Annotated in this window: 112 protein-coding genes and 4 tRNA genes (1 of these 116 only partly in view); 52 read left to right on the top strand and 64 right to left on the bottom strand. The window is 71.0% G+C overall.

The features are described 5' to 3' along the window. Positions 1-30: 30 nt before the first annotated feature. A tRNA-Lys gene (locus tag ISP_RS01580) sits at positions 31-103 on the bottom strand. A gap of 111 nt (positions 104-214) precedes the next feature. Here ISP_RS01580 and ISP_RS01575 point away from each other — a divergent pair. Beyond that, positions 215-751, top strand: a complete 537-nt coding sequence (locus tag ISP_RS01575) for an AAA family ATPase (RefSeq protein WP_013222274.1) — start codon at positions 215-217, stop codon at positions 749-751. A gap of 52 nt (positions 752-803) precedes the next feature. Here the strand turns inward: ISP_RS01575 and ISP_RS01570 are convergent, their stop codons facing one another. After that, the gene (locus ISP_RS01570) at positions 804-1,652 is read right to left on the bottom strand and encodes a COG1361 family protein (protein ID WP_176742151.1); all 849 of its coding nucleotides are present in this window, start codon (positions 1,650-1,652) and stop codon (positions 804-806) included. A gap of 210 nt (positions 1,653-1,862) precedes the next feature. On the opposite strand from ISP_RS01570, the gene ISP_RS01565 reads away from it, so the two are divergent. After that, positions 1,863-2,405 (top strand): DinB family protein, encoded by a 543-nt coding sequence (locus ISP_RS01565; RefSeq protein ID WP_013222272.1) that lies wholly within the window; start codon positions 1,863-1,865, stop codon positions 2,403-2,405. 4 nt (positions 2,406-2,409) lie between these two features. On the opposite strand, the gene ISP_RS01560 is transcribed toward ISP_RS01565, so the two are convergent. Then, positions 2,410-3,051, bottom strand: coding sequence for a TMEM175 family protein (locus ISP_RS01560; RefSeq protein ID WP_013222271.1), 642 nt, complete (start codon positions 3,049-3,051; stop codon positions 2,410-2,412). Positions 3,052-3,119: 68 nt separating this feature from the next. Between ISP_RS01560 and ISP_RS01555 the strand changes: the two genes are divergently transcribed. Continuing rightward, complete coding sequence (locus tag ISP_RS01555) at positions 3,120-4,727, top strand: class-II fumarase/aspartase family protein (protein WP_014466529.1); 1,608 nt, start codon at positions 3,120-3,122, stop codon at positions 4,725-4,727. A 102-nt stretch (positions 4,728-4,829) separates the two neighbouring features. Continuing rightward, entirely contained in the window at positions 4,830-5,828 is a 999-nt protein-coding gene (locus tag ISP_RS01550) for an SCO0930 family lipoprotein (RefSeq protein WP_013222269.1), read from the top strand. 15 nt (positions 5,829-5,843) lie between these two features. Here ISP_RS01550 and ISP_RS01545 read toward each other — a convergent pair whose 3' ends face one another. After that, on the bottom strand, positions 5,844-6,557 hold the full coding sequence (locus tag ISP_RS01545) for a DUF4383 domain-containing protein (RefSeq protein WP_013222268.1): 714 nt from the start codon (positions 6,555-6,557) through the stop codon (positions 5,844-5,846). Between the two features lie 190 nt (positions 6,558-6,747). On the opposite strand from ISP_RS01545, the gene ISP_RS01540 reads away from it, so the two are divergent. After that, positions 6,748-7,644 (top strand): serine hydrolase, encoded by an 897-nt coding sequence (locus ISP_RS01540; protein ID WP_013222267.1) that lies wholly within the window; start codon positions 6,748-6,750, stop codon positions 7,642-7,644. A gap of 6 nt (positions 7,645-7,650) precedes the next feature. Here ISP_RS01540 and ISP_RS01535 read toward each other — a convergent pair whose 3' ends face one another. Together ISP_RS01535 and ISP_RS01530 are read right to left on the bottom strand one after the other, a co-directional pair. Further along, entirely contained in the window at positions 7,651-8,859 is a 1,209-nt protein-coding gene (locus ISP_RS01535) for an alpha/beta hydrolase (RefSeq protein ID WP_013222266.1), read from the bottom strand. Between the two features lie 144 nt (positions 8,860-9,003). Beyond that, positions 9,004-9,966: an alpha/beta hydrolase gene (locus ISP_RS01530; RefSeq protein ID WP_013222265.1), complete on the bottom strand. Its 963-nt coding sequence runs from the start codon at positions 9,964-9,966 to the stop codon at positions 9,004-9,006. Between the two features lie 155 nt (positions 9,967-10,121). Here ISP_RS01530 and ISP_RS01525 point away from each other — a divergent pair, with 155 nt between their 5' ends. Together ISP_RS01525 and ISP_RS01520 are read left to right on the top strand one after the other, a co-directional pair. After that, positions 10,122-10,571, top strand: a complete 450-nt coding sequence (locus ISP_RS01525) for a MarR family winged helix-turn-helix transcriptional regulator (RefSeq protein WP_013222264.1) — start codon at positions 10,122-10,124, stop codon at positions 10,569-10,571. 37 nt (positions 10,572-10,608) lie between these two features. Then, a complete protein-coding gene (locus tag ISP_RS01520) occupies positions 10,609-11,451 on the top strand; it encodes an SAM-dependent methyltransferase (RefSeq protein ID WP_013222263.1) in 843 nt (280 codons plus the stop codon). Here ISP_RS01520 and ISP_RS01515 read toward each other — a convergent pair. After that, a complete protein-coding gene (locus ISP_RS01515; RefSeq protein WP_230468679.1) occupies positions 11,448-12,386 on the bottom strand; it encodes a patatin-like phospholipase family protein in 939 nt (312 codons plus the stop codon). The genes ISP_RS01520 and ISP_RS01515 overlap by 4 nt on opposite strands. Positions 12,387-12,490: 104 nt before the next feature. Between ISP_RS01515 and ISP_RS01510 the strand changes: the two genes are divergently transcribed. The 3 genes from ISP_RS01510 to ISP_RS01500 all read left to right on the top strand — a co-directional run bounded on the left by ISP_RS01510 (position 12,491) and on the right by ISP_RS01500 (position 16,126). Next, on the top strand, positions 12,491-13,036 hold the full coding sequence (locus ISP_RS01510) for a PadR family transcriptional regulator (RefSeq protein WP_013222261.1): 546 nt from the start codon (positions 12,491-12,493) through the stop codon (positions 13,034-13,036). Between the two features lie 73 nt (positions 13,037-13,109). Next, positions 13,110-15,122, top strand: coding sequence for an NADPH-dependent 2,4-dienoyl-CoA reductase (locus tag ISP_RS01505; protein WP_013222260.1), 2,013 nt, complete (start codon positions 13,110-13,112; stop codon positions 15,120-15,122). 26 nt (positions 15,123-15,148) lie between these two features. Further along, entirely contained in the window at positions 15,149-16,126 is a 978-nt protein-coding gene (locus ISP_RS01500) for a prephenate dehydrogenase (protein WP_265049895.1), read from the top strand. On the opposite strand, the gene ISP_RS01495 is transcribed toward ISP_RS01500, so the two are convergent. Continuing rightward, on the bottom strand, positions 16,127-16,330 hold the full coding sequence (locus ISP_RS01495; protein ID WP_013222258.1) for an antitoxin: 204 nt from the start codon (positions 16,328-16,330) through the stop codon (positions 16,127-16,129). Between the two features lie 23 nt (positions 16,331-16,353). Then, positions 16,354-18,321 (bottom strand): FUSC family protein, encoded by a 1,968-nt coding sequence (locus ISP_RS01490; protein ID WP_013222257.1) that lies wholly within the window; start codon positions 18,319-18,321, stop codon positions 16,354-16,356. Between the two features lie 68 nt (positions 18,322-18,389). On the opposite strand from ISP_RS01490, the gene ISP_RS01485 reads away from it, so the two are divergent. Together ISP_RS01485 and ISP_RS01480 are read left to right on the top strand one after the other, a co-directional pair. Further along, positions 18,390-18,839, top strand: a complete 450-nt coding sequence (locus ISP_RS01485; RefSeq protein WP_013222256.1) for an SRPBCC family protein — start codon at positions 18,390-18,392, stop codon at positions 18,837-18,839. A gap of 114 nt (positions 18,840-18,953) precedes the next feature. Then, positions 18,954-19,703, top strand: coding sequence for a polysaccharide deacetylase family protein (locus ISP_RS01480; protein WP_013222255.1), 750 nt, complete (start codon positions 18,954-18,956; stop codon positions 19,701-19,703). Here ISP_RS01480 and ISP_RS01475 read toward each other — a convergent pair. From ISP_RS01475 to ISP_RS01460, 4 genes are all read right to left on the bottom strand, one after another. After that, on the bottom strand, positions 19,700-20,179 hold the full coding sequence (locus ISP_RS01475; RefSeq protein ID WP_013222254.1) for a hypothetical protein: 480 nt from the start codon (positions 20,177-20,179) through the stop codon (positions 19,700-19,702). The genes ISP_RS01480 and ISP_RS01475 overlap by 4 nt on opposite strands. Beyond that, a complete protein-coding gene (locus ISP_RS01470; RefSeq protein ID WP_013222253.1) occupies positions 20,176-20,781 on the bottom strand; it encodes an RNA polymerase sigma factor in 606 nt (201 codons plus the stop codon). The genes ISP_RS01475 and ISP_RS01470 overlap by 4 nt, the downstream gene beginning before the upstream one ends. Positions 20,782-21,197: 416 nt before the next feature. Then, on the bottom strand, positions 21,198-21,863 hold the full coding sequence (locus tag ISP_RS01465) for an SGNH/GDSL hydrolase family protein (protein ID WP_013222252.1): 666 nt from the start codon (positions 21,861-21,863) through the stop codon (positions 21,198-21,200). Positions 21,864-21,872: 9 nt separating this feature from the next. Beyond that, positions 21,873-22,481: an NAD(P)-dependent oxidoreductase gene (locus tag ISP_RS01460; protein WP_013222251.1), complete on the bottom strand. Its 609-nt coding sequence runs from the start codon at positions 22,479-22,481 to the stop codon at positions 21,873-21,875. 83 nt (positions 22,482-22,564) lie between these two features. Between ISP_RS01460 and ISP_RS01455 the strand changes: the two genes are divergently transcribed. Further along, complete coding sequence (locus ISP_RS01455) at positions 22,565-23,128, top strand: TetR/AcrR family transcriptional regulator (protein WP_013222250.1); 564 nt, start codon at positions 22,565-22,567, stop codon at positions 23,126-23,128. Here the strand turns inward: ISP_RS01455 and ISP_RS01450 are convergent. After that, on the bottom strand, positions 23,125-23,613 hold the full coding sequence (locus tag ISP_RS01450; protein ID WP_013222249.1) for a GbsR/MarR family transcriptional regulator: 489 nt from the start codon (positions 23,611-23,613) through the stop codon (positions 23,125-23,127). The two genes, ISP_RS01455 and ISP_RS01450, sit on opposite strands and share 4 nt — an antisense overlap. Positions 23,614-23,706: 93 nt before the next feature. Between ISP_RS01450 and ISP_RS01445 the strand changes: the two genes are divergently transcribed. Beyond that, positions 23,707-24,603: an ABC transporter ATP-binding protein gene (locus ISP_RS01445; protein ID WP_013222248.1), complete on the top strand. Its 897-nt coding sequence runs from the start codon at positions 23,707-23,709 to the stop codon at positions 24,601-24,603. Beyond that, on the top strand, positions 24,600-26,234 hold the full coding sequence (locus ISP_RS01440; protein WP_013222247.1) for an ABC transporter permease: 1,635 nt from the start codon (positions 24,600-24,602) through the stop codon (positions 26,232-26,234). The genes ISP_RS01445 and ISP_RS01440 overlap by 4 nt, the downstream gene beginning before the upstream one ends. Here the strand turns inward: ISP_RS01440 and ISP_RS01435 are convergent. Next, positions 26,231-26,698: a hypothetical protein gene (locus ISP_RS01435; RefSeq protein WP_014466528.1), complete on the bottom strand. Its 468-nt coding sequence runs from the start codon at positions 26,696-26,698 to the stop codon at positions 26,231-26,233. The genes ISP_RS01440 and ISP_RS01435 overlap by 4 nt on opposite strands. 38 nt (positions 26,699-26,736) lie before the next feature. After that, the gene (locus tag ISP_RS01430) at positions 26,737-27,069 is read right to left on the bottom strand and encodes a hypothetical protein (RefSeq protein ID WP_176742104.1); all 333 of its coding nucleotides are present in this window, start codon (positions 27,067-27,069) and stop codon (positions 26,737-26,739) included. 140 nt (positions 27,070-27,209) lie between these two features. Here ISP_RS01430 and ISP_RS01425 point away from each other — a divergent pair, with 140 nt between their 5' ends. Then, complete coding sequence (locus ISP_RS01425) at positions 27,210-28,436, top strand: MFS transporter (protein ID WP_013222244.1); 1,227 nt, start codon at positions 27,210-27,212, stop codon at positions 28,434-28,436. Here ISP_RS01425 and ISP_RS01420 read toward each other — a convergent pair. Further along, on the bottom strand, positions 28,378-28,950 hold the full coding sequence (locus ISP_RS01420) for a TetR/AcrR family transcriptional regulator (RefSeq protein ID WP_014466526.1): 573 nt from the start codon (positions 28,948-28,950) through the stop codon (positions 28,378-28,380). The genes ISP_RS01425 and ISP_RS01420 overlap by 59 nt on opposite strands. 95 nt (positions 28,951-29,045) lie before the next feature. On the opposite strand from ISP_RS01420, the gene ISP_RS01415 reads away from it, so the two are divergent. Beyond that, entirely contained in the window at positions 29,046-29,477 is a 432-nt protein-coding gene (locus ISP_RS01415) for a nuclear transport factor 2 family protein (protein WP_013222243.1), read from the top strand. Between the two features lie 272 nt (positions 29,478-29,749). Here ISP_RS01415 and ISP_RS01410 read toward each other — a convergent pair whose 3' ends face one another. The 3 genes from ISP_RS01410 to ISP_RS01400 form a co-directional block, all read right to left on the bottom strand. Continuing rightward, the gene (locus ISP_RS01410; RefSeq protein ID WP_034284974.1) at positions 29,750-30,538 is read right to left on the bottom strand and encodes a metal-dependent hydrolase; all 789 of its coding nucleotides are present in this window, start codon (positions 30,536-30,538) and stop codon (positions 29,750-29,752) included. 59 nt (positions 30,539-30,597) lie between these two features. Beyond that, entirely contained in the window at positions 30,598-30,951 is a 354-nt protein-coding gene (locus ISP_RS01405) for an STAS domain-containing protein (RefSeq protein WP_003078104.1), read from the bottom strand. A gap of 218 nt (positions 30,952-31,169) precedes the next feature. Then, a complete protein-coding gene (locus ISP_RS01400) occupies positions 31,170-31,478 on the bottom strand; it encodes a WhiB family transcriptional regulator (RefSeq protein WP_013222241.1) in 309 nt (102 codons plus the stop codon). Positions 31,479-31,641: 163 nt separating this feature from the next. Here ISP_RS01400 and ISP_RS01395 point away from each other — a divergent pair, with 163 nt between their 5' ends. From ISP_RS01395 to ISP_RS01385, 3 genes are all read left to right on the top strand, one after another. Then, a complete protein-coding gene (locus ISP_RS01395; RefSeq protein WP_013222240.1) occupies positions 31,642-32,058 on the top strand; it encodes an ATP-binding protein in 417 nt (138 codons plus the stop codon). Next, positions 32,055-32,834, top strand: a complete 780-nt coding sequence (locus tag ISP_RS01390) for a SigB/SigF/SigG family RNA polymerase sigma factor (RefSeq protein WP_013222239.1) — start codon at positions 32,055-32,057, stop codon at positions 32,832-32,834. The genes ISP_RS01395 and ISP_RS01390 overlap by 4 nt, the downstream gene beginning before the upstream one ends. Positions 32,835-32,896: 62 nt before the next feature. After that, positions 32,897-33,316, top strand: a complete 420-nt coding sequence (locus tag ISP_RS01385; RefSeq protein WP_013222238.1) for an ATP-binding protein — start codon at positions 32,897-32,899, stop codon at positions 33,314-33,316. 13 nt (positions 33,317-33,329) lie between these two features. Here the strand turns inward: ISP_RS01385 and ISP_RS01380 are convergent, their stop codons facing one another. Then, positions 33,330-33,830: a MarR family winged helix-turn-helix transcriptional regulator gene (locus ISP_RS01380; protein ID WP_013222237.1), complete on the bottom strand. Its 501-nt coding sequence runs from the start codon at positions 33,828-33,830 to the stop codon at positions 33,330-33,332. Positions 33,831-33,872: 42 nt separating this feature from the next. On the opposite strand from ISP_RS01380, the gene ISP_RS01375 reads away from it, so the two are divergent. Then, positions 33,873-34,850 (top strand): aldo/keto reductase, encoded by a 978-nt coding sequence (locus tag ISP_RS01375; RefSeq protein WP_013222236.1) that lies wholly within the window; start codon positions 33,873-33,875, stop codon positions 34,848-34,850. An 18-nt stretch (positions 34,851-34,868) separates the two neighbouring features. Beyond that, positions 34,869-35,507, top strand: a complete 639-nt coding sequence (locus ISP_RS01370; protein WP_013222235.1) for a nitroreductase family protein — start codon at positions 34,869-34,871, stop codon at positions 35,505-35,507. 181 nt (positions 35,508-35,688) lie between these two features. On the opposite strand, the gene ISP_RS01365 is transcribed toward ISP_RS01370, so the two are convergent. The 3 genes from ISP_RS01365 to ISP_RS01355 form a co-directional block, all read right to left on the bottom strand. Next, on the bottom strand, positions 35,689-36,432 hold the full coding sequence (locus tag ISP_RS01365; RefSeq protein WP_013222234.1) for a 3D domain-containing protein: 744 nt from the start codon (positions 36,430-36,432) through the stop codon (positions 35,689-35,691). Between the two features lie 125 nt (positions 36,433-36,557). After that, entirely contained in the window at positions 36,558-37,196 is a 639-nt protein-coding gene (locus tag ISP_RS01360) for an alpha/beta fold hydrolase (RefSeq protein ID WP_013222233.1), read from the bottom strand. 10 nt (positions 37,197-37,206) lie between these two features. Then, positions 37,207-37,878, bottom strand: coding sequence for an HNH endonuclease family protein (locus ISP_RS01355; RefSeq protein ID WP_013222232.1), 672 nt, complete (start codon positions 37,876-37,878; stop codon positions 37,207-37,209). Positions 37,879-38,056: 178 nt separating this feature from the next. Here ISP_RS01355 and ISP_RS01350 point away from each other — a divergent pair, with 178 nt between their 5' ends. Then, entirely contained in the window at positions 38,057-39,100 is a 1,044-nt protein-coding gene (locus ISP_RS01350; protein ID WP_013222231.1) for an SEL1-like repeat protein, read from the top strand. 73 nt (positions 39,101-39,173) lie between these two features. Here ISP_RS01350 and ISP_RS01345 read toward each other — a convergent pair whose 3' ends face one another. Then, a complete protein-coding gene (locus tag ISP_RS01345; protein WP_013222230.1) occupies positions 39,174-40,091 on the bottom strand; it encodes a LysR family transcriptional regulator in 918 nt (305 codons plus the stop codon). Between the two features lie 87 nt (positions 40,092-40,178). Here ISP_RS01345 and ISP_RS01340 point away from each other — a divergent pair, with 87 nt between their 5' ends. Then, a complete protein-coding gene (locus tag ISP_RS01340; protein ID WP_013222229.1) occupies positions 40,179-41,480 on the top strand; it encodes an aspartate aminotransferase family protein in 1,302 nt (433 codons plus the stop codon). Positions 41,481-41,594: 114 nt separating this feature from the next. Here the strand turns inward: ISP_RS01340 and ISP_RS01335 are convergent, their stop codons facing one another. The 8 genes from ISP_RS01335 to ISP_RS01300 all read right to left on the bottom strand — a co-directional run bounded on the left by ISP_RS01335 (position 41,595) and on the right by ISP_RS01300 (position 50,954). Then, positions 41,595-42,941, bottom strand: coding sequence for a cellulose binding domain-containing protein (locus tag ISP_RS01335; protein WP_013222228.1), 1,347 nt, complete (start codon positions 42,939-42,941; stop codon positions 41,595-41,597). After that, positions 42,938-44,566 carry a glycosyl hydrolase family 18 protein gene (locus tag ISP_RS01330; protein WP_013222227.1) on the bottom strand — a complete coding sequence of 543 codons (1,629 nt, stop codon included), beginning with the start codon at positions 44,564-44,566 and terminating at the stop codon, positions 42,938-42,940. The genes ISP_RS01335 and ISP_RS01330 overlap by 4 nt, the downstream gene beginning before the upstream one ends. A gap of 208 nt (positions 44,567-44,774) precedes the next feature. Beyond that, positions 44,775-46,019 (bottom strand): hypothetical protein, encoded by a 1,245-nt coding sequence (locus tag ISP_RS01325; protein WP_013222226.1) that lies wholly within the window; start codon positions 46,017-46,019, stop codon positions 44,775-44,777. 217 nt (positions 46,020-46,236) lie between these two features. Beyond that, positions 46,237-46,310, bottom strand: a tRNA-Arg gene (locus tag ISP_RS01320). A gap of 41 nt (positions 46,311-46,351) precedes the next feature. Further along, positions 46,352-46,441: transfer RNA gene (locus ISP_RS01315), tRNA-Ser, on the bottom strand. Between the two features lie 65 nt (positions 46,442-46,506). Beyond that, positions 46,507-48,222 (bottom strand): phosphatidylglycerol lysyltransferase domain-containing protein, encoded by a 1,716-nt coding sequence (locus tag ISP_RS01310; RefSeq protein ID WP_013222225.1) that lies wholly within the window; start codon positions 48,220-48,222, stop codon positions 46,507-46,509. A 37-nt stretch (positions 48,223-48,259) separates the two neighbouring features. Continuing rightward, on the bottom strand, positions 48,260-50,239 hold the full coding sequence (locus ISP_RS01305; RefSeq protein WP_013222224.1) for an acetoacetate--CoA ligase: 1,980 nt from the start codon (positions 50,237-50,239) through the stop codon (positions 48,260-48,262). 85 nt (positions 50,240-50,324) lie between these two features. Beyond that, a complete protein-coding gene (locus ISP_RS01300; protein ID WP_013222223.1) occupies positions 50,325-50,954 on the bottom strand; it encodes a dienelactone hydrolase family protein in 630 nt (209 codons plus the stop codon). Positions 50,955-51,100: 146 nt separating this feature from the next. Here ISP_RS01300 and hisC point away from each other — a divergent pair, with 146 nt between their 5' ends. Further along, the gene (hisC, locus tag ISP_RS01295; protein WP_013222222.1) at positions 51,101-52,177 is read left to right on the top strand and encodes a histidinol-phosphate transaminase; all 1,077 of its coding nucleotides are present in this window, start codon (positions 51,101-51,103) and stop codon (positions 52,175-52,177) included. 71 nt (positions 52,178-52,248) lie between these two features. Here hisC and ISP_RS01290 read toward each other — a convergent pair whose 3' ends face one another. Together ISP_RS01290 and ISP_RS01285 are read right to left on the bottom strand one after the other, a co-directional pair. Further along, positions 52,249-53,022, bottom strand: a complete 774-nt coding sequence (locus ISP_RS01290) for a sulfite exporter TauE/SafE family protein (RefSeq protein ID WP_013222221.1) — start codon at positions 53,020-53,022, stop codon at positions 52,249-52,251. 61 nt (positions 53,023-53,083) lie between these two features. Beyond that, complete coding sequence (locus ISP_RS01285; protein WP_013222220.1) at positions 53,084-53,725, bottom strand: hypothetical protein; 642 nt, start codon at positions 53,723-53,725, stop codon at positions 53,084-53,086. Positions 53,726-53,768: 43 nt separating this feature from the next. Here ISP_RS01285 and ISP_RS01280 point away from each other — a divergent pair, with 43 nt between their 5' ends. The 3 genes from ISP_RS01280 to ISP_RS01270 all read left to right on the top strand — a co-directional run bounded on the left by ISP_RS01280 (position 53,769) and on the right by ISP_RS01270 (position 56,538). After that, positions 53,769-54,458 carry a FadR/GntR family transcriptional regulator gene (locus tag ISP_RS01280; protein WP_013222219.1) on the top strand — a complete coding sequence of 230 codons (690 nt, stop codon included), beginning with the start codon at positions 53,769-53,771 and terminating at the stop codon, positions 54,456-54,458. 136 nt (positions 54,459-54,594) lie between these two features. Beyond that, positions 54,595-55,008, top strand: a complete 414-nt coding sequence (locus tag ISP_RS01275; protein WP_013222218.1) for a class I SAM-dependent methyltransferase — start codon at positions 54,595-54,597, stop codon at positions 55,006-55,008. A gap of 36 nt (positions 55,009-55,044) precedes the next feature. Next, positions 55,045-56,538, top strand: a complete 1,494-nt coding sequence (locus tag ISP_RS01270; RefSeq protein ID WP_013222217.1) for an adenylate/guanylate cyclase domain-containing protein — start codon at positions 55,045-55,047, stop codon at positions 56,536-56,538. Here the strand turns inward: ISP_RS01270 and ISP_RS01265 are convergent. After that, a complete protein-coding gene (locus ISP_RS01265; protein WP_013222216.1) occupies positions 56,526-57,515 on the bottom strand; it encodes a beta-ketoacyl-ACP synthase III in 990 nt (329 codons plus the stop codon). The two genes, ISP_RS01270 and ISP_RS01265, sit on opposite strands and share 13 nt — an antisense overlap. A gap of 201 nt (positions 57,516-57,716) precedes the next feature. Here ISP_RS01265 and ISP_RS01260 point away from each other — a divergent pair, with 201 nt between their 5' ends. Both ISP_RS01260 and ISP_RS01255 read left to right on the top strand, forming a co-directional pair. Then, positions 57,717-58,190, top strand: coding sequence for an Lrp/AsnC family transcriptional regulator (locus tag ISP_RS01260; protein ID WP_013222215.1), 474 nt, complete (start codon positions 57,717-57,719; stop codon positions 58,188-58,190). Between the two features lie 197 nt (positions 58,191-58,387). After that, complete coding sequence (locus ISP_RS01255) at positions 58,388-58,792, top strand: SsgA family sporulation/cell division regulator (RefSeq protein WP_013222214.1); 405 nt, start codon at positions 58,388-58,390, stop codon at positions 58,790-58,792. A gap of 92 nt (positions 58,793-58,884) precedes the next feature. Here ISP_RS01255 and ISP_RS01250 read toward each other — a convergent pair whose 3' ends face one another. Continuing rightward, positions 58,885-59,988 (bottom strand): S1 family peptidase, encoded by a 1,104-nt coding sequence (locus ISP_RS01250; protein ID WP_013222213.1) that lies wholly within the window; start codon positions 59,986-59,988, stop codon positions 58,885-58,887. A gap of 508 nt (positions 59,989-60,496) precedes the next feature. Here ISP_RS01250 and ISP_RS01245 point away from each other — a divergent pair. Together ISP_RS01245 and ISP_RS01240 are read left to right on the top strand one after the other, a co-directional pair. Continuing rightward, positions 60,497-63,406: an ATP-binding protein gene (locus tag ISP_RS01245; RefSeq protein WP_013222212.1), complete on the top strand. Its 2,910-nt coding sequence runs from the start codon at positions 60,497-60,499 to the stop codon at positions 63,404-63,406. A 91-nt stretch (positions 63,407-63,497) separates the two neighbouring features. Further along, positions 63,498-64,106, top strand: coding sequence for a DUF1345 domain-containing protein (locus tag ISP_RS01240; protein ID WP_013222211.1), 609 nt, complete (start codon positions 63,498-63,500; stop codon positions 64,104-64,106). Between the two features lie 7 nt (positions 64,107-64,113). On the opposite strand, the gene ISP_RS01235 is transcribed toward ISP_RS01240, so the two are convergent. From ISP_RS01235 to ISP_RS01220, 4 genes are all read right to left on the bottom strand, one after another. Then, on the bottom strand, positions 64,114-64,824 hold the full coding sequence (locus tag ISP_RS01235; protein ID WP_013222210.1) for a G1 family glutamic endopeptidase: 711 nt from the start codon (positions 64,822-64,824) through the stop codon (positions 64,114-64,116). Positions 64,825-65,044: 220 nt separating this feature from the next. Beyond that, the gene (locus tag ISP_RS01230) at positions 65,045-66,100 is read right to left on the bottom strand and encodes an ABC transporter substrate-binding protein (protein ID WP_176742105.1); all 1,056 of its coding nucleotides are present in this window, start codon (positions 66,098-66,100) and stop codon (positions 65,045-65,047) included. Between the two features lies 1 nt (position 66,101). Further along, positions 66,102-66,989 carry an ABC transporter permease gene (locus ISP_RS01225; RefSeq protein ID WP_013222208.1) on the bottom strand — a complete coding sequence of 296 codons (888 nt, stop codon included), beginning with the start codon at positions 66,987-66,989 and terminating at the stop codon, positions 66,102-66,104. Continuing rightward, positions 66,979-67,785 carry an ABC transporter ATP-binding protein gene (locus ISP_RS01220; protein ID WP_013222207.1) on the bottom strand — a complete coding sequence of 269 codons (807 nt, stop codon included), beginning with the start codon at positions 67,783-67,785 and terminating at the stop codon, positions 66,979-66,981. The genes ISP_RS01225 and ISP_RS01220 overlap by 11 nt, the downstream gene beginning before the upstream one ends. Before the next feature lie 191 nt (positions 67,786-67,976). On the opposite strand from ISP_RS01220, the gene ISP_RS01215 reads away from it, so the two are divergent. Both ISP_RS01215 and ISP_RS01210 read left to right on the top strand, forming a co-directional pair. Continuing rightward, a complete protein-coding gene (locus tag ISP_RS01215) occupies positions 67,977-69,560 on the top strand; it encodes a sensor histidine kinase (protein ID WP_013222206.1) in 1,584 nt (527 codons plus the stop codon). Then, a complete protein-coding gene (locus ISP_RS01210) occupies positions 69,557-70,216 on the top strand; it encodes a response regulator (protein WP_013222205.1) in 660 nt (219 codons plus the stop codon). Before ISP_RS01215 ends, ISP_RS01210 begins: the two co-directional genes overlap by 4 nt. A 1-nt stretch (position 70,217) precedes the next feature. Here the strand turns inward: ISP_RS01210 and ISP_RS01205 are convergent, their stop codons facing one another. Together ISP_RS01205 and ISP_RS01200 are read right to left on the bottom strand one after the other, a co-directional pair. Beyond that, positions 70,218-70,856: a hypothetical protein gene (locus ISP_RS01205; protein ID WP_013222204.1), complete on the bottom strand. Its 639-nt coding sequence runs from the start codon at positions 70,854-70,856 to the stop codon at positions 70,218-70,220. 97 nt (positions 70,857-70,953) lie between these two features. Beyond that, entirely contained in the window at positions 70,954-71,766 is an 813-nt protein-coding gene (locus tag ISP_RS01200) for an SDR family NAD(P)-dependent oxidoreductase (protein WP_013222203.1), read from the bottom strand. Positions 71,767-71,921: 155 nt separating this feature from the next. Here ISP_RS01200 and ISP_RS01195 point away from each other — a divergent pair, with 155 nt between their 5' ends. Together ISP_RS01195 and ISP_RS01190 are read left to right on the top strand one after the other, a co-directional pair. Beyond that, positions 71,922-72,722 carry a trypsin-like serine peptidase gene (locus ISP_RS01195; RefSeq protein ID WP_013222202.1) on the top strand — a complete coding sequence of 267 codons (801 nt, stop codon included), beginning with the start codon at positions 71,922-71,924 and terminating at the stop codon, positions 72,720-72,722. An 18-nt stretch (positions 72,723-72,740) separates the two neighbouring features. Next, a complete protein-coding gene (locus ISP_RS01190; protein WP_013222201.1) occupies positions 72,741-72,965 on the top strand; it encodes an RNA-binding S4 domain-containing protein in 225 nt (74 codons plus the stop codon). Here the strand turns inward: ISP_RS01190 and ISP_RS01185 are convergent. Next, the gene (locus ISP_RS01185; RefSeq protein ID WP_230468676.1) at positions 72,962-73,903 is read right to left on the bottom strand and encodes an Ldh family oxidoreductase; all 942 of its coding nucleotides are present in this window, start codon (positions 73,901-73,903) and stop codon (positions 72,962-72,964) included. The two genes, ISP_RS01190 and ISP_RS01185, sit on opposite strands and share 4 nt — an antisense overlap. Before the next feature lie 100 nt (positions 73,904-74,003). Here ISP_RS01185 and ISP_RS01180 point away from each other — a divergent pair, with 100 nt between their 5' ends. Further along, positions 74,004-74,285, top strand: coding sequence for a DUF2277 domain-containing protein (locus tag ISP_RS01180; RefSeq protein WP_013222199.1), 282 nt, complete (start codon positions 74,004-74,006; stop codon positions 74,283-74,285). Position 74,286: 1 nt separating this feature from the next. Here the strand turns inward: ISP_RS01180 and ISP_RS01175 are convergent, their stop codons facing one another. After that, positions 74,287-74,721: a VOC family protein gene (locus tag ISP_RS01175; protein WP_013222198.1), complete on the bottom strand. Its 435-nt coding sequence runs from the start codon at positions 74,719-74,721 to the stop codon at positions 74,287-74,289. Positions 74,722-74,802: 81 nt separating this feature from the next. Between ISP_RS01175 and ISP_RS01170 the strand changes: the two genes are divergently transcribed. Beyond that, complete coding sequence (locus ISP_RS01170; protein ID WP_049878082.1) at positions 74,803-75,642, top strand: patatin-like phospholipase family protein; 840 nt, start codon at positions 74,803-74,805, stop codon at positions 75,640-75,642. 168 nt (positions 75,643-75,810) lie between these two features. After that, positions 75,811-75,897 (top strand) — tRNA-Ser (locus ISP_RS01165). Positions 75,898-75,930: 33 nt separating this feature from the next. Here the strand turns inward: ISP_RS01165 and ISP_RS01160 are convergent. Further along, a complete protein-coding gene (locus ISP_RS01160; RefSeq protein WP_013222196.1) occupies positions 75,931-76,386 on the bottom strand; it encodes a MarR family winged helix-turn-helix transcriptional regulator in 456 nt (151 codons plus the stop codon). A 525-nt stretch (positions 76,387-76,911) separates the two neighbouring features. Between ISP_RS01160 and ypfJ the strand changes: the two genes are divergently transcribed. Beyond that, positions 76,912-77,838: a KPN_02809 family neutral zinc metallopeptidase gene (gene ypfJ / locus ISP_RS01155; protein WP_013222195.1), complete on the top strand. Its 927-nt coding sequence runs from the start codon at positions 76,912-76,914 to the stop codon at positions 77,836-77,838. A 51-nt stretch (positions 77,839-77,889) separates the two neighbouring features. On the opposite strand, the gene ISP_RS01150 is transcribed toward ypfJ, so the two are convergent. Beyond that, positions 77,890-79,431, bottom strand: a complete 1,542-nt coding sequence (locus ISP_RS01150; protein ID WP_176742107.1) for a M28 family metallopeptidase — start codon at positions 79,429-79,431, stop codon at positions 77,890-77,892. A gap of 81 nt (positions 79,432-79,512) precedes the next feature. Here ISP_RS01150 and ISP_RS01145 point away from each other — a divergent pair, with 81 nt between their 5' ends. Beyond that, complete coding sequence (locus ISP_RS01145; protein ID WP_013222193.1) at positions 79,513-80,490, top strand: NAD(P)H-quinone oxidoreductase; 978 nt, start codon at positions 79,513-79,515, stop codon at positions 80,488-80,490. Here ISP_RS01145 and ISP_RS01140 read toward each other — a convergent pair. Beyond that, positions 80,487-81,686: a cysteine desulfurase-like protein gene (locus ISP_RS01140; protein WP_013222192.1), complete on the bottom strand. Its 1,200-nt coding sequence runs from the start codon at positions 81,684-81,686 to the stop codon at positions 80,487-80,489. The two genes, ISP_RS01145 and ISP_RS01140, sit on opposite strands and share 4 nt — an antisense overlap. Positions 81,687-81,820: 134 nt before the next feature. On the opposite strand from ISP_RS01140, the gene ISP_RS01135 reads away from it, so the two are divergent. From ISP_RS01135 to glfT1, 4 genes are all read left to right on the top strand, one after another. Continuing rightward, entirely contained in the window at positions 81,821-82,402 is a 582-nt protein-coding gene (locus ISP_RS01135) for a bacterial proteasome activator family protein (RefSeq protein WP_013222191.1), read from the top strand. 205 nt (positions 82,403-82,607) lie between these two features. Then, positions 82,608-83,558, top strand: a complete 951-nt coding sequence (gene wzm, locus ISP_RS01130; RefSeq protein ID WP_034284954.1) for a galactan export ABC transporter permease subunit Wzm/RfbD — start codon at positions 82,608-82,610, stop codon at positions 83,556-83,558. A gap of 3 nt (positions 83,559-83,561) precedes the next feature. Continuing rightward, positions 83,562-84,377: a galactan export ABC transporter ATP-binding subunit Wzt/RfbE gene (wzt, locus tag ISP_RS01125; protein ID WP_013222189.1), complete on the top strand. Its 816-nt coding sequence runs from the start codon at positions 83,562-83,564 to the stop codon at positions 84,375-84,377. Then, entirely contained in the window at positions 84,377-85,285 is a 909-nt protein-coding gene (glfT1, locus tag ISP_RS01120; RefSeq protein WP_014466521.1) for a galactofuranosyltransferase GlfT1, read from the top strand. The genes wzt and glfT1 overlap by 1 nt, the downstream gene beginning before the upstream one ends. Before the next feature lie 58 nt (positions 85,286-85,343). On the opposite strand, the gene ISP_RS01115 is transcribed toward glfT1, so the two are convergent. From ISP_RS01115 to ISP_RS01100, 4 genes are all read right to left on the bottom strand, one after another. Next, a complete protein-coding gene (locus tag ISP_RS01115; RefSeq protein WP_013222187.1) occupies positions 85,344-86,837 on the bottom strand; it encodes a hypothetical protein in 1,494 nt (497 codons plus the stop codon). A gap of 9 nt (positions 86,838-86,846) precedes the next feature. Continuing rightward, positions 86,847-87,419 carry a DUF3558 family protein gene (locus ISP_RS01110; protein WP_071831494.1) on the bottom strand — a complete coding sequence of 191 codons (573 nt, stop codon included), beginning with the start codon at positions 87,417-87,419 and terminating at the stop codon, positions 86,847-86,849. A gap of 3 nt (positions 87,420-87,422) precedes the next feature. Next, on the bottom strand, positions 87,423-87,872 hold the full coding sequence (locus ISP_RS01105) for a hypothetical protein (RefSeq protein ID WP_013222185.1): 450 nt from the start codon (positions 87,870-87,872) through the stop codon (positions 87,423-87,425). A 130-nt stretch (positions 87,873-88,002) separates the two neighbouring features. Beyond that, a complete protein-coding gene (locus tag ISP_RS01100; RefSeq protein WP_013222184.1) occupies positions 88,003-88,767 on the bottom strand; it encodes an ESX secretion-associated protein EspG in 765 nt (254 codons plus the stop codon). Positions 88,768-88,941: 174 nt separating this feature from the next. Between ISP_RS01100 and ISP_RS01095 the strand changes: the two genes are divergently transcribed. Then, entirely contained in the window at positions 88,942-89,187 is a 246-nt protein-coding gene (locus tag ISP_RS01095) for a hypothetical protein (protein ID WP_013222183.1), read from the top strand. Positions 89,188-89,238: 51 nt separating this feature from the next. On the opposite strand, the gene ISP_RS01090 is transcribed toward ISP_RS01095, so the two are convergent. Then, the gene (locus tag ISP_RS01090) at positions 89,239-91,158 is read right to left on the bottom strand and encodes a glycosyltransferase (protein ID WP_013222182.1); all 1,920 of its coding nucleotides are present in this window, start codon (positions 91,156-91,158) and stop codon (positions 89,239-89,241) included. An 8-nt stretch (positions 91,159-91,166) separates the two neighbouring features. Beyond that, on the bottom strand, positions 91,167-91,703 hold the full coding sequence (locus ISP_RS01085) for a GtrA family protein (protein WP_378251272.1): 537 nt from the start codon (positions 91,701-91,703) through the stop codon (positions 91,167-91,169). Between the two features lie 125 nt (positions 91,704-91,828). Here ISP_RS01085 and ISP_RS01080 point away from each other — a divergent pair, with 125 nt between their 5' ends. Both ISP_RS01080 and ISP_RS01075 read left to right on the top strand, forming a co-directional pair. After that, entirely contained in the window at positions 91,829-93,199 is a 1,371-nt protein-coding gene (locus ISP_RS01080; RefSeq protein WP_013222180.1) for an FAD-binding oxidoreductase, read from the top strand. Then, entirely contained in the window at positions 93,196-93,951 is a 756-nt protein-coding gene (locus ISP_RS01075) for a decaprenylphospho-beta-D-erythro-pentofuranosid-2-ulose 2-reductase (RefSeq protein WP_013222179.1), read from the top strand. Before ISP_RS01080 ends, ISP_RS01075 begins: the two co-directional genes overlap by 4 nt. Before the next feature lie 16 nt (positions 93,952-93,967). Here the strand turns inward: ISP_RS01075 and ISP_RS01070 are convergent, their stop codons facing one another. The 5 genes from ISP_RS01070 to glf all read right to left on the bottom strand — a co-directional run bounded on the left by ISP_RS01070 (position 93,968) and on the right by glf (position 98,980). Further along, positions 93,968-95,485 (bottom strand): hypothetical protein, encoded by a 1,518-nt coding sequence (locus ISP_RS01070; protein ID WP_013222178.1) that lies wholly within the window; start codon positions 95,483-95,485, stop codon positions 93,968-93,970. An 89-nt stretch (positions 95,486-95,574) separates the two neighbouring features. Beyond that, positions 95,575-96,180, bottom strand: coding sequence for a hypothetical protein (locus ISP_RS01065; protein WP_013222177.1), 606 nt, complete (start codon positions 96,178-96,180; stop codon positions 95,575-95,577). Positions 96,181-96,298: 118 nt separating this feature from the next. Next, on the bottom strand, positions 96,299-97,249 hold the full coding sequence (locus tag ISP_RS01060) for a decaprenyl-phosphate phosphoribosyltransferase (RefSeq protein ID WP_013222176.1): 951 nt from the start codon (positions 97,247-97,249) through the stop codon (positions 96,299-96,301). Beyond that, on the bottom strand, positions 97,246-97,764 hold the full coding sequence (locus ISP_RS01055; protein ID WP_013222175.1) for a phosphatase PAP2 family protein: 519 nt from the start codon (positions 97,762-97,764) through the stop codon (positions 97,246-97,248). Before ISP_RS01055 ends, ISP_RS01060 begins: the two co-directional genes overlap by 4 nt. Further along, complete coding sequence (glf, locus tag ISP_RS01050; RefSeq protein ID WP_013222174.1) at positions 97,757-98,980, bottom strand: UDP-galactopyranose mutase; 1,224 nt, start codon at positions 98,978-98,980, stop codon at positions 97,757-97,759. The genes ISP_RS01055 and glf overlap by 8 nt, the downstream gene beginning before the upstream one ends. Before the next feature lie 79 nt (positions 98,981-99,059). On the opposite strand from glf, the gene ISP_RS01045 reads away from it, so the two are divergent. After that, complete coding sequence (locus tag ISP_RS01045) at positions 99,060-101,069, top strand: DUF6541 family protein (RefSeq protein ID WP_013222173.1); 2,010 nt, start codon at positions 99,060-99,062, stop codon at positions 101,067-101,069. 137 nt (positions 101,070-101,206) lie between these two features. Here the strand turns inward: ISP_RS01045 and ISP_RS01040 are convergent, their stop codons facing one another. Further along, positions 101,207-102,088 (bottom strand): LLM class flavin-dependent oxidoreductase, encoded by an 882-nt coding sequence (locus tag ISP_RS01040; RefSeq protein ID WP_013222172.1) that lies wholly within the window; start codon positions 102,086-102,088, stop codon positions 101,207-101,209. 96 nt (positions 102,089-102,184) lie between these two features. Here ISP_RS01040 and ISP_RS01035 point away from each other — a divergent pair, with 96 nt between their 5' ends. Next, positions 102,185-102,985 carry a Cof-type HAD-IIB family hydrolase gene (locus ISP_RS01035; RefSeq protein ID WP_013222171.1) on the top strand — a complete coding sequence of 267 codons (801 nt, stop codon included), beginning with the start codon at positions 102,185-102,187 and terminating at the stop codon, positions 102,983-102,985. Positions 102,986-102,989: 4 nt separating this feature from the next. On the opposite strand, the gene ISP_RS01030 is transcribed toward ISP_RS01035, so the two are convergent. The 3 genes from ISP_RS01030 to ISP_RS01020 are packed head-to-tail and all read right to left on the bottom strand — an operon-like array spanning position 102,990 to position 107,020. After that, entirely contained in the window at positions 102,990-103,718 is a 729-nt protein-coding gene (locus ISP_RS01030; RefSeq protein ID WP_013222170.1) for a lysophospholipid acyltransferase family protein, read from the bottom strand. A gap of 9 nt (positions 103,719-103,727) precedes the next feature. After that, positions 103,728-105,206 carry a glycan biosynthesis hexose transferase WsfD gene (wsfD, locus tag ISP_RS01025; protein WP_013222169.1) on the bottom strand — a complete coding sequence of 493 codons (1,479 nt, stop codon included), beginning with the start codon at positions 105,204-105,206 and terminating at the stop codon, positions 103,728-103,730. Then, positions 105,203-107,020, bottom strand: coding sequence for a hypothetical protein (locus ISP_RS01020; protein ID WP_013222168.1), 1,818 nt, complete (start codon positions 107,018-107,020; stop codon positions 105,203-105,205). The genes wsfD and ISP_RS01020 overlap by 4 nt, the downstream gene beginning before the upstream one ends. 267 nt (positions 107,021-107,287) lie before the next feature. Between ISP_RS01020 and ISP_RS01015 the strand changes: the two genes are divergently transcribed. Together ISP_RS01015 and ISP_RS01010 are read left to right on the top strand one after the other, a co-directional pair. After that, entirely contained in the window at positions 107,288-107,854 is a 567-nt protein-coding gene (locus tag ISP_RS01015) for a DUF6541 family protein (RefSeq protein WP_230468675.1), read from the top strand. Then, a complete protein-coding gene (locus ISP_RS01010; RefSeq protein ID WP_320109495.1) occupies positions 107,851-108,123 on the top strand; it encodes a DUF6541 family protein in 273 nt (90 codons plus the stop codon). Before ISP_RS01015 ends, ISP_RS01010 begins: the two co-directional genes overlap by 4 nt. A 172-nt stretch (positions 108,124-108,295) precedes the next feature. Here ISP_RS01010 and ISP_RS01005 read toward each other — a convergent pair whose 3' ends face one another. Beyond that, positions 108,296-109,045: the 3' portion of a lysylphosphatidylglycerol synthase transmembrane domain-containing protein gene (locus ISP_RS01005; protein ID WP_013222165.1), read on the bottom strand. It continues 219 nt past the right edge of the window; 750 of the gene's 969 nt are visible here — the last part of the coding sequence; its start codon lies beyond the right edge, outside the window; the stop codon is at positions 108,296-108,298.

The following is a 109,045-nucleotide window of genomic DNA, read 5'->3' as shown; positions in this document are numbered from 1 at the left end:
CGTTTCCACAGGTCAGACGCATGATCGTAGTGGGCCGCCTGGGGCTCGAACCCAGAACCTACGGATTAAAAGTCCGCAGCTCTACCAATTGAGCTAACGGCCCGTGCCCTCAGTTTAGCCAGGCCCCGGTGCGCCCCTCGCACGCCGGGTCCGGCTGAGGCTCTCGGGAAGGTCAAGACTGGTTCTTCACCGGTCGGCTGGCCATCATGCCTTCATGCCTGGTTCCCTGCTGATCCTCACCGGGCCGCCCGGTGCCGGGAAGTCGACCGTTGCGCGGATGGTGGCTGCCGATGGCGTGCGGCCTACCGTGCACCTGCATACCGACAGCTTCTACGTCTGGATCCGGACCGGGTTCGTGCCGCCTTACCTGCCTGAGGCCGCCCGGCAGAACGAGGTCGTGCTCGGGGTGATCGCCGAGGCCGCCTGCGGGTACGCGCGCGGGGACTTCGACGTGGTGCTGGATGGTGTCGTCGGCCCCTGGGCGCTGCAGCCGTTCCGGGAGGCTGCGAAGCGCGACGGTCTGGACCTCTACTACGTCGTGCTGCGACCCAGCCTCGAAGCCACTCTCGCTCGGGGGACGGCCCGCGAGGCGAAGGAACTCGTCGACGTCGAGCCGCTGAAGGGGATGCACGCCGCGTTCGTCGGGCTCGGTGCGCTGGAACGGCACGTCATGGACACCACCGAGCAGGCCGCCGAAGAGACCGCCGACGCCGTTCGCCGCCGGGCGCGCTCGGCCGCGTTCGCGCTCTGATCCTCTGTGGACGAACGTGGACGCGCGGGGCCCCGACCCCGCGCGCACGCCGTCAACACTGGACGAACAGGCCCGTGTACGCGGTGCACTTCTTGGACGACTTGTCGTTGGCCGCCTCCGGGTCGGCCGGCGTGCTCGCCGCTCGCTGAGCCGTCGCCGTGAACGCTCCCCATGCGAAGAAGCCGCCTTCCGACGTGAACTTCGCCGTGGCCGAGGCGCCCGGGGCCAGGGTGCCGATCGCGCAGGTCAGCGTTGCGCCTGAGCGGGTGCAGCCCGCCATCGAGACGACCGTGCGGCCGGAGCCTGCGCCGGCCGTCACGCGGACGCCGGTCGCGGTGGCCGGGCCGGTGTTCGACACCTTGATCACGTAGTCGACCTGGGCGACGAAGCCGGCGCGCGGGGTCGCCGTCAGCACGACCTTGACGTCGGCCTCGTCCGGCGGGGCGATCGTGACGGCCGGGCCGTCTTCGACGGCGAACGCGTAGTTGTCGCCGGCGAACTGGTGCTGGAGCGTGAACTGGCCGGGTGCGACGTCATCCTTGACGCGCAGAGTGAACGTCACCGTCCGGCTCTCGCCCGCGCCCAGGTCGCCGACGCCGCCGCGGAAGCTGCTGAGGTACGGCGCGCACGGCGCGATCGTCCCGGTGCAGGAGACCAGGTCCACCACGTCGGCGATCGGCTTCTCCTTCACGTAGAGCGCCGCTTTCGCGCCCGTGATCGTGAAGTCCGTCGGGTTGGTCAGCTGTTCGGTGACTGTGAACGTGGTGCCCGCGCGCACGGTGGTCGCGCTGACCTCGATCGTGCTCGCGGGCGGGGCTGCCGACGCGACGGCGGGCGACGCGCCCAGCGCCGCGGCCGCCAGCGCGGCCAGCACAGCGGCTCTTCGTCCGGTTCGCTGCATGTTGTGATCTCCTGGTTCCGAACCGAGGGGTGCCGCTCCGACCGGTGAAACTGGCGTGCGCAGCAGGGGTGACGAAGATCAGATCGGCGCACCCCGAAATTCGTTACCGGGTTCGCCAAACCGTGCTGAACTGGGGTTTCGCGGCGGTTGCCCGATCACCGACCACGGCGGCGAACCGAAATTGTCGGACCCCTGTGGCACGCTCCGCACATGACCGAACACATGATCCCGGTGGCGGCCCCGCCCCGCCTGACGGCCCCCAGAACCGACCCGGCGCCGGTCGCGGACGAGCGCCGGGCCCTGACCGAGAGCCTCGACTACTACCGGCGCACGTTCGAGCTGAAGTGCGCCGGTCTGGACCCGGCGCAGCTGGCCGAACGCTCGGTACCACCGTCCACATTGACCCTGCACGGACTGCTGCGGCACCTCACGGGCTGCGAACGCTGGTGGTTCCGGATCCAGTTCACGGGCGAGGACGTCCCGAACCTCTACTACTCCGACGACGACCCGGAGCAGGACTTCACGGACCTGGGTGGTGATGTCGACGAGGCGTTCTCGTTGTGGCACGCCGAATGCGCGCGCTCCCGGGAGATCGTCGCGGCGAGCTCACTGGAGCAGACCGGCATTCGCCGCAGCACCGGCGAACCGTTCACCCTGCGCTGGCTGATGCTGCGCATGATCGGCGAGTACGCGCGCCACATCGGCCAGGCCGACCTGATCCGCGAGCGGATCGACGGCGCGACCGGCGAATGACGGCTCAGGCGGCCGCCGTCCGGCGGCGGAAGCGGGAAAGGAGGCTGACCACCAGCGGAACGACGATCCAGCACGCGTAGGCCCAGTGCGTGAAGAAGGCGACCGGGATCGAGACGGCGAACGCGGCGATCATCGCGCCGATCCCGCGGTAGACCTTGCCGAAGAGCTCCGGCGGGGTGTCCGCGCGATAGAGATGGTTCCGCTTGATCTGCCAGGCCATGAGGAGGAACAGCGTCAGCGCGACGACCTGCACGACGGCGTAGAAGACGAAGCGGAATTCGAACCCTCCCTCTTCGGAGATCACCTTCGTGGCGAAGGGCATGATCACCTGCATCAGGAGCCAGCCGAAGGTGAGGCGGGCGAGCCCGCCGCCGAGCGTGGTGACGTAGTTGAACAGGCGGTGGTGGGCGCGCCAGTGGCCGCCGATGACGATGAAGCTGATCAGGAAGGAGACGTATTCGGACCGGAGATGACCGAGTGACCGCAGCAGTTCGGCGCTGGTGGCGCCCTCCGGCAGCGGCAGCTCGAGCGCGAGCAGCGTGATCGCGATGGCGACGACGGCGTCCGAGAAAAAGGTCAGCCGCTCGGCGGCGATGGCCCGGGCTTCGGAGCCGGCGGTGTCCTCGGCGGACGGGGCGCTGGTCATGGCCGATGAGCGTGCCAGACCCGATCGTGATGCCGTCGCCGAGGTCGGCCGCGTGCGATGCTGACGCCATGACCGTCGACCCCGATTCCGGACTCCTGTCCCCGGTGCGGGCCGGTACGCCGGCCGAAGCGTCGACCGGAGACGAGGCCTGGGTGCGCGCGATGCTCGACGCCGAGGCGGCACTCGCGAGGGCGCAGGCGCGGCTCGGGACGGTACCGCCGGAGGCCGCCGACGCGATCACGGAGGCCGCGGGCCAGGCGCGGATCGACGTCGCCGAGCTGGCGCGGGGGTCGCGGGCGACCGCGAACCCGGTCGTCGGCCTGGTGAAGGCGCTGACGGCGGCGGTCGGCGAGCTCGCGCCCGCTGCGGCGGAGTACGTGCACCGCGGCTCGACCAGCCAGGACATCTTCGACACCGCGATGATGCTGGTCGCCGACCGGACGCTGCGGCCGCTCGCCGCCGACCTCGACGCCACGGCCGAGGCGCTGGCCGGGCTGGCCCGCGCGCACCGGGACACGACCATGGCCGGGCGGACGCTGACGGCCCACGCGGTGCCGACGACGTTCGGGCTCAAGGCCGCGGGCTGGCGGCAGCTGGTGCTGGACGCGGCTGTCCGCATCCGCCGCGTGCTCGACGGCGGCCTGCCGGTCTCCCTGGGCGGAGCGGCCGGAACGCTGGCGGCGTACGTCGAGTACGCGCGCCTCGCCGACGAGCCGAGCGGGGGCGGGGGCGGGGGCGGGGGCGGGGGCGGGGGCAGCACACCAGCCACGGTCCCGGTCCCCGGCGCGAGCATGCCCACCGCGATCCCCGACACGAGCACACCCACCGCGATCCCCCGCGCGAGCACGCCCACCGCAGTCCCCGGCGCGAGCACACCCGCCTCGGTCCCCGGCGCGCCGGAGGCTGCTCGCGATGCGGACGTCGGCGGCTACGTGAACCGGCTGACCGCCGCGTTCGCCGAGGAGACCGGGCTGGCCGCTCCGGTGCTTCCGTGGCACTCGCTGCGGACGCCGGTCGCCGACCTCGCCGGTGCGCTCGCGTTCACCGCCGGGGCGCTGGGGAAGCTGGCCGTCGACGTCGAGACGCTCAGCCGGACCGAGCTGGGCGAGGTCGCCGAACCGGCTGCCGATGGGCGGGGCGGCTCCTCGGCGATGCCGCACAAGCGGAACCCGGTGCTCGCGACGCTGATCCGGTCGGCCGCGCTGCAGGTGCCCGTGCTGGCCGCGGGGGTCACGCAGTCGATGCTCGCCGAGGACGAACGGTCGGCCGGGGTCTGGCACGCCGAGTGGCAGCTGATCCGCGAGTGCCTGCGGCTGACCGGCGGTGCCGCGCACACCGCCGCCGAGCTGGCGCGCGGGCTCACCGCGGCGCCCGGGCGGATGCGGGCGAACCTGGCGTCGACGCACGGGCTGATCGTCTCCGAACGGCTCTCCGCCGTGCTCGCGCCGCTGCTCGGCAAGGCGAAGGCCAAGGAGCTGCTCGGCGAGGCCTCCCGGCGGGCGGTGCGTGAAGACCGGCCGCTCCGGGACGTGCTGGACGAGCTGCCCGCCATCACCGGCGTGCTGACCGCGGCCGCGCTGGACGAGCTGCTGGACCCCGCCGGCTACACCGGTGCGGCGGGCGCCCTGGTCGACCGTGCCCTCGGCGACGGGCCGCAGCCGGGCGGTTCGGACTAGCGGGAAAATTCTTTGAACCGCCCTGGGCGGGTGTCCGTGTAGTGGGTATCAAGCAGCCGCACCGAGCGGCGGGAAAACCCAACGGACACAAGGAGAACTTCCATGCTTCGCACGCGCATCGCCGTCTCCGTCGCCGCGGCGGCAGCCGGGCTGGCAGTGCTCACCGCTTGCTCGGGTGCAGAGACTGCTCAGCCGGTTGTCGCTCCTGCGGCGGCAGGTGGGAACGGGGGCGGCCAGGCCGCCAACGGCCAGGTCGGCAACGCTGCTCCCGCGTCGAACGAGTCGAAACTCGTCGTCGCGGACGTCGCCAGCGTCGGCCAGGTGCTCACCGACCAGAACGGCATGACCCTCTACCGGTTCGACAAGGACACCGCGAAGCCGCCGAAGTCCAACTGTGACGGTGACTGCGCCAAGGCCTGGCCGCCGATGCTGGCCACCGGGGACGTCCAAGTACAGGGTGTCGACAAGAACAACGTCGGGAAGGTGACGCGCTCCGACGGGACCGAGCAGATCACCGTCGGCGGGTGGGCGCTCTACCGCTACGCCAAGGACACCAAGCCCGGCGACGCGACCGGCCAGGGCGTCGGTGGCGCCTGGTACGCGGCGAACGCCAAGGGCGGGAAGGCCGGCCAGGCCGCGGCGACCGGCTCCGAATCCGGCGGCGTCAAGCTCAGCGCCAGCAAGATCGACGGCCTCGGCGACGCGATCGTCGACCAGAACGGGATGACGCTCTACCTGTTCACGAAGGACACCAAGAAGAAGGCCTCCGCCTGCAACGGTGACTGCGCCAAGACCTGGCCGCCGGTGCTCTCGAACGGCAAGGTCGAGCTGCAGGGCATCGACTCGAAGCTGCTGGGCAGCATCAAGCGCCAGGACGGCACCGAGCAGGTCACCATCGGTGGCTGGCCCGTCTACAACTTCTCGAAGGACCTGAAGCCGGGCGACGCGAACGGCATGGGCGTCAACGGCACCTGGTTCGTCATCGAGCCCAACGGCTGCAAGGTCGGCACCACTCCCAGTGCCACCGCCAGCAAGGCTCCGGCGGCTGACAGCAACACTGGGAGCAGCAACGACTCGGGTGGTACCGGCACCACCTACTGAACCACCCCGAACCTCCTAGTGGGCGAGGCCCGGCGGACGCTCTTCACGAGTGACCTCCGGGCCTCGCCCCTTGTGGTCACGACGCAGGAACGACCGGCGACGCGGTTCTTCGGTGACCTGGTCGGAGTTGACCCGGTCGGTGTGGACCCGGTCGGCTTCAATCCGGTCAGTGCGGTCGACCGGGCCGACGCGGTCGGTCCGATCCGTGCGGCCGGTCCGGTCGATCACCTCGGTGCGCTGCTCGGCGACCACCGGCTCGTCGACCGTCTCGTCTTCGGGCAGCAGGATGGTGCGGCGGGCCGGCAGCACCGCGATCAGCAGGCCGAGCGCGGCGATCCCGAGGTGCAGCCACGTGTCGGCGCGCCCGATGTCGAGCGGGTTGCCGGCGTTGGCGAACGGGTTGGTCGAGATGAGGCCGTCGATCATCAGGCCCCACACGAACAGCAGGCCGTAGCCGATGAACAGCAGCCAGCCGAACGCCCGCGCGCGGCCCGAGCCGAACGCGAACAGCAGGCCGACGACGCCGGTCACGACGCGGACCAGGCTCATCAGCGGGTTGGCGGAGAACCGCCAGAACCCGGCGTCGTGGTGCCCGGCGAAGTTGCCGAAGCCGGTCCTTGAGAATCCGATGATGCCGACGACGAGGAACGCGATCCCGGCCAGTCCGGCCAGCACCTGCGCCGGCTGCAGGCCTCGGACCCGGATGCGTGCGCCTTTCGCGTGAACCATGACTCCAGTCCTTCCCAGCGGGTGGTGACGACCGTCACCGCCCTCAGGTACCCCGCGAACACGGTGAGCGAAACGATCCTGCTTGCCCGCAGCGCCCCGGTGTGTTCGCGGATCGGGCCCGGTTCGAGAGCTATCCCACAAACGGGCCCGTTCCGGCGAACAGCGCACGGCCTTCCCGGCAATCCGGAGCATGCGCAAGCTGAGCGGAATCTTCCTGGTGGGGCTGTGCCTGGGGGCGGTCGGCGCGGTGGTGGTGACGGCGCGGCACAGCTCCGCCGCGGTACCCCAGCCCATCGCGGCCGCCGAATTCGTCACACCGACGTCGGCTACACCGACGCCAACACCGACTTCGACGCCGGCTCCGGCGGCCAAGACCGAGCCGTCCGCGTCGTCCGCCACGTCGGCGCCCGCGGCCAAGGGGCAGCCGGCCAACGTGAACGCCGCCGCGCTCGACAACATCGTGGGTGACGGCGAAGTCAGCGCCGTCGTCTTCGATCGGGAACGCGGCGCGGTGGTCACCTCGGTGCGCGCGGACCGCGCGTACACCTCCGCGTCGCTCGTGAAGCTGCTGATTGCGCTTTCCGCACTCGAGCAGGGCGGTCCCGTCGCGGACGTCCAGCGGATGCTGTCCCGCAGCGACGACGACCTCGCGAGCCGGTTCTGGACGGCCTACGGCGGGCCGTCCATCGTCACGCACTGGACCACGAAGCTGGGGCTCACCGGCACCCGGCCGCCGGAGGAGCCCGGTCGCTGGGGCGACACGCGCATCACGGCCTCGGACATCGTGCGGATCTACCGGTACCTGCTCGACCACAAGTCGATCGCGATCCTGAACGCGCTGCACGACGCGACCGAGCGGGGGGCCGACGGGTTCCGGCAGTACTTCGGCATCCCGGACGCCGCCGCCGGGCAGCAGTGGGCGGTGAAGCAGGGCTGGTCGTGCTGCCGGCCGACGCGGATGCTGCACACCACGGGCGTGGTCGGCCACTACATCGTCGTCGTGCTGACCGAGCACCCGGCCAAGGTCGACTACGCGACCGGGTCGAGGCGGGTCACGGAGATCGTCTCGACGCTGCTCGGCGGCTGAGCCGACTCACTGGTCGGCGTCCGTCAGCCCGCCCGCCGCGCCTGAGCGGGGCAGCGGCCACGGCTGCACCCCGCCGGTGGTCTCGACCTGACGGCCCGCCGTGGCGGGCGGGGTCGTGTGGGCGCCGATCCAGGTGAGAATCTCGGGGATCTGGGACTTGAAGGTGTTCATGTTGTGGCCCGCGTCCGGCACCCGCCACGACGAAAACCGGACCGGTGGCCGGACGCCGGCGCGGATCAGCTCGGCCGCCGCGCTCTCGAACTTCTCGTTCTCGCCCCAGATGGCCAGAATGTCCACCGGGGACGGGTGGAGGCGGACCGTGATGCCGACGTTGTTGGCGTCGTCGACGTCCTGACGGCCCTTGTACAAGTTCTCCGTCTCGGCGTCCATCTGGGCACGGTCGTAGCCGCTGACGCTGACCGCCTGGCCGTACCACTGCGGGTGGCGGGTCACCAGGTTCATCGCGCAGTAGCCGCCGGACGACCAGCCGGCGAAGGTCCAGGCCTTCCGGTCCGCCGACACGCCCAGCTTCTGCAGCGCCCACTCCCGCAGGTCCGCCGTCAGGTACGTGTCGTTCGCGGTGCCGTCGACCTCGTCGACGCACTCGGTGTCGTGACCGATCTTCGGGACGCCCGTGGGGTCCGGCATGATCACCACGACCGGGGGCAGCACGCGCTTGGCGATCGCCGCGTCGAGGTGTTCCGGGAGCTTGTACCCGTCGGTGACGACCTCGGGCCCGGACGGGTAGTTCGGGATCCACTCGATCACCGGGAACCGGAGATTCCGGTAGGCCGGTTCGAAGTGCTGCGGCGGGAGGTACACCGTCACGTCGCGGGTGAGCTTGGTGCGCCGGCCGGTCACCTTCATGTGGGCGACGGTTCCCTTGCCCTCCTTGGCGTGCGCCGCACCCACCTCCCGGACGACCTCGAGGTTCTCGCCGTTCGCGCTCGTCTCGGCGTCGATGGTGTTGGCCGCGTAGGCGCCGGTGCCGAGCAGCGAACCGAGTGTCGGGAAGAACCCGCCGATCAGGTTGCCGGCCAGGCCGGTGGTGACGACGATGGAGACGACCGCGCAAAGAATGGTGACGGTGCGCCACAGCAGCTTGCGTTTCCACCGCTCCCAGAACAACGGGATGGCGATGATGGCCAGCAGCGTCACGGCGATCACGACGCTCATCGTGATCGGCGAGTCGAGCCGGATGTTGCTGAGGTGCATGGCAACGGTCCTTCCGGGCGGGCAGAAATGCGCGCCCGGATCGCGGGACTCGCGTATATATCACGTTTGAGCCCCCCGGCACGTTGCGGCCTTGTGACCTCCGCCATAGGACCGCAACGTGCGGTGGGCTCAGCGTTTTCTCAACTATTCGGCCAGAGCGCGGGCCAGCACGGTGACGGCCTGGGTGATCGCGGCCTCGGCGGCGTGCGTCTCGCGAAGCGCGTTCACCATCACGAAGTCGTGGATGATCCCCTGGTACCGGACGGCGGTGACGGGCACGCCCGCCTGACGCAGCTTCGCCGCGTACGCCTCACCTTCGTCGCGAAGGACGTCGGCTTCGCCGGTGATCACCAGGGCCGGCGGCAGCCCGGCGAGCTCGTCGAGCGACGCGCGCAGCGGCGACGCCGTGATTTCCGCGCGCTGGGCGGGATCCGTCGTGTACTGGTCCCAGAACCACTTCATGCCTTCGCGCCCGAGGAAATAGCCCTCGGCGAACTGCCCGTACGACTCGGTGTCGAAGTTCGCGTCGGTGACCGGGTAGAAGAGCACCTGCTGCTTGAAGGTGACGTCACCGCGCTGCTTGGCCAAGATGGTCAGCGCCGCGGTCATGTTCCCGCCGACGGAGTCGCCGGCGATCGCGATGCGGGCGGTGTCGAGGCCCTTTTCCGCGCCGTGCTGGGCGACCCACTTCGCCACGGCGTAGTTCTCCTCGATGGCGATCGGGTAACGCGCCTCGGGCGAACGGCTGTACTCGGGGAACACGACGGCCGCACCGACGCCGGCCGCCAGTTCGCGCACCAGCCGCTCGTGGGTGTGGAAGTCGCCGAACACCCAGCCGGCGCCGTGGATGTAGACGATCACCGGCAGCGGGCCCTCGACCCCGGCGGGGCGCACGATCCGCGTCTCGACGTCGCCGTTCGGGCCGCCCGGGACGCTCAGCACCTCGATCTCGGCGGGGGCCATGGCGACTTCGCCGTCCTGGACGCCGTCGACGGCCTTGCGCCCCTCCTCCGGCGCCAGCTGGAACAGGTACGGCGGCTGGTCGGTGGCCTCCGCGAACGCCTGCGCGGCCGGTTCGAGAGCCAGGTTGTGCGGGTTGGCGGTCATGTCGTCCTCCTCGTGGGTGGAAGCTGATGCCTAGAACGTAGCTCGCAACTCAGTTGTGCACAACTAATTTGAAGTCAATGAGATGCAGGGCACTTAAGTTGCCGCCCAGCCGGAACGCGCGCACCATGGACAGCCAAGGGAAAGAGGAGGACGCCATGGCATCGCTGCGGCTGGACGACCAGCTCTGCTTCGGGCTGTACTCGGCGTCGCGCGCGGTGACGTCGCTGTACCGGGTCGTCCTGGAAGACCTCGATCTGACCTATCCCCAGTACCTGGTCATGCTGGCGCTCTGGGACCGGGACCACCGGCTGGTGAAGGAGCTCGGCGCCGAGCTGAACCTCGATTCGGGCACGCTTTCGCCGTTGCTCAAGCGGCTGCAGACCGCGGGCCTGGTGGTCCGCAACCGGCAGGCCGACGACGAGCGCTCGGTGCGCGTCAGCCTGACCGAAAGCGGGAAGGCGCTGCACGAGAAGGCGCGGGGCGTCCCCGACGTGATCGGCGCGGCGATGGGCCTGGACGAAGCCGGGCTCGCCCGGATGCGCGCCGAACTGGACCGGTTGACCGAGTCCGTCAACGCCTATCGGGAGGCGTTGTCGCCGGCGTGATCGTTCCCGTGGCAGCATGGGCCGCGAAGGGGTGGTCATGATCAACCACGATGACGCGCTCAAGGCCGTCGCAAGCAGCCTCGACCGGCCGTCCGCCGCGCGGATCTACGACTACTTCATCGGCGGGAACACCCACTACGCGATCGATCGCGACTTCGCCGAGAAGGTCCGCGCCCGGCTGCCGCTGATCGGCGAGTACTGCCTGACCAGCCGGCAGTTCCTCGGCCGCGCGGTCCGGCAGTGCGTCCACGAAGGCATCCGGCAGTTCGTCGACGTCGGCTCCGGCCTGCCGACTGCGGGCAACGTGCACGAAGTCGCGGATGACACTAGTCCGCGGCTGGACACGCGGGTGCTCTACATCGACAACGAGCCCATCGCGCTGGCCCACTCGACGCTGCTGCTCGCCGACACCGCCGACCCGGAGCGCCACCACGCGATCGCCGCGGACTTCCTGCAGGAGGACGACCTCTGGGAACGGGTGAAGGCGTCGGACATCATCGACGTGCGCGAGCCGATCGCCCTGGTGGTCAACGCGGTCATGCACTTCGTCAAGGACGAGCAGGACCCGGACCGGCTGCTCGCCTTCTACCGCGAGCGGCTGGCCCCCGGCTCGCTGCTGGTGCTGTCGCAGATGACCAACGAGAACCCGGTGAACGACGACGAGCGGCAGGCGCTGCTCGACCTGCTCGAGTACTACGAGACCACGACGAACCCGGGCTTCCTGCGGACGATGGCCGAGTTCGAACGCTTCTTCGGCGGCTGGCCGCTGCTGGAGCCGGGGCTCGTCTACGCCCCGGCGTGGCACCCCGACGAGCACACCGTGTTCGCCGGTTCGCCGTCCGAGTCGCGGGTCATCGGCGGCGTCGCGCGCAAGCCCTAAGACGCTTCGCGCAGTCCGTCCAGCACGTCGAGGACCGCGCTCTTGCCCAGGTCGACGGCCCGGCGCAGCACCTCCGGGTCGCGCTCCAGCACCGCCACGTCCGGCGCGCCGGCCGGCGGGCGGACGCTCAGGATGCGCGGGTCCGTCGTCAACGTTTCTTCGTCCTCGACGTCCCGCCGGTAGGTGTCCTGCCACGCCGGGATCGCGCCGGGGGCCTGGCGCCGCAGGAACCGCGGCACGACGACGTCGTGCATCCGCGGCGGCCGCACCGGCAGCTCGTCGGCGCGGCGGGTGCGCAGCACCAGGACGTCGGTCGCGCCCTGGGCGAGCGCGGTGCGGTACGGGATCGGCTCGGCCACGCCGGCGTCGACGAACCGGCGGCCGGCCATCGGAATAGGTGGCCCGGCCAGCACCGGCATGCACGACGACGCGGCGAGCGCGACCTTCACCGCGTCGACGTCGTCGAGGAAGGGGTGCAGGTCGGTCGACTCCCCCGTGTCGGCGTCGGTGGCCAGCGGGTGGAAGGTGACCGGGTTGGCCAGGATCGCCGGGAAGTCCATCGGCTCCAGCACCGAGTAGACCTGGTGCACCAGGTATTCGAGGTCGATCACCGCGCGGCCGCGCAGGGTGTGCAGCGGGTTGATGATCCGGCGCATGACCACCGGGTTCCACCACGTCCGGACCCCGGTCGCGGACCGGCCGCAGAGCAGCCAGGCACCGTTCAGCGCGCCGGCCGACGAGCCGTAGACGGCGTCGAACGCCGGTGTCACGCCGAGTTCGTCCAGCGCCAGGACCATGCCGCTGGAGTACGTGCCGCGGCTGCTGCCGCCCTCGATGGCGAGCGCGAGGCGCCGGCCGTCGGTGCGCTCTCCCGGGACGCTGCCCGCCGCCATCCGTTCGGAGATCAGTTCGAGTACCGGGTGCACTCCTCCCATCCTGGTCGTTTCCCGGACGAAGTCGACCCGATTTGCCTGACCCGCAGGGGTGAAGTGATGCGCGCCTCGTTGCACTGCAACTAGTTGCATAGCACCCTCCGAGGATGGCACTGGAGCACGCGATCCTCGTCTCGCTGTCCGAGCGCGCCGGTTCGGGCTACGAGCTCACGCGCCGCTTCGAGAAGTCGATCGGCCTCTTCTGGAGCGCCACCCACCAGCAGATCTACCGCGTGCTGAAGCGGATGGAAGAGGCCGGCTGGGTGGCCGTCGACGTCGTCGCGCAGTCGGGGCGGCCGGACAAGAAGGTCTACACGGTCAGCGACCGCGGCCGCGCCGAACTCGTCCGGTGGCTGGCCGAGCCCGATCCAAGCGCCGGGCCGGTCGAGCTGGCCGTGAAGATCCGCGGCGCCACCTTCGGCGATCCGGCGAAGGTGGCCGAAGAGATCGTCCGGCACCGCGCGAAGCACGCCGAACGCCTCGACGTCTACCGCCAGATCGAGAAGCGCGACTTCCCCGCGCCGGCGGCCCTGACCGGCCGGCACCTGCACCAGTACCTGGTCCTGCGCGGCGGCATCCGCGTCGAAGAGGGCCAGGTCGAGTGGTTCGACGAAGTCCTCACCGCCCTTCACCACCCCAAGGACGCCCGATGAACGAGCTTGCGAGTGAATCATTCAACACAGAGCCGCCGCGAATGCGGTCGCTGAGCGCCGGCGAGGCGACAGCGTGAGCCCGTACCCGCACCTGCTCAGCCCGCTCGACCTCGGCTTCACGACGCTGCGCAACCGCGTGCTGATGGGCTCGATGCACACCGGGCTCGAGGACAAGGCTGCGCACTTCCCCGCCCTGGCCGAGTACTACGCCGAACGCGCCCGCGGCGGCGTCGGGCTCATCGTCACCGGCGGCTTCGCCCCGAACCGCACCGGCTGGCTGCTGCCGCTCGCGTCCAAGCTGACGACGTCCGCGGAGGCCAAGCGGCACCGGCAGCTCACCACGCCGGTGCACGAAGCCGGCGGCAAGATCGCGCTGCAGATCCTGCACGCCGGCCGGTACGCCTACCACCCGCTGAGCGTGTCGGCGTCGAGCATCAAGGCGCCGATCAACCCGTTCCGGCCGCGCGCGCTCACCGGTTACGGCGTGCGTCAGCAGATCCGCGCCTTCGCCGACTGCGCCGCTCTCGCGCGCGAAGCGGGCTACGACGGCATCGAGATCATGGGCTCCGAGGGCTACCTGATCAACCAGTTCCTGGCCGAGCGCACCAACAAGCGCACCGACGCCTGGGGCGGCACGCCGGAGAAGCGCCGCCGGTTCGCCGTCGAGATCGTCAAGCGCACCAGGGAAAAGGCCGGCGACGACTTCATCATCATCTACCGGCTCTCGATGCTCGACCTCGTCCCGGGCGGCCAGCGCTGGGAAGACGTCGTCGCGCTCGCCCAGGAGGTCGAGGCCGCCGGCGCGACGATCATCAACACCGGCATCGGCTGGCACGAAGCCCGCGTGCCGACGATCGTGACGTCGGTGCCGCGCGCCGCCTTCACCTGGGTGACCGGGAAACTCAAGCCGCACGTGACCATCCCGGTCGTCACGTCGAACCGGATCAACATGCCGCAGGTCGCCGAGGAAGCCTTGAGCAGCGGCGACGCCGATCTCGTGTCGATGGCGCGGCCGTTCCTCGCCGATCCCGAATGGATCCGGAAGGCCGAGACCGGCCGCGACGACGAGATCAACACCTGCATCGCCTGCAACCAGGCCTGCCTCGACCACGCCTTCAAGCGCAAGCTCGTGTCCTGCATGGTGAATCCGCGGGCCGGCCACGAAACGACGTTGACGCTCGCGCCGGCCCGGCGGACGAAGCACGTCGCCGTCGTGGGAGCCGGGCCGGCCGGGCTGGCGGCGGCGACCGCGCTGGCCGAACGCGGGCACAGCGTCGAACTGTTCGAGGCCGACGCCGAAATCGGCGGCCAGTTCGGCATCGCGCGGAAGATCCCCGGCAAGGAGGAGTTCGCCGAGACCATCCGCTACTACCGGCGGCGGCTCGAAGTGACCGGGGTGAAGCTGCACCTCGGAAAGCGCGTGGCCGCGGCCGAACTCACCGGCTTCGACGAAGTCGTGCTGGCCACCGGGGTCGCGCCGCGCGTCCCGTCGCTGCCCGGGATCGACCACCCGAAGGTGCTGTCCTACGTCGACGTCGTCAAGCACGGCAAGCCGGTCGGCGAGCGGGTCGCGGTGATCGGGGCCGGCGGCATCGGCGTCGACGTCAGCGAGTTCCTCACGCACACGAGTTCGCCCGCGCTCGACCTCGACGCGTGGCTGGCCGAATGGGGTGTCACCGACCCGGAACAGGCGGCGGGCGGGCTCGGCACGCCGCGGCCCGAGCCGTCGCCGCGGCAGGTCTTCCTGTTGCAGCGCAAGAAGTCCGGCATCGGCGCCGGGCTCGGCAAGACGTCCGGCTGGGTGCACCGGGCCGCGCTCAAGGCGAAGAAGGTCGAACAGCTCACCGGCGTGACCTACGAGCGGATCGACGACGACGGCCTGCACATCACCGTCGACGGCGAGCCGCGGCTGCTGGACGTCGACACGGTCGTCGTCTGCGCCGGTCAGGAGCCCGTGCGGGACCTCGCCGACGACCTGCGCGCGGCCGGGCTGCCGGTGCACCTGATCGGCGGGGCCGACGTCGCCGCGGAACTCGACGCGAAGCGCGCGATCGACCAGGGAACGAGGCTCGCCGCCGCGCTGTAGCCCGATAAGCGTCCGGCACTGGCAGGATGAACCCCGTGCGAGACGTATGCGTGATCGGGCTCGGGCTGATCGGCGGGTCACTGCTGCGCGCGGCGGCCGCCCACGGCCGCACGGCGTGGGGTGCCGCGGTTTCCGAAGTGGACGCCGACGCGGCGAGCAGAGCGGGCTACGACGTCACGACCGACGTCGAAGCGGCCCTGCACCGGGCCGCGGCCGAAGACGCGATGGTCGTGCTCGCCGTGCCGCTCCCGGCCGTCGAAGACCTGCTGCGCCTGGTCAACCAGCACGCTTCGCACTGCCTGCTCACCGACGTGACCAGCGTGAAAGCGCCGGTGCTGGACGCGGTCCGCCGTCGCGTGCCGTACACGCGGTACGTCGGCGGGCACCCGATGGCGGGAACGTCGAACTCCGGCTGGCTGGCCGGGGACGCCACGCTGTTCCAGGGCGCCGCGTGGGTGGTCGCCGTCGAGGAGGACACCGACCTCGACGCCTGGGCGGAGGTGGCGAAGCTCGTGCTGGACATCGGGGCGCACGTGGTCCCGCTGCCCGCGGAGTCGCACGACGAGGCCGTCGCCCGGATTTCGCACCTGCCGCACCTGCTGGCGGCGATCCTGGCCACGATCGGCGCCGAGGGCGGCCCGCTGGCGATGTCGCTGGCCGCCGGGTCCTACCGCGATGGCACGCGCGTGGCCGGCTCGAACCCGCAGCTCGTCCGCGCGATGACCGAAGGCAACCGGGACGCCCTGCTGCCGATCGTCGACGAAGCGCTCGGCCGGCTCGGCGCCGCCCGCGGTTCGCTGGCCTCGACCGGCGGGCTCGCCGCCACGATCAACGCGGGATACGAAGGCGCGCAAGCACTGGCCGCCAGCCTGGACGTCGAACGGGCCGGGGTCCGGATCAGCCTGGCCGCGCCGGACGCGCGGCAAGGACTGATCGCACTGGGCGAACGCGGCGGCCGGATCACCGGCCTGGCGGACGGGATCGCGACCGGCGAAGTCCAGTAGCTACCGCGGGGCGTCCGGGGTGTCGTCGAACTTGTTGAGGAAGTCCTTCGCCTTCTCGACACCGCTGTCGATTTGGCCGTCGTGGCCGGCGAACTTCGACTTCGCGAAGTCGGCGGCCTTGTCGAGGCCCTCCTCGATCTTGTCGTTGTGCTCCCGCAGGGCCTCTTCGGCCTTGCCCTTCAACGCTTCGAAGTCGATTCCCATGGGTGCATTGAACCGCACGGACGTTACGTGCGCCGGTGGTAGGGCAGGAACCGCCGGACGAGCCCCAGGGGTGCGCGTTCGGCCAGGTCGGGGCCGCGGACGGCGTCGAACGCCGACTCCAGCTGGTCGACCACGCCGGACAGCTGCGGAGCGTCCGGCAGCGGCATCGACCGCGGCGCGCGCTGCTCCCGGACGGCCGACGCGAGTTCCCCCAGCGCGGCCGTCAGCAGCTCGACGTCGGCCGGGGCCGGCGGCGGCACACCCCGCCCGATCGTCACGCCGACTTCGGTGACGGCGTCCGCGACCCGCTCCTGCGCGGCGATCACCGGCCACCACGCCACCGCCTGGCGGCCGTGCGCGGACGGCTCGACGACGGCCTGCTGGAACGCCGTCCGCAGGTCGGCCAGGGCCCGGTAGGCCCCGCGCCGCGCCCGGGACCGCGCCAGCCGTGCCTCCCCGGACGACGCTTCGACCAGCGCGTGGGAGACGTACTTCGCGACCGCGTCCAGGCCGTCGGCCAGGCGCCCGCCCACCCGCGGGCGCCGGCTGCCGGGCCACAGCAGGTAGCCGAAGACGAGCACGATCACGCAGCCCAGCACGGTGTCGACCAGCCGTGCCAGCACCACGCTCCAGTTCCCGGTGTGGGCCAGGCCCATCTGCAGGATGATCAACGGCGTCACGAAGGCGCTCTGGATGCCGTAGTTGCGCACCTTCCCCACCGCGATGCCGCCGGCGAAGATCGCGCTGAGCACCACCAGAACCCAGCCGTTCGCGCCGAGACCGAGCACCGCGGCGCCGATCCCGACGCCGATGACCGTGCCGATGCCCCGCAGCACCGCGCGGCCGAAGACGGATCCGAAGTCGGGCTTGAGCACGATGCCGACGGTCAGGGTGATCCAGTACGACCGTTCCAGCGGCACGAGCAGGCCGACGACCTCGGCGATCGCGACGCACAGCGTCAGCCGCAGCGCGGCGATCCAGGTCAGCGGGCCGGACGCCAGCGAGGCCGCCCACTCCCGCAGCCGGCGGTGCCACGGCGTCGGCAGCCGTCGCTTGCGGTCGTCGCCCTTGCCGATCCGCACGAGCCCCGCGTAGAGCGCGGCGAGCACCGGGTCGGGGTCGCCGGGTGGCACCGGCGGCGGGGCCGGCAGCGGCTGGCCGGCCAGCACCGCGGCCGAAAGCGCGACGAAGTGGTCGATCACCTCCGCGGCCGGGCGGCGGCCCGCGTTGACCATCGCCACCGACGCCTCGACGGCGGGTGTCGTCGCCGAAAGCAGGTTGAGCAGGTGCCGGTAGGCGGCGTCGCGGCCGGACAGCCACGAGCGCGCGGTGAGCAACTGGTCGTAGGCGGTGTTCATCGCCGTGGTCAGCCGGTGGCGGGCGACCCGGGAGACGGCTTCGTCGGTCGCCGACAGCATCGCGGCCAGCTCGACGTAGACGTGCGCGACGGCGGTGCGTTCGGGGCTGGTCGCCCGGACCGTCCAGGTGACGAGCGCGACCAGGAGGCTCCAGGCGGCGCCGAGGCAGAAGCAGCCGAAGAGGACCTCGACGCGGACGCCGGTCGCGTGCTGCCCGGTGGCGATCACACAGAACACGAGCATCTGCAGCCCGGCAACCGAGGCGTTGCTCCCGGCCGCGCTGATCACCGCGGACACCGCCGCGACCAGGATCACCGTGGGCATCGACAGCGCCGGGGTACCGCCGGTGAGCAGCCCGGCGAGGTAGCCCGCGGTCGCGGCGAGCGTCGCGCCGCCGAGCCGCCGGGCGCGGTAGCGGTAGGGCCCGGCCGATTCGGACAGCACGGCGGGCAGGGCCCCGGTCGAGATGAGCGCGCCGACGGCGATGTCCCCCGCCGCGTACGCGATCGCGAGCGGCACGGCCAGCGCGACCACGGCCCGGGCGACCATGTTCCACGGCACCGGCACCGGCGTGCTGCGCAGGAGCTGGACGAGCCAGTGCGGCGCGGCGAGGTCGGGGCGCGGCGTGCTCACCCCCTCATCTTGACCTACGCCCCCGGAGACGATTGATTATCAGTCTGTCAACAAAGTGGGAGGTTCCGGTGGGTCGCAAGTACTCGTACGAGGTCAACCGCACGAGCACCGCCCCGCCGGAGGCGCTGTTCGCGCTCGAAGCGGACGGCCCGCGCTGGGCGGAGTGGGGAAAACCACTCATCGTCCAGGCCCGCTGGGCCCGGCGCGGCACCACCGAACCCGACGGCGTGGGCGCCGTCCGCGAGGTCGGGATGTGGCCGGTGCTGATCCGCGAGGAGACCCTCGAGTACGAGCCCGGCCGCAAGCACGTGTACGCCTTCGCGGGCGGCAAGCCGATCAAGGACTACCGCGCCGAAGTGCTGTTCACGCCGACCGACGGCGGCGGCACGCACCTGCGGTGGACCGGTTCGTTCACCGAGCCGGTCAAGGGCACCGGGCCGGCGCTGGCCGCCACGCTCCGGATCGTGATCCGGCTGTTCTCGGCCAAGCTGGTCAAGGCGGCCGAAACCGGGCGCTGAGCCGGGTGGCTCCGGCCACAGGAGATCCTCCGGCGCAACGTTCCCCCACCCTCCCGCGTCACTCTTTCGGGTAGTACACGAAGGGGGGAAGGCGTGAGGAAGCGCTTGACAGCCGTGGTCGCCGCGGCAGCACTGGCCTTGACCGGGTGTTCGGGCCACGAGCCGGATCAGCGGGAGTCCGCCACGAGCCAGCCGAACCCGGCGCCGCAGGGCTTGAACCCCGACGTGAAGACGTCCGGTCCCTACCCGTTCGGCACGGTCCAGCAGAAGGTGCCGCCGATCGAAAACGGCCAGGTCCCGCTGATCCGCCGGATCACCACCGACAAGCCGTACGTCTTCCTCACCATGGACGACGGCGCGGTGCAGGACCCCGACGCGCTGAAGCTGATGCAGCAGAACGGGACCCACCCGGTGCTGTTCCTGAACCAGAAGTACGTGAAGGGCCACGAGGCCTACTTCAAGCAGATCCTCGACGCCACCGGCGCCACGCTCGGCGACCACACGGTCAGCCACCCGAACCTCAAGGGCAAGCCGTACGAGTTCCAGCGCAAGGAGATCTGCGACGACGCCGACGACTTCCAGCGCGACCTCGGCGTGCGCCCGTCGCTGTTCCGGCCGCCGTTCGGCAACTACGACCAGAACACGCTGCGCGCGGCGGCCGCCTGCGGGATGCGCGCCTCGGTGCTGTGGACGGCCGCGGTCAACGACGGGGTCGTCCAGTTCCAGTCCGGCGACAAGCTCAAGTCCGGTGACATCGTGCTGATGCACTTCCGGAAGACCTTCAAAGAGGACTACACGGCGTTCGTGGAGCGGGCCAAGAAGGACGGGCTCACGCCCGTCCCCCTGGCCGACTTCCTCGGTTAGAGCACGACCGTCGGCGTCACGACGGTCCGGCGGCACGACACGTCCCCGAGGTGCACGAGGATCTGCGTCGTCCCGCGCGGCACGTTGTCCAGCACGAACCGGCCGCCTTCGTCGGCCGTCGTGGACGACGTGCCGTGCTCGGCCACGCGGACCTCGACGCCGTACTGGCCGGCCGGGACCAGCCAGCCGTCGATGCGGTGCAGCTTGCCCATCTTGGTCAGGTTGATCATCACCGTCAGGTCGCTGACCGTGAACGTGATCGTGCCGGTGCCGCCACCGCGGACCCCGGCCAGATCGTCCAGCCGCTCCCAGCGGGCGACCTCGACATCGAGGTCTTCGAGTGCGAGCGCGAATTGGACCCGCTGCACCAAGTCACCCGGTGGCGGGTCCAGTTCGTCGAGAAAACGGCCGATGTCGGCCAGCAGTACGTCGTCACCGAAGGAGGCTTGGCCCCCCGGCGCCCCGAGGTCGTTCATCGGCTTCCCCCTTCACTGGCGAGGAGATCGCGCATCTGGTCGAGGCAGCGACCCCTGGTCGGGCCGACACTGCCGCGCGGCATGCGCAGGGCCTCGGCGACGAGCTGGTACTCCGCACGACCCGCGAGCACGGTCAGCCGGAGCAGTTCCTGACAGCGGTGGGGCAGCCGGACGAAGGCGCGCCAGACCCGGCGGTCGCGGTCGGCGCGGACGGCTTCGTCTTCGGGTGCCGGTTGGGTGCTCGGCATCGTTTCGGCGACCTCGTCGCTCAACGGCACCGGCTGCATGCGGCGGCCGAACGGGTGGGTGGCCTCGCGGCGGGTGGTGGTGATCAGCCAGGCGGCGAGGGCCTTGGGGTCGCGGAGCTTGCCGAGCTGGCTGAACAACGCCAGCCAGACGGTCTGGACGACGTCTTCGGCGACCGCGCGGTCGAGCCCGTTGGCCCGGGCGACGTGCCAGACGAGCGGGGTCAGCTCTTCGACGAGGCGGGCCATCGCCCGGCGGTCACCGTCCCTGGCGGCCTGCATGCACGCAGCGTGCAGCTCGGCGCCGGTCAGGCCCTCCCACGGCGGATCTACCTCTGTGGTTTGCACGTCGGTCACCGTATCTGCCCCTCTTCGGAAGAGTCTTCCAGTCGGCAATGGCAGTATCGCGGGTCCTTCGGGGGGAAGGAGCGTGCAGGTGGATCTCGGATACATCAAGGTCACTTACTTTGTCGGTCGTGCACTACCGGTCAATGGCAATCGCGGGAGGTACCGGCCGACGCGGTGAACCCGCGCCGACCGGTACTCCCCTCCCTCAAGGACCCGCTCCCCAACGGGCCCCGCCGGATGTCCCCTCCCCCGAAGGGCACCCGGCCGACGGTGTCCGGAAGCCCCCTCGGCTCCCGGTCACCGCGTTCACTCGAACGCGACACCCCCTGTCGTGTTCCTTCGTGCTTGGCTGCTCCACAGGACGCAGTGGGGGCACCGCCAGATACCCGAACCGGCAAATTATTTTGAGAATCGACGCAGAGCGGCTAACTGATCACCGCGTGTGCCAGCGTTCCGGCCCAGCGGGCGTAGCCGGCGGCCCCGGGGTGGAACCGGTCGCTCGCGAAGGCGGCCGGGTCGAGCAGGGCGGGATCCATCCGGACGTGCCGGACGCCGGGGATCCTCTCGAGCGTTGCGGTCGCGTGGTCGAGAGCGGTCGAGCGGGCCGAAAGGACGTCGCGCAGCGGGCGCGGCAGGGCCGGGAAGCGGGCCATCGGCGGCACCCCGGCCAGCAGGACGTCGACCGGGCCGAGCCGCCGGCGCAGCTCGAGCACCAGGCGCAGGAGGTCACGGCGGTAGCCCGCGGCCGTCCGGAGCTCGATGGTGTCGTTGACGCCGAGGGCGATCACGACCAGGTCGGCCGGGCGGACCTCGGGAACGAGCTCGGCGCGGACCACCCGGGCGTTGGCGCCGGTCCGGCCGACCGCCTGCCAGCGCACCGCCCGGCCGTCGCGGGCCAGCTCGCGGGCGAGGCAGCCGGTGAGCGCTTCCTCGTGGTCCGCCGCGCCGACCCCGTCCACCGTGGATTCCCCGAGCACGGCCAGCCGGAAGGGCTCGCCGTGCCCCGGGACGAGTCCCTCTGTGGGACCGGCCGCGCCCGGCAGCCGTGGGGTCTTGCGCTTGACGTACAAAGCCTGAGCGAGGAGCACCATGGCTCGACGCTAGCCGTGGGCGATCGAAACCTTCCGCCTGATCAGCGTGGGGTCCGCCACGGCGTCGAGCAGGTACGCGGCGACGTCGGCGCGCCGGATGGTGAACGTGCGGACGTTCCCGTCGAGCCGGCTCGCGACCTTGCCCGTGCGCGGCCCGTTCAGCAGCATCGGCGGCCGGACGATCGTCCAGTCGAGATCGGTCGCTTCGACGACCGCCTCCATCGCGAGCATGTCCGCCCAGCCGTGTTTCAGCACGCGGTTGAGCAGCGGCTTCACGAGCGAGCGCGTGAAGAAGCCGTCTCCCTCGGTGTGCATGCCGCTGGCGCTGACGACCAGCAGGCGCTTCGCCCCGGCTTCGATCGCCGCGCGGGCGCCGTCCACGCAGACCGTGGTCGGCCCGCGGTCGCGGGAGCCGACCGCCGAGATCACCGCGTCGCGGCCCTCGACGGCGGCCGCCAGCTTCTCGTGGTCCGGAAACCCGGCGACCACGACCCGGGCCGGCAGCTTCAGCTTGGCGGGGTCGCGGACCACGGCCGTGACGTCCCAGCCGCGGTCCAGCGCCTGCTTGACGACCTCCCCGCCGACGCCGCCGGTCGCCCCCAGCACGGTGATCTTCATGGGTCTCCTCCTCGGTTAGTGAACACTCACCAGGTAGGGTGAGTGTTCACTAACCAGGCTGAGAACGCACTCAGGGAGCCGCCATGGGAAGCCGCGAAGAGATCGTCGCCGCGGCCGCGAAGGTCATGCGCGAGCAGGGCTACGCCCACGCGACGACCAAGGTCATCGCGCAGACCGCGGGGTACTCGGAGGCGCTGCTCTACAAGCACTTCCGCGACAAGACCGACCTGTTCCGCAGCGTGCTGGCCGAAGAACTGCCCGCCCTGGGCGCCACCTTGGCCGAGCTGACCGCGGACCCCGGGCAGGCGCCGCTGCGGGACAACCTCGTCCGGGTGGCCCGGCTCGGCCTGGCGTTCTACGTCGACAGCTTCCCGATCGCCGTCTCGATGTTCTCGTCACGGGAACTGCTGCGCTCACACCGGGAGCGGTTGCGCGGGCACGGTCCGCACCTGCCCGTGCGGGCGGTCGCGGGCTACCTGCGCGCCGAGCAGGCACTGGGCCGGCTCAAGGCGGACACCGACGTCGAGGCAGCCGCGGCCCTGCTCCTCGGCGCGTGCTTCCAGCAGGCCTTCCTGGCCACCTTCGAAGAGACCGAGCCTGCCGACCAGGCCGAGCGGCTCGCGGACGTCCTGCTCGCCGGCCTCTAGGCGTTCTTCTCTTCGTGGAGCTTGTGCCAGCGCTCGTACATGCGGTTGAGCTCCTCGAGCATGAACGACAGGAAATCCCGCATCTCGGCGAGCCGCCTGCCCGAGGGGGTGTCCTCACCCAGGGCGTCGATGCCGTTCTCCGCCGCGTCGCGCCACATGGTGATCATGCGGTCGCGCTTCATGAACGTGGCGTACCAGAGGTCGTCGTAAAGGCGGTAGTGGTCGCGGCGCTCGCCGGGCTCGCGCTCCTTGGCGACCAGGCCGATCTGCTCGAGGTAGCGCACCGCGCCGGAAACGGCGGCCGGGCTGACCTGCAGCTGCGCGGCCAGGTCGGCGGCGGTCAGCCGGCCTTCGTCGGTGGTCATCAGCGCGGCGAACACCCGCGCGGGCATGCGCTGCATGCCGATCTGCGAAAGCACGAGCCCGAGGCTCTCGACGTACCGGCGGACGGCGTCTTCATCTCGCTTCGTGTCAGGCGTCGTCATCGGTCCATTCTCCCGTACCCCTCCCCCGCGATCACTCGATCCAGACATTTTCTTAACTTCACAACTTCGTGAAGCGAGTGTAGCTTCCGAACCATGGACAACGCCATTTCGGTCACCGGCCTGCACAAGTCGTTCGGCCGGACCAAGGCCCTCGACGGCCTCAACCTGCAGGTACCCGCCGGGGAGGTGCACGGCTTCCTGGGCCCGAACGGCGCCGGGAAGTCGACCACCGTCCGGGTCCTGCTCGGCCTGCTCCACGCGGACGCGGGGGACGTCCGGCTGCTCGGCGGCAACCCCTGGAAGGACGCCGCGAGCCTGCACCGCCGCCTGGCCTACGTGCCCGGCGACGTCAACCTCTGGCCCAACCTCTCCGGCGGCGAGGTGATCGACCTGCTCGGGCGCCTGCGCGGCGGCCTGGACGAGAAGCGCCGAGCCGAGCTCGTCGAGCGCTTCGACCTCGACCCGAAGAAGAAGGGACGGACGTACTCGAAGGGCAACCGGCAGAAGGTCGCCATCGTCGCGGCGCTCGCCTCCCGCGTCGACCTGCTGATCCTCGACGAGCCGACGTCCGGCCTCGACCCGCTGATGGAAGCGACGTTCCAGTACGCCATCCAGGAGGAGCGCGAGCAGGGCCGGACCGTGCTGCTCTCCAGCCACATCCTCGCCGAGGTCGAGGCGCTGTGCGACAAGGTCAGCATCATCCGGAACGGCCGCACGGTCGAGTCCGGCACGCTCGCCGAGCTGCGGCACCTGACCCGGACGTCGATCACCGCCGAGCTCGCCGGCCCGCCGAACGGGCTCACCCGGCTGAGCAACATCCACGACCTCAAGATCGAGGGCAACCGCGTCCGCTTCGACGTCGAGACGCGCTCCCTCGACGAAGCCCTGCGGCAGCTGACCGAGGTCGGCGTCCGCAGCCTGGTCAGCCAGCCGCCGACACTGGAGGAGCTGTTCCTGCGCCACTACACCACCGCAGCGAGCGCGAAATGACCGCGACGCTCGACCGTCCCGCCGTCGTCGCGCCCGCCCACGAACTGGCCGGCACCTGGCACCTCATCCGGCTCGCGCTGCGCCGCGACCGGGTCATCCTGCCGATCTGGATCGTGCTGCTCAGCGTCGTCCCGGCGAGCACGGTCAAGACGTTCACGCAGTTCTACCCGACCGTCGCCGACCGGCTCGCCCTGCAGGCGGGCGCGAACGCCAACCCCTCCTACGCCCTGCTCTACGGGCCGCCGTTCGACCTCACCACGGCCGGCGGGTTCATCGCCTGGCGCATGTGCGGCTTCCTCGCGCTGCTCACCGGACTGATGGTCGTCTTCACGGTCACCCGGCACACCCGCGCCGAGGAGGACACCGGGCGCGCGGAACTGCTCGCGTCCGCGGTGGTCGGCCGGTACGCGGCGCTGACGGCGGCGCTGCTGGTGGCCGGCGGCGCGAGCGTGCTGACCGGGCTGATCCAGGCGGTCACGATGATCGGCGCCGGCCTGCCCGCGGCCGGTTCGCTGGCCTTCGGCGCTTCCGAAGCCTTGGCAGGACTGGTGTTCACCGCGGTGGCGGCGGTCGCCGTCCAGCTGGCCGAGTACTCCCGGACCGCCAACGGCATCGGGACCGCCGTGGTCGGCGCCGCGTTCCTGCTGCGCGGCGCCGGAGACTCCACTGTGGACGCTCGTTGGCTGTCCTGGCTCTCGCCGATCGGCTGGGTGCAGCAGGTCCGGGCGTTCGCCGGGGAACGCTGGTGGGTGCTTCTGCTGCCGGTGGTCTTCGCGCTGGTCGCCGGCGGGATCGGGTACTGGCTGCTGCCCCGCCGCGACGTCGGCGTCGGCTTCCTGCCGCCGCGCCCGGGGCCGGCTCGCGCCGCGGCGAGCCTGCGATCGCCGTTCGCGCTCGCCTGGCGGCTGCACCGCGGCCCGCTGCTCGGCTGGACGATCGGCACGGCCGTGGTCGGCGCGGTGTTCGGGTCGATCGCCAGCGGCATCGGCGGCCTGGTCGGCTCGAGCCCGCAGGCGCAGCAGATCATGGCGCGGCTGGGCGGCAGCCACGCGCTGACGCAGGCGTTCCTCGCCGCGATGGCCGGGATGTTCGCCATGGTCGCGTCGCTGTACGGCGTCCAGGCGGTGCTGCGGATGCGCGGCGAAGAGACCGCGATCCGGCTCGAGCCGGTGCTGGCCACCAGCGTGGGCCGGCTGCGCTGGGCGGGCAGCCACCTGGTGTTCGCCTTCTTCGGCACGGCGGTGCTGCTGCTGTCGGGCGGGGTGTTCATGGGCCTGGCCAACGGGCTGCGCACCGGTGACGTCGGCGGCTCGCTCGCGGACACCCTCGCCGGGATGCTGGTCCAGTTGCCCGCGACCTGGGTGGTGGTCGCGCTCGCGGTGGCGATCTTCGGGGTGCTGCCGGGCTTTTCGGCCGCGGCGTGGGCCGTCGGTGCGCTGGCGCTGCTGCTGAGCCTGTTCGGCCCGATCCTCGACCTGCCGCAGGCGGTGCTGGACGTCTCGCCGTTCCAGCACCCGCCGAAGATCCCCGGTCAGGCGTTCACCGAGACGCCGCTCGTCTGGCTCCTGGCGGTGGCCATCGTCGCCCTGGTCGCCGGTCTGGCCGGCTGGAAGCGCCGCGACGTCGGCTAACGCACCCGCAGCTCGTGGCCGGCACCGGCCACGAGCTGCGCCTGCGGGCCGGCCTTTCCGCAGGCGGGGCCGTTCGGCTCGGTGAAGGACGGCTTCACCTCGACGGTGTGCGGTTTTCCGTCGTCGAACCGGACGGTGACCTTCACCGGTTCGGCGGGCAGATCCGGGATCGTCGCGAAGCCGTGAAGACCGCCGGTCGGGACCATCGAAGTGCCGCACGAGCTGTCCGGGCCGGTGCCCGTGCAGGTCGTCGCGCCCGCCGACGTCTCGGGGTAGAGGCCGACCTCGTGCGTGCCGCACCGGTCGCGCCAGCACGCTTCGAGCGTCGCTTTCGAGATGCCGTCCGGCGACGGGATCGACAGGCTGATGCCGACCGGGACGCCGATCGCCGTGCAGGCGACCTCCGGTCCGGTACAACCGGCCGTCACGGCGGCGAGCATCGCGAACCCCAGTACGTAACGCATGCCGACCAGACGGCGCCGGCCGCCGCCGGGTTGCACCGTCAGTCGCGCCAGATCGAGGTCAGCGGCAAGGGGGACGAAGTCGAGGTCGGCGTGACGGAGGTGACCGAGGTCGCCGGCGGCAGGGTGACCTCGACGACGCTGGTGGTGGTCGTCGCCGGCGGCGTCTCGACCGAGGTGACGGTGGCGGCCGGCGCGGACTCGGTGACCGTGACGGGCACCGCGGAAACGGTCCTCGTCGGCGGCGGATCGGTGGTCTCGGCGGTGCGCGGAGCGGGCCGCCCGGCGACGAGCGTGGCCGCCACCAGCAATCCGGTGGCGAAGCCCGCGAGGCCGGTGACCGCGGCGGAGCCCCAGGTAGGTCGGCTGGTCATCCGGGCACCCCCTCGCCACGTGCAGCGCAGGTACGAGGACTAACTCGCCTTGATCTTACGTCGTGTTACCCGATGTGCACCTGGAGCCGGGTCGGCTCAACTTTCTTGCGTGGAGTGCGCGCACGTGCCAGCTTGGATCCATGGGGGTATTGCGGAACCGGGACTTCCGGCGCCTCTGGCTCGCCGACCTCGCGAGCCAGCTCGGCAGCCGGATCGACGTCCTGGCGGTGCCGTTGCTCGCGGTCACCGTGCTCGACGCGCCGGTCTTCGAGGTCTCCTTGCTGCGGACCGCGGCGACGCTGCCGTACCTGGTGCTCGGCCTGCAGGTCGGCGTGTGGTGCGACCGGATCCGCCACCGGCCGGTGCTCATCGCCGCCGACGCCGGGCGGGCCGTGCTGATCGCCTCGGTCCCGGTCGCCGCCCTGTTCGGCGTGCTCGGCATGGCCCAGCTGCTCGCCGTGGTCCTCGGCGTCGGCCTGCTCGGCGTCTTCTTCGACGTCGCCCACCAGACCTACGTCCCGCAGCTGGTGCGGCTCGAGCAGCTGCCGGAAGCCAACACCCGGCTGCAGACGAACCGGTCGCTGGCGGCGGTCGCGGGCCCCGGCCTCGCCGGGGTGATCGTCCAGGCGCTGGGCACCGCGGCGGCGCTGGCGGCGGACGCTGTCAGCTACCTGTGGTCGGCCCTCTGGCTGCGCCGGATCGAGACGCCGGACAGGCGGCCCGAGCCGCGGGAACGGCGGTTGCTGCGCGAAATCGGCGAAGGGCTGCGACTGGTCCGTGACGACCGCGTCCTGCTGGCGATCAGCGCGCACGGCGCCGTGTCGAGCTTCTTCCAGTCGGCCCACCTGGCGATCGTGATCGTCTTCCTCGCCCGGGAGGTCGGGCTCTCGCCCTGGGTGATCGGCGTGCTCGGCACGGCGTCGCTGACCGGCGCCCTCACCGCCGGGCTGACCGCGCGGTGGCTCGGGGACCGGATCGGCCAGGCGCGGGCCCTGTGGGGTGCGGCGGTGCTCTTCGGCCTGGCGTACCAGTTCTACCCGTTCACCGGACGCGGCTGGGCGCTCGCCTGCTACGTCGTCGCCGGGTTCTTCAGCAGCTACAGCGTGATCGTGCTGAGCGTTTTCGGCGTGAGCTTCCAGCAAGCCGTCACGCCGCCGGAGCTGCTGGGCCGGGTCAACGCCATCTCCCAGACGTTGGTGTTCGGCATCGTGCCGCTCGGCAGCCTGCTCGGCGGCACGCTGGCCGGCACGGTCGGCATGCGGGCAACGCTGCACATCGCGGCGGCCGGCGTGCTGGCTTCGGCGGCGATCATGGTGTGGTCGCCGCTGCGGAAGCTGCGCGATCTGACGCCCGCAGACCGTCGATGACCACGCGAACCAGGTGCGCGCTCCCGGGCGCGTACCGCTCGACGGCGAGGCAGCCGACGATGAGCGCCCGCAGGTCGTCGCCGTCGATGTCGGGGCGGACGGCGCCGGCGGCCTGCGCCCGGGCGAGCAGCTCGGCCAGCGCGGCGCGGAACTCGTCGCCGGCGCCGGCCTTGAGGGCGTGCTCCCCGGACTCGGCGAGGGCGTCGCAGATGGCGCGGTTGAGCGACGCCTGCTTGATGACCCGGACGAAGTAGTCGACGAAGACCGCACCGGGGTCTTCGGCGGTGGCGAGCGCGCGGGCTTCCTCGGCGAACTGCTGGATCCGTTCGAGGACGACGGCCTGGAACAGGGCTTCCTTGCTGGGGAAGTGCCGGTAGACGGTGCCGGCCCCGACACCGGCGAGCCGCGCGATGTCATCGAGCGGCACGGCGAGGCCATCGAGCGCGAAGGCCTCTTCGGCGGCGGCCAGCACCTTGGCCCGGTTGCGCCGCGCGTCGGCGCGCATCTTCTCCATCACGTCTCCTCGTTGACAACCGGAGCGGGAACTCCGTATCGTCCTAAGCGGGTCCACCGTTCCGATTCAACGTCCAGTCTTCCAGGAGAATTCCGATGCCGCGCACCGTGCCCGAAATCGCCGCCTTGGTCCGTTCGGGGTTGTCCACCTTGGACGTCGCCCCGTTCGCTTCGCTCTTCGCCGCCGACGCGGTGTACGAAGTCCCGTTCCTGGGGGAGCGGATCGAAGGCCGCGAGGCAGTCGTGGCGACGTTGACGGCCGGAGGTGTCCGGGCGCGAGCAGCGGGGCTGACGAAAGCGCAGGTCACCACCACCCTGGCGGAGTCGGGCTTCGTGGTGGAGCTGGTGGTCTCCGGCCCGGGGATCGAGTTCCCGTCGTCAGTGGGGCTCATCACCGTCGTGGAGGGTGAGATCACTTCGTACCGCGATTACCCGGACACTTCGGCGGCGGCCAAGCTCGCAAGGTCCTCGAACCCTGAGGGCGGCGAGCGAGTTGTCAAGGCGGAATCGCCGCAAATCGCGGAGTAGTCCACATCGGCTTGCGTTGTCCACAGATTTGCCGGGGACCCGTTTTTGCAGGCCAGGGGCGATAAACTGGACCAGGGGACGCCCCCCGGGATAGGGCGGGGGCTGCTCTTGGGACGGCGGGCGGCCTCGAAGGCCGCAACTCCGCCCGTCGGCGCCGGTGGCCGAATTCGACCGCATGACGCAGGCCGGCGAAGCAGCCCACGTCATGGATTCTCATCGTCCAAAACGGACACACCGCCTACCCGGGGACTACGCGGTGGCCGCCGAACGGATCAAGGCGTGGTCGCCTGCTGGCTCGACGGCGGGATGAACAGCCGCTCGAAGGTGCTCACCGTGTGCTCCCACACCCCCGGGACCAGCAGCACCCCGAGCAGCGCGAACACCGGGAAGATCAGCCGCTTCTCGACCTTCTTGCCGGTCCGGAAGCGCAGCACCCGCGGCGGCCGGATCTCGTACCACGTCTCGCCGGCGATCGGGATGGGGAACAGGAACGGGCACCCGGCTTCGGTCAGCGCGTCACCCAGGCAGTGGGTCAGGCACCCGGCCGCGACGGCGATCCCGAGCCAGCCCGAAATGGACGCCAGTTCACCCGCCCGATCGGGGGGAGCCGTGAAGAACCACCACGCCACCGCGGCGCCGCTCACCGGGAGGAGCCAGTCGCCCAGGGCGCCTTCGGCCAGCATCAGCCCGAAGACGACCACGCCCACCACGGCCCAGGGGCCGCCTTCGGTGGTGCCCCACGAGGTCAGCAGGCCCAGGCCAGCCGCGAACAGGACGGTGTGGGACAGGTGGCGGTGTTTGCCGGAGACGTTCTCGTCCCGCGGGCCCTTCGTCAGCGCGTAGAAGCCCGCCGAGACGCGGCGCAGCAGCCAGGACAACGCGCCCGTCAGCCAGCCGAGGAGGCGGGACGCGCTCGCTCCGGGGTGGTCGAGGTCCGGCAGCAGGGCGAAGCCCGCCGTGGTCGCCGCGAAGACGACCGCCTGGTGCACCGAACCCGCCCCCACCGCGGGCGCCAGGGCCAAGCCCGCGCACCAGCCGGTCAGGGCATGCGTCCGCCCCATCATCGTGCCGCCCCCAGGTTCCGCGAACCGAAATCAGTCCGCGGAACCGTAGCGGGCGGTCAGGCTTGGGGGTCTTCCGACACGCTCAGGTGTTCGGCCACGCCGGTGAGCTCGATCACGCGGCTCACCGCGGGGCTGGGGACGACCGCGAGTTCGACATCCTGCTCGCCGGCCTGGCGTTGTGCGCGGAGCACCACGTTCAGCGCGGAGGAATCGAAGAAGGTCACCCCGGTCAGATCGGCCACGACCCGCTGCGCGCGCTTGTCCGCGATCAGCCCGGCGAGGGCCTCCTGCAGCTGCGGACTGGTCAGCAGGTCGAGCTCGCCGGTGACCACCACCCGGGGTTCCGTCGCGTCGGTGTCCAGCGTGATGCCGAACCCGGGCGGGGTGGCGTTCTGGTCGGCTGCGGGCATGCAGTTTCTCCTCGTCAGGCGCTGCTCCTGCGCCGGGTACGCGCCTGTTGTCTCAAGCGGCAACCGTGTCACCGTGCCTTCCCAAAGCTTGCGCCGGGCACGGTCAAGGCAACTCCGGGGCCAACCCTAACCCAGGAAGCGACCGCGCCCGCCACGGCCGCCACCCTTTCGCCTGTACTGCTCACCGACGATCAAATCCTGCCTGCTCAGCGCTCTGCTCAGTGCGCACTCATGGTCTTCCGCGCCGCCCTGCGCTGGCGCAGGAACAGCTGGCGCCGCTCGATCTCCCCGAGGCCGCCCCAGATGCCGTACGGCTCCTGTACGGTCATCGCGTGTTTGCGGCACTGGGCCAGCACCGGGCAGGCCTGGCAGATGGCCTTCGCCCGCGCTTCGCGCCGCTCTCGCGCCGAACCCCGCTCGTTGTCGGTGTGGAAGAAAAGGCTGCTGTCCGCACCCCGGCACGAGCCGCGCAGCTGCCATTCCCACTCTTCAGCAACCACGTTGGGCAGCCGGCTCACGTCAGCCATGTCGTCCCCGCCTTTCCCAGGATCAGCATGTCGACCGCTACATGCCCGCCGGTGGAGCGGATCAAACCCGGGTTTGGTTTGCTCACACCACGGGCATCTCGCTGACCGGGCGTGGCAGACACCGCCGATCCCCGGCAGCGCGAGTGCGGAGAAAGGAACAAACGTGGAGGACAACGCCCCGCTCGTCCCGGAAGGTGCGCAGGTGATCGAGGTGCGAACGGCCGCGATCCCGCACGTCGTGCCCACGCTGCGGACCATCGTGGCCGACATCGCGATGCGCCAGGACTTCGACCTCGACGCCGTCGAGGACCTCCGGATGGCGGTGGACGAAGCCTGCTCGCTGCTGCTCCCCGCGAGCTCGGACGGCAGGCTGACCTGTGTCTTCTCCTGGAACGGGCCGCGCATCGAGGTCTCCGTGTCGGTGCTGGCCGACAGCGCCGACCACGAGGACGACGCCGGCCTGTCGTGGCAGCTGCTGACCGCCCTCGCGACGACGGCCGAGCGCACGATCACCCCGGAGAACGGCCGCTACCTGTCCCGGGTGGACCTCGTCCGGGAGAGCCAGGCGGCGGACTCGTGAGCGATCCCGCCGGGAGCAGCGGGAACGACCTCGACGTCGGCGCGCTGTTCACCCGTCTCGCTGCCCTGCCGGCGGACTCGCCGGAGCGCGAACGCATCCGCGACACCCTCGTGCGCACGCACCTGGAGCTGGCGCGGAACCTGGCCCGGAAGTTCCGCAACCGCGACGAGGCGATGGAGGACCTGGTCCAGATCGCCACGGTCGGGCTCATCCACGCCGTCGACCGGTTCGACCCCGCGCAGGGGACGGACTTCCTGGCGTTCGCCGTGCCCACCATCTCCGGCGAGCTGCGGCACCACTTCCGGGACAACAGCTGGTCGGTGCGGGTGCCGCGGCGGCTCAAGGAGCTGAACGCGAACATCTCGGCCGCGCGCGAAGAGCTCACCGTGCAGCTCTCGCGTGCCCCGAAGCCGAGTGAGATCGCCGCGCGGCTCGGGGTGCCCATCGAAGACGTCTACGAGGGCCTCCGCGCCGGTCAAGGCCGCTACGGCGCCTCGCTGGACCACCTGCTGGAGAACGCTGCGCACACCCGCTTCGGGGCGCCGGACGCCGAGCTCGGCCAGGCGGAGCTGCGCGAGGCGCTGCGCCCGATGCTGGAGAGCCTGCCGGAGCGGGAGCGCAAGATCGTCGCGCTGCGGTTCGGCTCGGGGATGAGCCAGTCGGACATCGCCCGCCGTGTCGGGGTGTCCCAGATGCAGGTGTCGCGGCTGCTGGCCGCGACGCTGAAGAAACTGCGGTCCGGCTTGGACGAATCCGAGCTGGCCGACGGCACCTGATTAGCCGATCGGCCGCTTGGGTACTTGGCGGGCGGTACCGAACTCACTGGGAGGGGGACCGGATGACGACGTCGAGGACGCCGCAGCGTACAGCCACGGCCGCCGCCCCCCTGAGGGTGCTCCTCCCCGCCGACGTCACGGCGCCGGCGCTGGCCCGGCACGAGGTCCGGGCGGCGCTGCTCCGGCTCGGCGTGGGCGAACGGCAGCTCGAGGACATCCTGCTGGCCACGTCGGAGCTGGTCACCAACGCCTTCGAGCACGGCGAACGGCCTCAGCGGCTCGAGCTCGAGTACGCCGCCGGCCGGCTGACGCTGCGGGTGCACGACACCGGCCGGATGCTGCCCGAGCTGCGGGCGCCGTCCCCCGCCGAGGCGCGCAGCCGCGGGCTCGTCCTGGTGCAGGCGCTGTCGCTGGACTGGGGCTTCGAACGCTGCCCCGGCGGCAAGTACGTCTGGGCGGTCTTCCCGCTGCCGGACGCCTGATCAGCACGTTTGATCAGCGCAGCTCTTGCGCGGCGGTGGTCTCGCCGATCCGCTGCCGGAACGGCTTGCGCTCCAGGGCTTCGACGATGTCGTCCAGCAGGGCGCGCAGCGAGTACGGCAACTCGGCTTCCAGTGCCGCCGTCGCTTCGGTCGTCGCCGTCCACTCCGCCTCGATCAGCGGCAGCAGCTCGCGCGTCCGGGCGGTGAGCGACACGATCCGCTGCCGGGCGTCGACGCCCGGCTCGAGGCTCACGAACCCGGCCCGGTGCATCTGCGCGACGGTCTGGCTGGCCGCCGAGTGCGTCACGCGCATTTCTTCGGCGAGGTCGCGGATGGCCAGCGGGCCGCGCGCGAGCAGCGCCCGCACCACCGGCGAGTAGCGCGGCCGGTAGTCGTCGAGGCCGATGTCGGCGAGGAAGCGCGCGACGTCGCCGTCGAGGATCTCGAGGACGTGCCGCATCCGGGTCCCGAGCCCCTCCGGACCCCGCCGCTCCGGATCACCCGTCATGGCCATGACGGCCGATCATAGGCGCCGGTCGTGTGCTTGGATCGCAACATGGAGAACCGGAAGATCGCCCGCCTGGGCCGCGAGGTGTCCGTTGTCGGGCTCGGCTGCTGGCAGCTCGGGGCGGACTGGGGCGAGGTCGACGAGAACGACGCGCTGGGCGTGCTGCACGCGGCGGCCGACAACGGTGTCACCTTCTTCGACACCGCCGACGTCTACGGCGACGGCCGCAGCGAGCGGCTGGTCGGCCGGTTCCTCGCCGAGCGCGGGGACGTCTTCGTGGCCACCAAGATGGGCCGCCGGGTCGAGCAGGTGCCGGAGAACTACGTCGCCGCGAACTTCCGCGAGTGGAACGACCGGTCGCGCCGCAACCTCGGCGTGGACACGCTCGACCTGGTCCAGCTGCACTGCCCGCCGACGCCGGTGTACTCCTCCGACGCGGTGTACGACGCCCTCGACGCGATGGTGGACGAAGGCCGCATCAAGGCCTACGGCGTGAGCGTCGAGACCTGCGAAGAGGCGCTGACGGCGTTGGCGCGCCCGAACGTCGCCTCGGTGCAGATCATCCTCAACTGCCTGCGGTTGAAGCCGCTCGAGCGCGTGCTGCCCGCGGCGGCGGAAGCGGGCGCCGGGATCATCGCGCGGGTGCCGCTGGCCTCCGGCCTGCTGTCCGGGCGCTACACCGCGAGCACGACGTTCGCCGAGAACGACCATCGCAACTACAACCGCCACGGCGACGCGTTCGACGTCGGCGAGACGTTCTCCGGCGTGCCGTACGAGGTCGGGCTGGAAGCCGTCGAACGGCTGCGCGGGCTGGTGCCGTCCGGCCGGACGCTCGCCCAGTTCGCGCTGCGCTGGATCATCGACCAGCCGGGCGTCAGCACGGTGATCCCGGGCGCCCGCAACGCCGGGCAGGCGGAGGCGAACACCGCCGCGGCCGCGCTGCCGCCGCTCTCCGCCGAGGCGACCGCCGCCGTCCGCGAAACCTACGACGAGCTCATCCGGCCGCTGGTGCACGATCGCTGGTAGGCCCGGCATGATGGGCCGATGATGACGCCCGAAGAGCTCCTGACCACGACCAGGACCGTCCGCAAGCGCCTCGACCTCGAGCGCCCGGTGCCACTCGACCTGGTCAAGCACTGCATTCAGGTCGCGCTCCAGGCGCCGAGCGGCTCGAACACGCAGCGGTGGCAGTGGCTGGTCGTGACCGATGTGGACCAGCGGGCCGCGCTCGGCGAGATCTACCGCCGGGCGTGCGAGGAGTACCTGGCCTCTCCGAACGCCGCGGGCAAGCTGTTCGCGGACGACCCGGAGCGGGCTCAGGTCCAGCAGCGGGTCGGCGACAGCGTCGCGTACCTGGCCGACCGGATGGGTGACGTCCCGGTGCTGGTGGTGCCTTGCCTGGAGACGGCGTCCTCGGAGCTGCCGCCGGGCAACCAGGCGGGGCTGTGGGCGTCGCTGCTCCCGGCGGTGTGGAGCTTCATGCTGGCGGCCCGCTCGGTCACGCTGGGCACGGCGTGGACGACGCTGCACCTGAAGTACGAGCAGGAGGCGGCGGAGGTGCTGGGCCTGCCGAAGAACGTCCACCAGGCGGCCCTGATCCCGACGGCGTTCTACACGGGCGACACGTTCAAGCCGGCGGCGCGGCAGCCCCTCGACGAGGTCCTGCACCTCGACCGCTGGTAACCCCCGCGAAAGCCCGTGCCATCCGGGGCTGCGCCACCCGGACCCCCGTGAAAGCCCGTGCCATCCGGGGCTCCGCCCCGCGCCGGGGGCTCCGCCACCCGGACCCCCGTGAAAGCCTCCTTGCCGGGGCGTTGGGGACGTCGGCAAGGAGGCTTTCACGGCCTTTCGGCCGCCAGGACGCCTACCGCACGGTGAGGGTCAGCCGTTGGATCCCCCAGGCGTCGGCCTGGGAGCCGGGCAGCCAGACGTCGACGATGTCGCCGGAGATCCAGCTGCCGATATCGGCCGCGTAGCACTCGCCGTAGCCGGGCACGGAGAACCGGGTGCCCCACGGGATGTTCCGGGCGTCGACGGCGCAGAAACCCGGGCCGGCCTGGTAGCCGAGCGCGGTCTGGGCGACGTCGTTGTACGCCGTGACGCGGTAGTTCAGCGTGGTGCCGGCCGGGATGCGGTAGGCCGCGAGCCGGTTCGCGCCGTCGAGGCGGTAGGCGGTCGAAACCTGCCCGAGCGAGCCCGGCGAGTTGTCTTCCGCCGTCATGGCGTAGAGCTGGTAGTTCGCGTTCTGGCACGGACTGGCGTCGGTGACGGTGAGCGTCGGCTGGCCCCAGTCGCTGATCCACTGCAGCGCTTGACCGTTGCGGAAAGCCCGGTAGGCCTTCGCGCCGGCGACCCGGGCGAAGGTGAAGGCGACCTTGCCGTCGGTGCCCAGTCCCCCGCTGACCGAGCCGGGCGCGGGCAGGCGGTTGCCCACGTCCACGGCGCCGACGAGCGTGCCGGGTCCGTGCCCGCCGGTGACCGGGCGATCGGGGATCGAGCCGGTGTAGAAGTGCCGGCAGGCGGGCAGGGTCGCCGCAGAAGCGGCGGGGGCGGCGAGGAAGCTGCCGGCGGCGATGGCCGTCAGGGCGAGGACGTGCGCGAAACGCATGACGGGAACCTCCGTGGTGGGGACCGGATGGAGGTGACGCGAGCGGGTTCGCCGCTGGTCAAAACCGTAAGTGGCCTGGACCACACAGTCAATAGGTCTAGACCTTTAACCGCCCAACGGATCAATCAGAGGTAGCTCACCAGACGGTCGGCCAGGGCGCCGGGGTGGCTGAGCGGCACGCAGTGCGGGCCGTCGAGCTCGTCCGGCTCGATGCCCAGCCGCTCGCGCGCGACCCGCCGCTGGAAGTCCGGGACGAAGAACCGGTCGTCGCGGGCCAGAAGCACCCGGGTCGGGACGTCCGGGTGGGCCGGCAGCGGCCACGGCTCGTCCCACTCCTTGCTGGCCTGCTCGCGCCCATGCGCCTGGCACTGCTCGGCGAGGTCCGCCGGGACGCCGTTGAAGAACTGCTCGGTCTCGGTCAGGCCCTTCGGCGCCTCGAAGCCGGTGTTGCCCCACCACTGCCCCGGCGGTTCGCCGGGCGCCGGGATCATCCCGGCCAGGTAGACCAGCAGCCGCGCGCGGACCTTCGCCGCGACCAGCGGCGCGGTGAACCCGCCGTACGAATGGCCGACGACGGCGACGTCCGTACGGTCGCCGAGCGCGGCCAGTACCGTTTCGGTGAACTCCGCCAGGCCGGCCGAGGAGTCGGTGATCGGCAGGTCGGGGGCGACCGCGTCGTGCCCGCGAGCCGCGAGCTCCGGGATCAGCAGGTGGAAGTCCCAGCCGCTGCCGCCGCCTCCGTGGATCAGCGCGAAAGTCGTCACGCCGGCCAGCTCAGCAGCGGCGCAACATGTCGGTCAAGGCGGTTTTCTCGCCTTGCGTGATGGTGAGCCCGTAGTAGTGCTTCACGACGATCCAGTCGGTCGCGTAGGTGCACCAGAACGCCACCAGCGGCGGCTTCCACTCGTCGGGCGCCTTGTCGCTCTTCTGCTGGTTGAGGTTGTCGGTGACGGCGAACAGCTGCGGCCGGGTGAGGTCGTTGGCGAACTGCTCGCGCTTCTCGGTCGTCCACGACTTCGCGCCGCTCGCCCACGCCTGCCCGAGCGGGACCATGTGGTCGATGTCGACGTCGGTGGCCTTCGTCCAGGTCTCCTCGTCGTAGACGCTGGTCCACGTCCCGGACGTCGGCCTGCAGTCCTTGTCGGTCTTGACGTCCTTGCCGTCGCGCTTGAGGACGACTTCGCGGGTGTCGCAGCCGGACCCCTGGCTGTCCCAGTGGGGGAACTTCTCGCGCGAATAGCCGTCCATGGACGTCCGCGCGCCGATGGCCAGCTCGTCGAGCTGCTTCTGCGCGTCGGCCGCACTGACCGGCACCGGCGCACCCGACGTCGGTGGCGCCGCGCCCGCGCCTCTCGTCGCCCAGTACCCGAAGAGCGCGAGGGCCAAGATCGTGACTACCAGCAGGGTTCGCTGCGTCACGCTCAGCCGAAAGCCTCGGGCCGCCACGATTTTCTCCTCTCACCTGCGCGGTCGCGCGGCGTAGTGTCACCTCTGCCGACGTGGGACAACCGCGCCGACACGACGACCTGGCGCGAATGTGACGTCGCCCACCCACGGCGAAGCTGTCACACGGAGCCGATCATCTGCGACTACCGGAGCAGGACCCATCCGGAGGGAGCAGCCGATGCCCGGCCGGCTCAAGAAGTTCGACGAGTTCTTCCAGCGCAAAGCCGCGGAAGGCGGCAACGTCGTCGCCATGGCCCGGATGGGCGCGGCGATGCGCGAGCGCGGAGAGCTGCCCGAGGCCGAGTCGTGGTACCGCAAGGCCGCCATGGGCGGCGACCGCGTCTCGATGACCGCGCTGGCCCACCTCCTCGCCGAGCGCGGCGCGCAGGAGGAGGCCGAGCGCTGGTACCACGAGGCCGCACTGGCCGGCGAGCCGCACGGGATGCAGCACCTCGCCAAGTCCTGCGAGCGGCGCGGCAAGCGCGACGACGCCCGGCACTGGTACGGCGAGGCGGCGCGGACCGGCGACCTGCCGTCGATGGCCGCGCTCGGGCGGCTGCTGCGCGAAGACGGCAAGGGCGACGAGGCCGAGTCGTGGCTGCGCCAGGCCGCGGAAGCGGGCTTCACCGGCGCGATGATCGACCTGGGCGTCGTGCTGCGCGACCGCGGTCAGGCCGCCGAGGCGGCCCGCTGGTGGCGCTCCGCCGTGCAGGCCGGCGACCTCGCGGCCACCTGCCAGCTCGGCAGGCAGGCCGAACGGCTCGGCCGGCCGAGCGACGCCGAATCGTGGTACCGCCAGGGCGCGCGCGGCGGCCACGTCGAGGCGGTCACCCGGCTCGGGCTGCTGCTGCACCGCCGCGGCGACCTCGAGGAGGCCGAGACCTGGTACCTCGAAGCCGCCGAGCGCGGCGACCCGGCGGCGATGACCAACCTCGGCGTGCTGGCCCGCAACCGCGGCGACGAGGGGGAAGCCGCCGCCTGGTACCGCAAGGCCGCCGAGCACGGCAGCATCCCGGCGCTCACCAACCTCGGCCACCTCGCCGAGCACCGCGAGGACCTGGCGACGGCCGAGCAGTGGTTCCGCCGGGCCGCCGAGACCGGCGACGTCCAGGGCATGCTGAGCCTGGCGCGCATGCTACGGGCGCGGGGTGCCGCCCACGAGGCCGAGCTGTGGCTGGCCCGCGCGGAGACCGTGCAGGACGAGCGGGAGCACCAGCACTGAACTTCTTGCGGCGGTCCGGGCGGCCGGCAGGTGGTCACCGAACCCGGCGTGGAGCGCGAGCCGGAACGGCCGGTCAAGGAGAAGAAGACCGAAGCCCGACCCACTCCGGCAGCTCCGGCAGCTCCGGCGGCTGCCGCAGCGCGTCGAGGACGACGTTCACGCCCGCGCGCAACGGCGTCCCCCGGCGGACCACCGCCGCGATCGTGCGGGTCACCGGGGTCGCCAGCTCGCGGGTCGCCACGCGGTAGCGGCGATCCACCGCCAGCCCGGGCAGCAGCGCGATCGACAAGCCGGCCTCGACGTGCTGCAGCGTCATCAGGTAGTTGCTGAAGCGGCACACCACCCGTGGCTCGAAGCCCGATTCGCGGCACAGGCGCAGCGTCAGGTTCGCCATGTACGACTGCGGCGCGTCCAGCGCCCACGGCGCGTCCGCGTAGGCCGACAGGACCGCCGGGCCGCGAGGTGCCTCCGGCGGCGTCACCAGCACGATCGGGTCGGTCGCCAGCGGGACGATGTCGAGGTCGGGGCCCAGCGGGAGCTCGACGAAGTCGGTCGTGGTGATGATGACGTCGGCGTCGCCGCCGCGCAGGGCCGGGATGCTTTCGTGCGGTTCCAGCTCCAGCAGCTGGACCTCGAGGTGCGGGTGCGCCAGCCGGGTCACCGCCGGGACGGCCAGGGTGTGGATCGCGCTCTGGAACGCCCCGAGCCGGACCAGGCCGGCCGGCTCCTCGCCGAGGCTGCGCAGCTCCGCCTCGACCGTGTCCATGTGGTCGAGGATCACCCGCGCCCGCCGGGCCAGCATCAGCCCGGCCGGCGTGAGCCGGACCCGGCGGCCGGTGCGTTCCAGCAGCTGGGTGCGGGTTTCGGCTTCGAGCACGGCCAGCTGCTGCGACACGCTGGACGCGCTCAGGTTGGCGTCCTGCGCCACCGCGCGGACCGTGCCCAGGGTGTCGAGGCGGCTCAGCAGCCGCAGGCGCCACGGGTTCAGCATCCCGCCATTGTTGTTCGGCAAAACCGAACAAGAAAGCCGGAATTGTGAGATGGACGTGTCACTCGTGGCGGACCTACCGTCCACGCCATGGCTGAATCCTTCTGGGCCGACGTCGACCGGCACCTCGTGCGTTACGGCGGCACCTTCACCCCCGAGATCATCGACCGCGCCGAAGGCAGCTTCCTCTTCACCGAAGACGGCCGCCGGATCCTCGACTTCACGTCCGGCCAGATGAGCGCGATCCTCGGGCACTCCCACCCCGAGATCGTCGAGACCGTCCGGCGGCAGGTGGGGAAGCTCGACCACCTGTTCAGCGGCATGCTGAGCCGCCCGGTCGCCGACCTCGCGCGGCGGCTCGCCGAGACGCTGCCGGCGCCGCTGGAGAAGGCGCTGCTGCTGACCACGGGTGCGGAATCGAACGAGGCCGCCGTCCGGATGGCCAAGCTCGTCACCGGCAAGCACGAGATCGTCTCGTTCGCCCGGTCCTGGCACGGGATGACGCAGGCGGCGGCGAGCGCGACCTACAGCGCGGGCCGCCGCGGCTACGGCCCGGCCACGCCCGGCAACTTCGCCATCCCGGCGCCCAACGCGTACCGGCCCGACTTCACCGACGCCTCCGGTTCGCTCGATTGGCGTCGTCAGCTGGACTTCGGGTTCGAGATGATCGACGCGCAGTCGGTCGGCAGCCTGGCCGCGTGCCTGGTCGAGCCGATCCTCAGTTCCGGCGGCATCATCGAGCCCCCGCCCGGCTACTTCGCCGCGCTGGCCGAGAAGTGCCGTGAGCGCGGGATGTTGCTGATCCTCGACGAAGCCCAAACGGGGTTGTGCCGCACAGGGAACTGGTACGCGTTCGAACGCGACGGCATCGTCCCCGACATCCTGACGCTGTCGAAGACGCTCGGCGCCGGCCTGCCGCTGGCCGCCGTGCTGACCAGCGCCGCCATCGAGCAGGAGGCGCACGACCGCGGGTTCTTGTTCTTCACGACCCACGTGTCGGACCCGCTCCCGGCGGCGGTCGGCAACACGGTGCTGGACGTGCTGACCCGCGACCGCCTCGACGCGCGGGCGCTCTCGCTGGGCGCGGTGCTGCGCCGGGGCCTGGAGGAGCTCGCGGCCGGCCACGAGGTGGTCGGCGACATCCGCGGCCGCGGCCTGCTGGCCGGGCTGGAGCTGGTGGTGGACCGCGAAACCAAGCGGAGCTCGGACGAGCTGGGGGCGCGCGTCACGCAGCGCTGCCTCGAGCTGGGGCTGCACATGAACATCGTGCAGCTGCCGGGCATGGGCGGGGTGTTCCGGATCGCTCCGCCGCTGACGGCGTCCGAAGAGGAGATCGCGCTGGGTCTGTCTATTTTGGACCAGGCGATCGGTGAAGCGGTGAAGCTGCTTTAACGTGCGAAGGCCTCCTTGCCGGCCCACGAATCCAACACCGCGGCGCGAAGCGCCTCCGTTGAGGGCGGTGGTGGGGGCATGGATGGACGGCAAGGAGGCCGTTTCACGACAGCGTCAGAAGCCCGCTGTCACCTTCGTGAAGTCCCAGTCGTTCTGGGCGATGCCGCTGCACGCCGACTGGACACCGCCGCCCGGGCAGCCGCGGTCGCGGTTGACCGACCAGAACGCCAGGCGGGCGATCTTGTTCGACTTGGCCCAGTTCGTGATCTGGGTCCACGTCGGCAAGTCCGTGAGCTCCTGCTGGTCGGACAGGCCGTTCATGCCCGAAATACCCAGGTGGGCGTACGCCGTGGCGTCGGACCAGCCGAACGTCGACTTCAGCTTGTCGCGCAAGCCGTTCGCCGCGCTCACCGTGCTGTTGTACATGTTCGCGCCGCCACCGAAGTCGAACGGCATGATCGTGAACACGTCCACGTTCGCGCCCAGGGCCTTCGACTGGTCGATGAGCCGGTTGCCGTAGTAGTTCGGGCCGGTCGTCGACGTGCCGAACGTCAGGATCGTCTGGATACCCGGGTTGTTCTGCTTGACGATCTTCAGCGCGCCCAGGATGCGGTCCTGCACGGCCTCGTTCTCGAACTCGTCGGAGTTCTCGATGTCGATGTCGATCGCCTTCAGCCCGTAGGCGTTGATCACCTGCTGGTAGGCGCCGGCCAGCGCGGACGGCGTCGAGCAGTTCGGGCCCAGCTTGTTCCCGCTCCAGCCGCCGAACGACGGGATGACCTGGCCGCCCGCCGCCTTGATCTGCGCGATCGCGTTCGCGTCGGCACTGCCGGAGAGCGGCCGGCTGCTGTCCCACGCCGGGGTGCAGCCACCGGAGGCGTTGATGAACGCCATGGTGAACCACTTGATCCCGGTCGCGTTCATCACCGTCTGCGGGTTGGGCGGGCTGCCCCAGCCCATGTACAGGTAGGGCGCGCCCCGGCCGCCCGCCGGCGGCGGCGTGGTGGTCGGCGGGGTCGTCGTCGTAGGAGGCGTCGTGGTCGTGGGGGGTGTGCCCCCGGCGGCACACGACCCACCGTTGAGCTTGCAGTTCGACGGCGCGGCGTACGAACCCGAGTACGCCACGTTGAACCCGAAGCTGGCGCTACCGCCGTTGGCGACGTTGCCGTTCCACGTGTTCTTCACCGTGACGTGCTGGCCGGACGCGGTGTAGCTGCCGTCCCACAGCGACGAGATCTTCGCGCCGGACGGCAGGTCGAACTCGACGGTCCAGGTCGCGAGCGTCGAGCCCGAGCCGTTGGCGATCGTATACTTGCCCTCGTACCCGGTGCCCCAGTCGGAGCCCTTGCTGAAGGTCGCGGACACGCCGCCCGCGGCGTTCGCGGGCGCGATCACGAACATCGCGCCGATCGTGGCGGCCGCGGCCGCCAGCCCGAGTGCGGGCCACCACCGGCGCGTCACGACAGGCCGTTCTTCATCGCGGAGATGAGTTCGCCGCCCGTGGTGTCACCGGTCAGCTCCCAGAAGAAGGCGCCGCCGAGACCCTGCTGCTTGGCGTAGGACATCTTCCCGCCGATGGTCGCCGGGGTGTCGTAGCTCCACCAGTTGCTGCCGCACTTGGCGTACGCGGTGCCGGCGAAGGTGCCGGTCGACGGGCAGGTGTTCTTGAGGACCTTGTAGTCCTCGATGCCCTGCTCGTAGGTGCCCGGCGCCGGACCGGTCGCCGTGCCACCCGGGGTCGACTGCGTGACGCCGGTCCAGCCGCGGCCGTAGAAGCCGATGCCCAGCAACAGCTTGCTCGACGGGACGCCCTTGCTCTTCAGCTTCTGGATCGCGGCGTCGGAGTAGAAGCCCGGCGTCGGGATGCCGGCGAAGTTGGTCAACGGCGAGTGCGGAGCGGTCGGGCCCTGCGCCGCCCAGGCTCCGAAGTAGTCGTAGGTCATCACGTTGTACCAGTCGACGTACTGCGACGCGCCGCCGTAGTCGGCGACGTCGAGCTTGCCGCCGTTGCTGCCGTCCGCGGTGATCGCCGAGGTGATCAGGAACGAGGAGCCGAACTTCGAGCGCAGCGCGCCCATCAGGTTCTTGTAGGCCGCGGCACCGCTGGTGTCACAGGAAAGGCCGCACGCGTTGGGGTACTCCCAGTCGATGTCGATGCCGTCCCAGATGTCCGCCCAGCGCGGGTCCTTGAGCAGGTTGTAGCAGGACTGCGCGAACGCGGCCGCGTTCTGCGCCGCCTGCCCGAAGCCGCCCGAGTAGGTCCAGCCGCCGAACGACCAGATCACCTTGAGGCCCGGGTGCAGCTTCTTCAGCTTGCGCAGCTGGTTGAAGTTGCCGGCCACGGGCTGGTCCCAGGTGTCGGCGACGCCGTCGACGCTGCCCGCGGCGTCGTAGGTCTTCTGGTAGTCGGCGTACGGGTCGTCGTTCGCCGTGCACTGGCCGTTCGTCACGTTGCCGAACGCGTAGTTGATGTGGGTCAGCTTGCTCGCCGAGCCCGAGGTCTCGATGTTCTTGACGTGGTAGTTGCGCCCGTAGACGCCCCACTGCACGAAGTAGCCGACGTTCTTCAGCCCGCCCGGCGGGGGCGGCGGAGTCGTCGTCGGGGTGGTGGGCGTCGTCGGCGTCGTCGGGGTGGTGGTCGGCTGCGTCGGAGTCGTCGGCGTGGTGGTCGGGGTGCCGCCGCCGGCGTCACAGGAGCCGCCGTTCAGCTTGCAGTTCGCCGGGGCCGCGTAGGTGCCGGAGTAGCTGACGTTGAAGCCGAAGCTGGCGCTCGCGCCGTTGCCGACGTTGCCGTTCCAGGTGTTCTTGACGGTGACGTGCTGGCCGGACGCGGTGTAGCTGCCGTCCCACAGCGAACCGATCTTCGCGCCGGACGGCAGGTCGAACTCGACCGTCCAGGTCGCGAGCGTCGAGCCCGAGCCGTTGTTGATCGTGTACTTGCCCTCGTACCCGGTGCCCCAATCGGAGCCCTTGCTGAAGGTCGCGGACACGCCACCGGCGGCGCTCGCCGGCACGGTGACGAGGCCGATCGCCAGCGCGCCGACCGCGGTGAAGAGACCGAGGAGGTGCCATCTCTTTCTGGACATCGCTCTCCCTTGAGCCAGGTGCAGGAACGGCGGACACCAACACCACCGGCGGGGACCAGGGCGGTGTTTTGCGCCGTTTGCGCAAACGTTACGTGGTCCAGACCAATTACGGAAGTGTCACCACGGAGCGTGGCCAATGGTCAAGACCAATGCTCGGTGACGGCGCCGGACGCGTCCGAATGGTCACGCTTCGCACACGGAAGAGCGGTCAGGTCGGGTTGCCGCCCTGCAGCCGGTTCGCTTTCCACTGGGTCCACAGCACGTCGCCGAAGTCCTGCCACTTCGCGAACCGCTCGTCGGGGCTCGCTGCGGTGGAGGGGTCGTGCGTGCCGATCCTGCCCGCCGGGCCGGTGTCGCGCGCGGGAACGGCGGCTTGACGCTGGAGTTCGTTCCGGAACTCGGCCCAGATCGCCTTGGCCACCAGCTTCATGTCGGCTTCGATGCCGGCGAACAACTGGTAGACGTCGAAGAGGCAGTTGCCGGACGAGAGCGTTTGCAGGAAGGCCTCCTGCAGGCTGAGCCAGCCGACGTCGCCGCCGAACATGGTGTCCATGGCGCTGTTCAGCTTGGCGCCCAGCCACGTGTTGGACAGCCCGGCGACCGGGATGACGATCTTGCGCACGCTCGCCGCCCGGCCCGCCAAGGCGGCGTCGCTCTCGTACCAGGTGGCCACCGCATCCCTGAACTCGGCGAAGTCGCGGGCCCGCTGAGCCGTGGCCACCGCGGCGAGCTGATCCCTGACCAAGGCGGTCACACGCTTGCGCACGTTCGACTCGGCGGTGGCGGTCCGCGCGATCAGCAGCTTGTCGATGGCCGGCGGGATCTCCGGCACGACAGTCTTGTAGGTGTTCGTGTAGTAGACCAGCCCCTCGGTCGCTTTCAGCGCTCCACTCCAGTCCTCGCCGGGGACGATGGTCTGCGAGGCTCGCAGGAATTCGGCCACCTCGTGGCCGTAGGCGGTACCTGCGGCGGCCTGTGCTCTCCCGCCGCCGCAGGCCACGAACTTGAACGCCGTGTCCTTCTTCAGCTGCCGCTGGTCATCGGAGACGTCGGCGACGAAGTCGACCGGGGTGACTCCGCCCAGCTTCGCCCGGTTGCCGTGGCCGTAGAAGACCGAGGCTTCGGTGGTGGGGGTCGGCGGGAAGGTCCACGAGCCATCCCAGGCGTGTTTGCCGCCCGCACCGGCGGCTCCCTTGGCGGTCAGCGATTCTTCGATCTCGTCGACCTCGGCGTCGCCCACCATGTTGTGCATGCCCTCGCCGTAGGGGTTGGGCATCCGCACCATCAGCCGTTGCACGGGCACCGCCGGCTCGCTCTTCCCGAGCATCGCGACCACGGCCTGGTTCCCGGCGAGCCGCTGCCAGCCCAGCAGCCGGTGCACCGGCTCATCGGCAGCCCGGACGACGCGGCGCTTCGGCGCGGCTTCCGGCTGCGGTTCGGCGTGTTCTTCCACGGGGCACCGGCTTTCCGGCCGGAGGCGGGCCCGCGCGGCCCGCGAGCAGGCCTTTCCAACACTGGTGACCGGACACTACCGGTGACGACCTGCTGACCGGCAGTCCCGTGCGGGCAGGGATCGCTGCCCATCAAGGCGCTGCACCGGAAATGACAACAGGCCCAGCTTCTCCCGGAGGAGGAACTGGGCCTGTTGCTTTTGCTGTCTCAACCAGACGTGCGCCCGAAGGGATTCGAACCCCTGACCTTCTGATCCGTAGTCAGATGCTCTATCCAGCTGAGCTACGGGCGCGTGTTCAGTTGTAACCTAGCACCCGGCGAACCGAGCACCAGCGGAGGCTCCGGGATTTGAACCCGGGAGGGGGGGTTACCCCCAACCGCATTAGCAGTGCGGCGCCATAGACCAGACTAGGCGAAGCCTCCTGGGCTCAATGACCACTGCTCAGATAGGTTACACACCCCTCGATCACCCCAGAACAGCACCCCCCTTACGCCCGCCGCAGGAGTCTGAGCAGGCGCGGGGAACGGCCGCCCAGGCCCTCGGCCTCGAACGTCGCGATGCCCACGCGCGGGAGTTCGCGCACCCCCGGATACACCAGGTAGCGAGGCACCCAGCGCGGCTGGAACTTCGCGTTGAACCGGTACAGCGTCTCGATCTGGATCCAGCGCGAGAAGAAGTGCAGCACCTTCGCCGCCGTTTTGGCGACCGGGCCCGCGCCGATGCGCTGCCCCTGCTCCATCAGCGCGCGGAACGCCGCGAAGTTCAGGGAGACCTGTGAGACGCCGTGGCGGCCCGCCGCCAGCAGGAGCTCCGAGATCATCAGCTCGTTGACGCCGTTGTCGGCGCTGCGGTCGCGGCGCATGACGTCCAGTGAGAGCCCCGTCGGGCCCCACGGCACGAACTGGAGCACGCCGCGGACCCGGCCGCCCTGCTCTGCTGTCACCAGCACCGAACGGGGGTCGCCCATGCGGCCCAGCGCCATCGAGAAGCCGCGCTCGGTGTCCGTGCCCCGCCAGGTGGCCGCCAGGACCTCCAGCTCCTCCAGCTCGCCCGGACGCAGGTCCTCGGCCCGGCGCACCAGCACCTTGTAGCCCGCGCGCTTGGTGCGGGCCGCCGCCTGGCGGACGCCGCGCATGGTGCGGCCGTCCAAGGTGAAGCCGGCCGCGTCGACGACGGCTTCGTCGCCGATCTCCAGGACCTCCAGGCCGAACCGGGCCCAGACCGTCGCGCCGAGTTCGGAGACGCCCATCGCCGCCGGGACCCAGCCGCCGCGGCGGCAGACCTCCAGGTACTCCTCGATCGCGCCCGGCCAGGCCTCGTGGTCGCCCAGCGGGTCGGCCGAGCAGAGCGCGACCCCGGCGATCACGCGGTAGGTGACCGCGGCCTTGCCCGTCCTCGAGAACACCGCGAACTTGTCCCGTCGCAGCGCGAAGTACCCGAGCGAGTCCCGCTCGCCGTGCTCGTCCAGCAGCCGGCGCAGCCGCGCGACTTCCTCGTCGCTCAGCCGCGGTGCCGGCTCGGCCGAGCGCAACAGGAAGTACGCCGAAACCAGGAGCGCGGCGAGGCCGAACAGCAGGCCGACGGCGGTGGTGAAGTCCTCCAGCCACATCTGGTGGAACACCGCGGGCCCGCTGGCGGCGACCAGCGCGAGCGCCGACTCCGCGAGCCGGTCGCCGAAGCCCATCGGCTCCAGGGCCGCGCGCGGCGCCACGGACAGCAGGATGACGTTGATCACGAACCCGGCCAGCGCCAGCTGGACGAACACGCGCACCGCCCGCCAGCGCCCGACCACCGGGTCCGGCTTCGCCACGAAGTAGCGCCGGTTCGCGATCAGGCCCACCAGCAGCACCACCGACACCAGGCCGGCGCCGAAGACGTGCTTCAGCCCGAGGTGCGACATCGTGAGCAGCACCGTCGCGCCGACCGCCAGCTGCCAGGCCCGGCGCTTGCGCCGCCGGAGCCCCGCGGCCAGCATCACCAGCAGCACGCCCATGACCAGCGCGACGGTCGCCGCGGCGACCGTCGCCTCCTGCGGCAGCTCCAGCCACTCGGCCAGGTGCCCGCGCAGGCTGCGCCGCCCGGCCGGGATCAGGATCGAGCCCAGGGTCATCAGCCCCGCCAGCCGGGTCACCCAGGTGATCACCCCGACGGTGGTGGCTCCGGCCGCCTTCCAGGTGATCTGCGCGCGTGTCCCCGTCACCACCCGTACAACCCGACGTGGATGATCATGCTTCCCCCATCTACCCCCCGGCGAGCTCCACGAACGGCGTCAGCGCCGCCGGGTTGGCCAGCGCGTCACGGCTGACGGCCCGGTCGGGAGCCACACCGGCGAGGATCTTCTTCACCGGTACCTCACACTTCTTACCGTTCAAGGTACGAGGAATCTCGGAAACCACGACAAACCGATCGGGTACATGGCGCGGTGACAGCGCGCTACGAAGCTCCTTGCGCAGCCGCGGCTCGACGTCTTCGAGCGCGACGCCGCCGGCGAGCACCACGAAACAGATCAGCTGACCATCCTCGTTCCCGGCCGCCGAGGTGTCCACGACCAGCGAGTCCGCGATCTCGTCGTAGCCCTCGACGACCCGGTAGAACTCCGCCGTACCCATCCGGACGCCGCCGCGGTTGAGCGTCGAATCGCTGCGGCCGTAGATCACCGCCGAGCCGCGGTTCGTGATGCGGATCCAGTCCCCGTGGCGCCACAGGCCGGGGTACATCTCGAAGTAGGCCTCCCGCAGCCGCGAGCCGTCGGGGTCGTTCCAGAAGAACACCGGCATCGACGGCATCGGCTGGGTGATGACCAGCTCGCCGACCTGCTCGACGACCGCGTTGCCCGCCTCGTCGAAGGCGTTCACCGCGGCACCGAGCGCCGGGCAGGACAGCTCACCGAGCCACACCGGGACGTCGGGCGCCGACGCGACGAACGCCGCGCACAGGTCGGTGCCACCGGAGACCGAGCAGATCTGGACGTTCTTCCCGACCTCGTCGACGATCCACCGGAAGCCTTCGACGCTCAGCGGCGCACCCGTGGAGCCCAGCGCGCGCAGGCCGGTCAGGTCGTAGCGTTCGGCGGGCTTCAGGCCGGCCTTGAGGCAGCTCTGGATGAACGGGGCCGACGTGCCGAAGTAGGTGACGCGGTGCTGCTCGGCCAGGTGCCAGAGCGCGTTCAGGTCCGGGTACCCCGGGCTGCCGTCGTAGAGCACGATCGTGGTGCCGACCAGCAGGCCGGAGATGAGGAAGTTCCACATCATCCAGCCGGTGGTGCTGAACCAGAAGAACCGGTCGCCGGGCCCGAGGTCGGTCTGCAGCGCGAGCGCCTTGAGGTGCTCCAGCGTGATGCCGCCGTGCCCGTGCACGATGCCCTTCGGCAGGCCGGTCGTCCCCGACGAGTACAGCACCCACAGCGGGTGCGCGAATTCGACCGGCTCGAACAGCAGCGGCGCGCCCGCGTGCCGCGCGAGCAGCTCGGCCCAGTCGAGGGCGCCGTCCATCCGGCCTTCGCCGACGTACTCGACGAGCACGGTCGCGGCCAGCGACGGCAGCTGCGCCTGGAGCTCGGCGATCGTCGTCCGGATGTCGAACTGGCGGCCGTTGTACGCGTAGGCGTTGACCGCGAACAGCACCTTCGGCTCGATCTGCACGAACCGGTCCGCGACCGCGCGGACGCCGAAGTCCGGCGAGCACGACGACCAGACGGCCCCGATGCTCGCCGCGGCGAGGAACGCGACCAGCGTCTGCGGGCAGTTCGGCGCCAAGGCCACCACCCGGTCGCCCTTGCCGACGCCCAGTTCCAGGAACGCGGCCCGGGCCGCGGCGACCTGCGCGCGAAGCTCGCCGTACGTCAGGTGGCTCGCGAAGCCGTCTTCGCGGTGGAAGATCACCGCCGTCTCGTCGTCGGCCTTCGCGGCGCCCGCGACGCCGGGGGTGAGCGCGTGCTCGGCGTAGTTCAGCGTGCCGCCCTCGAACCAGACGGCGTCCGGCATCCCGCCCGAAAGCACCTCACCCGGCTGGTCGTGCCAGCGGACGCTGAGGAAGTCCGCGACCGCCGCCCAGAAGTCCGGGCCGCGCTCGACCGAGAACTCCCACAGCGCGCGGTAGTCGTCCACCTCGACGCCGCGCTCGGCGCGCAGCCACCGGCGGAAGGCTTCGATCTTGGTGTCGGCAACGTGGCCCGGCTCGGGGCGCCAGAGCACTTCGGGGGCGTCGGCGGTGTGCGTCACGCCCCGAGCCTAATCCCTCGGATCCGGAAGTCACCGTGGTCGGAACCGACATGGAACCCCGGCGAACAGTGGTGCCCGCGCACACTTACCGCAGGTGCGCGTCGAACCAGTTGAGCGTGCGCTGCCAGGCCTCCGCGGCCGCGTCCGGATCGGCGTCGAAGCGGTGGTTCGCCCCGGGGTAGTGGACGACGTTCGTGGCGACCTTCGCCGACGCGGCGGCGTCGCGCAGGCGCTCGACGTCGGCGCCGCCCGCCTCGTCGCCGGCGTCGCCGTACATGCCGAGCCACGGGCTGGTGAGCCGCCCGGCGATCTCGACCAGCGCGGGGAGTTCGACGGCCTGCTGCCCGCCGACGCTGACCGCGGCACCGAGCTTGCGGTGCGACGCGACGACGAGGGCCGCGCTGCCGCCGAGGTCGAAGCCCATCACGCCGAGCAGGTCGGCCTGGACGCCCCGCTCGACCAGCCAGGCGAGGGTGAGGTCGGTCGCGTCGAGCAGGTCCTGCTGCGTGAGGCGGTCGTTCTCCAGGTGCGGGGTGACGGTCAGCCAGCCCTCCGTGGCGAGGCTGGCGAGCAGCAGCCGGACCCCGTCCGTGACGCCGTCGGCTTCGTGGAGCACCACCAAGCCGCCGCGTAGCGCGCCCTCGGGTTCCGAAAAGGTCAGGCGCAGGGTGCCGCCGTCGGTGCGCTGGTAGTCCACGGTGGAGGTCGACGTCATTGTCTTACCCAACCACCTGGAGGTGAACGGGAGGAAGCCCGGTGACGCAGGTCGCGCAGGCCGGCCCGCCTGAAGGCGGTCGCGGGGCGGCGGGCGGAAAAGATACGGTGAGCGGGTCGTCCCGCCGATTTCCAGGAGCGCCGAAGATGCCGTCCGTGTCCCCGCGTGCCGATCTCGAATCGTTGCCGAAGTACGTCCCCGGCCGGACGATCGAAGGCGCGATCAAGCTGGCGAGCAACGAGGTGCCCGGCGGCGCGCTGCCGAGCGTCGCGCAGGCGATCGCCGAGGCCGCGGCCGGGGTCAACCGCTACCCGGACACCGGCTCGCAGGTGCTGCGCGAGCGGCTGGCGCGCGAGCTGGACGTGCCGGTGGAGCACGTCGCGATCGGTTGCGGCTCGGTGTCGCTGTGCCAGCAGACGATCCAGGCGGTGTGCGCGCCCGGTGACGAGGTCATCTTCGGCTGGCGCTCGTTCGAGGCGTACCCGATCGTCACGCAGGTCGCGAACGCCGTTTCGGTGAAGGTCCCGATCACCGAAGGCCAGGAGCTCGACCTCGACGCGATGCTCGCGGCGATCACCGACCGGACCCGCGTGGTCTTCGTCTGCAACCCGAACAACCCGACCGGGACGGCGGTGCGCCGCGCGGAGCTGGAGCGGTTCATGGCCGCCGTGCCCGAGCACGTGCTGGTCGTGCTGGACGAGGCCTACAAGGAGTTCGTCACCGACCCCGAGGTGCCCGACGGCGTCGAGTACACGCGCAGCCGGTCGAACGTCATGGTCCTTCGCACGTTCTCGAAGGCGTACGGCCTTGCGGGCCTCCGCGTCGGTTACGCGGTCGCGCCCGAGCCGATCGCGGACGCGCTTCGCCAGGTGTACGTGGCCTTCTCGGTGAACATGCTGGCCCAGGTGGCCGCGCTGGCGTCGCTCGACGCAGCCGACGAGCTGCTGGCGCGCTGCCAGGACATCGTCGTCGAGCGTGAGCGGGTGCGGGAAGCGCTGCTGGAAGCGGGTTACCGCGTGCCGGACACGCAGGCGAACTTCGTCTGGCTGCCGCTCGGTGACCAGGCCGTGCCGTTCGCCGAGCACGCGCTGGACCGCAAGCTGGTGGTGCGCCCGTTCGCCGGTGACGGCGTCCGCGTGACCATCGGGACCCGCGAGGAGAACGACCTCTTCCTGGCCGCGGCGCGCGAGTTCCTGATCCGGACTAAAGCAGGCCGCCCCTGACGCGGCACGTGACCATTGCTGCGAAAGCCATTCGGCCGTGACTGTGGCCGGATCAGGAACGATCGGCGCAGTCACTTCGCGAACTGCTTGACCACCAGCTGGACGACGGCGGCGACACCGATCACCACGATCACGCCGCGCAGCACCGCCGGCGGCAGCCTCCGGCCGATCTTCGCGCCGAGGAAGCCGCCGGCGGTCGAGCCGACGGCCAGCCACAGCACGACGGCCCAGCTGACCGGCGCGACGAACGCGTAGATGATCCCGGCGACGAGGTTGACGACGGCGGCGAGCACGTTCTTGACGCCGTTGAGCTTCTGCAGCGGCTCCGAAAGCAGCATCCCCATCACGGCCATCAGCATCACGCCCTGCGCGGCGGTGAAGTACCCGCCGTAGATGCCGATGAGGAAGATGAAGAACATCAGCAGCGGCCCGGGTTTGTGCTCTTCGCCGTTCTCTTCGCGACGCTTGGCGACCCACTTGGACACCTTCGGCTGCACGATCACGAGGATCACGGCCAGCCCCACCAGCACCGGAACGACGGCTTCGAAGGCGTCCTTCGGCAGCGACAGCAGCAGGATGGTGCCCCCGATGGCGCCGAAGAAGGACGCGACCGCGAACTTGGCGGTCTGCCGCCAGTAGCCCGTGAGCTCGTGCCGGTAACCCCAGGCACCGCTGAGGGTCCCGGGCGCGAGGCCGATGGCGTTCGAGGTGGTGGCGGTCACGGGCGGATACCCGAGCGCGACGAGCACGGGGAAGGTGACGAGCGTCCCCGACCCCACGACGGCGTTGATGGTCCCCGCCCAGATCCCGGCGACCACGACGATCAGGGCGTGCCACCACGTCATGAAGCAATCACCTGCGGAGCCTAAGCACCGTGGGCGACCCCCGCGACGCAGATGTGTCAGGTCAGACAGCCACCTCCGGTTCTTGACCGCCTTCCGGGACGTGCGCGGGGACGACGTCGGACACCACGCGCCAGCCGAGTGCGCGGTACAGCCCGCGGCCGGCCTCGGACGCCAGCAGCGCGCTCGAACGCGCTCCCGCCGCCTCGCCCAGCCGGTGCATCACCACCCGGCCGAGGCCGCGCCGCCGGCGCGCCGGCTCCGTCTCGATCTTGTCGAACACCGCGACCCCGCCGGCCACCGCGATCCGGCCCCGGGCCGCCGGAGCCTCGCCGAAGGACACGACCACGTCCCACGCCGGCCCGTCGCCGACCACCGTCACCGCATATCCCGGCGGCACGGCGACCGCGGGCAGCGGCCCCTCGAACGCCATCAGGTACTCCGTCTCCCCCGCCGTCCACGCCGGGGTAAGGCCCGGCAGGACCGCCGAACGCGAGCCGCACGTCTTCAGCCACGTGCCCGGCTCGGCCACCGCCCGGGCCCGGGCGGAAACCGTCGCCGGTGCGCGCAGCAGGTAGCGCACCCGGTGCCCCGGCAAACCGACCTCGACGCGGTAACCGTCGGGCTCGGCGACCGGTGCCGGCGTCGCCCGCGACACCGCCCAGCCGCGGACCCAGGCCCCCAAGATGTCCATGCCGGTGATCATGGCAGCCACCCCCGACAGTTTCTCGAGCTGAGAGGATGAGCCCGTGGACACCGAGCAGGTCTGGAGCGCGACCGTCGACCGGCTGCGGGCGCGGATCGACTCCGGCGACCTGCCGCCCGGCTCGCGGCTGCCCGCCGAGCGCGTCCTCTGCGAAGAGCTGGGCATCAGCCGGGGGTCGTTGCGGCAGGCCCTGCGCGTCCTCGCCTCCATCGGGTACGTCCAGATCCGCGCCGGCTCCGGCACCTACGTGCGCGAGCAGCAGGAACAGCCGCTGCGGACCTGGTTCACCGAGCACGACCAGCTCGTCGAAAAGCTCTTCGACCTGCGCGCCACCGTCGAGCCGACCCTCGCCGAACGGCTGGCCCGGCACGCGGGAGCGAAGACCGTGAGCCGGCTCGAGGACAACGTCGCCGAGATGGCGCAGGCCGCCGAAGCCGGGGACATGCTGCACGTCATCGCCGCCGATGCCGAGTTCCACCGGGTGATCGCGCAGAACGCCGGGAACGACGACGTCGCCGGGCTGCTGCGGTCCGTGCTCGCCCTGGTCGGCGAGGAGCGGCGGGCGGCGCTGCGGCTGCCCGGGCAGATCCGCAAGGCCGTCGCCGACCACCGCGCCATCCTCGACGCCATCCGCCGGTCCGATCCCGCCGCCGCCCGCGAGCTGACCCTCAAGCACCTGGTGGACGCCAAGACCTACGCGCACGACTACGCCGCCCACCCCGAAACGCGCTAGTCTTTTCACAAGGTTGTGAACCTTCTGGGGTCGTGATGGAGCAGGTCCGCTGGTACGACGTCGACTACCCCGAGGTCGTCGAGCTGCGCGAAAAGCTGTACCCCCGGCGCCGAACCAGACGCACATCAGCTCGTCGGTGACCGACTTCGCGTGGCTCGAGCAGGTGCCATCGGACCGGCCGGCGCTGATCGTCGCCGAGGGCCTCACGATGTACCTGAAACCCGAGAGCGGCACCGAACTGTTCCGCCGGCTGGTCGAGAAGTTCCCGTCGGACGAGCTGATCTGCGACCTCTTCAGCCGGACGGCCATCAAGACCCAGAAGCTCAACGGGCCGGTGCGCAAGGCGGGCGCGACGCTGTACTGGGGCGTCGACGACCCGCGCGAGCTCGAGCGCTGCGGCCTCACGTGTGAGTCCTCATTGGACGCCGGCCACTGGGCGAGCCCGGAGGTGCCGGCCAGGCTGGGGCGGATCACCCGGTTCCAGCTGCGGATGCTGAAGGTCTTCCCGCCGCCGGCCCGGACCGCGCACATCGTGCGGTACCGCTTCTGACGCGACTCCGGCGCCCGCGCCACTACGATCGACGCCGTGCGCAAGATCGCCGTGAAGAACTTCCGGGTGGTGTTGCGCACCAGCCTGGGCTTCGCCGGGCTGGGCCTCGGCTCGAGCGTCGCCGGCTCCGGCGTGGTCGCGCTGCTGCTGGTGCTGCAGGGCCTGCCGAACGACGTCGGCGACCGCGGCTGGGTGCTCGGCCTGACCGCGGCCGGCATCGTCGCCGCGGCGCTGCTCGCCGGGACGCTGTGGACGGCGTGGCTGCAGCGCCGCACCGTGATCTGGTTCGTGCTCGGGCGCCCGCCGTCGGCCAGCGAGGCGCGGCGCGCGCTGCGGCTGCCGGTCGACATGGCGGTGGTCAGCGGCACCCTCTGGCTCATCGGCACCGTCATCCTCACCGTGCTCGCCGGGACACTCGGCTCGAGCGACGACGCGGTCGGCATGGCCACGGTGATCGGGCTCGGCGGGCTCACCACCGTCGGCCTCACCTACCTCGCGGCCGAGTGGGTGGCGCGGCCGGTGATGACGATCGCCCTGGATGTCCTGCCACCGCGCGGCTCGCTGCCGGTCACCGTGCTGACCCGGCTGGTCGTCACCTGGGCGCTGGCCAGCGGCGTCCCGCTGGTCGGCGTGCTGCTCATCGCCACGCCCCCGGAGCCGGGCTCGGGCGACCACACCGCGAGCCTGATCATGCTTTCGGTGATCGGCCTCGGCGTGGGCGCGATCGGCACGGCACTGCTGGCCAGGGCGGTCGCGGCGCCGCTGCACCGGCTGCGCGTGGCGCTCGACGAGATCGCGCGCGGCAACAACGACGTCGTCGTGGACGTCGACGACTCCAGCGAGATCGGCCTGCTCCAGACGTCGGTGAACCAGCTCGCTGCCGGCCTGCGCGAACAGGCGCGGATGCGGGACCTGTTCGGCCGGCACGTCGGCGCCGAGGTCGCCCGGCACGCCCTGGAGTACGGCGCGTCCCTCTCGGGCGACGTCCGCGAGGTCACGGCGTTGTTCGTCGACGTCGTCGACTCGACCGCGCTGGCCTATCGCACCCCGCCGGAGGAACTGGTCGGGAAGCTGAACCGGCTGTTCGCCGCGGTCGTCTCCGCGGTCAACGCGCGCGGCGGGCTGGTCAACAAGTTCCAGGGGGACGCCGCGCTGTGCATCTTCGGCGCGCCGACGCGGCTCGCGGACGCCCCGACGGCCGCACTGGCCGCGGCGCGGGCGATCCGGGACGCGGTGCGCGCGGCCGGCGAGCTCGACCTCGGCGTCGGCGTCTCCAGCGGCCCGGTGTTCGCCGGGCAGCTCGGCACCAGCAGCCGGTTCGAGTACACCGTGATCGGCGACGCGGTCAACGAGGCCGCGCGGCTCACCGAACTCGCCAAGGCGGTCCCGTCACGGGTGCTCGCCAGCGACGCCGTCGTCTCCACGGCGCTGGCGGGCGAAGCCGCCCACTGGCAGAAGCACGGCGAGCTGGAGCTGCGCGGCCGCGCGGAGGCGACGCCGACCTGGACGACCGGCCCTCAGGGCAGCTGATCCAGGTCCGGCCAGCGCAGCACGGTCGAGCCCCAGGTCAGGCCGGCGCCGAACGCGCTCAGCAGCACGCGGTGACCGGGCACGAGAGTGCCGTCGGCGTGGGCGTCGGCCAGGGCGAGCGGGATGGACGCGGCACTGGTGTTGCCGACCCGGTCGATGTTGGCGACCACGGCGTCGGCGGGCATGCCGAGCTGCTTGGCCGTCGCCTGGAGGATCCGGATGTTCGCCTGGTGCCCGACGAAGCGGTCGACGTCGCCGACCATCCAGCCCGCGCGATCGAGCACCGTCCGCGACGACTCCGCCATGCGCGCGCAGGCGTGGCGGAACACGGCCGTGCCCTGCATGGCGAGGAAGCGGTCGGCCGGGGTGTCGGAAAGCCGCTTCCGGGCGCCACCGGCCTCGACCCACAGCAGTTCGGCGTGTTCGCCCTCGCTGTGCAGGTCGAACGGGCCGAACGCGCCCGGCTCGCCGGCCTCCCCCGCGCGCAGCAGGACCGCGCCCGCGCCGTCACCGAAGATCGGCACGGTGGTCCGGTCGTTGGGGTCGATGAGCGTGGTGAAGGTGTCGGCGCCGATCACGAGCACGCGCTCGGCCAGCCCGCCCGCGATGAAGCCGGCGGCCGTGGCGAGGGCGTAGACGAAGCCGCTGCAGACGGCGTTGACGTCGAACGCCGCGGCCGTGCCGAGCCCGAGCCGGGCGGCGACCTGCGGTGCGCTGGCCGGGCAGGGCTGGTCGGGCGTGGCGGTGGCGAGGACGACGGCGTCGGCCGACGTGCCCCCGAGCGCTTCGCGGCCCGCCCCGACCGCGAGATCCACAGTGGACTCACCGGGCCCGGCGACGCGGCGTTCGCGGATCCCGGTGCGGGTCCGGATCCACTCGTCCGAGGTGTCGAGCCGGGCGGCGATTTCGTGGTTGTCCAGGACTTTCGTCGGCAACCACGAACCGAGACCGGTCAGCACGGCGGCAGGTGCGGGCACGGGAGAGCCTCCCCACGCCGGCGGGTTGGCGGAGCGACCGGCTGGTCTTCCACTTCTATGGGCTACCCCCTGGTAGACCGGTCAGTTGTGTTCGAGCTCACGTAAAAAGTTGTTTCATCTTCCCTTCGGAGGGGGTAGTGAGCGACGTCACGGAGGAGTGATCCACGGCGAATTGTCGGGGGTGCCGGTTAGCCTGCTGGAGTGCGGACACCCGACCTCGACCAGCTGGACATCGCCATCCTCGCCTGTCTCCAGGCGGACGCCCGCACGATCGCCGAAACGATCGGCGCGAAGGTCGGGCTCTCGGCCGCGGCGGTGCAGCGGCGGATCAAGCGGCTGCGCGAGGCCGGCGTCATCGAGCGCGAGGTGGCGGTGCTGTCGCCGGAGGCGCTCGGGCTGGGCATGACGTTCGTGGTGACGGTCGAGATGGAGCGGGAGAACCTCGCGGTCTTCGACGGGTTCCGCCGCCAGGTGCTGGCCGAAGACGCGATCCAGCAGTGCTACTACGTCACCGGCACGGCGGACTTCGTGCTGATCGTGACGTGCCCGGACATGGCGGCCTTCGAGGCGTTCACCCGGCGGATGTTCTTCGACAACCCGAACGTCCGGCACTTCACGACCAGCGTGGCGATGGATCGCGTGAAGGTCGGGCTCAGCCTGCCGCTCGACCCGTGAGCCGGGATTCGGCCGGCCGCCGTCACCACCCGTGGCCGCCTGAGCGCAAGGGGTGTGTGCCCGGTGTTACACCACAAAGGACGGATGCAACCGATCAAGTGAACGTGAGAGTTTCTCCGTCATGACCGTTGGCCCTGGTCATCTCCTTGCCGAACAGTTCGCGCCGCGCGAACCACCGCGAGACTCCAGGAGGGGCCGTGCACACCGACGCCGTACACCAGAGCCAGTTCGTGCTGCTGAACGAGAGCACCACGCCCGTCCTGTCCCGCCTGTCCTACCACGCCCACGAACCCTTCGCGGTGACCGTGGCCTTCCGGACCGAGCGCGGCCGGTGGATCGAGTGGACCTTCGCGCGTGACCTCCTCGTGGCCGGGCTCGACGAGCCGGCCGGCCTCGGCGACGTCCGGATCCGCCCGGATCTCTCCGATGACGAAGACTTCCTCACCCTGGAAATCGAGTCACCGGACGGCTATGCGTCGTTCGAGCTCGAAGTCGAAGACGTCCGGACCTTCCTGGACGCGTCAACCGAACTGGTGCCGCTCGGCGAAGAGAGCGCGCACTTCGACGTCGACGGGCTGATCGAGGAGATCAGCAACGTCTGACCTTGAACCTCCCATTCCCGCGGCGAGGAACGAAGGGCGGGTTCCGGGCGCGCTGGAGGCGCCCGGAACCCGCCCTTTCGCTTGCCGGGGGGTCAGCTGGTCTTGAGGGTGGTGCCGGTGCCCGACAGCGCCGGGGCGATCGGGAAGAAGTACGTCACGGACGAGTTGCCGCCGGACAGCAGGCCCTGCGCGTAGTTGCCGGCGATGAAACCGCCGCCCGAGTCACCGGCCGCCGAGTGGACGTTGGTCGCGGTCATGCCGTTGACCGTGCCCTCGGAGTAGCGGACGCTCTGGTTCTTGGCGCCGATGGTGCCGCAGGTCCAGCCGGTGGTCGAGCCGGCCTTGCAGACCGACGAGCCGGTCGCGGCGTTCGACGAACCACGCACCGCGGTCCCGTTGTTCATCTGCGCGACGGGGGTCCAGTTGCTGTTGGTGCGGACCGCCGCGTAGTCGCTGCCCGGGAAGCGGTAGGTGATCCAGCTGCCGAGCGATGCGCCGTTCGACCCGGTCAGCGCGCCGCCGCCGGTGAGCGCGCCGCAGTGGCCGGCGGTGAGGAAGCCGGTGGTCGTGGAGAAGCCGACCGAACAGCGGGCCGAACCACCGATGTAGTAGGCGTCGCCACCCCGGATGTTGGCGAACGTCGTCGGCTTGGTGGCCGTTTCGCGGATCGTCACCGCGGTCTTGTCCACATTGGACTTCGCGAGGAACGCGTCCGCGGCGGCGCGCTGGCCCTGCAGCACGTCGAGGGTGACGCGGTTGGTGGCGTCGTCGACGCCCCAGCCGGTGATCGCGGCGGGCGCGGCCTTGTCGGCGGCGTTCAGCCTGTCCACAGTGGAATTGAGCTGCCGCGCGCTGAACTTGACGACTTCGGCTTCCGCACCGGCTTCGCGGATCTTGCCGGCCAGCGCGGCGTTCGTCGTGGTGACGTGCGCCTTGCCCGTGGCGGCGTTGTAGGTGGCGCCGCCGAACGCGTCGCCGAGGGCCGCGGTGAGCGACTCGGTGACCTTGTTCGCGACGTCCTCGTTCTTCAGCCGCGCGAGCGCCTGGTCGTGGGTCAGGCCGAGGTCCCGCTGCATGGCGGGCACCATGTCCGGGTTCAGCAGGTCCTGGCCCGACGCGGGGACGGCGGTCGCGGCCAGCGCGCCCGTCGCCATCACCGCGGTGGCAGCGGCACCGAGAAGTCTCGCGATCTTCATGCTTCTCCCTAGGTGGTTACGCGCGGCTCCACACCGGCCACGCAGTGGTACTCCCCGAGTGAGCGTCCCCGCAGTGGTCGTTACGGTGCAATCCGGACGCCCGGCGAATGGGTATACGCATTCACCGAGGACGTATCCCCTGCTCCGGCCGGGCGCAAGCGCCTGGTGTCACCCGGTCGGACAGGTCCGTAAGTAGGGTTTCCGTGAACTACTTTCCGTAGCCTCCGGCAGCACTCGAACGCGTGAAGCGACGTTCGAACGGGCGATCGGCCCGGGTTTCGCACGCACGGTGACCCGATTCCCGCCGATCCCGCAGCAAACCGGTGACAGCGGGTAGGCGGACGTGTGACGACGGTACCGGCCACGTATTCGGTGAAAGGTTTACGGACGGATCAGCGCTGCTTAGGCTCCCGCGCACTGGACTCGGCCCTCGGGGCCGAGCCCAGGCCCCAGCCGGGGGCGAGCCCCCGGAACCCCCAGGGGTATCGGTGCGCGTCGAGGAGGTCATATGTGGCTGGCCGCCCCCCGCCCCACCTCGGTGTCCGTCCGGTCCGGACCCGCCCGGCTGACCGGCCGCGACACCGAGCTCGACGCCATCGTCGCCGTGCTCCGGCGGCGCCCGGCCGCGGTCCTCATCGAGGGCGAGCCGGGCATGGGCCGCTCCCGGCTGCTCGCGGAGATCGGGCGCCGCAAGGAGTTCGACGGCGGCCGGGTGCTCACCGGCGCCTGCCAGCCGCTGCGGGAACCGTTTCCCTACGGGCCCGTCCTGGAAGCGCTTCGCGCGGTCGGCGCCACCCCGCTCGGACCGCTCAGCCCGGTCGCCGGTGTGCTGCGGCCGTTGCTGCCGGAGCTCGCGGAAGCGCTTCCTCCGCGGCCCGAGCCCCTCGCCGACCCGGTCGCCGAGCGCCACCGCGTGTTCCGCGCGATGCGCGAGCTGCTGGCCGCCTGCGGGCCGGCGCTCGTGCTGATCGACGACCTCCAGTGGGCCGACGAGGACACCCGCGACTTCCTGCGGTTCCTCGCCGGCACGATGCCGCCCGAGCTGGCGGTGGTCGCCACCCACCGGTCCGCGACCGAGGCGGGGGCCGGGGCACGAGGGGCGCTGTTCCGCACCGGCCCGGCGGTCCATTCCGCCCGCGTCTCGCTCGGCGCGCTCGACGTCGCGGCCGTGCGCGAGCTGGCCGCCGACCTCCTCGAACTGCCCCGGGTGACCGACGACTTCGCGGCGAAGCTGCACGAGTGCACGGCCGGGATCCCGTTCGTGGTCGAAGAAACGCTGCGAGCGCTGAAGGAAGCGGCCGAACGGCTGCCGGTCGGCGAGGTGCTCTCCGACCGCCTGCTCGAAAACCTCGAAGTCCCGCTCCTGCTGCGGGAAGCGGTCACCGAACGGCTTTCCGCGCTGCCGGAGCCGGCGGTGCGGCTGGCCGGCGCGGCCGCGGTGCTCGGCGTCGGCGCCGAAGCCGACGTGCTCGGCGAACTGGCCGGCCTCTCCGGCGACACCCTCCGCACCGCGCTGCTCGGCACCCTCTCCGGCGGGGTGCTCGGCGAGGTCGGCGACGGCAGGTACGGCTTCCGGCACCCGCTGGCGCGCAAGGCGGTCTACGACACCGTGAGCGGCCCCGAACGCGCTTTGCTGCACGCGCAGGCGATCCGCGTGCTCGCCGCGCAGCCGTCCCCGCCGCTCACGCTGCTGGCCCGGCACTCTCGCGCCGCCGGCCGCGTCGACCAGTGGCGGCACTACGCGGAAGCCGCCGCCGACGAGGCGATCACGCGCGGCGAGACGTCCCGCGCGATCGACCTCCTGCAGGCGGTGCTCGCCGAACCCGGCCCCTCCCAGGCCGACGTCGGGCGCGTGGCGGGCAAGCTGAGCCAGGTCGCGCTGCGGGGGTTCCGGCCCGAGGTGCTCGGCACGCTGCAGCGCGTCCTCGAAGAGGTGACGCTGCCGCCGTCGGTCCGCGGATCGATCCGGCTGAGCCTCGGCATGCTGCTGGTCCGGACCATCGGCGGGCTTGGCCGCGGCCGGCTGGAGGTCGAGCGCGCGGTCGGCGAGCTGACCGACCGGCCGGACCTCGCCGCCCGCGGGATCACCCTGCTCGCCCAGCCGATCGACGGGCTGACGCCGTTGTCGTGGCACGAATCCTGGCGCGCCCGCGCGGGCGAGGTGTACGAGCGGCTCGACGACCCCGAGCTGCGGCTCGCGCTGACCGCCGACCGCATCGCCGCCGCCTCGCACGTCGGCGACGGCTCGGCGTGGGCGGAGTTCGAGGCGCTGTCGGACACGGTCGGCACGGTCGCCGAGCGCGTCCAGCTGGCCCGGCTGTGGTGCAACCTGGCCGACGGCCAGTCGTGGGCCGGGCACCTCGACCGCGCCGAACGGCTGGTGACCGAGGGCGTCCGGCGCGCGACCGACGCCGGCGCGTTGTACGCGATCGGGCTGATCCAGGGCACCCGCGTCCGGCTGGATTGGGTGCGCGGGCGGTGGACCGGCCTGGCCGAGACCGCCGAGCAACTGCGGGACAGCTACCCGGAGCTCGGCCCGATCGTGATGGAGTCGTCGCTGGTGCTCGGCGGGCTCGCGGCGGTGCGCGGGGAGTTCGCCGCCGCGCAACGGCACCTGACCGCGGCGAGCGTGCACGCGCCGGACCGCGGCCCGATCCCGGTGGTGCTGTCGGCCGCCGGGGTGCTGATCTCCGTGCTGCTGGCGACCGACGACGTCGACGGCGCCTGCGCGGCGGCCGACACGGCGGTGGCCGCGGCCGGGCGCAAGGGCGTCTGGATCTGGGCGGCCGCGCTGGTCCCGGCGGCGGCGCAGGCGTACGCGCGGGCCGGGCGCTGGCCGGAGGCCGACAACGTCGTCGAGGCGTTCGCGCGCGGCATCGAAGGCCGTGACGCCCCGATGGCCGCGGCCGCGCTGACGGCCGGCCGGGCGGTGCTGCTCGAAGCGCGCGGCAAGCACCTGGCCGCGGCGACGCTGTACGACGAAGCCGTGTCCGGCTACGCGGCCCTGCCGATGCCGTACCCCGCGACGGCCATGCGCGAACGCGCTTCGATGTGCCGCCTCGCGGCGGGCAACCGGTCGGCCGTCGACGAGCTGACCGCGGCGGCCGAGGCGTACGAGCAGCTCGGGGCGACCCGCGACGCCGGACGCTGCCGTCACCAGCTGCGCGAACACGGCGCTTGGGCACCATCGCAGCGCGGACGGCGCGGGTACGGGAGTGAACTGTCGCCACGCGAGCGCGAAGTGGCCCGGATGCTCGCGGAGGGACGGACGAACCGCGAGATCGCGGACGGGCTGTTCCTCTCGCCGCGGACGGTCGAACAGCACGTGGCGAAGGTGCTGCGGAAGCTGGGCGCCCGCTCGCGGACGGACGTGGCCCGCAAGCTCCCCGGCGAGGTGACGACCGCACCGGCTGGCTAGCGGGGCGTCGCCGTCCTACCTTGAGCGCGTGACAGAAGAGGCACTTCCCGCGTGGCGGCGGCGGACGTCCGGCGAGACCCGCTGGCCCGCGATGGGCGTCGTCGTCGCGACGCTCGTCCTGCAGGTCGCCCTGCCCGCCGACATGGTGCTGCACCCGCGTTGGCTGCTGCCCGCCGTCTCGGCGCTCCTCGTCGTGGCCCTGCTGCTGGCCAACCCGGGCCGGATGACCCACTTCAGCACGGTCGAACGGGTCATCTCGCTGCTGCTCGTCGCGGCCGTGACCGCGGTGAACGCATTCTCCGCCGTGTCACTCGTGCTGGCCATCGCCGGCGGCACGATCGGCGACCGCGCCGGGGCCGTGCTGGTCACCGGCGGGACCGTCTACTGGACGAACATCGTCGCCTTCTCCCTCTGGTACTGGGAGTTCGACCGCGGCGGCCCGGGCCGGCGGGCCGCGGGCCGGGCCGAGTTCCCCGACCTGCAGTTCCCGCAGATGGCCGACCCGGGCCTGGCGCACCAGGACTGGGAACCGTCCTACCTGGACTACCTCTACTTCTCGTTCACCAACTCGGCGGCCTTCAGCCCCACCGACGTCCTGCCCCTGCGGATCTGGGCGAAGATGACGATGATGCTGCAGGCCGTCATCTCCCTGGTGCTGGCGGTGATGGTCGTCGCGTGGGCGATCAACAACCTCAAGTGACGGCGGCTCAGTGGCGGGTCATCGTGAAGCTCTGGCCGTCGGAGCCGATGGCGCCCGGGGTCCAGGTGTAGCGGCCCTTGTCGTCGGCGTTCAGGCCGGACGGGCTCGTCGAGGCCAGGTTCGTCCCGTTGAACTTGACGCCGGTGAACGTGATGCCGCCGGAGATGGACGGGTAGGAGTCGGTCGGCGACTCGATGATCGCCTCGGCCGAGGCGTGCTTCGACGTCAGTGACTTCGTGGTGCTCTTCGACCAGCCCTTGGTCGTGTCGGACAGGTCCAGCCGGTAGGTGTTGGTGGCGGTGCGCGTCACCGTCGCGGTGATGTGGTCGCCCGCGCTGACCGAAACGCTGTAGTACACGGGCGCGGCCGGGTACATCTCGTACCAGGCCGAATACACCGGACGCCCGCTGGAGCAGTCCGTCTCGACCCCGGTCTGCTCCACAGTGGACGATCCGTCGCCGTCGATGCCGACCCATGGCGCGAACAGGTCGTTGGTCGAGGTGCAGCTCACGGACGGTTCCGTCCAGCTCGCGGTGGCCGTGGTGAAGCTGCCGAAGCTGACGTACCCACCCCAGTTGCCACCCGAGAACTCCTGGCCGTGGCGGTGCACGTCAAAAACGTGCGCACCGTACTCGACGGCGGCATGGGCGGTGCCTGAGACGGCGAGACCGGCAGCGGCGGCGGCGATCGCCGTGAGGACGCGAAGGGTTTTGGACATGCGGGAACTCCGTTCACCGTGGGGACGGCGGGAAACCGTGTGCCCAAGTGTTGGAGCCGCACCGGGAAGAAGGTAGCTACTTTCGAAGGGTCTTCACATTCCGGGAAATACTCACCATTTGCCGGAATTGAGCCGAAAAGACCCGTGAAGGCCTCCGCGGGGGAAAAGAGGCCTTCACGGGTCCATGTCGCTCACCTACCGCCCGGTCAGGTGAGCGGGGCTATTGCTGCGCCTGCGCGTGCGCGGCGTCCACGAACCGGGTCGTGTACGTCTTCGACAGGTCGATCTTGTCCTTCTTCGGCTTGACGTTGCTCGACGACGCACCGAGCACCTTCAGCACGTTCTGCGCCCCGGCCGGGTCCATCCGGCCGTCCTTGGTGAACATCGGCAAGCTGTCCTCGAGCGACTTGACGTACAGCGCCTTGTCCCCGCCGGCGAACGACGGCGGCATCATCGCGGCGACCTGGTCCGGGGTGTGCGCCGAAATCCACTTCAGGGTCTCGACGTACGCATTGGCCAGCTTCTGCACGATGTCCGGATAGCGCTTCACGATTTCGCAGCCCATGTACAGCGAGCTCGCCGGGTACAGCCCGCCCAGCGCCGCCTTGGTGCCCTCCGGCGTGCGCATGTCGTAGAGCACCTTCGCCTGGCCGGTCTTCGTCAGCTGCGCGATCGTCGGGTCGGTCGTCATCCCGGCGTCGATCGAGCCCTGGTTCATCGCCGAGATGAACGTCTGCCCGGCGCCGACCTTCACCGGCGTGTACTCCTTCGAGCTGACGCCACCGCGCGCGGCCAAGGCCTTGGTCAGGAAGTCCGTCGACGAACCGAGCGACGTGACACCGAGGTTGCGGCCCTTGAAGTCCGCGCCCGACTTGACCTCGCCCGCCTTCTTGGTCGCGACCATCTCAGCTTCGCCCGGCACGTTCGCGAACTGCACGACGCTTTCGATGCACTGTTCCTTGGCCTGCAGGTCGATCGTGTGGTCGTAGAACCCGACGACCGCCTGCACCTCGCCGGCCAGCAGCGATGTCTCGGCGTTCGCCCCGGACGGCTGGTCGAAGAGCTCGACGTCCAGGCCCTGCTTCTGGTACGCGCCGATCTGCTGGGCCAGCTGCCCGGGCAGGTAGATCACCTTCGACAGGCCGCCGACCATGATCTTGATGTGCGGCTGCCCGGTGGTGCCGAGCGAGATCTCCCGCGAGTCGCGGCAGGCGGTGAGCCCGGCCGCGGCGACGGCGACCGCGGCCACCACCCCGACTGTCCTTTTGAGACGCATGTCAGACCGCCTTGATCGCGGCTTCGGAGGCGGACGGCGGGCGCCACCGCAGCAGCCTGCCCTCCAGCGTGCTGATCCCCCACTCGGCCAGCAGCGCGACGACGGTGATGATCAGCATCCCGGCGTACACGCCCGCGGTGTCGAACGTGCCCTGCGCGTTGGCGATCAGGAAGCCCATCCCGGCCTTCGCGCCGGTGTACTCGCCGACCACCGCGCCGATCAGCGCGAAGCCGAACGCCACGTGCAGCGACGACAGGATCCACGACGTCGCACTCGGCAGCACGATCGACTTCAGCACCTGGCCGCGGGTCGCGCCCAGGATGCGGGCGTTGTCGATCAGGTTGCGGTCGACCTCGCGAGCGCCGGTGAAGGCGTTGAAGAACACCGCGAAGAACACGAGCACGACGACGGTCGCGACCTTCGACGACAGCCCGAGCCCGAACCAGATGACGAACAGCGCGGCGAGCACGATGCGCGGCAACGCGTTGGCGGCCTTGATGAACGGCGCCAGCACCTGCGCGAGGTACGAGCTGCGGCCGAGGACCACGCCGAACACGACGCCGAAGATGGCGCCGATGACGAAGCCGATCGCGGCCTCCTCGACGGTCACCAGGATCTGGTACCAGATCGAGCCGAAGTCGGTGCCGGCGCTGAACCACTCGACCAGCCGTTCCCAGATCTTCGACGGCTTCGAGTAGAAGAACGGGTCGATCCAGTAGGTGGCGGTCAGCTCCCAGCTGCCCAGCCAGACGACGACGATCGCCAGGCGCAGCAACCAGATGTTGCGCTTGCGCTTCGCCGAAGCCTGCTTCGCGCGGGCCAGGATGTCCTGCTCGGTCTCGAGGACCGGGAGTGGCGCCGACGGCGCCGCGGGGGTCTCAAGCGACATTGCTCGCTCCCTTCTCACGGGCCTTGTCGACCTCGCTGCGCAGTGATTCCCAGATGTCGGCGTAGAGCTTGCGGAACTCCTCGGTGAGCCGCAGGTCCTCGACCTTCCGCGGCCGCTCCAGCGGGATCTCGAAGACGTCCTTCACGGTGGCCGGCGACGTCGTCAGCACGACGACCTTGTCCGCCAGCGCGATGGCCTCGTCGAGGTCGTGCGTCACGAAGATGACCGCGGCACCCGAGCCGGACCAGAGCCGCAGCAGCTCGTCCTGCATCAGCGCCCGCGTCTGGACGTCGAGCGCGGAGAACGGCTCGTCCATCAGGAGGATTTTCGGCCTGGTGACGAGCGTCTGGGCCAGCGCGACGCGCTTGCGCATGCCGCCGGAGAGCTGGTGCGGGTAGTACTTCTCGAACCCGGCGAGCCCGACGCGGCCGATCCAGTCGACGGCCTGCGCGCGGGCCTCCGCCTTCGGCACCCCGCGGAACCGCGGGCCGGAAGCGACGTTCTCCAGCACCGAGCGCCACGGCATCACCGCGTCGGTCTGGAACATGTAGCCGACGCCGTCCGGAATGGACTTCACGTCCTCGCCGTTCACCCGCACGCGCCCGGCCGACGGCGGCTGCAGGCCGGAGACCAGCGAAAGCGTCGTCGACTTGCCGCAGCCGGTCGGGCCGACGACCGCGACGAACTCGCCGGGCTGCACGGTCATGGTCAGATCGCGGACGGCCGTGTGCACGGAACCGGACCCGCTCGGGAACCGTTTGGTGGCTCCGGTGAGTTCGATCAGTGGGGGAACCATGGGGAGGTGACTCCTTCGTCACGTGGTGCCTGTCACGTTGGGAAGGGACGTTAAGCAGGCGTGGCGCCCAGGTGAAGCTTGTCGACGTTCTCCGCGCCGGCTGTGCGTTCTGAATGTTTTGCTCGTTTAGCGCACGGGCTTGACCTGGGGGTATGTTCCCAGCCATGCCAAAGTGGGCGCTCTTCCCGCGGATGCGGTTCAGCAGGCAGGTGCTGCTGCTGCAGATCGGCGTGGTCCTCCTCGTCGTCGGGATCGGCGTCGCCCTGGTCAGCGTGCTCCTCTCCCGCACCCTCACCGACCAGTTCAGCGAGCGCGCGCTGGCCATCGCGAAGTCGGTGGCGGTCGACCCGGTCGTCATGGCCGACACCGCCGCGAAGATCCCGGGTGGCGCGCTCCAGGAACGCGCGCTGGCCGTGCGAGAGCGCACCGACGCGTTGTTCGTCGTGATCACCGACGACAACAGCATCCGGCTCGCGCACCCGACCCCGAGCGAGATCGGCAAGAAGGTCAGCACGTCCGCCGACCGTGCCCTCGCCGGGTTCGACGACGTCAACACCGTGGCGAGCGGCACGCTCGGGCTGTCCGTCCGCAGCAAGACGCCGATCTGGACACCGGACCACCGGCGGGTGGTCGGCGAAGTGAGCGTCGGCTTCGACGTGGCCGATCCGACCGGCGCGTTCAACCGCCTGTTGACCATCACGCTGCTGTTCGCGGGCGGCGCGCTGCTGCTCGGCGCGGGCGCGTCGGCGCTGCTCAACCGGCGGCTGCGGCGCGTCACGCACGGCCTCGAACCACACGAGCTCACCGAGCTGCTCTACGAACGCGAAGCCGTCCTGCACGGGATCGGCGAAGGCGTGCTCGCCGTGGACGAGAACAACCGCGTCTCGGTCCGCAACGACGAGGCCGAACGCCTGCTCGGCACCGAACTCCCGATCGGCGCGGCAATGTCCGAACTCGAACTCAGCCCGCGGCTCCACAAAGCCGTCGCCGAAGGGCGCCCGGTCGACAACCTCCTCGCGGTGGCCGGGAACCGGGTGCTGGTGATCAATTCGCGGGCGGTGCGGCTGGACGACCGGCCGATCGGCACCGTGCTCACCTTCCGCGACCGCACCGACCTCGACACGCTCACCCGGGAGCTCGACGGCATCCGCGCGCTGTCGGACGGTCTGCGCGCCCAGCGGCACGAGTTCGCCAACCGGCTGCACACGCTCTACGGGCTGCTCCAGCTCGGCCACCACACCGAAGCCGTCGAGTACCTGCAGACGCTGACGGACTCGTCGTCGGCGCGGCCGAGCGAGCTGGGCGACGCCGTCGCCGACCCGTACCTGCAGGCGCTGCTCGTCGCGAAAACCGAGCAGGCGCAGGAAAAGGGCCTGGTCCTCAAGCTCGCCGAAGACACCTGGGTGCCCACGACGGTGACCGACCCGATCGCCGCGAACACCGTGATCGGCAACCTCGTCGACAACGCCCTGCACGCCGCGCGGATGGGCCCGCGGCGGCCGGCGACCGTCGAAATCGGGCTGCTCGCCGAGGGCGGCACCCTGCACGTGTCCGTTGTGGACAGTGGCCCCGGCGTTCCGGCGGACCTGCGGCGGCGGTTGTTCGACGAAGGCGTCTCGACGAAGATCGCCCCCGGGCACGGCCTCGGCCTGGCGCTCGCCCGGCAGGCCGCCCGTGCCCGCGGTGGCGACGTCTGGCTGGCCGACCCCGGCGAAGGCGAGCCGGGTGCCCTGTTCGTCGCCAAACTGCCCGGAATGCTGACGGAGGACGGATGATCCGCACGCTCATCGTCGACGACGACTTCCGGGTCGCCGGGGTGCACGCCGGCTTCGTCGAGGAGGTCGATGGCTTCGCGGTGGTCGGCACCGCGCACACCGCCGCCGAGGCGCGCGCCCGCGTCCGGGAACTCACGCCGGACCTGATCCTGCTCGACGTCTACCTGCCCGACGAGTCCGGCCTCGCGGTGCTCCCGGAGCTGCAGACGGACACGATCGTGCTGTCCGCGGCGACCGACAGCGCGTCGGTGGCCGCGGCGATCCGGGCCGGCGCGCTGAACTACCTGATCAAGCCGTTCACCACCCGCCAGCTCGCGGAGCGGCTGACGTCGTACGCGCGGTTCCGCGGCCTGCTCGCCGAAGACCGGGCGCTGGCCCAGGACGACGTCGACCGCGCGTACCGCGTGCTGCACGACCAGGACCGCACCACCGCGCCGAAAGGCCAGTCGACGGCGACGTCCCGGCTCGTCTCGGAGCAGCTGCGGCGCGCCGGGCGGCCGCTGTCGGCCGCGGAGGTCGCGGGCGAGCTGGGCATGGCGCGGGCGACGGCGCAGCGGTACCTCACCGCGCTGGCGGAGTCGGGAACGGTCCAGATGCGGCTGCGCTACGGCGCCACCGGCCGCCCCGAGCACGAATACCGCTGGTCGGAAGCCTGACTCAGCGACCGCCGTAGCGCCGCGCCATGCTCTCGGCGACGTCGACCCACGCTTGGATCGGGTTGCTCGCCGGCGGCGGGGTGGCCGACGACGGCAGGTCGACGCGGGCCTCGGCTTCCTCGTCCGGCACCGGCTTCTTCGGCTGCGGTTTCGCCTGCGCCTGCGCCTGCGCCGGCACCTGCTTCGGCGCCGGCTTCGCGGGCACCGGCACGTACACGGTCTCCGGGGCGGCCGTGACGACGGCCGGCGCCGGCGGAGCCTGGGCGACCGGGGGTTCCGGCGCGGGTGCCGCGGCCACCGCCGGGCGCGCGTCGAGCTGAGCGACGTCATGCTCCGGCGCCGGGTTGAACAGGCCGCCGGTGAAGAGGCCGCCGCCGAGCCAGCCGGCGCCGACGAGCAGCACCGCGGCCCCGCCACCGAGCCACGTGCGGGCGCGGCGCCGGATCACCACCGACTTCGGGCGCAGGTCCTGGTCGCACACCGGCGGCCGGGTGTAGATCGGCTCGACGGCCGGCACTTCGCCGCCGGTGCGGCGGCGCCGGGGCAGGCTCGCCGCGACGATGCCGGTGCGATCCAGCAGCTCCACCGCGGCGCGGTCGCGGGACGGACGGGTCGCACTGCGTGGTGCGGTGCGAAGCATCGGGGACCTCCGGGACGGGGCTGGCGGACCCCCAGCATTCTGGACCGTTTCGGACGGTTCTGTCAGAAACGCAACTCCATTGAGTGACAGTGCGCCTTCAGTTCTGCTTCAGCCCGAGCCGGGCGAGGGCCGCGAGGGGCCGCTGGTAGGCCGAGCCGAGCACGCGCGGAATGGCGTCGATCACGTAGGCGTCCGGTCCGATGAGGATCCGCGCCGACTTCCGCTCGATCCCGCGCAGGATCGTCTGCGCCGCTTTCTCCGGTGTCGTGCGGGCGATCCGCTCGAAGCCCTGCGCGGCTTTCTCCTGGTCGTCGGCGGCACTGCGGGAGTTGCGCACGATGTTGGTCTTGATCCCGCCCGGGTGCACGCAGCTCACCGCGACCGGGTGCCGGGCGATCAGCATTTCCTCGCGCAGCGCTTCGGTGAATCCGCGCACCGCGAACTTCGCCGCGTTGTAGGCGCTCTGCGTCGGCACGCCGACGAAGCCGAACACGCTGGAAATGTTGACGACGTGCCCGTCGCCGGACGCGATCAGGTGCGGCAGGAACGCCTTGGTGCCGTTCACGACGCCGCCGAGGTTGATGCCCATCAGCCAGTCGTAGTCCTCGAACGACATTTCCTCGACGGTCGCGCCGAGCGCCACGCCCGCGTTGTTCACGACGACGTTGACCGCGCCGAACTCGCCGGCGACGTCTTCGGCGTGCGCCAGCACGGCGCTGCGGTCGGCGACGTCCAAGGTGTACGCGCGGGCGTTTCCGCCGGCGAGCTCGGCCGTCTCCTCGGCGTTCGCGGTGACGACGTCGGACAGCGCGACGCGGGCCCCGCGCCGGGCGAACTCGCACGCGAGCGCGCGGCCGATGCCCGAGCCGGCTCCGGTGACCACCACGACCTTGTCCGCGAACTGCTTCATCGGCTCTCCCGAGCGTCCGTGAATCCCCACCGGTGTTACTCCCGAGTAGCCGATGCTAGCGGCTGTGAGCTTGCTGTGGGTGTGCTGATTGTTCCGGTGCGTCGTCCTATGGTGGTCTCTTCGACAGCACCGACGACAGGCGAGACGAGGAGGCGATGATCGTGCGTCGGCCGGCCGTCCTGCTCACCCTCGCCGCGATCGTGCTGCTCGGTGTGAGCTTCGTCGTGGTCTTCGCCGCCCGTCCGGCGCAACTGGCACACGCGACGACGCCGGACCAAGCCACGGCCGAAGCGGCCCCGGCGCCCGACCTGCCCGCGGTGTCGAGCCCCGCGGTCGGAGCGCTGTTCGCCGAGGGCGAGCACTACTGCACCGCCAGCGTCGTGCACAGCGAGCGGGGGGACGTGCTGCTGACCGCGGCCCACTGCATCCACAACGGCGAGGGCGGCGGCTACCTCACCGGCGTCACCTTCGCGCCCGGCTACCACGACGGGGTCGCGCCGTTCGGCTACTGGACGGTGGCGGACGAGCTCGTCGCGCCGGGCTGGGCCGCGTCCTCGGACCCGGACCTCGACGTCGGCTTCGCCACCGCGCGCCAGGCGGGCACCACGAAGTCCCTGGAGAGCCTGGTCGGCGCGAACCTGCTGGCCACCGGCACCGCGTTCGAGCAGGCCATCACGCTCACCGGCTACCCGGACGACTCCGAGGTCCCCGCCGTCTGCCAGAACACCACCGCCAAGCAGGACACCTACCAGCTGCGGGTGGACTGCGCGGGCTTCCCGACCGGCACCAGCGGCGGCCCGTGGGTCGCCGGGCAGAACCCGCAAACCCGGCTCGGCACGGTCATCGGCGTCATCGGCGGCTTCGAGTTCGGCGGCGACGACGCCGACACGTCGTACTCGAGCTACTTCGACACCGACGTCCTCGCGCTCTACCGGCAGACGACCGCCCGTACCTGAGACGGCATGATGCGAGGCATGAGCGAGCCCGTCGACGTACCCATCACCGGAGAGCCGATCCGGCTCGGCCAGTTCCTCAAGCTGGCCGGCCTCGCCGAGGACGGCTCCCACGCCAAGGACCTGATCGACGCCGAAGAGGTCACGGTCAACGGCGAGGTCGAGACCCGCCGCGGCCGCCAGCTGACCGACGGCGACGTCGTGGCGGTGGGCCCCGACCGCGGCAAGGTGATCCTGGTCCGCTAACCGACGCTGGTCAGCGCCGGCAGGCCGAGCGACCGGGCGAGTGCATCGAGTTCGCGGCGCACCGGCCCGGCCAGTGGCACACCCAGCGCCCGGCACTGCTCGAGGTGCTGGGCCTCGCGCCAGCCCGGGTAGCGGATCGGCGCGCCGCCGTCCCAGCCGAGCATGCTGCCGAACAGCGCGCTCGCCGCGCGGTAGAAGCCGTCGGCGCTGCGCAGGGTCGTCGGCGCGATCGCCAGCACCAGCAGGCCGGTGTCGTGCTCGTGGTCGGCGACGCCGGAGAGCACCCCGGCGAGGACGTCGACCAGCAGCGTCAGCCCGGCCGCTTCCGAACCGGGGCGGTCCATGTCGAAGACGAACTCGGGGTACGCGCCACCCGGCGCCGCCATGCCCAGCGGGTTCATCGGCTGGCCGGGCTCCCCGCCCGCGGCCAGCACCAGCCCGATCATGGCGTGCGGCAGCGCCCGCGCGGCGTGGTGCCCGGCCCGGCCGAACGGCCCGATGCCGCGCAGCGAGACGAGCCCGACGCCGAAGCGGCCGGCCCGCGTCACCGCCCGGTCCATCGCGTCGCCGACGGCCCAGAGGCCGAGCGCTCGGCGGTAGTCGATCAGCGCGGCGGCCCCGCGGTCGGCGATCATCAGCGGCTCGGCGTGCGGCACGACGAGCCCGTTCTTCAGCAGCGGCAGGTGCACGCGGGTCAGGTCGGCCACCCCGGTCTCCGGCGAGCCGGTGAGATCGCCGTGGCAAAGCGCTTCGGCGGCGATGCGGGCACGCGCTTCGGGGAGACCGTGCGCGGCGAAGACGTGTGCCACGAGGGTGACCAGTTCGTCGGCCCGCACGCGGGGCCACGCCTGTTCCGGGATCGGGGTTTCCGGGAGTTCTTCTTCGAGGATGGCAGGTTCGGCGCGGGTGGAGCGGAACGGGCGCGGTCTGAGGGGCACTTCCCCGACCTTGCCCAGCGCCGGTTCGGGCGTCAACGAAGCCGGGCCCGGCCTACCCGACCGTGTGATCGATGCCCGCGAAAGTCGTACCCTGGGCGGCATGTGCCGAAACATCACCACCCTGCGGGGGCTCCAGCCGGCCGCGACGGGCGAGGAGATCGAGGCCGCGGCCCGCCAGTACGTCCGCAAGGTCACCGGCGTGCAGTCGCTGTCGGACGCCACGCGCGAGCCGTTCGAGGCGGCGGTCGCCGAAATCACCGAAATCACCGCCCGGCTGCTGGAGCAGCTGCCCGAGCGCCGCCAGCCGCCGGCGACCGTGCCGCCGCTGCGCCGCCCCGAGGTCCAGGCGCGGATCGCCGCGAAGGCCTTGCGGCAGCTCTGAGTCAGCGCACGGGCTGTGCGTAGCCCCGCTCGCCGGAGTGGTCGACGCCGTCGTCCTTCGCCAGGCTGTAGAGCCGGATTTCGGTGCCGTCGGGGTCGTTGAAGCGGACCATCCAGCCGGTGGTGGCTTCGAACAGCGGCGGGTGCTCGACGCCGAGCTCGTCCAGCCGTACGATCCACGCGTCGGCGGCCGCGCGGTCGGCGATCGAGAAGCAGACGGGGTCGAACCCGGCGAGCCCCGCGGCGGCCGCCTCCTGCACGCGCAACGCCACCGGCACGCCGTCGATCGTCCCGGCGACCCCGCGCACGACGCCGTCGTCGTCCGGGAATTCGTGGGTGACGTCGAGGCCGAGCACCCGCTCGTACCACTCGCGGCTGCGAGCCAGGTCGCGCACCGGGAACTTGACGTGGTGGAAGCCCTCGATCTTCGCGGTCATCCCGCCCCTCTCGCCGCTCCGGCCTGGAGGGTAACCCCGCGGCACACCGAAACTGTCGGACCCGCTCGCTAGTCTGCCCGCATGGGTGGACAGGCATTGGTTTTGGGTGGCGGCGGGGTCGCCGGGATCGCGTGGACGACGGGGCTGCTGGCGGGCTTGGCCGGGCACGGCCAGGACCTGACGGGGGCGGACCTGCTCGTCGGGACGTCGGCGGGGTCGGTGGTGGCGGCCCAGGTGACGAGCGGTCGTTCGCTGGACGAGCTGTACGCGCGCCAGGCCGATCCGGCGCGCCAGACGCCGGAGATCCCGGCGGAGATCGACTTCGAGAAGTTCGCCGCCGACTTCGGCGGTGCGGTCACCGGCGCGAGTGACCCGGCCGAGGTGCGGCGCGCGGTGGGGCAGCTGGCGCTGGCTACCGAGACGGTGTCCGAAGCGGACCGGATCGAGGTGATCGCCGCGCGGCTGCCGGTGCACGAGTGGCCGGCGCAGCGCCTGGTGATCGTGGCGGTCGACGCGGAAACCGGCGAGCCGCGGCGCTTCGACCGCGAGTCCGGCGTCTCGCTGGTCGACGCGGTGGCGGCGAGCTGCGCGGTCCCCGGCGTCTGGCCGACGGTGACCATCGACGGCCGCCGGTACCTCGACGGCGGCGTCCGGTCGGCCGAGAACGCCGACTACGCGACCGGCTTCACCCGCGTGACGGTGGTTTCGCCGCTGGGCGTGGACGCCCCGCTGCCGATGGAGAAGCCGCTGCCCGAGGTGCTGGACGACCTGCGCGCCGCGGGCGCGGAGGTCACCCTGATCACCCCGGACGAGGCGTCGCGGGCGGCGATCGGCGAGAACCCGCTGGATCCGGCCCGGCGCACGCCGGCCGCCGAAGCGGGCCGCGCGCAGGGCGCGGCCCTCACGCTGACCTGGAGCTAGCCCGGAGGCGGGTGCGCCGCAGCGAGACGAAGCCGGTCGCCGAAATCGGGAGCGGCGGGCCGCGGCGCAGCTCGCCGTCCGGATCGTTCGCCGTGTCCCAGGCCGGGAACACGACCCCCGGCGGGGCCCCGGTTGCCCCGAAGGGCGTCGGCTACCCTCGTGGGCAGGGGTAGCGTGTCCGAGCGGCCGAAGGAACATGTCTTGAAAACATGCGAGGGGGCAACCTCTCCGTGGGTTCGAATCCCACCGCTACCGCACTGAGCACCCGGGCGCCCGGCGCGCCCGGGTTCAGCTTTCCGGCTCCGAAAGGTGCGCCCGCACGCGCTCGAACGCCGCCGCGATCGTCGCCTGTTCCTCGGGGCTCAGCAGGTCGATGAGGTGCTCGCGCACGCCCTCCACGTGCGTCGGCGCCGCCTTCTCCAGCAGCGCCTCGCCCTCGTCGGTCAGTTCGGTGATGACCCCGCGCTTGTCCTCCGGGTCACGGGCCCGCCGGACCAGGCTCGCCTCCTCCAGCTTGGCCACCTGGTGCGAAAGCCGGCTCTTCGTCGAACCCATCATGAAAGCCAGCTCCGACATCCGCATCCGGCGGTCGGGCTGCATCTGCAGGCACACGAGCACTTCGTAATCGACCAGCGACACCTCGTGACACTCGGACAGCTCGCGGTGCAGCCGCTGCCGCAGCAGGAGGGTCGCCACGACGTAGGAGCGCCACGCCGCCATCTCGGCATCGTTCAACCACCGCACAGCACGCTCCTCGGTCATAAGGCAGCGTAGAACGTTGATCAAGGGACCGCGCGGTCCGAGTCCGATCTGTCTGCCGGTGAAAATACCGTTGCAACATCGCCCGAACGTGGGGTTACGAAAAGGTTGAGACTCGGCCGGGAAAGGCGCATTCTGCTTGTGGTGGACGGTCGGCCAGGGTAAACGGCGCGACGACGGCGACGTGCCGGCCCGGCTCCCCACCAGGAGAGGTCAGGTGGTTGTGTGACGGGTGATTCTCGCGGTTGACCGCCAGCTGCGTCCCCGCGACCGGAACGGACATCTACCGGGCCGATCGCGACTGTGAACAGCCAAGAGCGGGCTTCCATGCGCATCACGCATACGGCGTCGGTCGGGCCTGGCTCCGGTCACGGTCTCGGAAGCCGTGACGACAGCGCCTGAACGCCGGCCCCGGAAGCGGCCAGCCGCTCGACCAAAGACATACCTCGGTACAAGCCTGGGTGCGCCTGTCAACGCGACGGCCGCACCCAGGCTCGTTACGATCCGAAGGTGAGATTCGACGACGACGCCGGCCTGGACGCCTCCGAAGTCCAGGACCTGCGCGGAAGCGGTGGAGGCGGCGGCGGGATCGGCGGCCGCGTGGCGCTCGGCGGCGGCGGACTGGGTGTCGTCGGGCTGATCATCTACTTCGTACTGTCCCAGCTGGGCGGGGTCAGCACGGGCGGCAGCGGGTTGAGCGGCGGGCTCGGCAGTGTCGGGTCCGGCCAGCAGGTCGACAACTCCAAGCTGTCCAGCGAGTGCAAGACCGGCGCGGACGCCAACAAGAACCACGACTGCGCCATCGTCGCGGTCGTCAACTCCGTCCAGGACTACTGGACGCAGCAATTTGCGCGCTCCGGCTCGACCTACCGGAAGGCGCCGACGAAGTTCTTCAACGGCGGTGTGCGCACCGGCTGCGGCAGCGCGACCTCCGACACCGGCCCGTTCTACTGCCCGGCCGACTCGGACGTCTACATCGACCTGTCCTTCTTCGACGAGCTGAAGACCCGCTTCGGCGCGCAGGGCGGGCTCTTCACCGAGGCGTACGTGCTCGCCCACGAGTACGGCCACCACGTGCAGAACCTGCTCGGCACCTCGAAGAAGGGCACCGGCACCGGCCCGACGTCCGGTTCGGTCCGCCTGGAGCTGCAGGCCGACTGCTACGCCGGCGTCTGGGGCAACCACGCCTCGACGACGCCGACCGAGAGCGGCAAGCCGCTGATCACCGACGTCACGCAGGACGACATCAACTCCGCGCTGGACACCGCGTCCCGCATCGGCGACGACTACATCCAGGAGAACCTCGGCGGCGGCCAGGTCGACCGGTCGAAGTTCACCCACGGCACGTCCGCGCAGCGCAAGAAGTGGTTCACCACCGGCTTCCAGACCGGGGACCCGGCCCGCTGCGACACCTTCGGCACCAGCAACCTGGGCTAGGACAACGACGAAGGGCCGCCCCGCAGCCGGGACGGCCCCTTCGGTCTTTCGTCAGGCAGTCAGCGCGTGCGGGTCACCGGCCACGGCGCGGGCGGAGAAGTTCCGCTGCGCACCGCGTTCGGCGGCCTTCTGCTTGGCCGCCTTGGCCTTGCCCGGCTGGACGCCGTTGATGCTCTCGGTGCTCGTCGCGTAGACCCCGAGGGCCCAGGCGACGCCGTCGGCGTTGCGGTCCAGCGCGACCCGGTCGATGTTGCCCAGGTTGTCGCAGGCCTGGTGGTAGCACGGGTCGAACGCGATGCCGGCCGTGCCGCCCCACTTCGCCGCCTGCGCCGGGGTCTTCAGCACCTCGGCGCCGGTGTCCAGGCCGCCCGCCGGGATGCCGACGGCGATGAACTCACCGTAGTCCGAGCGGCCGGTGAAGTCGGTGCCCTCGAGGGACACGCCTCGCGCGGCCTGCATGAAGTCGACGAAGGTCTTCTCGATCTGCGCCGAGCCGTACGGGCCCGCGCCCGCGCCGACGCCGTCGGAGTTGTCCCCGTCGTAGGCGAAGTAGCCGGCGTTCGGCGAAGCGATCATGTCGAAGTTCAGGTACAGCGCGATGTCGAGCTGCTGCTCGAAGGTCAGCTGGTCGACGTAGTAGGTCGAGCCGATCAGGCCGAACTCCTCCGCGCTCCAGAAGCCGAAGCGCACGCCGTTGTTGACCTTCGGGCTGCTCCCCAGCTGCAGCGCGGTCTCGAGCAGGGTCGCCGAGCCGGAACCGTTGTCGTTGATGCCCGGGCCGGCCGGGACGCTGTCGAGGTGCGACCCCAGCATCACGACGTTGTCCTTGCGCCCGGTCTTGGTCTCGGCGATGACGTTGTAGCTGGTCCGCGCCTCCTGGAAGGCCCGCAGCTCCAGCGTCACGTTCTGCCCGCCGAGCGTGGCCAGCTGCGCCCCCGCGGCCGCCGTCACGCCCCCGGTCGGGATCTTCGCGTTCTCCGGGCCCCCGAGCGTCCCGTTCAGGGCGCCGTCGGTGTTGTTGTAGACGATCGCGCCGATCGCGCCCGCCGCCGCGGCCGTCTGCTGCTTCTGCGCGAACGAGCAGCCGCCGCGCTTGATCAGGGCGATCTTGCCCGCGACGTCCGCGGTGTAGTCGGTGGCCTCGCAGCCGCTGGTGTCGTCGACGGCGACCACGGCGAGCGGCGCGGTGATGCCGCCGACCGGCGTCGACTTCGTGTACTCCATGGCGATGACCGGGACGTTCGCGCCGCCCGCGGTCAGCTTCTCGGCCAGGGTCTGCGAGTAGGTGAACGGGAACTCCTGGCGGGTGACCTGGAAGCCGGCCGCCTCGAGCTTCGTCGCGATGTACTCGGCGGACTTCTTGTGTCCCTCGGTGCTCGCCGCCCGCGTCCCGCCGTTGGTGTCGGCGATGCGCTGGAGCGCGATCAGGTGCCGGTTGACGCCGTTGGCGTCGACCTTCTTGACGAGCTGCTTCGCCAGAGCCGGGCCGTCGGGAACGGTGTCCGCGGCGGCGGCCGGGGTCAGGCCGAGCACCAGCGTCGCGCCGGCCGCCAGCGCCAGCGGTGGAAGAAATTTCGTTCTAAAGGGTGACATGGTTGCTCACCTTTGTTCCATATGCGAAGTCCGTCAATGCGCCTTTCGGCGGGAACTTTCCCCCCGGTATACAGTCGACACATGTACGCGATCACCATCCGTGAACCAGGTGACCCGGACGTTCTCGAGTGGGCGGAGGTCGCGGATCCGCGTCCCGGCCCCGGCGAGGTGCTGCTGGAGGTCGCGGCGAGCGCGGTGAACCGCGCGGATCTGCTGCAGCGCCAGGGCCAGTACCCGCCGCCTCCCGGCGCGAGCGAAACCCTCGGTCTGGAGTGCTCCGGGACGATCGCCGAACTCGGCGAAGGCGTCGAGGATTGGAACGTCGGCGACGAGGTCTGCGCCTTGCTCTCCGGTGGCGGCTACGCGGAGAAGGCCGTCGTCCCGGCGGGGCAGCTGCTGCCGGTGCCGGGCGAGATCGACCTGCTCACCGCGGCCGCGTTGCCCGAGGTGGCCTGCACGGTGTGGGCGAACGTCGTGATGCACGCGAAGCTCACCGAGGGCGAGGTGCTGCTGGTCCACGGCGGCGCCGGCGGCATCGGCACGCACGCCATCCAGGTCGGCAAGGCGCTCGGCGCCACCGTCGCCGTCACCGCGGGCTCGCCGGAGCGGCTCGAAAGCTGCCGCCAGCTCGGCGCCGACATCACGATCGACTACAAGGAGGAGGACTTCGTCGAGGTCCTCAAGAAGGAAACGGGTGGCGCGAACGTCATCCTCGACAACATGGGCGCGGCCTACCTGGGCCGCAACGTCGACGCGCTGCAGCAGGACGGGCGGCTGGTCATCATCGGCATGCAGGGCGGGGTGAAGGGCGAGCTGAACGTCGGCGCGCTGCTGGGAAAGCGGGCTTCGGTGTTCGCCGCGGGCCTGCGGTTCCGCCCGCTCGACCAGAAGGCGGCGATCGTCGGCGACGTCCGCGACCGCCTGTGGCCGCTGGTCGCCGAGGGGCTCGTCAAGCCGATCGTCGGCCAGGTCGTGCCGATGGCCGAAGCCGCGACCGCGCACCGGATCATGGAAGAGGGCAGCGTGTTCGGCAAGGTCCTGCTGGCGGCGAAGTCCTAGCGGAGCTCGTCGAGCACCCGCACGAGCTGGTTGATCTCGAAGACGTTGGAGTAGTGGGCGAGCCCGATCCGCACGGCGCCGCCCACTTCTCCGACGCCGAGTGACGCGAAGACGCCACTCGTGCCGTCGTCGGCGAAGGCGCACAAGCCCTGCTTCGCCAGGTACTCGGCGACCTCGGGCGACTTCTTGCCGGCGACGGCGAAGGCGAGCGCGGGGATCCGGCGCATGGCGTTGCCGATGACCATGATGTGCCGCAGCGACAGCAGTTCCGTGGACAGCTGTGCGAGCAGACCGGCGTGGTAGGACTTCGCCGATCCGAGCGAGGTGACCAGGCGCTCGCGCCGCGAGCCGGTGGCGGCGTCGTCGAGGCCGGAGAGGTAGTCGATCGACGCGATCAGCCCGGCGAGCAGCGGATAGGCGTGCGGGCCGAGCTCCAGCCGGGCGGCACCGCGGGCCATCGGGTCGAGCGAGGCCGACGGGATCCGCTCGATCAGCTCGGGGTCGCGGAAGACCAGCGCGCCCACCGACGGGCCGCCCCAAGCTTGCGCGGAGACGACCATGACGTCGGCGCCGAGCGCGTTGATGTCGAGCGGCAGGAAGGGCGCGGCGTAGGTGGCGTCGACGACGACGAGCGCGCCGACCCGCTTGGCGAACTCGATGATCGTCGGCACGTCCGGCCGGGTGCCGACGGAACCGGACGCGAGCGTGACGGCGACGGCCTTGGTGCGCGCCGACACGAGCTGCTCGTACTGCCACGCGGGCAGCTCGCAGGTCTCGATGTCGATCTCACCCCAGCGGATGACGGCACCGACGCGCTTGGCGGCGCGCTGCCACGGCGCGAGGTTCGCCTGCTCGTCGAGCCGGGAGACGACGAGTTCGTCGCCGATGGTCCAGCGCTCGGCGAGTGCGTCGACGAGCCGGCGCAGCATCACCGGCGCGCTCGGCCCGAGCACGACGGCAGCCGGGTCGGCCCCGACCAGGTCGGCCACGGCCCGGCGGGCCGCGGTCACGATGCTTTCCGCGCGCTGTGAGGCCGGAAACGCTCCGCCCGGCCCGGACACCGGGGCGCGCATCGCCGTGGAAACGGCCGATGCGACCTGTTCCGGGACCAGCATTCCGGCGGCGCCGTCGAAGTGAATCCAGCCGTCACCCAGCGCGGGAAAGAGCCCACGGATACGAGCGACGTCGAACGCCATGGGGACACCGTACGGACGTGCGGTTTCGCCGTGCGTCCGGGGTTGGGTGGAGAGCCACCGGGAACCCCCGGAGCCGCTACGCTCGGAGACGGACGCCCGGTGGGTGTCGCGGAGCGTGTCGAACGCAAGCCAGGATGGAGCACATGACCGAGCCGAACTTCACAGCGGGTGACCCGGGCCAGGAATCTTCACCCCACGTGGTGGTCGTCGGACCGGACGGCACGCCGGTGGGCGCCACCCAGCTGCCCTCCCCCGACTCCGAAGGCGACCACCCCGAGTCGGTCGGCGACCTCGTCGAAGAGCCGGCGAAGGTGATGCGGATCGGCACGATGATCAAGCAGCTGCTGGAGGAGGTCCGCGCGGCCCCGCTGGACGACGCGTCCCGCACGCGCGTGCGCGAGATCCACCAGACGTCGATCCGCGAGCTCGAGAAGGCGCTGGCCCCGGAGCTGCAGGACGAGCTGGAGCGGCTGGTCCGCCCGTTCACCGACGACTCGACGCCGTCGGACGCGGAGCTGCGGATCGCGCAGGCCCAGCTGGTGGGCTGGCTGGAGGGGCTGTTCAGCGGAATCCAGACGGCCCTGTTCGCCCAGCAGATGGCCGCCCGCGTCCAGCTGGAACAGATGCGCCGCGGATTGCCGGCGGGCCCCTCGGGCGCGGTCGGCCACGGCCACGAGCACGGCCCGGGCATCTCGGGAACGGGCCAGTACCTCTGACGGCCGAGGTTGTCCACAGACCGGAGGGCCTGTGGACAACCTCTGTGGACAACTCGGTTTCGGCGGGGTTTTGCCCCGAAGGTGCCGATTGACGACCTCCGACGCACCGCCTGGCCGCGGTCCCTCCCCGGGCCACAGGCGCCGGACCGGCCCGTCGCCAGTGCCCTATCAAGGGCGCGCGGCCCCGATCGGTACCCTCGTCCTCGTGCATGCCACCAGCACGGTTCAGGCCGCAGACTCACCCGTGACGACGTCGGCATCCCCGACGTCGGACAGCAAGACGTTCTCGCGTGCCTTCGCCGACATCAAAGCCGGAATCAGCGCCCGCGAGCTTTGGGGTCACCTGGGCTGGCAGGACATCAAGCAGAGATACCGCCGCTCGGTGATCGGGCCCTTCTGGATCACCATCAGCCAGGCCGTCCTCGCGCTCGGGCTCGGGCTGCTGTACTCGCAGCTGTTCAAGCTGCCCGTCGAGGTGTTCCTGCCCTACATCTCCACCGGCTTCATCATCTGGGGCTTCATCAGCGGCTGCCTGTCCGAGGGCATGGAGACGTTCATCGCGAACGAGGGGCTGATCAAGCAGCTCCCGGCGCCACTGAGCGTGTACATGCTGCGCACGGTGTGGCGGCAGACGCTGATGCTGGCCCACAACATGATCGTCTACGTGGCCGTGCTGGCGATCTTCTTCAGCGCGCTCAGCAACAGGTATTCGCTGCTCGGCGACGGGTCGTGCGTCCCCGGCCACATCTGCCACCCGGGCCTCAGCTGGAACATCCTGCTGGCCATCCCCGGTTTCGTGCTGCTGGCGCTGAACGCCGCCTGGGTGACGCTGCTCTTCGGCATCATCTCGACCCGCTTCCGCGACATCCCGCAGGTCATCAACTCGCTGATCCAGCTGCTGTTCTACGGCACGCCGATCGTCTGGCCGGTCGACCAGCTGATGACCGGCGGGACCCGCGAGGGTGCCTCCTGGATCCTGCCGATCGTCAAGGTCAACCCGCTCTACCACTTCATGCAGGTGGTCCGCGCGCCGCTGCTGGGGCAGGAGTTCTCGGTGGGGAACTGGATCGTGGTCGGCTCCATCACCGTCGTCGGTTGGGCTCTCGCGCTGGTCGCGATGCGCAACTACCGTGCCCGCGTCTCCTATTGGGTGTGACACATGGTTTCCATTGACGTCCACAACGCGTTCGTCGACTTCCCGATCTTCGACGCGAAGACGCGGTCGATGAAGAAGAAGGTCCTCGGCAAGGTCGGCGGCAAGATCGGCACCGACACCAAGGTGCCGATCATCGAAGCCCTGCACGACGTGACCCTGAACCTGCGTGAAGGCGACCGCGTCGGCCTGGTCGGGCACAACGGCGCCGGCAAGTCCACGCTGCTGCGCCTGCTCGCCGGGATCTACGAGCCGACCCGCGGCTCGTCGCGGATCAAGGGCAAGATCGCGCCGGTGTTCGACCTCGGCATCGGCATGGACCCCGAGATTTCGGGCGTCGAGAACATCATCATCCGCGGCCTCTTCCTCGGCATGACCGCCAAGGAGATGGAGAAGCGGGTCGACGACATCGCCGAGTTCACCGAGCTCGGCGACTACCTGCAGATGCCGCTGCGCACGTACTCGACGGGTATGCGCGTGCGGCTGGCGCTGGGTGTCGTCACGTCGATCGACCCCGAGATCCTCATCCTCGACGAGGGCATCGGCGCGGTCGACGCGGCGTTCCTCAACAAGGCGCGCGACCGGCTCAAGGACCTCGTCAAGCGCTCCGGCATCCTGGTGTTCGCCAGCCACTCGGACGAGTTCCTGTTCGAACTGTGCGATTCGGCCATCTGGATGGACGAGGGACACCTCAAGCAACAGGGTTCGCTGCGGGACGTCCTCACGTCGTACAAGGGCCGTGACCCCTTCGAAAACATGAGCCAGGAAACCTTGGAGCGCTTCGGCATCGAGCCGGTGGCGACGACGAACGGCGGGGAATGATGGCCAGCGAGACCCGGCAGCTGCCCGACGGTGCGGTCGTCGGCGTGGTCGTCACGCGGCACCGGCGGGAGCTGCTCGCGGACTCGCTGAAGGTCATCGCGGCCCAGACCCGGCCGGTCGACCACCTGGTCGTCGTCGACAACGGGCCGGACGACTCCGCGCGCGAAGTCGTCGAGAACTACCCGCTGCCGCACACGTACCTGCCGTCGCACCGGAACCTCGGTGGTGCCGGCGGGTTCGCGCTGGGCATGCTGCACGCGCTCTCGCTGGGCGCGGACTGGATCTGGCTGGCCGACGACGACGGGCGCCCGGCCGACGAGAACGTGCTCGCCATCCTGCTCGAAGAAGCCGAAAAACGGGATTTGGCGGAGATTTCGCCGGTGGTGTCGAACATCGACGCGCCGGACAAGCTGGCGTTCCCGCTGCGCCGCGGCCTGACCTGGAAGCGTTCACAGTCCGAGCTGGGGGCCGACTTCCTGCCCGGCATCGCGTCCCTGATGAACGGCGCGCTCTTCCGCGCGTCCACTTTGGACGTCGTCGGCGTGCCGGACCTGCGGCTGTTCTTCCGCGGCGACGAGGTGGAGCTGCACCGGCGGCTGGTCCGGTCGGGGTTGCCGTTCGGCACGTCGCTGAAGACGAAGTACCTGCACCCGGACGGCTCGGACGAGTTCAAGCCCATGCTGGGCGGCAAGTTCCACGCACAGGACCCGGAGAACGAGGTCAAGCGGTACTACACCTACCGCAACCGCGGCTACCTGCTGTCCCAGCCGGGCATGCGGAAGATCGGCGCGCTGGAGATCGTCCGCTTCGGACTGTACTTCGTGGGCGTGAAGCGCGACCCGAAGGCGTTCCTGCAGTGGCTGAAGCTGGTGCGGCAGGGCCGCGCCGAGAAGTTCTACCGCTACTGATTCTTCAACGAAAAGGGCCCCCGCTTTCGCCGCGGGGGCCCTTTTCGTTGAAGAAGGCTTATTCGCCGATGACCGGCGGCGCCGTGCGCAGGTCGGTGCCGAAGACCTCGTCGGGGTCACCCTCGACCAGGTAGGTCGGGCGCGAGTGCTCGGTGTCCTCGTCGCCTTCGCCCTTCTGGCCGCGGCCCAAGCCGCCACCGGGACTCATGCCCCCGCCGCGACCGGAGGCACCCGCACCGAGGCCGCCCATCCCGCGCCCCGCGGCCGCTTCCGCAGCGCCGATCCCGCCCGGCCGGGCCGCGCCCGACGCGGCGCCCGCGCCCGTCGCGTTGCCGGCGCCCGAGCCGCCGGGGCCGAACCCGCCGCCGCGGCCGCCACCACCGCCGCCGATCTTGGAGTTGTAGGCCTCGTCGCCACCGAAGTTCATCCCGCCGCCCATCGGCATCGGGCTCATCGGCGGCATCCCCCCGAACTGCTGGTTCGAGTTCGACGTCGACGCGGCGGGGACCGAGCTGGGCGTGAACCCGGACGGCGTGGTGGTGCCCGCCGGCACGAACCCGGACCCGGTGGTCGAGCCAGGCCCGGAGATGGTGTGGGCGGCCGGGCCGCCGAGCGGCCCGGGGGTGCTGCCGGACACGAAGCCCTGGGCGGTGCCGCCGGGCGTGGTCCCCGGGTGGGAGCCCGGCACGTTCACGCTGGAGGGGGTGTTGATGCCGTTCTTGTCGCCGGTGCCGTTGGGGTCGTCACTGCCCCCGCCGGTGCTGAAGCTCGGCGGCGGCGCGAAGGCGGGCTGCTTGGAGGCGGCCTCGTAGAGGTTCTTGTCGTAGGTCGCCATGACGCTGGCGGCCTCGTCGTGCGCCGCCTGGCTGTCCTTCTGCTTCTGGAGCGACTTGTCGACGTTGTCCGGCAGGCTGAAGGGGTTCGAGGTGGCCCAGTCCTTGAACTCGTCCTTCCAGCTGAACGGGATGGGGGCCGGCATGGAGTTCTTCGCCGTGGCAGCGGCCTGACCCTGGTCGTAGATGGTTTCCGAGGCCAGCTTGGCGTTCTGGGAGTTGGCGTCGGACCACTTGCCGAGGCTGGTGAAGTACTGCTGCGCGTTCTCGGCGGCGCTGCCTTCCCAGGTGCCCTTGGACGCGTTGACCGCGGTGTTCATCGACTGCGCGAACTTGTCGAAGACCTGGTGCACTTCGTGGTACGCGGTCGAGACCTCCGAAACCTGATCGACGTCCAGGTTGGTGTCCAGGTACTCCTTGAGCTGCGCGTGGTCACTACCCTGGTAATCCGCGCTCGACGGGTTCAGGCCCTGCACGTACTCGACATCGCGACCCTGGGTGGCGGCCTTGACGTTCTTGTCGCCCATCTGCTGGGCCTGGTTCTTCGCCCGGGCCTGGGCCATCCACTGCTGCACCGCCCCGAACAACCAGTTGCCCGGGTCGACGCCTTCTTCGGCCTTCTGCTGGAGGTAGGCGTCGCGCTCGGCGGGCGCCATGTCCTGGACCTGCTGGGGCGTCTTGTCCTCGGTCTTCGGCCGCGGTCCCTGTTGCGTGGTCATCTGGGTCCCCTATCCCTTCGGCAGCCGCGGTTCGACGGCCTTCGCAACCGCCTCGGCAAGCTGGCAGGCCTGGTCCGCCGAATCGGCACCGATCACCGCCACATCAACCCGGGACGAGTCGCCCACCGGTAGGGCGAGCGTGCAGGCCGGCAACGAGGCACCGCCCGAGGCCTCCCTCGCCTTCCGGCCGTTGACGTCCTTGTCGACCACGCCACCGCCGGTGTCGTTGACCTGCGCGACCGACGCGGTGTCGCGGACGTTGACGCCGATCACCTTGGCGTTCTCACTCGCCGACGCGATCTTCTGCCGGTAACTGCAGGAACGCACGCCCCCGACCGTCTTGTTCTGCGGCTCGTTGAACTCGCCGTAGCCGCTCACATCGCCCGCTTGCAGCAGCGAGCAGGCATCCGTGATCGACTGGGTCCCACCGCCACCGGAAGACGGGCTTTCCGGGGTTCCCGACTCGCCGGCCGGGGACGACTGGGCGGGTGACGCCGTTCCGCCTTGCGTGGTGGTGCACCCGGCGAGCAACGCGCCCCCTGCCGCGAGCGGAAGGAGAACCCGAACGAGAAGTTTCGTCATCCCTCAAGCCTGCTTGGTCTGAAGAGCGGAGAAGGCCTGGCTCTCGGTTTCCTTGTAGAGGCCCGCGGCCCTGGCGAGCGCTTCGTCCGCCTGCCTCGCGACCTCTCGGAGCTCCTGGAGAACCTGAGTCGCGCCACCGTCGGCGGCCGAGGCGCTCTTCTGGTCGTGCTTGGCGACGGCAAGCCCGTACGGGTGGTTCCCGAGTTGCGGGGTCTGGTCCAGCAGGAAGCTCTTGTACTGCAGGTCGCCGAGGTCGTTGACCAGTTCGGTCAGTGCGTCCCGGATCGGCTTCACACCTTCCGGGGTGATCTTGAACCCGCCGCCCTTGGCTGCGTCGACCAGCTTCTGGGTCTCGGCTGTGACGCTCTTGACCGCGGCGCTCATCCCGGCCGAGGAAAGCGGGTTGACGATGTCCGCGATCGAGCCGCCGCCCCCGCCGTCAGCTATCAGCATCGCTGTTCCACCCCGAATCGCTTCGCCCGTGCGTGTGCACCCGGAAGTCTACTAGCCGGGCACCCAGCGCAACGGCTGTTCACCGATCTCCCCTTCGGACGCACCGGCGGTGCGACCGGTTCCCCGATCGTCAGAACTGGCCTTCGAGCTGGGCGTACAGCTGCTGGGCCAGGCGGGCGTTGTCCGCCGGGGCGTAGGTGATCCAGCGCTGGCCGTCGTCGGCCGCTCGGGAGGACATCAGCCAGCGGCCGCTCGGGGTGTCGAACCAGGCCAGCGGGGGGAACGTGCCGCCGCGGGTCTGGGCGGTGAACTGGCCCACGCGCTTCTTCGGTTCCTGGAAGACGCGCTCGATCATGCGGACCTGCGGGCCACCGGCGCCGCTGTGCGAGCGCGGGGCGCTGACTCCGGCGAACGGGTCGTACGCCTCGTCACGGCGCTGGTGGCGGGGCTGCTGGACCGGCCGCGAAATCGTCACCGACTGGCCGGGCGCGGCCGGCGTCAACGGGAGGAGGTCGACGATCGCCGGCACGATGCCCGTCGGGCGGACCTCCTCGAAGACGAGGAGGTTCTCCTGCTGGCGGGCGAGCACCGCGAACTGGCCGTCGGAGGCGACGCGGGCGAACAGGTGGCGATCGCCCAGCTCGGCGGCCGCGTTGATGGACACGCTCCCGCGGACGAACGTGGCCAGCGCCAGCTCGGCGTCCGGGTCGAGGCGGCCGCGGCTCCACAGCCCGCGGCCGGTCAGGTCGCGGACGACGGCGTCGCGGATCATCGCGCGCTGCTCGACGGTCGTGCCGACGTGCGGGACCTCGAACGGCGTCGGCGCGCGGCCGAGCCCGAGCTGTTCCAGCAGGATGTCCACCGCCGCCAGCGACAGCGAGAACGAGTGAGGCATCGCTTCCGTCCCCCCGGGGTCTTCCGGTCGTCGCCGAAAACGGTAGTCCACCGTAGTGACAACCGGGGCTTCGCCCCGGGCCGGGGGCTCCGCCACCCGGAGCCCCCCGAACGACAGCTGCGCCCTCAGCGAACCCGCTTGCCCGGCGCAGATCGGCGCTGGTCCGATGGACGCATGGCCGACCCGAAACCCGCCCTTGTCCTGCACCTCGCCACCGGCGGCGAACCGCTGTTGTTCGCGCTGACCACCGAAGAATCCGGGAAGCTGGCGGGCAAGCTCGCCCAGCTCGTCAAGACCGGCGCCGTCGAATCCGTGACCACCAAGGACGATTCCGTGGTCGCGGTCAACTTCGCGCACGTCGCCGCCGCGTACATCGACGACCTCGCCCGGAAGAGCACCGTGTTCGGCATGCACGCCTGAGACGGCGAAGGCCGCCTCACGACGCGCGTGAGACGGCCTTCGTGACGCACCTCAGAGCTTGTACAGGCGCTTCCAGTTCTCGCGCGAGGTGAGCTCGGGCATGGCCCGCTTGTACTGCTCCTGCACCGCCGCGCCTTCCTTGCGCAGCCGCTGGACGACCCGCGCGCCCTGCTTCGCCAGCGCGAACATCTTCACCCGGTCGTAGGACCGGACGCGGACGCCTTCCTGGTTCGCGTCGGTGACCACGGCGGTGTCGAACAGCGCGATGTGCCACCAGTTGGCTTCGTCGATCGGCACCGCGCCGAGCCCGAAGCGGCTGCGGCCGAGGATCCGGTCGAGCACCCGCCGGATCAGCACCACGCGCTGCAGGGCAGGCCGCGGCGAGCTGTTGATGATGCCGATGTCGCTGGAGGCGATGCCCGGGACGTCGGTCGCCTTGTGGCGCTTGGTCTCCGGGTAGTCCTCGCGGATCCGCCGGATCTCCTTCATCGCCTCGACCCCGCCGTCACGCAGGATCTCCGGGCCCTTCAGGAAGTCCTCGACGGCCTTGATCAGCGTCGCCGACAGGCCGTACTGCATGCCGAGCAGGTAGCGCACCAGCTGCGCGATCAGCACCCGCGAGAGCAGGTTCAGGTTGAACGGCGAGTGCAGCGCCGCGGTGATGATCGAGTTGCGCAGGTTGAAGTACCGGTGCCACTCGTCCCAGTCCTTCATGTGGAAGTCCGCGTGCCACACGCCCGCACCCGGCAGGGTGACGGTCGGGAAGCCGTGCGCGCGGGCCCGGTAGGAGTACTCGGCGTCGTCCCACTGGAAGAAGAACGGCAGCGGGTAGCCGGTGGCCTTGACGACCTCGTAGGGGATCAGGCACGACCACCAGCCGTTGTAGCCGGCGTCGAGACGGCGTTCCTGGCGGTTCGGCTTCAGCGTCTCCTCGTCCACGCCGAGCAGGTCGGCGGTGGTCAGCGAGTGCTCGACCGGCTGGCCGGGCTCGAGTGTGTTGAGCCGGGCGTACTCGGCGCCGACGTGCAGCTGGTTCGGGTGGAACAGGTTGAGCATCTGGCCGCCGACGATGATCGGGTCGGCGGCGCGGTTCGAGAACGCCGTCATCCGGATCACCAGGTCGGGCTCGAGCAGGACGTCGTCGTCCATGAACAGGACGTTCGCGTGCTCGGTCGCGGTGTGCCCGGCCACCTCGAAGAGGCCGCGGGTGAAGCCGCCGGCGCCGCCGAGGTTCGGCTGCTTGATGTAGTGCAGCTTGTCGGCGAGGTCCTTGGCGACCTGCTCGAAGCCGTCGCGCGACTCGACGAGGTCGGTGCCCTGGTCGGCGACGTAGATCGCGTCCAGGGTCTCCAGCGACGAGACGTCCGCGGCGAGGGCCTGCAGGTTCTTCAGGCAGTCGTCGGCGCGGTTCATCGTGCAGATGGTCACCGCGGTCGGGCGGATCTTCTCCGGCGCCTCGACGGTCCAGCGGACCTGCTCGACGCGCAGCGTCTGGCCGCCCTCGGTCTCCAGGTCGAGCCAGAGCGCGCCGCCGTCGTAGAACTTGTCCAGCTTGCCGGTCAGCGACAGCTTCGCCTGCTTGGCGTCCTTGACCTGCTCGGCGGCCACCACGCGGGGCTCGCCCTCGACGTCCGAGGCGCCCATCGACAGCAGGCCGGTGCCGGTGACGACGGCCTCGACCGAAACCTCGGACACGTTCGTCCAGCGCTGCCAGTAGCTGGCCGGGAACCGGCCGAAGTAGGTGTTGCCCGACACCTTGGTGGCGGGCTCGAGGGCGATCGACGCCCGTTCCCGCACGGCCGCGCCCCACTCGAGCTCGGCGTACAGGTCCTTGCTGACGATCGGCGCCGGGCCGGCGTACAGCCCGCGCTGCGCCGTCAGGCGACCTTGCGGAGTGTGCTCGGTGAACCGCGTCTCGACGGCCGGGCCGGCTTCGGTGGTCGGCGCCGGGGTAGCTGTTTTGCCGGGCATGGAAGTCCTCAGTTCTCCTCAGTCGACGGCTCGCGGAAAACGACCCACTTGAGCATCACGAAATTGATCACGGTGGCGGTGGCCTGCGACACGGCCCAGCACAGGGTGCGCTGCCACGCGGACTCCGGCAACACGTTCAGCATGAGCTGGTTGACCCCGACCGCGACGAAGAACGTCACGGTGTAGAGCAGGACGAACGAGCCGACCTGCGCCTTCCCGTCGCGGCGCCCGCCGGCGAAGGTGAACTTCCGGTTCAGGAAGAACGCCGTGGTCGTGCCCACGATGAAAGAGATAGCGCGGGCGACGTCGACCCACGGTGAGGTGGCCATCCCGGCCACCTGGGTCAGCAACGTGTAGGTGCCCAGGTCGACGAGGGCGCAAAAGCCCCCGATCAGGGCGAAGCGGACGAGCTGGCCCAGCAGTCCCGGAGAGGACTGCCCACTTGCCGTTGGGGGGTCCAGGGGGGCTCGCCCCCCGGCTGGGGTCTGGGGCTCGGCCCCAGATGCCACAGCCGTTATGTCGGCTTGCGGATCGGTCGCCACCACTGCATTACCTCGTCACCTGTGTCATGGTCACCCGCGCGGGCGCTTGTGCCTTGATGCGCAAAGTGTAGAGATGTGCACTTCAGGGTCACGTTCCGGGCGGTATTGGGCGTAGCTACGCTGGTCGGGTGACCCATGCACCCGAAACACAGCGTCGCACGCTCACGGGCTGGGCTCGGACCGCACCGACCACCGCCGATGTCCTGAGCACCCCGGACCTCGAGACCATCGCCCGCGCCGTGGCCCAGGCCGGCGAGCGCGGTGTCATCGCCCGCGGCCTCGGCCGGTCCTACGGCGACCCGGCGCAGAACGCCGGCGGCCTCGTCATCGACATGACGCCGCTGAACCGGATCCACTCGATCGACCCGGACTCCGCCCTCGTCGACGTCGACGCCGGCGTGAGCCTCGACCAGCTGATGCGCGAGGCCCTGCCGTACGGCCTGTGGGTGCCGGTGCTGCCCGGCACGCGCCAGGTGACCATCGGCGGCGCGATCGCCAACGACATCCACGGCAAGAACCACCACAGCGCGGGCAGCTTCGGCAACCACGTCGTGTCGATGGACCTGATCACCGCCGACGGGCAGATCCGCACGCTGACGCCGGAGGGCCCGGACGCCGAGCTGTTTTGGGCGACCGTGGCCGGCATCGGCCTGACCGGCATCATCGTCCGGGCCAAGATCCGGATGACCAAGACCGAGACCGCGTACTTCCTCGCGGACAACGAGCGCACGAACAACCTCGACGAGACCCTGGAGCTGGTCAGCAACGGCTCCGACGACAACTACACGTACTCGTCGGCGTGGTTCGACACGATTTCCACCGGCTCGAAGCTGGGCCGCGCCGCCTTCGGCCGCGGCTCGCTCGCGAAGCTGGACGAACTGCCGCCGAAGCTGCGCGCGAACCCGCTGAAGTTCGACGCTCCGCAGCTGGCGACGCTGCCGGACGTCTTCCCGAACGGGCTGGCCAACAAGCTGACCTTCGGCGCCATCGGCGAGCTGTACTACCGCAAGACGCCGAAGGCGGCCCGCGGCGTGATCCAGAACCTGACGGCCTTCTACCACCCGCTCGACATGTTCGGCGAGTGGAACCGCGCCTACGGCTCGAAGGGCTTCCTGCAGTACCAGTTCTCGACGCCGCCGAACGCGCACGAGCCGCTGCGGAACATCGTCCGGAAGATCGCCGAGTCGGGGCACGTGTCCTTCCTCAACGTCTTCAAGCGGATGGGCGAGGGCAACGCGGCGCCGCTGTCGTTCCCGCACCCCGGCTGGATGGTCTGCGTCGACTTCCCGATCAAGGACGGCCTGAGCCGGTTCTGCCAGGAGCTCGACGAAGACGTCCTGGAGCTGGGCGGGCGGCTGTACACCGCGAAGGACTCGCGCACCTCGCCCGAGACGTTCGCGAAGATGTACCCGCGGCTCGAAGAATGGCGCAAGGTCCGCGCTTCCATCGACCCCGAAGGCGTTTTCGCCTCTGACATGAGCCGGAGGCTCGAACTGTGATCGACGCGGTGGGCAACCCCCAATCCCTGCTCCTGCTCGGCGGCACGTCCGACATCGCGCTGGCGATCGCCGAGAAGTACCTGGCCGAGAAGCCGCTGCGCGTGGTGCTGGCCGCCCGGCCCTCGCCGCGCCTCGACGCGGCCGCGCAGCGCCTGAAGGACCGCGGCGCCGAAGTGTCCACTGTGGACTTCGACGCCAAGGACACGGCGTCGCACCCGGGCGTGCTGGCCAAGGCGTTCGACGGCGGCGACATCGATGTGGCGGTCGTGGCGTTCGGCCTGCTCGGCGACCCCGAAGAGGTCTGGCAGGACCACGCGAAGGCCGTCGAGCTGGCCACCGTGAACTACACCGCGGCGGTGTCGGTCGGGGTCGCGCTGTCGGAGAAGCTCAAGGCCCAGGGCCACGGCACGGTGATCGCGCTGTCGTCGGTGGCGGGCGAGCGAGTCCGCCGGTCCAACTTCGTCTACGGCTCGACGAAGGCCGGTTTCGACGGCTTCTACCTGGGCCTCGGCGAGGCCCTCGCGCCGTTCGGGGCCAAGGTGACGGTCGTCCGCCCCGGGCACGTCAAGACGAAGATGACCGAGGGCCTGAAGGACGCTCCCCTGGCGCAGACGGCCGAGCAGGTCGCCGAGATCGCGGTCGGCGCGGCCCGCGCGGGCAAGGACCTCGTGTGGGCGCCCGCCCCGTTCCGCCTGGTGATGTCGGCGCTGCGGCACGTCCCGCGGCCGATCTTCCGCAAGCTCCCGATCTGAGTTTCAGGCCGGGGGCTCAGCCGCCGAGGGCGTGGGCGGGGACCAGGTAGAGGTTCTGGCTGCCCACCCACGGCGAGTCGATGTGCCAGCTCGCCAGCGCGGTCCGCGGCGGGGTGCGGCGGGTCGTCGCCAGGACCAGGTCCGGGCTGATCGGGCCGACGCTGTGGTCGAAGTTGTGGAAGTTGGCCTCCAGCAACGCCCGGCCGAGGTCGTCGCTGCGGCGTTTGGTCTCGGCGATCGCCGGGTCGACCGCGCCTCGGTCGGAGAACTCGTCGACGAGTTCGCAATCGCACGCGTACGCCAGCGCGCCGACCTCGCCCGCCGTCTCGACCTTGCGGCCGTGGGCGAGGGCCGCCAGCTCCTGGCCGATTTCGCGGTACTCCGTCGTCGACGCGTGGTTGCTCGTGATCGGGGCGAACTGGCGGGGCACGCCCGGCAGCGCGTACACCGCCACGCTCGCCGCGAGGGCCGCGCCGGCCACCGTCCACGTCCCGCGCCTGACCCGCTCCGGGACCGCCGACGCGCAGGCGGCGAGGAAGATCGTCGCGCCGATGATGCTCGGCGCGTAGTACCAGTGGTAGGGCGGCACGCCCAGCCGGCTGTAGGCCAGGTAGTGCAGCGCGCCGGCGGCGGCGAGCGCCGCGAACGGCGTCAGGCGGCGGGCCGTCCCGGAACCGCGGCGGTACTGGACGAGCCAGGCCACCCCGGCCAGGGCGGCCAGGATCAGCGGCAGGAACGACAGCGTCGCCGCGGCCGGGAAGTTGCGCCAGTAGAGCAGCGGGCCGTTGGTGAAGCTGAACGGTCCCCACGACTGCTGGCTGATCTTGATGACGAGCGTGTCCGGCACGGCCGAGCCGAGCACCACCCAGCTGAACCCGAACCAGGGCAGCGTGACGGCGAGGGCCGCGAAGACCGTCTGCCAGATGCCGGCCCAGAATTCACGGCGGGCGGCGAACAGCACCGCGGCGATCAGCAGCAGGTCGATCCGGACGAGCGCGAGCAGCCCGATCACCACGCCCAGGCGGCCGGCCCGGCGCTCCCCCGCGTAGACCAGCGTCCACACGACGCCGGTGGCGCCGAGCGCCACCTCCAGGCCGATCGAGGACAGCAGCAGCGGGTTGACCAGCAGCAACGCGAAGGTCAGCGGCGCGAACGCGGGCGGCAGGCCGGTGCGCTCGCCCAGCCGGCGCAGGCCCAGCACGAGCAGCACCTGCGCGGCGACGAACACGACGCCTGCGGCCAGCACGGCGTCGCGCACCACGAACGTGACCGCGCCGAGGGCCAGGACGTTCAGCGGCGACGTCGCGGTGTTCGCCGTCCCCTGCTCGATCAGGCCCCAGTGGCCGTGGAAGGCGAGGTTCTTCGCGTAGGACAGCGTGATGTAGGTGTCATCGATGAGATGGCTGCTGACCAGGGCGAACACCAGCGCGGAGGCGGCCGCGGCGCCCGCCGGCAGGGCCCACGAGCGGGCGACGGGGATGGCCGCCGGCAGCGCGCGGACGACTTTGGGAAGTTCTGCGGGGGCGCTTCGCATCCCGGACACCGTACCCCGCTCGTGATGCTTCTGTGATCTGAGCGGGATACAGGTGGCCGAGGCCACAGCGCGGGCTCAACCGTGCGGGATCAGATGCCGTCCCCGGAGCCGGTGCCGCCGTTGCCCTGGCCGCCGGGTCCGCGGCCGCCGAAGCCCGGCCCGCGGCCGTTGAAGCCCTGGTCGGGGCCGTTGTACTGCCGGTGGATGCCGGGCCGGCCATCCCGCGGACCGTGGTGGCTCGCGGCGGCGACCCCGCCGACGATGCCGGCGCCGACCAGCATGCCGAGCACCCCGACGGCGACGAGCTGGGTCGCCCGGTGGCCGACGAACCGCCGGAAGCCGCCGGACGGCCGTGCGGCCGCCGGTGGCGGGCCCCACGAGGCGTAGTGCGGCCCGGGACCGGGCTGCGAGAGCTGCGGGGTGGGCGGAGGCTGCTGGCCGTGGACGGCGGTCTGGTCGGCCGGAGCGGGTCCGGACGCCTCGCCGGGAGCCGCGGGCGCGGCCGCACCCGGCGCGGCGGTCGTGGGAGTGGGCTGGTCCGGCCGCTCGGGCTCGGCAGCAGGCGTCGCCGGGTTGCCTGGCGCCGCGGTGGGTTCGCCGGTTGCCGCCGTTGGCTGGTTGGCCTGGGCCGGGTGCTCGACAGTCGGCTGGTCGGGTCCGTCCGGGGCCTTCTGCTCGCGCGGCTGGTCGTTCATGGTCACTCCTGGGGTCACGGGGACGGGCGCAGTGCCCGCCCCCACCACCTCAGGGTGCGCCGCTCAGCTGTGTGCCGCCTGAAGCGAACCTGTCGATCCGCAATGAGTCAGCACCGAGTCAGAGGTAGAACGCCAGGAACAGGATGATCACCCAGCTCGCGCCCAGCACCTGCAGGATGCGGTCCTTGAGCGCGATCTCCTCGGGTTCGCCCGCGATGCCGCCGTCGACGTCCACCGCGTAGCGCAGCACCGCCACCAGGAACGGCACCATCGAGATGAGCGCCCACACCGAGTTGTGCTCGGTCTGGCGGATCTCGAACGCCCACAGGCAGTACGACATGATCAGGATCGCTGCCGACGTCGCCCAGACGAACCGCAGGTAGCTGGCCGAATACTTCTTCAGCGACGAGCGGATCTTCGCGCCGGTCCGCTCGAACAGCATGATCTCCGCGTAGCGCTTGCCCGCCACCATGAACAGCGAGCCGAACGCCGTGACCAGCAGGAACCACTGCGAAAGCGCGATGCCGCCCGCGACACCGCCGGCGATCGAACGCATCAGGAAGCCCGAACCGACGATGGCCAGGTCGACCACCGGCTGGTGCTTGAGGCCGAAGCAGTAGCCGAGCTGGACGGCCTCGTAGACGCCCAGCACGACCGCCAGCTGCCAGCTGGCGAGGAACGACACGCCGAGGCCGGCCAGGAAGAACACGACCGCGGCCCCGTACGCGAGGGGGACCGGCACGATCCCGGCCGCGATCGGCCGGTTGCGCTTGGTCGGGTGGGCCCGGTCGGCCTCGACGTCGATCGCGTCGTTGATCAGGTAGACCGAGCTCGCTGTCAGCGAAAAGGCCACGAAGGCGATGATCGCGTCGATCAGGAGACCGGTGCGGTCGGTCGACTTCGAGAACGCGAAGAACGGGGCCGCGAAGACCAGGACGTTCTTCACCCACTGCCGCGGTCGCGCCGTCTTGATGACGCCGCCGACCAGGCCGAAGGGCCCACGTGCCGCAGCAGGCTCAACAGCCTCGGCAGTTTCGTCGCTGTTGCGCTGCTCGGTCGTCTCGCTCATGGGTTCTTCTTCAGCTTCCGTCGTATCAGGCCACCGACGAGCCCCCCGAGGGCCGCACCGGCCAGAACGTCTGTCGGATAGTGAACGCCGAGCACGAGCCGCGAGGCGAGCATCGGCGGTACCAGGGCGGGCACCAGGTTACGCCCGGTCAATCCGGAGTAGAGCACCGCCGCCGCCGTGGTGGACGTCGCGTGCGACGACGGGAAGCTCAGCTTGCTCGGCGTGCCGACCAGGACCTCGACGCTCGGGTGATCCGGGCGCGGCCGCCTGACCACGCGTTTCACCGCGATGGACGCCGCGTGCGCCCCGACGACACCCGCCGAAGCGACCAGCCAGTCCGTGCGCCGCTCCTTGTCGACGACGGCGCCGAGCAAGCCCAGGCCGAACCAGCCGAGAGCGTGTTCGCCGAAGTGCGACATGCCGCGCGCAGCCTTCACCGAAGCTTCACTCTTCAGAAAGCCCTGCGCCTTCGCCAGGACGGCGACCTCGCCGGCGGGCTGCCCCTTCTCAAGCATCGAGGGACCCGTCGAGCGGCGCGCCGTCGGTCAGGTGCGGGGCGATCTTGTTGTCGAACGCCGACAGCGCCGAGCCGATGGCCATGTGCATGTCGAGGTACTTGTAGGTGCCCAGCCGGCCGCCGAACAGCACGTTCTTCTCGCGCGCCTCGGCCTTGGCCAGCTCGCGGTAGGCCTCGAGCTTCTCGCGGTTCTCCGGCGTGTTGATCGGGTAGTACGGCTCGTCTTCCTCGCCCGCGAAGCGGGAGTACTCGCGGAAGATGACCGTCTTGTCCTTGGGGTAGTCCCGCTCCGGGTGGAAGTGCCGGAACTCGATGATCCGGGTGTACGGGACTTCCTGGTCGTTGTAGTTGACGACCGAGGTGCCCTGGAAGTCGCCGGTCTCGGCGACCTCGGACTCGAAGTCGACGGTGCGCCAGGTGAACCGGCCCGCCGAGTAGCCGAAGTAGCGGTCCAGCGGCCCGGTGTAGACCGTCGGGGTGCCCGCGGGGATGTGCTCGCGGACGTCGAAGTAGTCGACGTTCAGCCGGATCTCGATGTTCTCGTGCTCGGCCATCTTCTCGAGCCACGCGGTGTACCCGTTGACGGGCAGGCCCTCGTAGGTGTCGTTGAAGTACCGGTTGTCGAAGTTGTAACGGACCGGCAGGCGCGTGATGATGTTCTCGCCCAGGTTCTTGGGGTCGTTTTCCCACTGCTTCGCGGTGTACCCGCGGATGAACGCCTCGTAGAGGGGACGGCCGACCAGCGAGATGGCCTTCTCTTCGAGGTTCTGCGCCGCGCTGGTCTCGAACTCGGAGGACTGCTTCGCGATCAGCTCGCGGGCCTCGTCCGGGGTGTGCGACTTGCCGAAGAACTGGTTGATCAGGGCCAGGTTCATCGGGAACGAGTAGACCTGGTCCTTGACCCGCGCGAACACGCGGTGCTGGTAGTTCGTGAACTCGGTGAACCGGTTCACGTACTCCCACACCCGCTTGTTCGAGGTGTGGAACAGGTGCGCTCCGTACTTGTGCACCTCGATCCCGGTCTCCGGGTCGGGCTCCGAGTAGGCGTTGCCGCCGAGGTGGCTGCGGCGCTCGAGGATGAGGACCTTCTTGCCCAGCTCGGCCGCGGCCCGTTCGGCGACGGTCAGGCCGAAGAAACCGGACCCGACGACGACGAGGTCGTAACCTGCGAAATCGTCTTCAGTAATCTTGGCGGGGTTCGTGTGCGCGCTCACGGGCGTCGAGGGTACGCAGTCCGCTGACCCGGCCCGCACCCGACTATCACATTTCGGCCCACGACACACCTGGAAAGCAGTGCCTGCACCCGAGGACTTCTGGAGCTACTTCGCCGCGGTGGCCACCTACGTGGCCGTGCTGGCGGTCCCCGGCGGGGTCGTCGGGTGGGCCGCCGGCCTGCGCGGCTGGGCCCTGGCCGGACTCGCGCCGCTGCTCAGCTACGCCATCACCGGCCTGGCCGGGCCGTGGCTGGCCATCGCCCACATCCCGTACGGCTCGCTCAGCGTCGCCGTGTGCACGCTGCTGCTCGCCGCCGTGCTCTACGGCCTGCGCCGGCTCTTCACCGGGCGCGGCTGGTCGACGCCGGGTGCCGAGGAGCCGGCGGAGCCCTGGACGCGCCGGGCGCACCTGGCCGTCGGGGCCTGCGTGGCGATCGCCGTCGCCGTGTCGGTCGCCGTGGTGGTCACCGGCCGCGGCGGGACGACCGCGGTGTTCCAGCGCTGGGACACCGTGTTCCACGCGAACGGCATCCGCTACATCGCCGAGACCGGCGACGGCTCCCTGACCGGCATGGGCACGATCAACTGGTACCCGGCCGGCTCCTTCTACCCGAACGCCTACCACCTGGTCGGCGCCCTGGTCTACGAGCTGTCCGGGACGTCGGTCCCGGTCACGCTGAACGCGATCACGATGCCCATCGCCGGGCTGTTCGCGCTGGCCATGGCCGCGCTGGTGCGCCAGCTCGGCGGCCGCGCGGTGTTCGCCGGCAGCGCCGCGCTGGTCGCGGGCGGCGCGACGACCGGGGCGTACGAGTCGGTGTCGAGCGGGCTGCTGCCGTTCGCACTCGGCATCGTGCTGACGCCGCTGGCGGTGATCGCGCTGCAGCGGTTCGTCGTGCGGCCGGGGGTGGACACCGGCGCGGTGCTCGCGCTGAGCGCGACCGGCCTGCTCGCGGCGCACTCGAGCGCACTGTTCGGGGCGATCCTGTTCGCGTTCCCGCTGGTGGTGCAGCGCTGGTACCGGGCGCTGCGCGGCCGCCGGGTCGACGGCGTCCCCGAGGGCCGGGCCGCCTGGCGGGTCGCCGGCGGCGACGTCCTGTGGGTGCTGCCGGTGATGGTGGCGGCCGGGCTGCTGGCCGCGCCGATGATCCTCGGCGCGATCGGCTTCACGTCCGGCTCGTACCCGTACTACGCCTGGGGCTCGCACATGCCGGTGTGGAAGGCACTGGCGATGCTGGCGACGTTCAAGCAGGTGCTGCCGGTGCCGCAGATCTGGCTGACGGTGTTCCTCGCGATCGGCGTGCTGACGCTGGGGGCGCTGCGGCGGATGCGCTGGCTGGTGCTCTCGGCCCTCGGGCTGTCGGCGCTGTTCGTGGTCGTCGCGTGCTTCGGCGGCGAACACTGGGTGATCAGCCTGTCGCGGCCCTGGTGGAACGACCGGTTCCGGCTGATGGCGCTGGCGTCGATCCCGATGTGCCTGCTCGCCGCGCACGGCATGAGCGAGGCCCAGCGGTGGCTGGCGAAGCTCGCGAGCGGACGCGCGTGGGTGCGGGCGCGGCCGTGGCTGACCGGCCGGGTCGGGCTGGCGACGGCGGTGCTGCTCGTCGTCGCGATGGGGGTGCTGACCGGCGGCTTCTACCGCGCGGCCAACGCCAAGACGGTGTCGCTGCTCTACTACAACGGCCTGCCCGGCGAGGTGGTGCCGCCGGTCAGCCAGGACGAGATCGACGCGATGGACCACCTCGGCACGCTCGGCATCCCCGCCGAGCAGAAGGTGCTCAACGACCGGCTCGACGGCACGGCCTGGATGTACGCCCTGACCGGGGTGCACCCGGTCGCCGGCCACTACGACGCGGGCGTGGCGCCCCCGGACGCGCTCTATCTGGCCCGGCACTTCGCCGACTACGACAGCGATCCCGAGGTGCGCGCGGCCGTTCGGCGGCTCGACATCCACTACGTGCTGGTGGGCAGCGGCACCATCCGCCGGGACACGCCGATCGCGCGGGGCCTGCAGCACCTGGACGGGCACGACTTCCTCGAAGTCGTGTACCGGAACCCGGGCGCGGTGATCTACCGGATCGTGAAGTAGAACGCCCTCGTGGCCGCGGCGCCCCTCCGCGGCCACGAGGGCCCCCGCACCCCCGGGGTGACTTCACTCGTCTGCAAGTACCGACGCAGACGAGGCGGCAAACGGTTTCCCGGCCACCCCGATATCACTCGTTCGGACTAGTGGAGCTCCGGAAGGACATCGCTCGCGACCTGCTCCAGGACGGCCTCCCGGCCCTCGTAGGGCGACGACGACCGCGGCCAGTGCGAGATGACGTCGGTGAAGCCCAGCTCCCGCGCGCGGCCCACCGCGTCGCGGAACGCCTCCACGCTGCTCAGCGAAAAGACCGGTGACGCGTCGAGGCTGAGGTGCCGCTGGATGCTCGCCCGTTCGCGGCCCACCGCGTCCAGCCGCTGGTCGAAGACCTCGGTGAGCTGCTTGATGCCGGCCCACCACTCGTCGGCGGTGGCGCCGCCCTTGCCGGTCGTGACCCAGCCCGCGCCGAAGCGCGCGGCGAGGGTCATCGTGCGCGGGCCGTTCGCCGCGACGACGAACGGCAGCCGCGGCCGCTGGACCGGGCCGGGCAGGTTGCGGGCCTCGCGGGCCCGGTAGTACTCGCCGTCGAAATCGAACTTGTCGGTCATGAGCAGCCCGTCGAGCGCCTCGACGAACTCGGTGAAGCGGTCCACGCGCTGCTTGGGCGTCAGCTCCGGGGCGTCGAGCACCGCGCCGTCGTAGTGGTGGTGGTCGACGCCCGCGCCGACGCCGAGGACGAGCCGGCCGTCCGAGACGTCGTCGAGGGTGTTCAGCTCGCGCATGAAGGGCACGGGGTGCCGGGCGACCGGGGACGCCACGAACGTGCCCAGCCGGATGCGGGACGTCACCATCGCCGCCGCGGTCAGGGTCGGGATGGCGGAGAACCACGGGCCGTCGACCAGGTTGCGCCAGCCGAGGTGGTCGTAGGTCCACGCGTGGTCGAAGCCGTACTCCTCGGCGGCGCGCCACTTCGGCTCGGCGGCCCACCAACGATCTTCCGGAAGAATGACGATGCCAACTCGCACAGGTCCGGACGCTATCGGTTACCACCGGCCGTCGCACGGACGGGCACGTCTTCCCCCGAACGAGTCAGGGACAATGGCCGGGTGGAGAGACCCCAGTTGATCGCGTCCGACGTCGACGGCACCCTGCTCGGCCCCTCCGAATCCCTGACCGGCCGCACGATCGCGACCGTCCGCCGGGTCATCGAGGCGGGGGTGCCGTTCGTCCTGGCCAGCGGCCGCCCGCCGCGCTGGATCGCCCCGATCGCGAAGCCGCTCGAGCTCACCGGGTACGCGGTGTGCGCGAACGGCGCGGTCCTCTACGACTGCGGCCGCGAAGAGATCATCGAGGTGCACGGCCTGCTCGCACCCACGTTGCTGCACGACATCGCGCACGCCCTCGACAAGGCGCTGCCCGGCTGTCGGCTGGCGACCGAGCGCGTCAGCACCGGCGCGGTGGACCACGACATGCGCAACTTCGTGATCGAGCCGGACTACCACAACCCGTGGGGCGACGGCGAGGGCCGGACCGGGCCGCGCGCCGAAGTCCTCGGGCACCCGGCGATCAAGCTGCTGGTCAGCCACCGCGGGATGGCGTCCCAGGAGATGGCGGACGCGGTGAACGCGCTGTTCGACCGGGAGGTCGACGTCACCTACTCGTCGTCAGGCGGGCTGGTGGAGGTTTCGGCGCACGGCATCACCAAGGCGACCGGCCTCGCCGACGTCGCCGAGCGGCTGGAGGTCGATCCCGAGCAGGTCATCGCGTTCGGCGACATGCCCAACGACGTCGAGATGCTCCGCTGGGCGGGCCACGGCGTCGCAATGGAGAACGCGCACCCGCGGCTGCTGGCGGTGGCCGACGAGGTCACCGGCCCGGCCGGTGAGGACGGCGTGGCGCAGGTCCTGGAGCGCTGGTTCTAGCGTTCTAGCGGCGGTCGAGCTCGGCCGCTTCGGCCGGGGTCGGCGCCGTGCCGCCCAGGTGCGCGGGCAGCCACCAGCGGTCCTCGTCCGACGCGGGCCGGTCCGGGTACTCGGCCTGGGCCCGGTCGAGCAGCGCGCTCATCCGGGTGCGCAGCTCCTTCGTCACGATGTCCCAGTCGTCGCCCTTCGCCGGGTGCATCGGCTCGCCGACCAGGATCGAGACGGGCACGTGCCGGCGGGTCAGATCCTTCGGACGGCCCTTCGTCCAGAGCCGCTGGGTGCCCCACAGCGCCATCGGCACCACCGGGACGTTGGCCGCCGCGGCCATCCGGACGGCGCCCGACTTGATCTCCTTGACGGTGAACGACCGGCTGATGGTGGCTTCGGGGAAGACGCCGACGACCTCGCCGGCCTGCAGCTTCCCGAGCGCCTCACGGTAGGAGGCGAGCCCGGCGGAGCGGTCGACGGAGATGTGGTGCATCCCGCGCATCAGCGGCCCGGCGATGCGGTTGTCGAAGATCTCCTTCTTCGCCATGAACCGCGTCAGCCGCTTGGCCGGGCGCGCGCCGAGGCCGCAGAAGATGAAGTCGAGGTAGCTCACGTGGTTGCACGCGATGACCGCGCCGCCCTGGCGCGGGATGTGCTCCGCACCGTCGATCCGGATGCGGTTGTCGAGTACCCGGAACATCGTCCGGGCCGCCGCGATCACGGGCGGGTACACCAGGTCAGCCATCCGGCAAGGTTACGCGACCGTAGGTTGGGGACCGTCGTTCAGCGGGGAAGAACACAAAGCGGGCGAACTCACACGCGTCGGACGCGGGATCGACAGGACCACGGCGAGCAGGATCGTGAACAGCGCGACGGCCTGGTGCTTGACACCTTCGATGCCGTCGCCGAGCGCCGCCGTGCCGAACTGCGTCACCGAGACGGTGAACAGGAACGCCAGGACGACGCCGAGCGCGGTTCGTCGCTGCCACCAGACCCTGACCAGCACGAACAGCCAGATCGGCACCAGCGCGAACAGCCCGAGCGGGGCGAGCAGGCCGGTCAGCCACGACACCACGGGGACCCGGTACTCCTGCGCGTGCGGCGGGAACCCGGCGCTCTGGTCGAAGCTGCCGAGGTAGCCCGGCCGCGCGGTGAGCTGGTCGGCGGCGGCGCGGTTCAGCACTTCGAGCGTCCGGCCGGGGTGGGTCGCGAAGTACGTCACGACGTTGCGGCGGCTGATCCGGTCGCGGTACTGCGGGTACAGCGGGTCCAGCGTCGCCGGGTGCGGGTGCCACCAGCCGTTGCCCGCGTACTGCGCGAACGACGGCGGTAGCCCGAGCTCGGCCAGGTCGGCCCGGGTGTCGTGCTTCCCGTCGACGATGTTGAGGAAGATCGAGTTGAAGACGTTGATCTCGCGCGAGTCGTCGCCCGGGAACGCGGTGTACGTGCCGTCCGGCGCTCGCGCGGGCTCGACGCTCTGCTGCGCGAAGAGCGTGACAGCGCCGATCGCGCCGATGACCAGCACCGCCGGCGCCCACCGCCGCACGCCGCGCCGGCCGCCGGGCCGGACCAGCAGGATCGCCAGCGCGAGGATCGGCAGGATGGTCAGCGTCTGGACCTTGGCGTTGACCGCCAGGACGCCGCCCACGAACGTCACCGCCACGCCCGCGTGACTCCACCGGCCCTCGCGCGCGGTCAGGAGCAGGCCACCGACGGCGAGCAGCAGGCCGAGGAAGGCCGCGCCTTCGCCGAGGATCGCCGCGAAGTACCCGAAGAACGCCGAGTCCGCGACGACCAGCAGGAGCCCCGCCGCCACGAACAGCCGGGTGCGGCGCGGGTGCGGCAGGCCGAGCACGATCGCGGTGCTCGCCGCCGCGGCGACGACGCTGCTCAGCAGGCCCAGGATGACGAGGCTCAGCGTGCCGTGGAGGCCGATCAGCCTGCCGATCCGGACGGCCAGGTCCGCGAGCCAGCTCTGCGTCAGCAGGTACGTCGGGCGGCACGGCGGCGTGCCCGGCGCGGGCGGGTAGGCGAGGTGGACGAACGGCTCGGGCAGGCCCTTCCAGGTGATCCCGGCACCGCACAGCACGCGGCCGCCGTCGCCGTTGTTGGACATCGCGATCGGCCGCGGCACCAGGAACCGCACCACGAACAGGGCGAGCGAGGTGCCGAACACCCCGAGCCCGAGCCGTGCCTCGGCGCTCAGCTGCCGGTCCGGGGCCTCAAGCTTCACGCAGGACAGGGTACGTAGCGGAAGTCCGGGCCCTTGTCGAGGTCGGCGACCAGCGCTTTCGCCTGTTCCGCCCGCGGGTACACCGAGACCCAGTAGGGCGTGCCGACGCGGCGGAAGGTCGCGACCTCGTACTTGCCCGCGTACACCGGGTCGATCGCGCAGTGCTGACGGTCGGCGTAGCCGTCGTCGGCGGGCACGGCGACGGTCGGGCGGCGGCCGTTGACGACGTAGTCGTAGTCGGTCGCGATGCCGCCGTCGTGCCGCCCTTCGCGGGCGATGTGGTCGTCGGTGCGGCCGAGGACGTCGATGATGAGCAGCTGTCCGCCGTGGGCGGCGAGCGCGCCGGGCGCGGCGGCGCTGACCACCGACCCGGGCGGCAGGTAGTCGCCCAGCCAGCCGCCGATTTCGGCGAGCTCCGTGCCGTGGGAGTGCCAGACCCGGACGCGGTCGAGCATCTCGGGGCTGAACACCGAGACGAGGACCGCGATCCCGGCCAGCCCGCAGGCGGTCACCGGCACCAGCAGCGTCCCGGCGGCCCGCGGCTTCGGCGACGGCTTGCCCACGGCGTCCGCGGTCAGCACGCCGTACGTGCCCGCGGCCGCGACGGCGAGCAGCGGCGGCAACGGGGCCAGCAGCCGCCACGACGGGCCCGGGTCGCCGCCGATGAGCACCGCGGCCGCGGCCAGCCCGGCGGCCATCGCGAACAACAGCCAGAGCAGGGCCTTGGCCTCGACGGCTGTGCCCACCACGGCATCGCCCCGAGCCGGGGACTCCGCCGCCCGGGCCCCCCGGAAAGCAGCGGCTTCACCCCGAGCCGGCGGCTCCGCCGCCCGGGTTCCCCGAAACGCAGCTGTGCCGCCCCGAGCCGGGGACTCCGCCGCCCGGGACCCCCGAACCGCGGGTTCGGTGCGGCGCAGCACCAGCGCGACCGCGGCGACCAGCCCCAGCAGCAGGAAACCCTGGTGCGCCAGTGCGAACCCGGACAGGTACGGCCAGCCGGCGGCGACGCGCTCGCCGAGCGTCCCGCCGAGTTTCGCGGCCAGCGGCGCGGGGAGGAAGTGCTGGTAGAACGTGGCGCGCCAGGCCAGCCGCGGGATCAGGAAGACCAGCGCGCCCTGCACGTAGCCGACCGGCGCCCACCAGCTGTGCTTCCGCTTGAGTGCGGCGCCGACGAGCCACAGACCGGCCAGCACGCCGATCACCAGGCCTTCCGGGCTGGTCATGACCGCGAAGGCGACGAGCACCCCGGCGACGACCGGGCGGCGCGCGGCGAGCGCGTAGCCGGTGGCGAGGACGAGCAACACGAACAGCGGGACTTCGGAGCCCGAGGCCCCGTACACGGCGAGTCCGCCGGCGCTCGCGGTGAGCACCGCGGCGGCGACGCCGATCGCCGGCCGCGGCTGGGCGCCGTCCGGGGCGGCCGCGGCGACGATCCGGTTGGCCAGGAAGCAGGAGACGAGCACGCAGCCGAGCGCGGCGAGGACCCCGAAGACGACGGCCGTGGTGCGGACGTCGGCACCGAACGCGGCGCGCGGCAGGGCGACCAGCACCAGCCAGCTGAAGTTCGTGTACCCCTCGACGCGTTCGCCGGGGTTGAAGACCGGGCCGTTGCCGTCGGCGATGTTCTGCGCGTAGCGGAAGGTGACGAGCGCGTCCTCGGTGACGGTCGCGAACAGCAGCTGGTGCAGCAGGGAAAGGCCGAGCGTGAGGGTGAGGACGAAGGCGCGCCAGCCGCGGTCGGTGTCGAGGCGGTGCCAGGTCAGCACCACGATCGCGGCGACGACCAGCCACGCCACCACGACCGCGTAGACCACCCGGCCCCCTCCACCTCGTCACCGCACCCGCCCGGCCGGCTCCCCGCCAGGTTATCGGTCCTCGGCGGCGAGGCGTTTCCCGTTGACCGGGCACGAGCCCGAATGGGAGTCGATCACTTCGCCGGCGACAGTCAATCAGGGAAATTCACCGCCCAGAATAACCCGATCGGGTACCGCCTCCGACGGTTGAAGTGACGTCCCGGAAAAACACCGATCGAGGGGCCGCCACAGCCCATCCGGCCGGTCATTCCGGGCTTAGTCTCCAGCGTGCTCTCCGTAAGCATCGCCATTGTCGTGATCGCCGCGCCCGGTCTCGTGATCGGTCTCGCCGCGGGTTTGCGCGGCTGGGTCCTGGCCGGGATGGCGCCGCTGCTGAGCTACGCCGCCGGCGGGCTGACCGGTCCGTGGGCCGCGGCGGCCGGGCTGTCGTTCACGCCGCTGACCTACGCCGTCTCGACCGTCGTGTTCGCCGCGATCGCTTTCGGTGTCCGGAGGTGGACGGTGCGCCACCGGCGACCGGCGCCGGATCCGGGGCTTTGGGCGCGCCGCGGGCACCTGGCGGTACTGGCGGGCCTGCTGTTCGCGACGGCGACCGGGACGGCCGCGGCGCTGCTCGGGCTGGGCCGCATCGGAGCACTGCCGCAGGGCTTCGACGCGGTCTACCACGGCAACGCCGTGCGTTACATCGCCGCCACGGGCGACGGCAGCCTGTTCGGCACCGGCCACGTGAACTGGTACGGCGACGCGGCACCGGTGTTCTACCCCAACGCCTACCACCTGCTGGCGGCGGTGACGTACCGGCTCGGCGGGGTGTCGATCCCGGAGACGCTTTGACAGGAATTCGAACGGTTGCCGCGCATTTCGACGAAACTTCCCCACCCGCGGACGCGGTGCTGCTGGCGAACCGCTTCCGGAACTATTCGACGGATCCGGCGGTGCGGGCGGCGGTGCGCCGGCTGAACATCCATTGGGTCATTCTGGGAAAACCGGCCACTGATCCGGGCCGCCCTTATCAGCCGGGGTTGACCGGATTGGCAGGTGAGCCGTTCTTGACCGCGGTCTACCGCAACCCGGACGCGGTGATCTACCGGCTGGTGCCGTGAGGGGGGCTCCGACGCGTGCGGCCGGCGCCGCGGTGGGCTCGGCGCGGGTGGCTCCGGTTGGTCGGCGCCGCGGCGGCCTCGGTGCGGCCGGCCATCGCATGCGCCGCTGGCGAGCCGTTCCGAGTTGTCCACATGTGCGTAAGGGCTGTGGACAACCGGGGGACAACCTCGGTCAGGCGGGGGTGGGCGCGGGGCGGACCGAGCGGGCCGCGACCGCCGCGAAGCCCGCCGTCAGGAGGTCGGCCACCGTGAACATCACCCGGGAGGCCACCGCGAACGCCGTGGCCTGGCCGACCGTCAGGCCGCTCGCCGTCAGGACCGCGACCTGGGCCACCTCGCGGACGCCGACGCCGCTGGGGAGGATGAACGCGAACGTGCCCACCGTCATCGCCACGGCCATCGCGCCCACGCACAGCACGAAGCCGCTGAGGCCCGGCGTGCCCACCGAGTTGGCCAGCAGCCAGAGGTGGACGCCCTGCAGGCACCACGCCGCCGTCGAGGCGCCGAAGACCTTGCCGATCACCCGCCAGCCCAGCGGGTGCTGCAGCGGTGGGCGGCGGAGGATCCGCAGGACGAGCGAGGTGCCCCAGGTGAGGATCTTCGGGTGCAGCATCGCCAGGCCGAGCGGGATGAGCACGAACAGCCACAGCGCGCGCGGGCTGTTGCTGAACACCGCGGGCGCCGCCAGGAGCGACACCACCAGCGCCGACACCACGCCCACGCCGAGCTGGATCAGGGAACCCGTGAAGATGCGGGCGCGGGCCAGGCCCGCCTTGCGGCCCAGCTCCATCTGCAGCAGGTACGCCCAGACCGAGCCCGGCACGTACTTGCCGAGCGAGCCGACCAGGCAGATCTGCGCGCCGCGGGCGTAGCCGATCGGCTCGCCGAGGTCGTCGACCATCATCTGCCAGCCCCAGGTCGA

The organism is Amycolatopsis mediterranei (genome assembly GCF_026017845.1).
Lineage (GTDB): Bacteria > Actinomycetota > Actinomycetes > Mycobacteriales > Pseudonocardiaceae > Amycolatopsis > Amycolatopsis mediterranei.
Note: the sequence above shows the minus strand (reverse complement) of the source record. Positions and strands in the feature narration are given on the sequence as shown.

Excerpts from the sequence above, each read along its gene's own strand:
- ISP_RS01240 (WP_013222211.1), top strand. The coding sequence starts at position 63,498 with ATGGGCGTCGTCGTCGCGACGCTCGTCCTGCAGGTCGCCCTGCCCGCC.
- wzt (WP_013222189.1), top strand. The coding sequence starts at position 83,562 with ATGGTTTCCATTGACGTCCACAACGCGTTCGTCGACTTCCCGATCTTC.
- ISP_RS01460 (WP_013222251.1), bottom strand. The coding sequence starts at position 22,481 with ATGAAGATCACCGTGCTGGGGGCGACCGGCGGCGTCGGCGGGGAGGTC.
- ISP_RS01420 (WP_014466526.1), bottom strand. The coding sequence starts at position 28,950 with ATGGAGAAGATGCGCGCCGACGCGCGGCGCAACCGGGCCAAGGTGCTG.
- ISP_RS01110 (WP_071831494.1), bottom strand. The coding sequence starts at position 87,419 with ATGACGAAACTTCTCGTTCGGGTTCTCCTTCCGCTCGCGGCAGGGGGC.
- ISP_RS01410 (WP_034284974.1), bottom strand. The coding sequence starts at position 30,538 with ATGGGGCGGACGCATGCCCTGACCGGCTGGTGCGCGGGCTTGGCCCTG.
- ISP_RS01285 (WP_013222220.1), bottom strand. The coding sequence starts at position 53,725 with ATGATCACCGGCATGGACATCTTGGGGGCCTGGGTCCGCGGCTGGGCG.
- ISP_RS01385 (WP_013222238.1), top strand. The coding sequence starts at position 32,897 with ATGACGACGTCGAGGACGCCGCAGCGTACAGCCACGGCCGCCGCCCCC.
- ISP_RS01170 (WP_049878082.1), top strand. The coding sequence starts at position 74,803 with ATGGGTGGACAGGCATTGGTTTTGGGTGGCGGCGGGGTCGCCGGGATC.
- ISP_RS01550 (WP_013222269.1), top strand. The coding sequence starts at position 4,830 with ATGCTTCGCACGCGCATCGCCGTCTCCGTCGCCGCGGCGGCAGCCGGG.
- ISP_RS01225 (WP_013222208.1), bottom strand. The coding sequence starts at position 66,989 with ATGTCGCTTGAGACCCCCGCGGCGCCGTCGGCGCCACTCCCGGTCCTC.
- ISP_RS01300 (WP_013222223.1), bottom strand. The coding sequence starts at position 50,954 with ATGACGTCGACCTCCACCGTGGACTACCAGCGCACCGACGGCGGCACC.
- ISP_RS01030 (WP_013222170.1), bottom strand. The coding sequence starts at position 103,718 with ATGGCTGACCTGGTGTACCCGCCCGTGATCGCGGCGGCCCGGACGATG.
- ISP_RS01055 (WP_013222175.1), bottom strand. The coding sequence starts at position 97,764 with ATGCTTGAGAAGGGGCAGCCCGCCGGCGAGGTCGCCGTCCTGGCGAAG.
- ISP_RS01145 (WP_013222193.1), top strand. The coding sequence starts at position 79,513 with ATGTACGCGATCACCATCCGTGAACCAGGTGACCCGGACGTTCTCGAG.
- ISP_RS01380 (WP_013222237.1), bottom strand. The coding sequence starts at position 33,830 with ATGGCCATGACGGGTGATCCGGAGCGGCGGGGTCCGGAGGGGCTCGGG.
- ISP_RS01195 (WP_013222202.1), top strand. The coding sequence starts at position 71,922 with ATGATCGTGCGTCGGCCGGCCGTCCTGCTCACCCTCGCCGCGATCGTG.
- ISP_RS01090 (WP_013222182.1), bottom strand. The coding sequence starts at position 91,158 with ATGCCCGGCAAAACAGCTACCCCGGCGCCGACCACCGAAGCCGGCCCG.
- ISP_RS01525 (WP_013222264.1), top strand. The coding sequence starts at position 10,122 with ATGGCATCGCTGCGGCTGGACGACCAGCTCTGCTTCGGGCTGTACTCG.
- ISP_RS01330 (WP_013222227.1), bottom strand. The coding sequence starts at position 44,566 with ATGTCCAGAAAGAGATGGCACCTCCTCGGTCTCTTCACCGCGGTCGGC.
- ISP_RS01220 (WP_013222207.1), bottom strand. The coding sequence starts at position 67,785 with ATGGTTCCCCCACTGATCGAACTCACCGGAGCCACCAAACGGTTCCCG.
- ISP_RS01180 (WP_013222199.1), top strand. The coding sequence starts at position 74,004 with ATGTGCCGAAACATCACCACCCTGCGGGGGCTCCAGCCGGCCGCGACG.
- ISP_RS01510 (WP_013222261.1), top strand. The coding sequence starts at position 12,491 with ATGGCACTGGAGCACGCGATCCTCGTCTCGCTGTCCGAGCGCGCCGGT.
- ISP_RS01375 (WP_013222236.1), top strand. The coding sequence starts at position 33,873 with ATGGAGAACCGGAAGATCGCCCGCCTGGGCCGCGAGGTGTCCGTTGTC.
- ISP_RS01445 (WP_013222248.1), top strand. The coding sequence starts at position 23,707 with ATGGACAACGCCATTTCGGTCACCGGCCTGCACAAGTCGTTCGGCCGG.
- ISP_RS01290 (WP_013222221.1), bottom strand. The coding sequence starts at position 53,022 with ATGACGTGGTGGCACGCCCTGATCGTCGTGGTCGCCGGGATCTGGGCG.
- ISP_RS01210 (WP_013222205.1), top strand. The coding sequence starts at position 69,557 with ATGATCCGCACGCTCATCGTCGACGACGACTTCCGGGTCGCCGGGGTG.
- ISP_RS01370 (WP_013222235.1), top strand. The coding sequence starts at position 34,869 with ATGATGACGCCCGAAGAGCTCCTGACCACGACCAGGACCGTCCGCAAG.
- ISP_RS01205 (WP_013222204.1), bottom strand. The coding sequence starts at position 70,856 with ATGCTTCGCACCGCACCACGCAGTGCGACCCGTCCGTCCCGCGACCGC.
- ISP_RS01215 (WP_013222206.1), top strand. The coding sequence starts at position 67,977 with ATGCGGTTCAGCAGGCAGGTGCTGCTGCTGCAGATCGGCGTGGTCCTC.
- ISP_RS01405 (WP_003078104.1), bottom strand. The coding sequence starts at position 30,951 with ATGCCCGCAGCCGACCAGAACGCCACCCCGCCCGGGTTCGGCATCACG.
- ISP_RS01400 (WP_013222241.1), bottom strand. The coding sequence starts at position 31,478 with ATGGCTGACGTGAGCCGGCTGCCCAACGTGGTTGCTGAAGAGTGGGAA.
- glfT1 (WP_014466521.1), top strand. The coding sequence starts at position 84,377 with ATGGCCAGCGAGACCCGGCAGCTGCCCGACGGTGCGGTCGTCGGCGTG.
- ISP_RS01245 (WP_013222212.1), top strand. The coding sequence starts at position 60,497 with ATGTGGCTGGCCGCCCCCCGCCCCACCTCGGTGTCCGTCCGGTCCGGA.
- ISP_RS01105 (WP_013222185.1), bottom strand. The coding sequence starts at position 87,872 with ATGCTGATAGCTGACGGCGGGGGCGGCGGCTCGATCGCGGACATCGTC.
- ISP_RS01555 (WP_014466529.1), top strand. The coding sequence starts at position 3,120 with ATGACCGTCGACCCCGATTCCGGACTCCTGTCCCCGGTGCGGGCCGGT.
- ISP_RS01430 (WP_176742104.1), bottom strand. The coding sequence starts at position 27,069 with ATGACCAGCCGACCTACCTGGGGCTCCGCCGCGGTCACCGGCCTCGCG.
- ISP_RS01350 (WP_013222231.1), top strand. The coding sequence starts at position 38,057 with ATGCCCGGCCGGCTCAAGAAGTTCGACGAGTTCTTCCAGCGCAAAGCC.
- ISP_RS01190 (WP_013222201.1), top strand. The coding sequence starts at position 72,741 with ATGAGCGAGCCCGTCGACGTACCCATCACCGGAGAGCCGATCCGGCTC.
- ISP_RS01440 (WP_013222247.1), top strand. The coding sequence starts at position 24,600 with ATGACCGCGACGCTCGACCGTCCCGCCGTCGTCGCGCCCGCCCACGAA.
- ISP_RS01475 (WP_013222254.1), bottom strand. The coding sequence starts at position 20,179 with ATGAACGACCTCGGGGCGCCGGGGGGCCAAGCCTCCTTCGGTGACGAC.
- ISP_RS01250 (WP_013222213.1), bottom strand. The coding sequence starts at position 59,988 with ATGAAGATCGCGAGACTTCTCGGTGCCGCTGCCACCGCGGTGATGGCG.
- ISP_RS01415 (WP_013222243.1), top strand. The coding sequence starts at position 29,046 with ATGCCGCGCACCGTGCCCGAAATCGCCGCCTTGGTCCGTTCGGGGTTG.
- ISP_RS01515 (WP_230468679.1), bottom strand. The coding sequence starts at position 12,386 with ATGGGAGGAGTGCACCCGGTACTCGAACTGATCTCCGAACGGATGGCG.
- hisC (WP_013222222.1), top strand. The coding sequence starts at position 51,101 with ATGCCGTCCGTGTCCCCGCGTGCCGATCTCGAATCGTTGCCGAAGTAC.
- ISP_RS01060 (WP_013222176.1), bottom strand. The coding sequence starts at position 97,249 with ATGAGCGAGACGACCGAGCAGCGCAACAGCGACGAAACTGCCGAGGCT.
- ISP_RS01115 (WP_013222187.1), bottom strand. The coding sequence starts at position 86,837 with ATGACCACGCAACAGGGACCGCGGCCGAAGACCGAGGACAAGACGCCC.
- ISP_RS01530 (WP_013222265.1), bottom strand. The coding sequence starts at position 9,966 with ATGACCGCCAACCCGCACAACCTGGCTCTCGAACCGGCCGCGCAGGCG.
- ISP_RS01450 (WP_013222249.1), bottom strand. The coding sequence starts at position 23,613 with ATGACGACGCCTGACACGAAGCGAGATGAAGACGCCGTCCGCCGGTAC.
- ISP_RS01135 (WP_013222191.1), top strand. The coding sequence starts at position 81,821 with ATGGAGCACATGACCGAGCCGAACTTCACAGCGGGTGACCCGGGCCAG.
- ISP_RS01500 (WP_265049895.1), top strand. The coding sequence starts at position 15,149 with ATGAACCCCGTGCGAGACGTATGCGTGATCGGGCTCGGGCTGATCGGC.
- ISP_RS01565 (WP_013222272.1), top strand. The coding sequence starts at position 1,863 with ATGACCGAACACATGATCCCGGTGGCGGCCCCGCCCCGCCTGACGGCC.
- ISP_RS01520 (WP_013222263.1), top strand. The coding sequence starts at position 10,609 with ATGATCAACCACGATGACGCGCTCAAGGCCGTCGCAAGCAGCCTCGAC.
- ISP_RS01345 (WP_013222230.1), bottom strand. The coding sequence starts at position 40,091 with ATGCTGAACCCGTGGCGCCTGCGGCTGCTGAGCCGCCTCGACACCCTG.
- ISP_RS01575 (WP_013222274.1), top strand. The coding sequence starts at position 215 with ATGCCTGGTTCCCTGCTGATCCTCACCGGGCCGCCCGGTGCCGGGAAG.
- ISP_RS01200 (WP_013222203.1), bottom strand. The coding sequence starts at position 71,766 with ATGAAGCAGTTCGCGGACAAGGTCGTGGTGGTCACCGGAGCCGGCTCG.
- ISP_RS01070 (WP_013222178.1), bottom strand. The coding sequence starts at position 95,485 with ATGCGAAGCGCCCCCGCAGAACTTCCCAAAGTCGTCCGCGCGCTGCCG.
- ISP_RS01540 (WP_013222267.1), top strand. The coding sequence starts at position 6,748 with ATGCGCAAGCTGAGCGGAATCTTCCTGGTGGGGCTGTGCCTGGGGGCG.
- ISP_RS01425 (WP_013222244.1), top strand. The coding sequence starts at position 27,210 with ATGGGGGTATTGCGGAACCGGGACTTCCGGCGCCTCTGGCTCGCCGAC.
- ISP_RS01235 (WP_013222210.1), bottom strand. The coding sequence starts at position 64,824 with ATGTCCAAAACCCTTCGCGTCCTCACGGCGATCGCCGCCGCCGCTGCC.
- ISP_RS01065 (WP_013222177.1), bottom strand. The coding sequence starts at position 96,180 with ATGAACGACCAGCCGCGCGAGCAGAAGGCCCCGGACGGACCCGACCAG.
- ISP_RS01455 (WP_013222250.1), top strand. The coding sequence starts at position 22,565 with ATGGGAAGCCGCGAAGAGATCGTCGCCGCGGCCGCGAAGGTCATGCGC.
- ISP_RS01570 (WP_176742151.1), bottom strand. The coding sequence starts at position 1,652 with ATGCAGCGAACCGGACGAAGAGCCGCTGTGCTGGCCGCGCTGGCGGCC.
- ISP_RS01230 (WP_176742105.1), bottom strand. The coding sequence starts at position 66,100 with ATGCGTCTCAAAAGGACAGTCGGGGTGGTGGCCGCGGTCGCCGTCGCC.
- ISP_RS01095 (WP_013222183.1), top strand. The coding sequence starts at position 88,942 with ATGGCCGACCCGAAACCCGCCCTTGTCCTGCACCTCGCCACCGGCGGC.
- ISP_RS01175 (WP_013222198.1), bottom strand. The coding sequence starts at position 74,721 with ATGACCGCGAAGATCGAGGGCTTCCACCACGTCAAGTTCCCGGTGCGC.
- ISP_RS01140 (WP_013222192.1), bottom strand. The coding sequence starts at position 81,686 with ATGGCGTTCGACGTCGCTCGTATCCGTGGGCTCTTTCCCGCGCTGGGT.
- ISP_RS01465 (WP_013222252.1), bottom strand. The coding sequence starts at position 21,863 with ATGGTGCTCCTCGCTCAGGCTTTGTACGTCAAGCGCAAGACCCCACGG.
- ISP_RS01150 (WP_176742107.1), bottom strand. The coding sequence starts at position 79,431 with ATGTCACCCTTTAGAACGAAATTTCTTCCACCGCTGGCGCTGGCGGCC.
- ISP_RS01100 (WP_013222184.1), bottom strand. The coding sequence starts at position 88,767 with ATGCCTCACTCGTTCTCGCTGTCGCTGGCGGCGGTGGACATCCTGCTG.
- ISP_RS01435 (WP_014466528.1), bottom strand. The coding sequence starts at position 26,698 with ATGCGTTACGTACTGGGGTTCGCGATGCTCGCCGCCGTGACGGCCGGT.
- ISP_RS01535 (WP_013222266.1), bottom strand. The coding sequence starts at position 8,859 with ATGCACCTCAGCAACATCCGGCTCGACTCGCCGATCACGATGAGCGTC.
- ISP_RS01495 (WP_013222258.1), bottom strand. The coding sequence starts at position 16,330 with ATGGGAATCGACTTCGAAGCGTTGAAGGGCAAGGCCGAAGAGGCCCTG.
- ISP_RS01340 (WP_013222229.1), top strand. The coding sequence starts at position 40,179 with ATGGCTGAATCCTTCTGGGCCGACGTCGACCGGCACCTCGTGCGTTAC.
- ISP_RS01365 (WP_013222234.1), bottom strand. The coding sequence starts at position 36,432 with ATGCGTTTCGCGCACGTCCTCGCCCTGACGGCCATCGCCGCCGGCAGC.
- ISP_RS01560 (WP_013222271.1), bottom strand. The coding sequence starts at position 3,051 with ATGACCAGCGCCCCGTCCGCCGAGGACACCGCCGGCTCCGAAGCCCGG.
- ISP_RS01545 (WP_013222268.1), bottom strand. The coding sequence starts at position 6,557 with ATGGTTCACGCGAAAGGCGCACGCATCCGGGTCCGAGGCCTGCAGCCG.